Raw genomic sequence first — 115,343 nt, 5'->3', positions numbered from 1 at the left:
ATTCAATTCAAAATAAATGATCTACTTAAAATGTTTAAAAAATAATCTTTATTAGTTTTTAGTTTTACATCTTCACTTATATCACTATCAGAATATGATTTTAAACTTGGATTTTGAGCATAGAAATGTTCAATTTCATCAGCGCTTAATACTCTATTGTTTTCACTGTCTTTTTGTTTTTCTTTATTTAATTCAGAGTCTAATTTATTATTAAAACTTTTTAAATCATTTAAATTATTTTGATTTAAACTATTAAATTCAGATTCTAAATCATTTTTATTACTTAATTGCTTATATTCTTGTAATTTTATTGAAATGTCTTCTTTTAAAGTGTTAATTGAATTATCTAATTCTACTTTTTTAGCTTTTAAAGCTTCTATTTTTTTATTTAATACTTCTAATTTTTCAGAGTCAAAATTACTTTGTTGTACTTCATTAATTAAAGAATCAAAATTTAATTCTGAATCTTCAACATTGACTTTTAAAATTACATCATTTTTTAAACTGTTTAATTCTGTTTTTATAGTTTTAAAACTTTTAATATTTTCGTTTGCTAAATTTAAAATAATGTTTGCTTGCTCTAGTTTAGAATTTAATTCATCAGCCTTTTCATAACTTAAGGCATCTAAGTCTTGATTTAAGCTATTTTTTATTTCATTGATTTCATTTGAAAAATTATAAGTAACTTCACTTACTTTAATTTGATTTTCTAAATTTAAAAAAGTTTGTTTTTTATTTTCTATTTCAGCTTTTTTTAATTTAAATTTATTTTCATAATTTTTTAATAAAGCAATATTCGCATCTAAAGTTTCAATATTAGAAAAATCAAAAGAGTCTAAAGAATTATAAAAAGAATCTAAGTTTTGTTTTTCATTATAATTTTCAAATTTTTTAGAAACAAAAGAATAGAGACTCTTAAAAGTTTCTATTTTACTTTCATTTGTTTCATTTTTATTATTAGTTTCATTAGGCAGGTTATTTGCTTCTCTATTTGTGTTATTTACATTGCCTTGATTTTGCGAACTACTATTTTTATTTTCATTTTCTAAATTATTTGTGTTGTCTTCTTTAGGCTTTGAAATTTCATTATCTTCTTTTGTTTCAACAGTTTTTATTATTGGAACATCAACTATTTTATTTACACATGAAACTGCAGATAAAGAAAGAGGAATTGCAGCTAATAAACTTAAAATCTTAAATTTCTTTTTAAACATAACTTAAATGATACTTGTTTTATAAATTTTAAATTTAAAAAAACTAAAGTTTAATAACTTTAGCTTTTAAAAAATTATTTTTAAAGATTTGTTCGTAAATTTCATCATAGTATTTAACTGGAACAAATTCAATTTTGTTTTTAACTTCATCAGGCACATCAATTAAATTTTTAGCATTATCATAAGGAATAAACACTTTTTTAATTCCAAATTGAGAAGCTGCTAAAGATTTTTCTTTTAAACCACCAATTGGCAATACTTTACCTCTTAAAGTTATTTCACCAGTCATTCCAATGTTTGCAGGAACTTCTTTTTTAGATAGAGCACTAATTATAGCTGTTGTAAAAGTAACACCAGCACTTGGTCCATCTTTTGGTATAGCACCAGCTGGAACGTGAATATGAATTGATTTATTTTCAAAATCAAAATCAATATCAAATTTTTTAGCATTTGATCTTACATAAGCCAATGCAATTTGAGCTGATTCTTTCATAACATCTTTTAATTGACCTGTAAGTTTCAAACCTTCTTTGCCTTCAAAAGTAGTTACTTCAATTGCTAAAGTTGAACCACCATAACTTGTATAAGCAAGTCCATTTACAACACCAATTTGAGATTTATGTTCGTTTTCATCATCTTCAAATTTAACTGGTCCTAAAAAGTCAGTTACAATTTCTTTAGTTACTTCAAAATCATTTTCTATTTCTTTATCAAGGATTTTAACAACTATTTTTCTTGCTATACTATCTAAAATTCTTTTTAGTTCACGAACTCCAGCTTCTCTTGTATAGCTTTTAATTATATATTCTAAAATGTCATCTGAAATTTTCATTTGACTTTCTTGTAAAGCATTTTGCATTAATACTTTAGGCATTAAATGAGTTTTAGCAATGCTTAATTTTTCTTGTAATGTATATGTTGAAAGTTCAAGTAATTCAACTCTATCAATTAAAGCAGGTGGAATTGATTCATAATAGTTAGCTGTTGCTATAAATAAAACTTTTGATAAATCATATTCTAATTCTAAATAGTGATCTTGGAAGTTAGTGTTTTGTTCAGGATCTAAAACTTCAAGCATAGCACTGGTTGGGTCACCTTTATAATCAGCGGACATTTTATCAATTTCATCTAATAAAATAACAGGGTTAGAAACACCAGCTTTTTTAATAGCATTTATTATTTTACCTGGCATTGCTCCAACGTATGTTTTTCTATGTCCTCTTATTTCTGATTCATCTTTAACACCACCTAATGAAATCTTAACGAACTTACGTCCTAAAGCTTCAGCAATAGATTTTGCTAAAGATGTTTTACCAGTTCCTGGAGGTCCTATTAAAGTCAAAATAGGAATATTATTTGTTGGTTCATTTGTTGATAAACCAGCTTTTGTAATAAATAATTTAGTATCAATAAATTGATCTTTAGTTCCATTAATAGGTAAGTAATCATCATTTTTATTTGAGGCTTTTATATGAGTTAAAACTGAAATAAATTCTAAAATTCTTTGTTTTACTTTAGTTAAACCAGAGTGATGTTTGTCTAAAACTTCACGCACGTGATTAATATCAATTAATTCACGGTCAACTTTTCTTCAAGGTAGTTTTACTATTAAATCAATATAATTTCTTGAAACATTGGCATCTGGACTAGAAGGCATCATTGATGATAATTTTGCTCTTTCAGTTTTTAATGTTTCTAAAACATAATCAGGATATTGTTGTTGAAGATCTGTACTTTCTTCAATTTCATCAATTTTATTATCACCATCTTTTAATAGTTTTTGAATTTGACGCATTTTTTCTCTTAAAACAAAGTTTTTTTGTTCTGCGCCCATTTCATTTTGCATATTTTCATTGATTTGGTTTTCAACTTCTTTAAATGCTATTTTGACATTTATTTTTTTAATAATATTTAAAACTCTTTCTTCTGAGTTACTGAATTCTACAATGTTTCTTAATTCATCAATTGTAAAGTCTTGTTTAATAATTTCACAAATATGTCAACTTATTTTAGAAATTGTTAAGGCATCAAATTTCTCATTTAAATTGTTTTCTAAATATTTAGCAATTTCAACATATTTATCATTTTTGAAGTTTTTTAATTCAGAACCATTTGATTTTTCTAAATATGAAGAACTTTTTTCTACTAAGTAATTAAATACTTTTTCGTATTCTTCACTGCCAAGATTTTCATATTCTTCGCCTTTAACAGCTACACTTAAATAGTCGCCAAAGTCTTTACTGTTTGCCATTTCAATTTCTTTGATATCACAACGGTCATCTGTATCAAAAGTTATTTTGTAAATTCCATTGTCTTCTTCAAAAGAAACAATTCTAGCTAAAACACCTTTACTTAAAAGTTGTTTTTTATCACTTATTAATTCATCATTTTCAGCTTGTTTACTAATAAATCCAATGATAATCATTGAACCAAATTTTTTAATTGACTCATTAACAGCAGCCACACTTGTTACTTTACCTACTTTTGTTGTATTTGTTGAACTAAATGGTAAAACTATTTGTTTTTTTATTGGTAGTATCGGTAAGTTCATTTTTTTCCTTTCACTATTTTTATAATTTTAGCACTTTTATTTTTTGAGTGCTAAAAAAAGATTATTTTCCTACATCAACTAAAGCTGGTTTAATAACTCTATCGTGTAATTTATATCCTATATTTTTTATTTCAATAATTTTATTTTTAAATTCTTCATTTTCTATTAAATTGTGAATTTGTTGTTCATTTGCGTCAAAAACGTCGCCAATTTTCGGAATAATCTTTCTTAAGCCTGCATCTTCTAAAACATTATCAATTTGTTTAGCTAGCATATCAAAACCACGAGCATAATTTCTTACAATATCATTATCAATTTTATTTGCAGCGTTTATTGCTAATTCAAAATTATTTAAAGGAATTAAAAGTTCTTCTAAAAACTTTTGTAAAGCATATTGTTTTGCTTTGCTTAATTCATTTGCATAATGCTCATCTCTTTTTTGATTGTTTTCATTAACAATATTTTGAGCTTTCTTTTGCATTTCTAATATTTGTTTTTTAAACTCTTCTTGATTTTGAATATTTTCTTTTTTTAGTCTATTTATTTCTTCAACTAATTTGTCTAGTGTTTCTGTGCTTTCTGAAATTGTTTGTGCAAATTCTAAATTCTTTTCAATTAATTTTAAAACATGTGAAGAAGGTTTTTTATGTTTTATAACTTTAATTGAAAGTTTTTGATTTTCTTTATGAAACTCAATAAATTCTTCATCTTTTTTATAAACAATTTTACCTTTTTCTAAAGCCTCTTCAACTAATTCATTAACTAAGTCATATCCTAAATTACCTGACAATTCATAAGATTTTTTAGGTTCTTTTTTATCTAATTTATTAGTTTCTTTAATTTCTAATTCTAAATAATCAAACTTATTAAATTTATTCATTTCCTTCTCCTTCGTTTTCATTTTTAATTACTTTCTCTAACATATCTAAAACTTCTAAAGATTCACTTATATTAATGTTTTTGGGTCCTACAATTGATAATTCTTTAATGTTTTTTAGATTATTAAAACCTATTTTTTTAGAAATAATGTTTAAATTTGGTCTTGAAAAATCTAATTTAATATTATTATCTTCATCAATATTATTTTCAAGAGTTTCTCAAACTGAGTGATTATCTATTAAATCTAATATTTTAACAAGGTCAGTTCTTTCAATATTTTCAGATAAAATAATTGAATTTTTATTAAATGCTTTATTTTCAATTTTTTCTTCAAATGTAAAAATATTTTTAATAAATTGTTGAATAATTATTTCATAATTTTTAACTTGTTCAGCTAAAATTGGAGCTAAAGCTTCAACTTTTTCAGATAGTGAAATTAATGGAGTATCAACTAATCTTTCTTTAAAAAGTCTTATTGCTATTCTTAAATCATTTAAAGCTAATTCTTTTTCAAATTTAAAGATTTTATTTTGAACATTACCTGAACTAGTTACTAAAACAACAACAGCTGAAAAATCATTTAAAGTGGTTAATTGAATGCTTTTTAAAGTTTCTGAATTATTGTTTGAACTAGCAACAATAGCAAAGCCCGCCATCTCGCTAACTATTCCAGCAGCTTCATCTAATGTTGTTTGAACATTTAATCTTCTTTTTGCTAATAAATCCTCTAATTTATTTTCAAAAAATTTTTTAGGGTTATATACTAATTTTTTAGTATAAAACTCAAGTCCTAATGTTGAAGGAATTCTTCCACCTGAAGTATGTTGTTTTTCTAAAAAACCTTTTTTTTCTAATTGAGCCATTATATTTCTTATCGTTGCCGAAGAACAAGTTAAATTATATTTGCTGACTAATTTTTTAGATCCAACTGGTTCGCCTGTTTCTATATACATATCAACTATGTATTTAAAATACTCTAAAACTTTTGAATTTAGTTTTTTTTCACTCTTTTCTTGCACAGTCACTCCTTTAATTATTATATTATATCATTTTTTAGCACTAAATTAGCACTTTTTATATTAGATTGCTAAAAAAGAGATAAATAAAAAAGCCAAACGGCTTGTACAGTTTCCTGATATGGCGCGCCCGGCAGGAGTCGAACCCGCAACCTCTTGGGCCGTAACCAAACACTCTGTCCAATTGAGCTACGGGCGCATAAATGGAGCCACCAACCGGATTCGAACCGGTAATCAAGGTGTTGCAGACCTATGCCTTGGCCGTTTGGCTATGGTGGCAACACGTGGCATAATTGCATAATTAATTATAATACAAATTTATAAAAAATAATAAAAAATGTAAAACTAAACTTTTTTAGCTTCACATTTGATATAGTTTCGTTTTATTGTATTTTTAAATAAATTTTCAGCTTTGGCTAAACCTGAATTATTTTTTGAATTAAAAATGATTGCTTCATCTTTCAATGTTAAATCAATTGGAGAACTTATATAAGTCGGTTTTTGATTATATTCTCTTTGCAAAAATATTTCATTTAACATATTGATATACCATTCTGGTTTAACACCAACTCCTAATCTATCAATTATTAAACAGTCAACGTCATTTAACAATGAAATAATATTTTTTAGCTCTGATTGCTCTCTTAAAATTGATTGAATAAAATTATATAAATTAGAAGCATCTAAAAAGGCAACAGTTTTATTGATAATAATTCCATAAATTGCTGAAATAAATTTTAAGATATTTCTTGCATAAATAAAATTATCATCAATTAAATAAAGACCTTTAGGCACTAAAAATTCTTTTGAGCTAACAATTTGTTTAATATGATTTTGAACACCAGCTGGAAATAAAGGATATGCTTTTTTTGCTTCAGATTCAATTTTTGAAGGTTTTATTAAAGATAAATTTTCAAAATACTCCTCGATTTTTTCGTCTAAAGGAGTAATTTTGGTCAATCAGAAGTTATCATATTTTTTTGCTCTTAAAAAAGCTTTATCATTTGAAAAATCAATTTTAAGTTGTCCTAAAGTATTAACATAAAGTTTTCATGATGGCTTTTTATTATTTGTTTTTAAATATTGATAGTATTTATATAAATAATTTATATTACTATTTATTTGTTCTTCATTTAAATTTAATTCTTCAATAATTTTTTTGATATTATAATCTTCTAAAACTTCTATTTTTTGTTTATCAATTTCTTCATTTTTATAAGAATAGTTAAGATTTTCAAATAAATTTTCTAAATCATTTTCTTTTGGCATTTTACATCCTTAATTTTCTCAATCTAATTCGCCAACTAAGTCACTTTCTTCATAATTATAAGTAGGCAATATTTTGTTGTCATCTTTATTATAATCCAAGTTTTTATTTATATTTTTAACTTCTAGAACACCATTTAATTCATTATCAATTAATTCAGCGTTAAATAAGTTTTTATGGGCAAAATCTTTTGCTATTTTTTCAACATATTTTGAAACAATGGTTTTATTTACAGATAAAGAATAGTGTAAAAAACAATTAATTGAAAAATCATCGAATTTCATTAATCTTAATTTATCTATTAAGTTTTGTAATTTAATTGTTATTTTACTTTGTAATTTATATTCTATATATTTTTCTGAAGATAAAGTTTGTTTTCAAGTTTTTTCATCACAAATTTCAAAATCCTTTTGTCCTTCAAAATTTTCAACTTCATTTTTTTCAGAAAAAACATCAAAATATCTTTTTGAAACGTTTTTTAGAGGTTTTTTATTAAATGAAAATTCTGCTGTTTGTTTTAATAAATCTCCATATTTATCTGAACCTATATTTTTACATATTAAAGATTCTAAAAAATGAGAATTACTTATTTCATTAGCATTTAAAGGCTTTTGCAAAACAAAATAAACGTTGTTTTGTTCATCTTCATAGGTTTTTAATAAACTTAAGGCTTCTAATTTAAAACGAGCTTCTATAAATTCTTGTTCATTTATAGATAACATTTTTAAAGTATTAGATAATAAATGAGAATAGTTGACATCATAAATGTCATTTAAATCAAAAAGGTGTTGATAAACTAAAACGGCATTTTTGCCGATAATTGAACTATAAAAAATTCTTAAACTTCTTAAATCATTAACTTTTACATGTTCTGTATTTTCGACATAAAACTGTTTCATTTTCACTCCTTAAAATTTCCATCTGTTATTATTCTAAAAATAAAAAGGTAAATTTTAATTTTATTTTTAAATTTTTTAGTTTCTTAATTGAGATTATTAACACTTATGGACAAAAAAAATAATCAAAAAATGCCTTAAATTAAGGCTTTTTATTTTTTAAACGCTTTTTAATAACAAAATTTTTATTAATTTTTCTTGCTTTTTTCTTTATTTTTTCTTGTCTTTTTATTTCGCAATTTTATTTACTATTTTGGGTAAAAATTTAAGTTTTTCAAATAATAAATTTAGTTAATTTTTTAAAGTATAATTAAAATATGAAATTAATAAATTTACACTTAAACTCTACTTTTTCATTTCTGCAAAGCACAATAGAAATTGAAAAACTTATCGATATTTTAAAAAAAGAAAATAGAGAATATTTTTCTATTACTGAAAGAGGAAATTTTTATAGTTTACCTTTAGTTTTAAAAAAAATTGAAAATAGCAATTTAAAAGCTATTTTCGGTTTAGATTTAGATGTATTAATTAATAATCAAATTTATCGTTTTTTAGTTTATGCTAAAAATAAAGAGGCTTTTTTAGAACTTAAAAAGTTATCTAGTTTTTATTTAAAAAATAATGAACAAATTGAACTTAATAAATTAAATGAATTTAAAGATTTAATTTTTATAGAACATCCTATTTTTGGATATTATAAAAACACAAAAGTACTTTTAAATAATTTACAAAATCATTATGTTTCTTTTCAAAGTATTGATTTAGATAATGAATTTATTAACAAAAATTATTCAAAAACTTTAATAATAAATCACAATGCTATTATTGATTTTGATGATAATGAAATTATTTTAACTTTAAATAAAATGAGAGATCAAAAAACTGAAGCAATATTTGAAAGTTTTTATGACAATATTAATTTTGAAAATAATGAACAAAAAGAATTAATTGAAAAAACTAATGATTTTGCTAAATCACTTTATTTTTCAATTGATAAAAATCATTATATTTTACCTAAATATCCAAATGAAAAAAATCTACCTTCTGATATATATTTAAAAGAACTATTAACTTCTCAAGTTCAAAGAATGTTTAATACAAAAACGTGAAATGATGAATATAAAAATAGATTATTATATGAATTTGATATTATTAAAAAATTAAAATTTGAAGACTATTTTTTAATAATATATGATTGAGTAAAATACGCTAAAGAAAATAATATATCCATAGGTCCTGGTAGAGGTTCTGCTGCTGGTTCGCTAATTTGTTATTTATTAAATATAACTGAAGTGGATCCTTTAAAATTTAATTTAATATTTGAAAGATTTTTAAATCCTTTAAGAATCACAATGCCTGACATTGATATTGACGTACAAGATGATAAAAGAGAAGAAATAATTCAATATTTAGTTAATAAATATGGATATGAAAATGTTTCTAATATAGTAACATTTTCATCTTTAGGAAAAAAATCAGCAATTAGAGATATTTTAAGAGTAAATGAAGTTAGTCCAACACAAATAAATAATATTTCTAAATTAATTTCAGATAAATATGAAAGTTTAGAAGAAGAGTTTGAAAAAAATTCTAAATTTGCTTTAGAGCTTGCAAAAATTGATAATAATGATGAACAAAAAGTTAAAAGAATCTTAAACCATGCTTCGAGAATTTCAGGTTTTTATAGACAAACAGGAACACACGCTGCTGGTGTTGTTATTTCTAATCAATCATTAATTAATTTAATACCTATACAACAAGTAGATTCAATTCAACAAAGTCAAATTTCAATGGAATATCTTGAAGGTTTTGGACTTATTAAAATGGACGTTTTAGGTTTAAAAACATTAACAACAATTAAAGAAATATTATCATCAATTAAAAAATTTAAAAACATTGATATTGATTTATCTAAAATAGATTTAGAAGATAAAAAGGCTTTCGAAATCTTATCAAAAGGAAATACTGCTGGAATATTTCAAGTTGAAAGTCCAATAATGATAAATGCTCTTAAAAAAATAGGAGTTAATAAATTTGAAGATATTGTTGCTATTATTTCAATAAATAGACCAGGCCCTGCTATAAACATTCCAATTTATGCTAAGAGAAAACAAGGCCTTGAGGTAACTCCAAAGGTTGACAAAGAATACGATAAAATCGTTTCATCAACTTATGGCATTATTATTTATCAAGAACAAATAATGGAAATAGTTCAAAAAGTTGCTAACATGTCTTTTTCTGAAGCTGATTCATTAAGAAGAATTATTTCAAAGAAAAAACATGAAGAAATGAAACAACAAAAAGAAATTTTTATTTCTAAAGCAATAAATAATAATTATAAAAAAGAAGTAGCTGAAAATATTTTTAATAATATTGAAAGATTTGCTGAATATGGATTTAATAAATCTCACGCTGTTTCTTATTCATTATTAACATATTATATGGCTTATTTAAAAGCTCATTATCCTTTAGAATTCTATGCAGCTTGCATTTCTTCAGCACATGGTGCTCAAGAGACAATTATTAAATATGCAAACGAAGCTAAGAGAATGAATTTATTAGTTAAATCACCTAATATTAATTATTCAGAAATCAATGCAACAATTATTAATAATGCAATTATTTTACCTTTAATAATGATTAAAGGAATTGGACCTGAAATAGTTAAAAATATTGTTTTAAATAGAATTGAATTTAAAGGATATAAAAACTTTGCTGACTTTTTATTAAAAACTTCTTTAATAAAAGCTTTTGGTACTTCAGCAATTGAAACACTAATAAAAGCAAATGCTTTAAGAGATTTTAAACTTTCACAAAATACAATGCTAAATGAGATAAATAAAGATAATAGTGATTTAATGCTATTTGTTAAATTTAATAAAGATAATATAAATAATATAGAAACCCAAACATATATTAATAACTATCAGCCTTATAAGATAATTAATGATATACAAGAAGAACTTCAAAAAAATGAATTAAATCTTTTAGGTACTAACTTTGATTTTTCAATTTCTAATATTGAACCTTTAAATACAATTACTTTCGACGAAATGCATATAGGTAATCAATATATTACTTTAGCTTATTTAAATAATTTAAAAACGGGTGTTGCTAAAAATGGAAGACCTTATTTAAAATTAGAACTTCAAAATTCTAATAATAAAATAACTGGTTATATTTTTAATAGTGCTGATGAAAGTTTAAAAAATTATGTTAAAAAAGTTTTAGAATTAGTAGTTAATAAAAAAGATGAAAATACTGTTTATATTAAATCATGAAAGGTTAAATAATGCAAAAATTATTAATAGTAGATGGCACATTTTTAGCTTATCGTTCTTATTATGCAATGGTTTATAATAAAGCTGCTCCAGTTTTACAAACTGAGCAAGGAATTGAAACAAATGCTATAGTAAGTTTTTTTAACACATTGCTTTCATTAATAAAAAACTACGATATAACACATTTATATATTGCTTTTGATTCACATATAAAAACTTTTAGACATGAAATGTATTCAGATTATAAAGCAGGACGCCAAAAAGCACCTAATTCTTTTTATACACAGCTTGATTTAATTCAAGATTTATTAAATCATTTAAATATTAAAAATAATTATTTTAATGGCTTTGAAGCAGATGACATTATTGCTAAAGTTGTAAAGAAATTTGATAATAAAGATATATTAATTTTTTCAGGTGACCAGGATCTAAATCAATTAATTAGTTATAATGTTTCAATAATTAAAAAAGTTAAAAGCGAGTTTATTATTTTAAATAATGATAATTTTTTAAATTACTATGATTTTAAACCATCACAAGTTATTGATTATAAAGCAATGGTTGGAGACAATAGTGATAATTTTAAAGGTATAGCTGGAATAGGTCCTAAGACTGCTTCTAGTTTGTTAAAAGAATATGGAACTTTAGAAAATATTTATGAAAATATAAATAATATAAAAAGTACATGAGCAAATAAATTGTTAGAGCAAAAAGAAAATGCTTATAGAGATAAATATATTGCAACATTAAATACAGATTTTCAATTAATTATTCCCGAAATTGATAATTTAAGTTTAGCAAACGTTCAATTAAATAAAGAAGGATATGAGCTTTGTGATAAATTAGAATTAAAGACTTTGAAAAGAAAATTAAGTTATTTTGGAACAAATTAAAATCAAGCTGTTGATAGCTTGATTTTTTATTAATTATTAAGCTGCACGGCCACCATCAGAAGTTGTGGTAGGTGCTACCGCTTTCTTAGCTTCTGATAAAGCTATTACAATCTGCATTACTAATGGGTGAGTTTTTTCATATGTTGCTTGTTCTTTGTTTGCTATAGCATCTTTAACTTCTTGTAGTTTTGTTTTTAATGCTTGAACTTTTTCATTATCTTTATGTGTTTCACCGTTAGTTTTTAAGAAAGCTTCAGAATTTGTTACTTCAGTCTCTAATTTTTTAAAATCTGCTGCTAATAAACGTTTATCATTTTCTACCATTTCATCATTTTTAGCTTTGGCTGCATCATACGCTTTTTTAAGTTTATCTTTTTCGCTTCTGTATTCGGCAATATTAACATTTTCTCTTCTTGCTAAAAATGTTTCTGCTGAAGCAAGTGCAGATTTAAGTGCTGTTCCTTCTGCTCCTAATCTTTTATTTGATTCTAATTCTTTACCTTTAGTTTGTAAGTCTTTAATTTCAGTTAGTAATTGTTCTTTTTCTTGAGCTTCTGGATCGTCTTGTCTAATTAAAGGCGCGTCTTGTACTGCAGGAGGAGTTACAGGGGGAGTTGTAGCAGGGACTGTACCTGCTGGTGTATCACCTTGCATTCCTTCTTTAGGTTGTGTTCCTGTATTTTCTGGGTTTGCTTTATTTGAAGTTCCAGCATCTTCTGCAGGTTTTGTTTCCGCTGGTTTTACTTCTGGTTTAGTAGTTTCTGGTTGAGAAGGTTTCTCTTCTACTTTTGTTTTAACTTCTTTTTTAACACAAGAAGCTGCAACTGCAGCCATTGAAGCTACTGGTAAAACAAAAGTTAAAGCTAATAACATTAGTTTAAAATTCTTTTTCATAATTATTCCTTTTATACATTATTTATGTAAAAATTATACATAAAATTATTTATTTTCTTTATTCATAATTTTTTCTATAGTTCTAGCTACACCAGCTTTTTTGTAATTAAAGCCAATATATGCAGCTTGTTTTTTAACGTTTCTTTGTGAATTTTTCATTGCAACAAATGCTCCAATGTAAGGAACGGTTGTAGTGTCATTTCCTGAATCACCTAAGTGAACAGCGTATTGTGAATCTATGTTCATTAAATCACAAACAAATTTTTCAGCTTTTCCTTTTGTAGCATCTATGTCATTAATTTCTATAGAATAACCTTTTGAAACTACGTGTAAAGACACTTGATTAAATTTGCTTGCTAAGTCGTCACGTAATTTTAAAATTCCTTTTTTAGTTTTCCCAAAAGTTAATATTTTAGTTGAATTTTCAATTTTAGGAACTTCTTCATATGTTTTTTGTTCTAATTTTTTAAGTCAAGCTCTAACTAATTTAAGTTTAAAATGAGGACAATAAATAGTTTTACCACTATTAAAAATAAAGAATAAATTTTCTTTTTTAAGAATATCAATAATTTCCATTACTGTATCTTTTTTAATTTCATGTTTAGCTAAAATATTGTTATTTTTATCTACTATTAAACCGCCATTTTGACAAATTACATATTGAGAATGAATTCTATTTGCTAAATCTAAAACAAATTCAGAATTTCCACGACCTGTTGATAAAATTACCGGAATTCCAGAATCGTTTAATTTTTTCATAGCTTCTACATTTTCGTCGCTTATTAATTTAGGAGATTTTTTATCATCTAAAAATGTTCCATCTAAATCTAAGAAAAATATTTTTGGTTGAAATTTTAACATATATAACCTTCCTTTATAAATTAATATTATAACTAAAAAATTAAACAAAAAAAGCACAAAAGTGCTTTTAATTATTGTTTCATTTGTTCTGCAACTTCAGCTGCAAAGTCAACTGTTTTTTTCTCGATACCTTCACCAACTTCGTATCTAACAGCGTCTAATAATTCTAAACCTGAATCTTTTAGATATTGTGCAACTGTTTTAGATTCTTCCATTATAAATGGTTGGTACATTAAAATTCCTTTTTCATTAAATTCTTTTCTTAACATACCAGCTTTCATTGATTCTTGAATTTTTTCTGGTTTGTTTTGTAATTTAGGATCGTTTGCAACTCTGTCGTGAATTTCTTTTAATTCTTCAGGATTTAAGCAGGTTTCAAATAAATGAGCTGGGTTTAAAGCAGCAATATGCATTGCAACATTTCTTAGATGTTCAGCGTTTGTTCCTTTAGCACTTAAAATAACTGCTACACGGTTGTTTGCATGTGTATAACCAGCAATAACTTCACCTTCATTTGCTTCTAATCTTTCGGCTCTTCTTAAAGAAATTTTTTCACCGATTTTTGCTGTTAACATATTGCAGTTTTCTTCAATTGACATACCATCAATTTTAACGTCTGCTAAGTCTTCAACTTTTTCAAATTTTGTAGCTAATAAAACATCAGCAATTTTGTTTGATAATTCAACGAACATTTGGTTTTTAGCAACAAAGTCTGTTTCTGAGTTTAATTCAAATAAAACTGCTACATTGTCTTTGATAGCTGATCTAACGATACCATCAGCAGCAATTCTTCCTGCTTTTTTAGCAGCTTTAACGATACCTTTTTCTTGTAATCATTCGATTGCTTTTTCAATATCGTTGTTTGTTTCTTCTAAAGCGTTTTTACAGTCTAAGAAACCTGAGTTTGTTCTTTCTCTTAACTCTTTAACTTTTTGTAAATCTACAGCCATTTTTTTCTCCTTAATTTAGTTATTATTATTCAGCTTTTTCTTCTTTGTTTTCTTTTTCTTCAGTAGCAACTACTGCTCTTTCTGGTTTAGGATCTTCAGGTAAAACAATTTCTTCGTTTGATTTGTAAGCATATAATTGAGCTTCATTTCTAGCAGCTGCAATAGCATCAGCTAAAATTGTTGTAACTAAAGTAATTGATTTTACTGAGTCATCATTTGCAGGAATTACGAAATCTACTAAATCAGGGTTTGTGTTTGTATCTTGAATTGAAATAATTTTCAAGTTTTTCTTTTTAGCTTCTTTAATAGCAATTTCATCATCTAATGGAGATGCACAAATCATAACTTGAGGCATTGGAACTTTACCAGCTAATTTTCTAATACCGCCTAAGTTCTTTTGTAATTTAGCTATTTTTTTGTCCATTAAAAGACCTTCTTTTTTGGTGTAACCTTCGTATCCACCTTTTTGTAGACCTTCTAATCTTTCTAATTCTTTAACACTTCTAAAAATTGTTTGTGAGTTTGTTAAAGTACCACCTAGTCAACGTTCTGAAACGTAAACTGAGTTTGTTCTTTGTGCAGCTTGTTCAATAGCTTTTTTAGCTTGTTTTTTTGTTCCTACTCAAATAAATGATGTTTGTTTTTGAGCCATTTTGAATAATAGTTTGTATGCATATTCTAAATGTTTTTGTGTTTTAGCAATATCAATGATGTGAATTCCCATTCTTTTTCCTCAAATGTATTGTTTCATTTTTGGATTTCATTGACTAATTTTGTGACCAAAGTATGTTCCTGCTTCTAATAATTTTTCACGAGAAACGATTGCTTGTTCAGCTTGTGCAACTGGTGCAGCTGCTTGTTTTTGTTCTTGTAATTTATCTGACATTTTCTTTCCTTAAATTTTTGTTTTACTTCCTATTATTTCTAACAACAGCCATCGCATTACGACACGCGCCATTGAATCCGTAATAGTGTTTGATTAATTAATTCGTTTTTTAAATTTCAGTACTTTATAAAGTACTTTCTTATTTTACCACAAAATAAAAAATAAAATTTAAATACTTATATAATAGTGATATGGAAAAATTCAACACATACACTGCATTAATAAAAAACATTAAAAAAACCTATACTTTATTAGCAAATACATCTGCATATATTTTTGAAAAATTTGATAATTTAAATTGAGCGGGTTTTTATAAAAATGAAAATGATTATTTATATTTAGATGCATTTCAAGGCAAAATAGCTTGTACAGAAATTCCTTTTTCTAAAGGTGTTTGTGGTTTAGCTGCAAGAAAAAAAGAAGTTGTAGTTATAGATGACGTGCATACTTTTGAAGATCATATAGCATGTGATAGTGCTTCACAAAGTGAAATGGTTATCCCATTAATTGTTAACAACAAACTTTTTGGACTTTTAGATCTTGATGCACCTATAAAAGTTAGATTTGATAAACAAACACAACAAGAATTAATTGAAATTGCAAATGAATTAAGTAAAAAAATTGAAGAATTAGAAAATAAAAAAGAAGTCTAAAAACTTTTCTTAAAACAAATTTAAGTAAGTTTAATAGCTTCTTTTATTTTTTTATCAATTAAATTTTGTTTCCTTCGTTATCTTTCATATTTCCAGTAACTGCTAAAATAAAATCAATTACTGCTCATATACCAAAACCACCCGCTGTAAAGAATTTTGCTAAGGCTAAGCCTATTCTTCCGGCATATAATCTATCTACTCCAGCTACACCAAAGAATATGCTAAGAATAATTAAAACTGTTCTATTCTTTTTTGAATTTGAAAGTTGTTTAGGTTCTTCATTACCATAACCATATCTGTCTTGAACTTGTTGATTTGGATTTGGTTGTTGATATTGAGGTTGTGGTGATTGAACATATGGCTGAGGTTGATAAGTAGGATAAGGCACAAACATAGGAACAGGTTGAGGTTGGTAAACAGGCACTGTTTGAGTGTTTGAATTATTTTGACTTTGCATATTGTCAAAAGTAATTTGGTTAGCTTGTCTTTCTGATAATTTATCTTTAACATCTTCAATGTATTTCATGTATCTACTCATTGTTAAACTAGATAATGCTAAACCATATGATGTTTTTTTAGTTGCTACTATTCCAAGAATAAAATTAAGTAATGAAATAGGTGGAATAAAACTAAGAATTAACATTAATTTTGCTGATTTAAAAATTGAAATATGTTCTAAAAAACTAAAACCATTACTTTCAGCCATTTCATTCATTGATTCTAATGCAGTTATCATTGCACCCAGTCTTACAATAAAAACTATCCTTACTATTAATATACTAATACCGCATATAAATGAAGCTATTAAATCAATAAAAAATACTCAACCAATTATTTTTCAATTTAACTCATTTTCCATTTTATATAAAATATATTCAGAATATTTACCATTTTCTACTGGTCCTTCTTTACTAAGTAAGACATTGTAATTATACAAGCTAGCATCAATAAAAAAGCTGTTCAAATAAGACCAGTAAGATTTTTATGCGCATTTTTTATGCCTCTTAAAGCTGTACCAGATTTTCTAAATTCTTTATCTGAAAAATTGTAATAATTTTGCTGATTGTAGATTGTATTCATTTTATTTTCCCTTCTTTTTTAATTTTACAAAAAATTAATAAAAGTTCCTTAATTTAAGAACGATTTTTGATTATAAAAAAGAAAATGACTTTGCATTTTCTTTAAATTAATTAACATCAACTACACTATATCTTAGTAATTTTCCCTCATACTCTTCTTCAAAAAGAATTTTATCAACTCTATTATTTGGTCTTGAAGCAAAAGCTTCTGAGGTTTCTACATATTTTGCAATGTTAAATCCATTCACTGCTTTATCTAAACTGACTAATTTTGGATATGATTGAATATAACCTAATATATTAATTTGTGGGTCATTTTTTAAATTATCTTCATCATAATCAACGCTAATTTTTATAATAAATCCTTCTTCTGTTAGTAAATAAACTCTATCTTCAATTCAGTCTTCTTCATGATTATATTTTTGAATTACAAATTGAGATATTTTATTTTTTTTAGGTTTATAAAATGAACCTAATTTTAATGAATTTCCTAAAAGTTCAGAAGTTGAATTATCAGTAGTTGATTCAAATTTATCAAATTCAGGATAATATGCAAATGTGAATTTGTCTAAATTAAATAAGTATCATAATCAATTTTTTGATAATAGTTCATTTATTATTTTTTCACCATTTTCAAGTAGATATGGTTTTTTACCACCGAAGCCTAAAAAACCATCATCGCTATCAAAACCAAGTGCTGATGTTGGATTACTTGCATATAAAAATGCACTTTTTAGTTTGCTTATATAATCTTTTTCATTTATGTTTTTTTGATCTTCAATATATTTATCTATTTTTTGTTTATTATTATTAAACGCTATTTTTAAAAGAGATTTTATATAATCATAACTTAAAAATTGATCTCATTTTTTTTGATTTTCATTGTTTATTAAAATGTTTTTTAGTTCTTGATTGTTTTGACAAGATATAGCAACAAGAGGAAAAAAAGCTAAAGAAGGCAAAACAAATTTCATTAATTTTTTAAGCATTTTTCTCCTCTCATAAATAAACCATTTCACTAGGTGGGCCATATTTTTGTTTTTCAACCATGTCTTTTTCAAAAGAAACAAATCCTTCAGCAAAACCATGAACTAAAGCTGAGTGAGCGATATCAGAAACTAAGTTAATTGATATGTTTTGAGCTTCGCCTGAGTTAAATGATCAACTATAAGGCTCAAACTCAATATAAGGATTTTCTTCTATAATGTCACTAATAATTATTCTAAAAATGTTCTTTTGTTTTTTTAGATAAAAAATGGTTGTATTAGGTAGTTCAGCTGATTCATCTCCTTCTTTTAATTCATTAAAATAAGGATTTGAAAAAACTATTTTTTTAGGTTTTTCTAAAGTTTTTAAAGTTTCTTTATATTCTTGACTATGTCCTCCTTCTTTTGAATTTGGAAATAAAAGTCAATCATAAAACTCACCAGTGAATTTATCAATATTTTTTAAAAAGAAATATCAATTTTTATTATAAAAAGTCTTTAATTTTTCTAAAAAAGCACGTTTTTTTTCTAAAGTATCTTGAGCTAAATATTCAGATGATAGTTTTTTAAATTCAGCTTTTGTTTTTGTTTTATATTCTTCACTATTTTGTAAATTGTAAAATTCAGTTCTTTTAGCTTCTGTTTTATATAATTGGTTAACTAATGAATCTAACATTTTTTCAGTTTTTTCAGCTTCAGGAACTGGCGAGTTGAATATAATATCTCTATTTTTTGGAACTATTTCTTTTAATTTATCATTTTGTTGATAGTTTTGACAAGCTACTAAACCAAAAGGCAATAGAGTTGTAATAGAAACTAGAGATAATAAAATTTTTTTATTTTTCATTTACTCACCTCCAGGTAAAACGATAAATATGCTTATTTTCTTTAAACATATCTAAAACTGCTCGTGCGATATCATCATTATAAGCTTCAAAATTAAATAAATCTGATTCTTGTTTGTCTGTATAGAATTTGTAAAATTTATTTACATCAACAGTGTCAGGATGAGCATCTGATGTTCTTTCATATTCAACATCATCTTCAATTAACTTAATTCTTTTTTCAAGCATTTTTTGCTCTAATTCTTTTAAGATTTCTTTACTATTTTCTCTTGATGTTGAATCACTTAAATAAATTACATCAGGTAATAATTTAAAAACTTTTTGATTATTTAGTTCATATGTATAAGCTCTTAAAACTGTTTTATCATTTAAAAATAAATAAGCAATTCTTTTATTTTTATAAAGCTCAAACTTTTTAACTTTGTCATAAGTTAACCAAGGTAAATAATAAACTTCATCAATTGCATTGCCTTTATTAATATATTGAAGGTCTTTAAATTCTTGTTGCGCTTTTAAAATATATTCTTTAGCTTTATCTAAATCTTTATTTTGATCTCCATAAGGATTTAAAGCAAAACTGAATTTATCAATATTTTTTAAATATCAATATCAATTTGATTGTAAAGTATCTATTATTATTTTTTTAGATTCTTTAACTAATCTTAAAAAATCTCCTGCTTTATCTTCTGCTGATAAAATATAAGGAACAAAAAAAGTTAAAGCATATTTTATTTCATTGAATTTAGCATCTAAAATATTGTTTTGATTATTAATAAATTCATTTTGTTTTATTGGATCTGAACTAATATAATCATTGATTAATTCTTTAATAGCACTTGTATTAAAGTCTTTATTTGTATTTAAATTTGTTAAATTGCTATTGTTTTCATTAATTGATTTTTTAGTTTCTAAATTATTTTGACAACTTAAAGCAATTAAAGGAAAAGCCAAGGCTAAAGGTAAACTAATCTTTAATAATTTTTTCATAAAAAATATCTTCTAAATGTTTTAATTTAGGACCAGAATAAATTAATTTGCCTTGGTGAATTAAAGTTAAGCTATCTGTATAACGATCTATTTCTGAAAGTATATGAGAACTAATAATAATTGTTGTTCCATTTGCTTTTAATTCATTTAGAATTGAAAATAATTCATAACGAGCTGTAGGATCTAAATTAGCAGCTGGTTCATCTAAAATAATTAATTTAGGATCATGAATTAAAGCTTGAATTAATAAAACTTTCTTTTTTTGACCTGAAGAAAAATTGAATGGTTTTTGATTAGCTAAATCTCCAATATTAAATTTCTTAAGTAATGAATTAATTTTTTCTTTAGCTTCTTTTTTTGAAATATTAGTTAATAAAGCAAGTGAGTAAAGATATTCAAATGTACTTAATTCTTTAGGAAATAAAGTGCTTTCAGGAACATAACCTAATATTGCTTTAGCTTCAGGTTTTAAAGTACTTATATTGTTTATAAAAATTTCTCCTTTGAAATTTGTATAAGCACCAATTATTGTTTTTATTGTTGTAGTTTTACCAGCACCATTTTCACCAATAAAAGCATGAAAATCACCTTTTTTAACTGAAAAAGATAAATCACTAACACCACGTTTTGAACTTGAATAAATTTTTGTTAAGTTTTTAACTTCTAAAATATTTTCATTCATTATTTATAGTCCCTTCTGGTGTATAAGAAATAGTTTGCTAAGGCTAAGGCAACAATTATTGTTGCTCAAATTGCTATATAGGCATATTTATTAATTATTTTTTTATCTCTTTTTATTGTGTAAATTTCATCTACATTTTCAAATAAAAAGTTATTTTTACTTGGAGTTAGTTCATATCTAATAACAACTTTATTATTGTTAACTTGTTGTTTTGTTTCATAAGAATCAAAACCACCAATAAAGTATTTATTATTATCTACAGTAATTGATATTTGTTTTGGAGCAAAAGTATTTTTATCAGTGTCTACTTTAATTAATGATTTAAATAATTGGCTATTATTATCATTAAAATATAAATAATATAAAAGTGCCACTGCAAAATAAATTTTTCTTTCAGTTTCTGATTGAAGTAATTCATTTTTTATTGCAAAATCATCAAAAATAGCAATGTTATGTTCTTTTATTTTATATAGTTGTGAATCTGGATTAGCTAATTCAGCTGAAATTGAATCTAAAAGAAGTTTTGAAAGTTCTGAATATGAAGTTATTTTTTCATTAGTAATTTGTTGATTTATTTTTTTATAAAATTCTTTTGAAAAATCATTAAATGGTTTATATCTTAAAGCATCATAAACATTTTTTCAATTTAATTTACCAACTAAATTTCTTGGACTTGCATAAACAAAATTGTCTTCAGGAAAGGTTACATCAAAATTGTCAGCATTTTCTCTTGCATAAATTACTGAATTAGCACCTTCATTTGCTAATGTAGAGTAATTTTTTAAAAGTCCTGGAACAAAGTATTTTTGACTTATTTGGTTATCTAATCCTATTACTGGTAATTTTAAAACTGAAGAATTTGTATCTAATTTATAGTTGTAAATTGTGTTTTCTAATTTATTGTGATATATAAAGTTATTTAAATTTTGATCTTTACTTTCAGAAGTGCTATTAAATATTTTATCATTTGATAAATTAAAGATATCAACCATTTGATATGGTAATGTTAATCATGAATAAATTTGTCATTCTTTTGCTGATGGAGCTGCTATTTTGATAACTTCATTTAAATATTTTTTCTGATCATCTGCAAAAGAATTATTATTTAATCCATTTGCTATTAAATTTAGTTCGTCTTTATTATTATTTAAATAAAAACCTTCAACATCTAATTCATTCCCTGAATTATGATATTGATATTTGGTATTTAAATAATAAGCTGCATTATTAATAGTTGAAGTTGAAGAAGCTGATATAAAACCCCCTCCTAAAACTAATGGTGCAAAAACTAATAATGGTAAAGTTATTGCAACTTTTTGATTTATTTTATAAGCAATTAAAGATGTTATTAAACCAAAAAGTAAATAAGCACATAGATTTACAACAAAGCTTAAAACAATCAAAATGCCTAAATTAAATGTAATTTTTAAAGTTGCAAAAACAATTAAATTACTTATTAAGGCAACTAATGAATAAATTAAACCAAAGTTTAAAAATGAAATCATTTTACCTAAAATAATTGTTTTTCTAGATAACGGTTTTGAAAAAATTAATAATTCAATCCCTTCCTGTTCAAAATCTCTAAAAACATTAAGTGATTTTAATGAAGCATATAAAACAGTTAATATTAAACCTAAAAATGTATAGCCATAAATAACAATATTGTTATTTGAACTATTTAATTTTATTGTAGCAATTACAATTGCTAAAATAATACTGATTGCAAACAAAATAGTTGGAATGATATAAGAACTTTTTTTCTTACCAACGGTTTTGAAAATAAAACTGTTATATGCGTTTATTTTTTTTGTCATTTTATCTCCTTCTTTTTTAAATATCAACTTATAAAATAATAACACAATTATTATTTTTTTACATTATTAATATAATTTTTTTTATATTAAAATTGTAAAAATGTCGTTTAAGAAAATAAAAAAAGTGAGCTTTTAAACTCACTTCTATTATTAGTTGTTTGATTCTTCGCCGTTATCTGATTTAGCTTCTGGTTCAGCAGCAGCGTTTTGATTTTTCATCATTTCCATTACTTGAGCCATTTTTTCTTCAAATGCTTTAATTTTTTTCTCAAGTTCTTCAATGTTTTTTTGTTCTATTAAATCTTTAAATACTTTTATTTCTTTTTCTAATTCAGCTTTTTGTTCTTCTGGAACGTTTTTAGCTTCGTCTGTTGTCATTGATTTTTCTAAGTCATTTACTAATTGTTCAGCTTTAACAATAACTTCGATTTCATGACGTTTTTTCTTATCATTTTCTCTATTTTCTTCAGCTTCTTTAACCATTTTTTCTACTTCTTCTTTTGATAATGATGAAGTGTTTTCAATAGTTATAGTTTGTTCTTTATTTGTTTTCTTATCTTTTGCAGTTACTTTTGTAATACCATTTACGTCAATTGAGAAAGTAACTTCAATTTGAGGAACACCACGAGGTGCAGGTTCAATTCCTTCTAAATTAAATTGACCTAAAATTTTATTATCTCTTGCAAATTCTCTTTCACCTTGTGTAACAACGATTGTAACAGCACTTTGATTATCTGAAGCAGTTGAGAATACTTGGCTTTTTGTTGCTGGAATAGTAGTGTTTCTTGGAATTAAAGGAGCAACAATATCTCCTTCAACTACAATACCTAATGTTAATGGAGTAACGTCAATTAATAAAACATCTTCAATATCACCAGCTAAAATAGCACCTTGAATTGCAGCACCAACTGAAACAACTTCATCTGGGTTAATTGATTTATTTAATTTTTTACCTGTTACATCAGTTACTAATTTTTGAACAGCAGGAATTCTTGTTGAACCACCAACCATTAGAATTTCATCAATATCATTTCAAGATAATTTTGCATCTGATAGAGCTGTTAATAAAGGTTTTTTAGTTCTTTCTAATAAATCTGAAGTCATAGCTTCAAAATCTGATCTCTTTAATTCTAATTCAACGTTAACTGGTCCATTAGCATTCATTGCTAAAAATGGTAATGAAATATTAGCTACCATTGATTCAGATAATGCAATTTTAGCTCTTTCTGATTCTTCTTTTAATCTAGCCATTGCCATTTTGTCAGTTTTTGGATCAAAGTCATATTTTTCTTTAATTTCTTTAGCTAATCAATCAACGATTTTGTGATCTCAATCATCTCCACCTAAATGGTTATCTCCGGCAGTTGCTAAAACTTCAAATGCTCCATTTTCCATTTCTAGAATAGAAACGTCAAATGTACCACCACCTAAGTCAAATACTAAGATTTTATGATTTTTTTCTTTATCTTTATCAACACCAAATGCTAACGCAGCTGCTGTTGGTTCGTTTATAATTCTTAAAACATCTAAGCCTGCAATAATACCTGCATTTTTAGTTGCTTCACGTTGTGCGTTGTCAAAATATGCTGGAACAGTAATAACAGCTTTTTTAACTGGTTGTCCTATTTTCTTTTCAGCATAATCTTTCATATATGAAAGAATCATTGCACTAATTTCTTCTGGTTTATAATCTTTATTATTTAATTTAACAGTTTGGCTTGTTCCCATTAATCTTTTAATAGAAGCGATAGAATCTGGATTAGTTTCTAATTGTCTTTTTGCAGCTTCACCGATAACAGTTTCTCCATTTTTAAAAGCAACGACAGAAGGTGTTGTTCTTTTTCCATTTGGATTTTCTAAAACTTTTGGAACACCATTTTCAATTATTGAAACTACTGAGTTTGTAGTTCCTAAGTCAATTCCTAAAATAATTTCTTTTGCCATATTAATATCTCCTTAACAAAACATAATTCTAATAAGTCTCATTAACTTATGATATTATTATAACACATTTTTTAGCACTCTAATAAAAATAGTGCTAATTTTTTATTTTTATATTTTGTAAATAAAAAACAAAGCTTGTTAGCTTTGTGGTTGAGTTTCTTTTTGTTTAGGAAAATTAAAAAATGATTTAAATTTACCTATATCTTCTTTATCTATTATTAAATATAAACCGCCTAAATCATTAATAATAAATTGTTGTGTTTTATTATTATCAAAATTATTTATTGTTATATTTGCTTGTGGTGTTGTTATATAATGATTTTCTTTTCTTATAAATTCATGGTTTTTATATTCTCAGTTTACTAAATAAGAAACTATAAATGAATTTTGCCCATTTCTTATAACAGAAGGGTCAGCTGAAATATAAGCTAAAGCATGAGTTCTAAAAAATTCTTCATTAAATAAATTTGATAATTTAATTTCAGGTAAACTATCTGCTGTTTCTTCTTCTGTTAAGTCAGGTTCATCTACAATTTCGTGATTTTCATATAATATTACATCTTGAGAAACTGCAGAAGCAACAAGGTTTTTATCAATTCTTTTGGCATCAGTATTATTAGTTTGTTTATAAAAATCGCCTAAGTTTTTTACATTTTCTTCTTCTAGATTTCTAGCTCTTGGATAATCTTTGGTTATAGATTTTTGCTCTGATATTTTTAAATTAAAATTAAAAGTATTGTCTTCTTTTTTTGTTAGAACATTTTGATCAACAAATAAAATGTTAAATTTATTAACTATTGTATAAAGATCTCTAGAACTGTCACCTTCAGTTAATTTAATAATTCCAACTTCGCTTTCATTTAAAAGATCAGTAGTTTTTTTAATAAATGAATCAATAAAAGCATTAACTTTAGTGTCTATTTTATTAGAAGTATTAACTTCTGAGATATTACTAAATAAATCAATTATTGAATTAGGTTCAAAGTTAGGATCTAAAAAACTATATTGTCTAATTACAGATAAAGATTTAAATGTTTCTTCTTTTCTTTGTAAAAGTAAATTAACAAAATTAGTTTCAAATTGTTTTTTAACACTTTCATATTTAGCAGTGTCTGCTTTTAATTTTTCAGTTTCAGATAATTGTTTTGAGAATTGTTCTTTTTCTACTTGATTTAATAAATCTGATTCTTCTACAGCTTTTTTAGTATTTGAATATCAAGTTTGTTGAGTTTGATTTTTTTTGCAAGCAACTAAAATAGTTGGCAAAATAGTTGATAATGATAAAACACTTAATAATAATCTTGTCTTTTTCATGTTTTTTATTATACCAAATTTGTACCTTTTTGAGTCCCTTAAAGTAAAGAAAAAATCACTTATTGAGTGATTTTTTCAATATTTTCCATTCTAAATCTTTTAATAAATTCTGATGTTCTGCATAAAGAAACTAGAGCAACTAGCAATCCGACAAAAGGAATTCATCCTCAATATACTCCTTGTTCAACACAAGAATCAATTTTGTTTAATCTTGTTTTAATTCAATATCATAAATTAACACCAATTTCTTTTAAAAATAAAACACGATATTTTTTATTGAAAATTGCATAAACTATTCCAGATAGAATTAATGAAAGGGCAATGTAAACAACAATAACCAAAATAAAACCTAATGCCTCAATTATTTTTTTATGTTTTTTATATTCTTGAGCAGTAAAAACTAAAAAAATCACTGCTAACATTATGAAAATTATTTCTAAAACGAGTTTAGCAATAAACATTGCTTTAGATTTTAATAAAATTTTCATTCTATTTTAATAAATCCTTTACTGTTTCTAGACTTAAATTTTTAACCAAATATGAACCAACTACAGCTAAAGTAACACCAGCATTAAATGCATCTTTAATTGTTAAGTTGTTTACACCACCATCAACTTGAATTATGATGTCTTTATCTTTTACGATTTCTTTTAATTTAGCAATTTTTTCTAATGCTTCAGGCATAAATTTTTGGCCGCCAAAACCTGGTTCAACACTCATAACTAAAACTAAAGATAAATCATCGATATATGGTTTAATAACATCAACAGGTGTTTTAGGTTTTAAAGAAATACCTAATTTTTTATTATCTTTTTTAACTAATCTAATTAATTTTTCAAGATCACCTTCTTTTAAGGCTTCATAGTGAAAAGTTAAAATATCACAAACATCTTTAAATTGATCATAGTATCCAAAAACATCTTCAACCATAAAATGTCCATCCATAATATGTTGAGGACAATTTTCTCTAATAACTTTTAAATGTTCGTATTGTAATGCAACATTAGGAACGAATTTACCATCCATAATATCATAGTGAACATTTTCAATTCCATAATCCATTAATGTGTTTACATATTCAACGACATTTTCTCTTGGTACATCTAAAATTGATGGGCTTATTTTTCTCATAATTTACTCCTAATTTTTTAATTCTATTAATCTTTTTAAAAAACTTATATAGTTCTCATATCTTTCTTTTTTAATCACATCTTTTTTAACTAATTTTTTAACTTCGCAATCTTCTTCATTTTCTAAATAATGTTTACAAGTCCTAAACTTACAATTTACTGAGGCTTCTCTAAAACTTGCAAAAGCTGTTGGTAATTCATCAACAGTTAAATCAAATTCAATAGATGAAAAGCCAGGTGTATCTATTATTTCTCCGCCATTGAATTCAATTAAACTTACTTCTCTAGTTGTATGCTTACCTCTATTTAATGCTTTTGAAATTGCTTGAGTTTGAAAATTTGTTTTAGCTAAATAATTAATTAAAGTGGTTTTACCAACTCCTGTTTGACCAACAAAGAAACTTGTTTTATTTTTAAAACAGTCTTTTAGATTACCAAACCCTGTATTATCTTGATAATTAATTTCGTATACTTCATAACCTTGATCTTTAAAAAAGGCTATTTTAGAATCAGAAGTTAAATCCTTTTTAGTTAAAACTATTATTGGTTTAACATGCTTATTTTCTATTATTATTAAAAATTTATCAACCAAAAGTGAACTAAATTCAGGCTCAACTAAAGACATAACAACAATAGCTTGATCAACATTAGCTATTTTAGGTCTTATAAAAAAGTTTTTTCTTCCTAAAATATGATGAATTAATTCACCTTTTTCAAATTCAACATGATCACCAACTATTGGTTTAATATCTAAAAGTCTCAGTTTACCACCACCTCTAACACGGTAGATTTGATGATCTTTAAAACTCTTAACATCATAAAAACCAGCAACTGATTTTACAATTTTCCCTTCTTCCATTAATGAATCACTCCTTTAAACCACAATACTATTACTAAAATTATAATAACTATTGCAAAAGCTAATACTGAAATTATTGAAATACTTTTAACTTTTGAACTTAAGAATTTTTTTATTTTTTTACTGCTTGATTTTTCATTTAAATTTAAAAGAGGTTCAGCAGCTCTTTTTTCTGATAAACAAGTTGTTAAATCTTCTAATAAAGCTTTACAGTTTTCATAACGCTGTTCAGGTTTTTTTGCTGTACATCTTATAATAATATTTTCTAAAGGTTGAGGAATTGTTACATTAACATTTTTTAATCTAGGAATTCCTAAATTTATGTGATTACTCATTATTATTTTTGGGTCTTTAGCATTGAAGGGAACTGAACCTTCAAGCATTTCATAAAGTAAAATACCTAATGCATATATATCAGATTGAATTGAAGCATCAGCTTCTTTTTGTAAAATTTCAGGGGCTATGTATTGAACAGAACCGACTGTTTTATTATCTTCAGTCATTCTCAAACTTTCTTCATTTATTGAAATACCAAAGTCAATCAGTTTAACATCTTCAGTGTTTTTATCAATTAAAATATTGCTTGGCTTTATATCTCTATGAACAATGTTTTGATTATGTATCTCAATTAATCCCATACAAATCTGACTTAAATAATTAACAGCTGTTTCAGTTTCTATTTTTCCAGATTGTGCAATTTTATCTTTTAAACTTTGACCATTTATCATTTCCATTGCATAATATGATTCATCATTATTTATATAAACACCTGTTATTTTTACAACATTTTTGTGTTTAATATTTTTTAAAATTTGACATTCATTTTTAAATCTTGTTAAAACTGTTTTTAATTTTGACTCATCTCTACAATACAATGTTTTAATTGCAAAAACTTGACCTGTTTTTTTATATTTAGCCGAATAAACTCTTCCAAAGCCACCTGATCCTATTGCCTTAAAATCATAAAAATTCTTTATTAAGTTTGGATAAGAAGCTAATTCTTTATATTTTTTTATATCTTTATTTTCTTCCATATTAAAGCTCCACTAATAAAACCGTTATGTTGTCTTTACTAAAATTCTTTTTAGCTGTTTTTATTAATAATTTAACTTTTTCTTGAATAGATTTTTTAGGATTCTGAATTATAACTTCCATTTGTGGTTTTGAAACATAGTCATGGCAACCATCAGATGTTAATAATAAATATTTAACATTGTAACCAGATTTTAGATCATATCCAGCAACAGTCATAAATTTATTAGGACCTAAGCAACTAACTAATTTTTCTGAATTAATATTTTTAGATGCTTTTGAATAAGGGATTCCCATGTCTAATAGTTCACTTAAATAATTTTGATCTCTAGTTATTTGATGCATATATCCATTGTATGCATAAGTTCTAGAATCACCAACATTAAAAATATAAATGTGTTTTGAAATATTAAAAATAAGGGCAGCTGTTAAAGTCGTACCCATATCTTTAAAACCAGGCTCATCTTCTACAAATGAGTCCATTTGTTTTTTTATATAACTTATAGCATTATTAAATCATTTAGTAATACTTGCTTTATTACTGTCTTGCATATTTTCAGGAAAATTATTGGTGAAATAATCACGCAATGATTCAATGGCAATTTCAGCGCATTTTTCACCACCAAAATGTCCACCCATACCGTCACATAATATTGCAAGAGTTCAATCACCCTTGCTAAATAATGCGGCTTTATCTTGATTTTGTTTTCTAAAATCTCCAGTTTCTGATTCTATGCAATAGTTCATTAATTAAGCCTTTCTTCCAGCTGATACTTGTTTTTCAGCATTAATAACTTCAGCAAATTCTTTTGAAACAATTTCTTTTATTTCATTAGCTGCTCTTTGAACATCATCATTAATTACAACATATTGAAAAATTTCTGCATCACTAATTTCTTCATTAGCTTTTAATAATCTTTTACTAATTAGATCTTCATCTTCAGTCATACGACCTTCAATTCTTTTTTCTAATTCAACAAATGAAGGAGGCATTAAGAAAATTGAACAAATTTCATCTTCGCGTCCTAATTTACGGTAGTAATTTAAAATTTGTCTTGCTCCATGATTTTCAATTTCTAAAAATGGAATTTTTCCTTGTTCACAAATTCTATCGATTTCTGAATATAAAGTTCCATAATAATTATTAAAGTGTTGTGAATATTCGATTAAACGATTGTCTGCTAAACAGGCTTCAAATGTGTTTTTGGTTACAAAATAATAGTGTACTCCATCAATTTCACCTGAACGTGGTTTTCTTGTTGTCATTGAAACTGATAATTTTAATTTTAAACTTTTATCTTTAAATAAAGGTTCTTCAACTGTACCTTTACCAACTCCACTTGGTCCTGTAAAAATAATTAATCTCTTGGCCATATGCTATTCCTTTCATTTTTTATTTTTATTAATATATTAATTAGGTAAGAAATTTATTTTGTTATGTAGTAAATGTAAATTTTACCATATTTTTTACTCTTTTGAATTATGTAATTATTAGTATTATATACTAAATTATCTCAATCGGTTTCAATAATTGCAAAACCACCTTCATTTAAAAGGTTTTTTGAAGATATAATGTCTAAACAAGCCAATAAAAGTTCTTTATCTTTAAAAGGAGGATCTAAATAAATATAATCAAATTTTTCATCAGTTAAAGAATTTAGATATCTTAACGCATCAGTATTTTTAACTAATAAATTTTCTTCTTTTAAAGAATTTTTATTTTCTAAAATCACTTGATAAGCTTCATAATTTTTTTCAATACAAATTCCTTTTTTAGCCCCTCTTGATAAAGCTTCTAAACAAAAAGCTCCTGAACCAGAAAATAAATCTAAAAAGATTTTATTTTCTATATTAAACTGAATTGATGAAAAAATAGCCTCCCTTGCTCTATCAATTGTGGGTCTAGTAATTTCCCTTCTTGGTTGTTTTAATAGTCTAGAACGATATTTTCCTGCAATGATTCTTAACATAGTATTATAATTTTATATTATTTTCTTTAATTTACTATAATTGTTGGAGGTGATATTATGCAAAATTTAAAACCAATTAAGACACCAAGAACAAGATTGCCAATATGAGCAACCATTTTAATTGTTTTTGTTTCTTTGATTGCTTTATTATCTGTTGGTTTTATTTCTTGATATCTAGTTCACAATTCATTATTATTAGGAAGCTTTTTTAAACCAAAAGTTGTCTTTATTAATAATGATGATAAACAAGCTGAAACATTTAATCCAAAGCTTTTATCTGAAACTAATTCAATTCAAGAAAACCCAGATTTTAAATATGGTAATTTAACAATTACTGAATATCCTTATACTACTAATTCAAATGGCCAACCAGTCTATTTTTTAGGAAAAGAAGGTAGAGCCATGTTAAATAATGAATTTCTAAAAAGAGCTAACTATGGCCCTGAAATAAATGCATTAAATCATGTATATATTAATAAAGTTTTTGATGCAACTAAAAATTTAGAAATTAACGGAGTTTATTTTCCTCAAAAATTTGATTTAAATTTAAATATTCAAGCAATGCTAAAAGAAGCAACATCAGATCCTCAAAGTTGACCGTTAGCAAGAAGAGTTGAAATGATATTGCCAACTTTAGTTCATGAATATACACACCACATTGATAATGTTTATGACAGATCAATAAAAAATGATGATCCTTTAGCTGACAATTCTTTAATATATAAATTGGCTCCAGATCCTCAAAGTCCTGCAAGATTGAATAATGCAAACAATGCAAAATTTTTAAAAGCTTTTAGAGAGGCATTAGATTATGATGCTCCTAAAGATTATAATAATTTAACTCATCCAGAATTTTTTGAAGGTTTAAAAAGAAAACCAGTTTTCAAATACTACACAGCTTATGATTTATTTAAGCTTGCTAATTTACCATTAACAGAAGAAGATGAAAAAAGATATGATTTATTAGATAAAGAAGATTTTTATTTCAATAATAATGCTACTTCTCCAGTTTCTTTAAGTGAACCTGTTAAATTAGCTCAATTAAGATATTTATATTCTTTTGAAGAATTAGTTCCTAGAGAACTTTTAAAAATGAGTTTTACTACTAAAAATCCATTCCCTCCCGGACCTAATTACTTTGCTGAAAGATTATATTTTAATACTGGAAATGGAAATTTATTTTTAACAGCTTTTGGAGATGATGTTTTAAGAATGCTTTCATTTAATGAACCTAGATTTGGTGAAAGTAGATTTAGAATCTTTTCAACAAACTGAGTATTTCCTCAAGAATTAAATGAATATATAACAGCAGACGAAGAACAACCATATGCAAATATTGGTTATCAAAGATTAGCTAAATTATTCCAAGCTTATATTGACTTAATGGGATATGGACAAGTTATTAGTTATTTAGGAGCTAATAATTGAAAATGAGCTTATGGACCTAATGAAAGTATTTTAACTGATTATCAAAACTTAAATTTTGGTGGTTATTTAAAAATCAAAAAAACTGATTTAGATAAAGAAAATAGATTAAATCATAGATTCTCATTTTTAATAGCAAATCCAAATAATTCAAATCAATATCAACAATTAAATTTACATCAAAGTAATTACAATTTTATAGCTAAAAAATTCTGAAATGCCACTGACAGTCCTAGAAATGTATTTACTGAAAGATCAATTTATCCAAGAAATCCTGAATCTGAATATGATTACATAGCTTATTTCAGTGATTCAATAGATGTTGCAAATATAAACAGTTTTGCTAAAAACAACCGTTTACATTTAAAATTATGAATTGATAGAAATAATAACAATAGAATAGAACAATCAGAAGTTGAGGATGTTTTAAACAATAAAGTGGCTAAACAATATAGCGAAATTGAAAAGAAAAATGCTCGTCCTATAACTTCATATCGTAAAACTTTTTCAATTTACCCAAGCGATGTTAAAGGACTTGATTATTCTTATAGAATTCAAATAGCAGAAGATAAAAGCCAACCGGCTGATAATCCTAATCGTTATTATTTTAGCTGAACAAGATATTAAAAAAATGCGACGATTCTTTTTTGGAATCATCGTATTTTTATTTTTTAAAATTTTCAATCAATAATTAACAAACTGGAGACCAGTGGTTTAATAAATATCCTAAAAATTAAAGTTTAGAAAAAAGGATACACAAGTTCAGGAAAAGGAGTTAAACTAAACTTTTATTAAACCAATTTAATTATATATTTTTAAAAAATAAAATAGATAAAAAGCTACAAAATTTTTTTGCAATTTTCTTATTAAAATGCAAAAAAATCTTTTTTTATTGCTAAAAGTTTTGTTTTTATTTTTTTAATAATTTTTTTATAATTTTAATTTAGTTTTTATGCCTAATTATGTATAATAATTTTTGATTGGAACTAAAGAAAGGGTATAAAAACATGAAAAAAATATTTAAGTTAAAAGACAAAATGAAAAATCTAAAATCTCCTAAAAATAATAAAATTCAAATTGCTTTTATAGGACCTGGATGCTGTGGAAAATCTACAATTATAGAAGATTTAATGCCTTTATTAAATAAATATAATTTTAGAATTTTTGATGAAAAAATTGTTCTAGATCAAAATTTTCAAGAGTATATGGAAAAAATGAGCAATTTAAGTGCTTATGAAATGCAAAAAGCAATTTTCGATTTTAGAAAAAGTCAAATAACAGAAATGCAACATTATCAAAACTCATTAGTAGATAGACACTTAATTGATGACTTTTTATACCCAAAAGCTTTATATGAGGCAGGAGTTCTTAGTGAAGAAAAATGAGCTCTTTGACAAAAATTAATGAACCAAAATACTGAGAATTTTTAAAAAATACAAGAAAAGCAGATTTAGTTATTTTAGTTTGAAGTGATTTTGAAAATATACAACATTGAAAGAAAAAAGCAGCTGCTGAAGGAAACAAAAGAAGAGAAGCCGAAGCAAATGAAGCTAATGATTTATTTTTTAAAACTGTTAATGACTACTATATGCAAAAAGATTCAATTTTATACACCGCTTTAGATGCTTTTGCTAAAATTATATTATTGTTAATAATGAACCCGGAAAAATTGATGAATGCAAAAAACAAATAAGAGAAGCTTTAAAAAATTTATTCAATTTAGTTTAATAAAAACTGGCCAAGCCAGTTTTTTTAATCTAAAGAAATTCCCAATTCAATTAAATAATCACGAATTTCAATAGCTTGCTCAAATTTCTTTTCTTTAGCAAGCATTTTCATTTTTGAAATCATAGAATCTATAAATTTTTTATTATGAACCATTTTTGAGCGTTCTTTTTCTATTGTCAACTCATCAAATAAAATACTGCCTTGAATAGGTGGTGCAATTGGTTTAATAATTGTTTTAGGTATTATATTATGTTTTTTATTATAAGCTTGCTGAATTTCTCTTTTTTTAGCATTGTCTTCAATTGCTTCTTTCATACTTTCTGTTATTTCATCAGCATAAAAAACTACTTTTCCATGATCATTTCTAGCGGCTCTACCAACTATTTGAATTAAACTTCTAGCATCTCTCATTAGCGCACGCATGTCTGCATTTAATAATAATATTAAACTAACCTCAGGTAAATCGATTCCTTCTCTTAATAAATTTATTCCAATAACAACATCGAATTTGCCCATTCTAAGACCTTTAAGAATTTCATTTCTTTCAAAAATCTTAAATCTATCATGAATATAAGCACATTTAATTTTTTGTTCTTGTAAATATAAAGCAAGTTCTTCAGCGTTCTTTTTAGTAGTAGTTAGAATTAAGGTTCTTTCTTTATTTTCAATTTGTTTTTTAATTGAATCATAAATATCTTGGATTTGATTATCCTTGCTTCTAATTTCAATAATAGGATCTAAAAGTCCAGTAGGCCTAATAAATTGAGTTACTATTTCACCTTGGGTTTTTTCTAGTTCATAATTTCCAGGTGTTGCAGACATATAAATTCTTGGAAATTTAAACTTTTCATATTCAAAAAATTTTAAAGGTCTATTATCAAGTGCTGAAGGTAATCTAAAACCAAAATTAACTAAAGTTTTTTTTCTTGCTCTATCTCCATTATACATACCATTAAGTTGAGGTATCATCATATGACTTTCATCAACAAAAATTATGGCGTCATCTGGTAAATAGTCAAATAAAGTATAAGGTCTTTCACCTGCTTCACGTCCATCAACATAACGTGCGTAATTTTCCATTCCATTAACATAACCGAACTCTTTAATTGAATCTATATCATTTAAAGTTCTATCTTTAATTCTTTGAGCCTCTAATAATTTATTTTCTTTTTTAAAATATTCAATTCTTTCATCTAATTCTATTTGAATAGCTTCACAAATTGAAACCATATTGTTTCTATTAACAGTATATGTAGTGGCTGGAAAAATAGTTAATGATTTTTTTATTTCAACTGTATTTTTAGATAGTGGTTCAATTAAAGATATTTTTTCAATTTCTTTATCAAACATTTCGATCCGAATATTATATTCTAAATTATAACCAGGACATATTTCAATAACGTCGCCTTTAGAATTAAATTGACCTCTACTTAAATCTGTATTATTTCTTTCATAACCCATTTGAACTAATTTAATTAAAAGTTCTTTTCTATCATAAATCATTCCAAGTTCAATAGGTAAAAAGTTTTTTCTATACTCTGTAGTATTAAATTCACCATAAATTGCCGCAACAGAGGCAACAACAATTGTATCTTTTCTTATTGAAAGTGCATTAATGGCTGACATTCTCATTGCTTCTAATTCTTTATTATTTTTACTTGTTTTTTCAATATATAAATCAGCTTTTGGAATGTAAGCTTCTGGTTTATAATAATCAAAATATGAAACAAAATATTCAACTCTATTTTCAGGAAAAAATTCTTTTAACTCGCTATAAATTTGACTTGCTAAAGTTTTATTATGAGATATAACTAAAGCTGGTCTATTTAATTGTTTTATAACGTTAGCAATTGTAAAAGTTTTACCCGATCCTGTTACACCTAATAAAACTTGATGTTTTTTATTTTCATTTATTCCATTGACTAATGACTCAATAGCTTCAGGTTGATCACCTGCTGGTTGAAAATTTGATACTAGTTTAAATATTTCCATAACATTATTTTAGCATTTATTATTCTTTAAACCAAAAGTTATAGAATTTTAAAGATAAATTTTATGGTATAATTTGTACTATGAAAAAAAACAGAACACTTTTTTTATTAACTTCTATATCAACAATTGCACCTATTGCAATGAGTGCAATGGTAGTTTCATGTGGTAAAGGAGAAAAAGCAAACTCTTTTTCTTTTAAATATTTAACAGGAAAAGATGCAACAAAATTTTACAAATCAAATACACAAACTTTAGATTTATCATCAGAAAAATTTACTTCAATACCTGACGCAGCTTTTTCAAACATTTCTTTAGATTTCTTTAACCCTTATAAAAGAGCAGCTGTAAAAGACAAAAAACAAAGAGATGCAATTCCTGTAGCAGCTGATGGATTATTTGAACCCGAAACATACATTTTAAATATTAGAAGAATAGTTTTACCTCCAACTGTAAAAACTATTGGACGTGGTGCTTTTTATGGTTTAAGAAGATTGAGTGAAATAGTATTTGCAAATGATTCTAAACTTGAAAATATTGGAGATCTTGCTTTTTCAAACACTGGAGTTACAAATTTAGTTTTACCTACAACAATTAAAAATATTGGAGCGGGTGCTTTTGAAAAATCAAATTTAACCTCAATTAACTTAAATCAATTAACCTCAGTTACAACACTTAAAAAAGCTGTATTTGCAAACACTAATTTAACAACTTTAGATTTAAGTAATATTTTACGTATTGAAGAAAATGCTTTAACTAATACAAAAATTACAGCATTAACATTTAATGATAAATTATCTACAGTTTCTCCTTTATTCAATGGTGAAAACACAACAGATGAAACAAAAACAAAAATTGCTTTAACATTGCCTGAAGGTGCTTTAAAAGAATCACTTAAAAAAGCATTATCAGAAAACAATAAACTACTTTACACTATACTATAAATAATAATTAACTCACTTAGACAAAATTTAAGTGAGTTTTTAAATAAAAAAAACTAAGTATTAAACTTAGTTAATTGTTTGCTTTTGAATTAATATAAATTTTATTTTTCTTCTTCACCTGTAATATATTCTGTAAAGTTTGATAAGTCTTCCATTTTAAAAATGTGAAAACTTACAAGTGATTCTTTAAATCAAGCAAAGTTTTTAAGTTCTTCTATAGCTTTATAAGTTTGTAATAAAGCATTTAATGAACGTGAAAAATAAAAACTGTTTGATAATCAATGAAATCCAAAATGTCTTAAAACATTTCTAATGTCTTCATAAGCTTCTTTGTGACTTTCTTTTTTATATGAAGCTATTAGCTTTTCTTTGTTTAAATAAAAAACTAGACCGTACATCTTTCTCCTTTTATGTTGTTTATTATTATTTTGAATAAAGGAAATAAAAAATTTCTTATTTATTGTATTATATACTAAAACTTATTTTTAGGCTTTAATATCTACTAATAATGAAAAAAATAACACTTTATTATCAAACATTTAAATAAAAATTCTTTGCCTATTATTTAGACAAAGAATTTTATTAATTATTAATTTTTAGCATTTCCGTGTTCATCAACTAATTCTTTAGCTTCTGATAAGTTTACAGCAAAGAAGGTTGTAACACCACGTTTTTGCATTGTAGCACCATATAATTTATCAACTCTTTCCATTGTTCCTTGACGGTGAGTTATAACTAAGAATTGAGTATCAGCTTTTAATACTTGTAAAAATTCTGCAAATCTAATAACGTTTGCTTCATCAAGTGCAGCTTCTACTTCGTCTAAGATACACAATGGTAATGGTTTTGCTTTTAAAATTGAGAATAATAATGAAATAGCAATAAGAGCTTTTTCACCACCTGAAAATAGTTTTAAGTTTCTAACTGATTTTCCAGGAGGTTGAGCAACTACGTCAATACCTGATTCTAAAATATTATCTGGCTCAGTAAATCTGATTTCAGCCATACCTCCACCAAACATTTTACTAAATACATGTTTGAATTCAGCATTAACTAAACTTACAGTGTTTGTAATTCTTTCAATAATAATTTGATCTAAATTCTCAATTGCTTCTTCAATTGTTTTTTTAGCTTCAATTATTTCGTTTTGTTTACTTTCGATTTGTTCATATCTTTTTTGAACTTCTTCGAAATCATTAATAGAATTTAAATCAACGTGACCCAATTCTTTAATATCTTCTTTTAAACTATTAACTAATTTTCTAGCAACTTCAAAAACAATTTCAGGATTATAAACTTTTTGAGCTGACTCAATTAACATATTATATTGTTCAGAAAGTCTTTGTTTTGTTAAGTTTATAACACTTTCAGCTTTTGCTATATTTTTCAAAATAATTCCGTTTTCACTTAAATAATTATTTTGTTGAGATGTTAAATCCATTAGCTTTCTTGTTTCGTCTTGATTTTCATTTCTAGCTTGCATTAATGAGTCTGCTATTGAATTTTTTTCTACTGTTAAATTACTATTTTCTAATTCTAATTCTTGAATTTCAACAGCAGCATTTTTAACTGTTTGAGTTTCAAATTCTGCATCAGTTATTTCTTCTAATTTGTTTTTTAAATCTAAAAATTTATCTTTAACAATATCAAGTTTTCCTTGTGTTTTACTGCTTTCAACTTGTAATGAACCTGAACTACTAATAATAAAATCTCTTTTTGAATTTAAATCTCTTAACTCTAAACTAAGTTCATTAACTTCTTTTTCTAAATTAGGAATTGTATCTTCTATACTTTTAATTTGAGTATCTAATTTTAGAACTGAAGGTCTTTCTGTTGCTTGACCACCAGACATAACACCACCAACTCTAACAAGGTCTCCGTCTAGTGATACAATTAAATATCTTTTTTCAAGTAATTGAGAAAGTCTACTTGCGCTTTCAATAGTATCAGTTACTAAAATATTTCCTAATAAAAATTTATTAAGAACTGAAAACTCAGCTTCCATTTTTACAAGATCACTTGCCACACCTAAAAAGCCTTTTTGTGTTTGTGCTACAACTTTGTGTTGTTCATTAATGTATCTTGGTGTAATAGAACTTAATGGAATAAAAGTAGCTCTACCAGCATGGTTATCTTTTAGAAAATTAATAGCTTTAACTGCCGTTTCTGGTTTATCAACTACAATATGTTGTAACGCTGAATTTAAAACAGTTTCAATTGCTCTTGCATATTTATCTTCTACATTAATTAAATTAGAAACAATTGATTTAAACCCTGGAAATAAATGAGTGTTTTCAACAATGTGTTTAGTTCCGTTTGCTAAATCAGTTTTATTATTCTTCATATTTTGAAGAGTTTCTAAAGTTGCTTTAGCTTTTTGAAGTTTTGAGTATTTTTCGTTTTTTAAAGATTCTTTTTTCTAATTAAATCAGTTATTCCTTGGCCTTCTGCTTTCTTTTCTTCAATGGCTTTTTTATTGTTGTTTAAATATTCTTCATATTTAACAATAACTGAGTTAAGTGAATTAAGTTCTTGTTTAATAGCTTCTTCTTTTTCTTTAGGAGTAGCATTTAATTCACCATTAATTAGCATTTCGCGACGAGCTGTATCTGAAGCAATTCTAACTTGTAGCTTTTGAATTTTTTCTTTATTTTCATTTAATTTAGTAACTATTTCATCATACTGTGCGGTTAAAACCTGAATATTTTTACCGCTTTGGTCCATGATTACTTTACATTCTCTAATTTTTTCATCTAATTCAGCTACTGATTCTTCAAACTCTTTGCTTTTTTCTTTAAGTTGTTCATATTCTACTGAAGAATCTAAATAATCATGAACTAATAAAGAAATTTCAACTTCTTTAAGTTGCTCAAATTTTTCTAAATAAATTCTAGCTTTATTTGCTTTTCTTTCTAAAGGTGCTAATTGTTTTTCTAATTCTTCAACTAAAACATTTATTTTATCTAAAGCTTCTTGAGTTTTATCTAATTTTCTTTGAGCTTCTTCTTTTCTTGTACGGTGCATTGAAGTACCAGCTGCATCGTCTAAGATTTTTCTTCTTTTATTAACATCGTCTTCAGCAATATCAGAGATTTTACCTTGACTTATAATTGCTAAGCTGGATTTTGAAATACCACTTTCTAAAGCAATTTCTTTAATATCTCTTTGACGAGCTAATTCACCATTTATGTAGTACTCATTTGAACCTTTACCTCTGTATAAAACACGAGATATGGTAAATACATCATAAGGTAGAGAACAACTTCTATCATGGTTATCAAATGTTAATGTAACTTCTGCTCTGTCCATTTCTTTTTCTGTTTTTGAACCAGCAAAGATAACATCTTCCATTCTTGAACCACGTAATTCATTAGAGCTGTTTTCACCTAAAACCCATCTAATAGCGTCATTTATATTTGATTTACCAGAACCATTAGGTCCGATAATTGCTACAACCCCACCATCAAATTTTAAATTAACTCTGTCAGCGAATGATTTAAAACCATGCGCTTCAACTTGGATTAATTTCATTATCATCCTTTCTTAAAATACATAATTTTATGTATATTTAACATAATAATTTTAAACAAAAAACTATTAGTTAATTATTTTTTTATTTTTAAATAAATTTATTATTAATTTTTTATTTATTTAAAACAAGATTAATGAAATAAAATGCCATTTTTTAATGTCTAAAAAACAACATTTTTTTTACTATAATTAAGATAAATAAAATAAAGAAGTAAAGGAAAAAATATGTCATTTGAAGACGGAATGTGGATTTTAGTAATAATTTTAATAGACATACCCGTTTTAGGAACTATTTATGATAAAATCGTTGAACATGTAAAAAAATCAAATAAGGCATCTTCAGAATTTATACAAAATCACCCAGAATTGTATAAACGAGAATTAACATATGATGAAGCCAAAGAAAAAATAAAATTTAGAACAAAAGTTGGATGAATTTTATATTTCTTTTCACCTTTTATTGCTTGTCTATTTTTTATTGCAACATTTAGATTAGCACATAAATTTAAAATCAAAATTATTTCACCTATTATTGCAGTTGTTTTATTTTACATAGTTGTAATTGCTGTAGGTATTTTTTTAATATGATTATTAAAAATAAGAAAATAATAAATAATAAAAATTTATCTATTTGTAATATAATAAAAATAGCCACAAAATAAACTAACATGTTTATTAGTGTGCTTTTTTTATTCACTTTTAGACGTGTTATTTAACAAACATAAATAAAAGGAAAAAATGAAATTAAGTAAAAAGAATAATAAAATAAATAAATTTAAAAAGTTTTTAATTAAATATAAAGATAATCTTAAATTTAGTACAATAAAAGATTTTAAAATATCAATGAAGAAAAAATGATATATTAAAGTCAAAAAATGAGATATTAAAAATATAAAAGACTTAAAAATGGCTTTTATAGATAGTTTTGATGGAGACATTTCACACTTAGACGTATCAAAGGTAAAAGACATGTCTTTTGCTTTTAGAGACTCTTGTTTTAATCAAGATATATCTAAATGAAACACATCTAATGTAACTAATATGAAAGGAACATTTCAAATTTCTGAATTTAATCAAGATATTTCAGAATGGGATGTTTCTAAAGTTAAAGACATGAGTTATATGTTTTGATTAAGCCTTTTTAATCAAGATATATCTAAATGAAACACATCTAATGTAACTAATATGTATGGTATGTTTTTCAAAAGTAAATTTAATCAAGATATATCAAAATGAGATGTTTCTAAGGTAAAAAATATTTCATTAATTTTTAGTTATTCTAAATTTAATCAAAATATATCAAACTGAAATGTCTCTAATGTAAAAAATATGTATGCAACATTTTATTTAAGTGACTTTAATCAAGATATATCAAAATGGGATGTTTCTAATGTAGAAAGTTTTGAAGGTGCTTTTGCAAGTTCACTTTTTAATAAAAACATAAGTTTATGAAATGTTTCAAAAGGCGACAATTTCAACTGAATGTTTTTTAATTCCATATTTAATCAAGATATATCAAAATGGGATGTTTCTAATGCTAAAAAAATGTATGCCATGTTTTGCTTTTCAAAATTTGATGGTGACATTTCAAAATGAAACATATCAAATTGTTTAGATTTAAGATATATGTTTATGAACACATCAAAACTTAATAAAAGTGTTTTAGAATGAAATTTCAATAAAAAAGCTAAGATAGATTATATGTTCGCAAATATTGAAATAAATACTAAAGAAGACATAAAATTATATAATTTAATTTTTCAAAAACTTACTAATGTTTTTGGAAAAAGAAAAGCTAATTTAGCTTTTAAAAAATATAAAAGCAAATGAAAAATCCCTCCTTATAATCATTGTTGAATTAACCAAATATGTTGAGAATTAAGAGAAGATTATAAAGAATTAGAAGAATAGATTTAAAAATTACAATATATTTTTAGAAATTATATTCAAAACCTCAATAATATTAGCTGCTTAAAATAACTTTTTTTATTTTTATCATCTCAATTAACCTTAACTGGTTTCTTTTCAAAAAATTCTATTAATGTTTTTTAAATCACAAACTCCCTTTATGAGTTTATTTTAAAAGCTTTTAATTTATATTAAAATTACACTATTTTTTATCTACTAAAAATATTAAAAATTCAGTAGTCGCCATTTTGTCCACTACTGAATTTTTAATTAAGAATAATGCAATAAATTAGTTATTTATTTTTATTTAATACATAGTCATACGATTGTTTAATCGCATTTATAACTTCTCCAATGTCTTTTTCGCCACTTAATTTAAAACGAGTTTTACTATATCCATCACGGTTCCTCTTTTAATAATTTTTTTATTTCAATTTAAAACTTTTTAAATTATTTATATATATGAAGACATAAATAAATAAAAAAATGTAAAACAAACATTATCCACAAAAAAAATTTTATTTTTTATAGAAAAAATCCAACCTTATTTAATAATAATTTCCAAGATTTGGGGCATTTCATTTCCAAGATTTGGGATTTATGCTTTATAAATATAATGATTTTTTAGTCTTAAAATGTTTTTTGTAATAGTATAAAACAATTTAATATTTTTTATCTAATTAAATAATTAAAAATTCAGTAGTCGCCGTTTTGTCCACTACTGAATTAAAATTTTTGAATTTTATGTATGCTAATTATCAAAAACAAATTTTATTTTTGAGCTATTTTAGTAGTTCATTCACTAAGTACAAGTTCTTTTTCGTTTTCTAAAAGATGAGTATCTTCAAAAACTTTGTCGTATTTTTTTAAACTTTTTACATTTCATTTATTTAAAATTTTTTTGAAGTACTTGGCACCGTTAAACATCTCTGTCATATCAGTTACTTTCGAAACATCTCAACTTGATATATTTTGATCAAAAAACTTTGCACTTGAAAACATTTGACGCATATTTTCAACATTTGAAGTGTCTCAATTATCAAGGCTTTCATCAAAATATCACGCATCGCAAAACATACCTGACATATCTTTTACATTTGATACATTTCAACTATTAATATCCTGATCAAATACTAATGCCGCATTAAACATTCTACTTGTATTAATTACGCTTGAAACATCTCAATTGTTTAAAGGTTGATTAAACCATATTGCATTGTCAAACATTCCTGACATATCAGTTACTTTTGATACATTTTAATTATTAATATTTTGATTAAAATATTCAGCATATCTAAACATTTCTCGCATATTTTCAACGTTTGAAGTGTCTCATTTGTTTAATGGTTTATTAAAGTTACATGCACCAGAAAACATTCCTGACATATCAGTTACTTTTGATACATTTCAATTGTTTAATGGTTGATCAAATGATATTGCTCCATAAAACATGTAAGACATATCAGTTACATTTGAAACATCTCAGTTGTTAATTTCTTGGCTAAAGATTCAAGCATCATAAAACATTCTTGACATGTTAGTTACATTTTGTACTTTTCAATTAGATATATCTTCATTAAACTCTTTTGATATTTCAAACATCCCTTCCATATTTGTAGCATTAGATACATCTCAATTTGCCAATCCTAAATAACTAAATTCCTCATTGTTTAAAATCTTATTTACTGTTTTAAATAAATAACTAAAATCTTTTACTTCACTTACTTCAAAAATAGAAAAATTTAGTTTTATTTTTTCTTCATTAATATTGTTTTGTTCTTTAACAAAAGACACAACCTCGATAATTTCTTCTTTAGATTTAACTTTCAATTTAATTGTTTGTTGACTTTCATTTTTTAAATAATTTAAAAGTTCTTCTTTGCTAAATTCTTTTAAATACTTTACATTATTTTCTTTGCTTATATTTTCCATATAATTATTATAAATAAAAACTCTCACACAAACACTTAATTTACAACTTTGTGTTAATGTGAGAGTTTTTAAATTTATTTTTTAGTTTCAATATCGATACTCATTTTTTTAAGAGCATCTAAAGCAGCATTTTTCTGAGCTATTTTCTTTGAAGTTCCTGAACCTGAACCATAAACAGTTTCGCCAACGCAAACCTGACTAAAAAATTCTTTTTCATTTATTTTTTTATCTTTATAAACTATTAAATTTCCAATATTAGAGCTTTGCATAACTTCTTGAAAAACAGATTTAGGGTCTTTTAAAGTTATAGCAAAATCAACACTATTTATTAATTTATTAAATATAGAATTTAAATATTCATAAGTAAAATCTAGACCAAAACTCATATATGTGGCTCCAATAAAGGCTTCAAATAAATCAGCAAATATTTTATTGCTCATTCCATTTACAAAGCTACCTTTACCAACTATATAAAGACTTGATAAATTAAGTTCTTGTGTTATTTTAAATAAAGCATCAGTATCTACTATTTTAGAACGCAATCTTGTTGCTTGTCCAACTTCCATTTTTCTAAATTTTTTAAAAATAATATCAGAAGCAACATATTGTAAAATTGCATCACCTAAAAATTCAAGATATTCATTATTTTTAAGATTTTTAATTTCATTGGTTATTGATTTGTGAACAAAAGCTTCAAGGAAAAAATCTTCTTGTTCTTGATTTAAAGGTTTTTTTAATTTTAATATTTTGCTTACTTTTTTTACTATAACTTGTTTTTTAGCTGCTATATCTGTATTCATAATTATTCTTCTTTGTTTAATTTATTAATTAAATCGTGATCTAAAGCTATTTTTATTTGATTTAAAGCACTATAGAATGCAAGTGCATCACTGCTTCCATGAGCTTTAACAACTACTTTATTTAAGCCAATAATATAAGCTCCACCAACGTAGCGATAATCATATCTCTTTTTAAAAGCTTTTAAATCTTTTTTAAGTATTAAGGCTGCTATTTTAGTTTTAAAATTTCTTAAAAGCATTTTTTTAAGTCTTTTAGCTACACCTAAAAAAGAACTTTCCATTGTTTTTAAAAATATGTTTCCGGCATACCCGTCAGCTAATAAAATATCCACTTCTCCATTTAATGGGTTTTTGGGTTCAACAAAGCCTAAATAATCAAAATCTTGATTGTTTGCTTTTAAAATTTCATTAGCTTCTTTATGTTCTTCTTTACCTTTGTAGTCTTCAGTTCCAATATTTAATATTGCAACCTTAGGTCTTTTTTTATTAAATAGTATTTCAAAATATTCTTTTGCTACACTTGCTCACTCAACTAAATAATTAGCTTTAATATCAATGTTTGCTCCAGCATCTAGTAATAAAAAATTATTTTCTTGAGAACTAGGCATAATAGGCATAAAAGCAGGTCTTGAAATACCAGGTAATCTTTTAACTTTTAAAGTTGATAAGGTTATAAAAGAACCGCTATCACCACTGCTTAAAATAGCATCAGCTTTTTCATTTAAGATTTCAAAAGCTGTAAGCATTGAACTTTCTTCTTTTAAGGCATCTCTAACACTTAAAACTTTATGTGCTATTTTATCTGAATTAATTATTTCAATTTGATTTTCAAATCCTTTTAATTCTTTTTTTATTAATTCTTGATTTCCTACTAAATATAAATAGTAGTCTTTGTTTTCTTTTAAAAATTCTTTTGCTGCTTTAATGGCTTCAAGTTCACCATTATCAACATTTAATAAATCGAAAACAATTGTTTTCATATATACTCCTAGATTAATTATTCAACTGAAATTAAATATGGATAAATTGTTTGCCCACCGTAATGAACTTCAACTTCAATATTAAAGTTAACTTCTATATAACTTTGAAGTTCATTTGCATCAGTTTCACTAGCATCTTGTCCATAAATAATAGTTACAATTTGTGAATCTTCAGAAACTAAATTATCTAATAATTTTTTAGCAGCTTCATTATAAGTTGAAGCTGTGTCTTTTAATTCATTTCCAACTAAAACCATGTAATCACCTTTTTTAACTTTTACATTGTTTAGTTTAGTGTCTTTTACTGAAGGTGCAATTTCACCATATGAAATGTTTTTTAAAGCATCATTCATTAAAGTTTGATTTTCTTTTGCACTATTTTCAGCATTAAAGTTTAAAGCTACTGATAAACATTGTGCTTGTGATTTAGTTGGAATAATAATTACTTTTTTATCTCTTACAATTGTTGCTGCTTGTTGAGCTGATAAAGTAATGTTTGAGTTGTTTGGCAAAATAAATACATTTTTAGCTCTAACACTATTTATAGCAGTGACAATATCCTGAATTGAAGGATTATTAGTTTGCCCTCCTTCAACAACATAAGAAACACCATAATCTTTAATTAATTCAATAATACCTTGACCTGCATTACATGAAATAAGTGCACATTCTACTTTATTTTCGGTTGCCGCAGGTTGTGAAGAGTCAGCAGTAGTTGATGAATTCTTTTTAGTGTTTTCTTTTGAATCATTTGCTTGTAAAGTCATGTTGTCAATTTTAACTTTTAAAAACTGACCTAAACTGTTTACAGAATTTAATGCATCACCAGGTTTTTGTGTATGAATATGAATTTTTAAAATTGATTCATCTTTAACAACAACCATTGACCCACCAATTTTTTCTAGTTTTTTAACTAAATAATCTTTGTCAAATTTCTTTGGATTTTTAAGTTCTAAAATAAACTCTGTACAATATCCAAACTCACCTTCAAAAACTTCAGTGTCTGAAATAAATGTATTTACATCAGCTTCATTTTCTAATAATTCAATTGGTTTATCATTAAAATAAGCATTCATTCCTTCAATGATGGCATATAAACCTTCACCACCAGAATCGGTAACACCTACTTCTCTTAAAACTTTTAATAATTTAGGTGTGTTATCACAACTTTTTCTTGCTATTTCTTTAGCTTCTTTAAATACTTCATTAATTGTTGCATCAACAACTATGTTTTCTTTTAGTCCTTCAGCAACTTCTCTAATAACAGTTAAAACAGTTCCTTCAATTGGTTTTAAAACCGCACCATAAGCTGATTTTGCAGCTTCACCAAAAGCCTTAACAACATCAAATGCATTAGCATCACTTTTTGAAGCAAATCCATTAGAAAAACCTTTAAAAATTTGAGACAAAATAACACCAGAGTTTCCCCGTGCAGATAGTAGCATATTGTATGCTATATTTTTTGAAAGAACATCTAAGTTATTTTCTTTTTCTTCTTTTAGACTTATAGCAGCTGAAATAGTAGCCGCCATGTTTGTTCCAGTATCACCATCGGGAACTGGAAAAACATTTAGAGCATTAATTGCTGATTTTTTATTCAGAATATTATTAATTCCGGATTGCAATGCTGCTCTTCAAATATCTCCTGTTAATTTTTTCATTATTTAATTCCTTTGATGTAAATTGTTAAACTTCCTAATGAAAGTGATTTTTGTGCTAAATAATAAGTTACTATTTGATGTATTTCTTCAACTATATTTTTTGCGCTTATGTTGTTCATGATAACTAAACCGATTGTTATATCAATTAAATCTTCATGTTTTGGATTTGTTTTAACTATTAAACCTGTGTTTTCAAAATCTACATTATTTTCAGCTTCTAAAGGGGTTATTTCAACTATCCCAGCTATTGATGAAATTGCATTATCAATTATTTCTTTTATTTCTACTAAGTTCATAATTATCTCTTTATATAACTTCTTTTAATTGGAAATTTGTTTGTTAATTTTGCAACTTCTTTTTTGATTTCTAATAATAAATATTCGTTTTCAGGATTTTTTAAAGCTGTATCTATTAAATTAGCAATAATGATAAATTCATCTTCTTGAAAACCCCTTGAAGTCATAGCTGCAGTCCCTAATCTTATTCCACTAGAAACCATTGGACTTTCAGTGTCATTAGGAATACTATTTTTATTAACTGTAATATTAATTTTTGATAATATTTCAGCAGCTTTTTTACCTGTTAAATTATAAGAACTTTTAACATCTAACATAAATAAATGGTTTTTTGTTAGACCTGAAACTACCTTTGCTCCTTTTTTAATAAAAGTTTCACAAAATACTTTACAGTTTTTAATTAATTGTTCTTGATATTCTTTAAACTCAGGTCTTAATGCTTCTCCAAAACTTACTGCTTTTGCAGCTATTTGATGAAACAATGGGCCACCTTGATTTCCTGGGAAAACTGCTTTATCAATTTTTTTAGCAATTTCTTCATTGTTAGTCATTATAATGGCCCCACGAGTTCCCCTTAGAGTTTTATGTGTTGTAGTCATTATAACGTCTGCATAATTAACTGGACTAGGATGTAGCCCTGCAATAATAGGTCCTGAAATATGTGAAATATCAGCAAATAAATAAGCTCCACATTCATCTGCTATTTTTCTAAATTTATCAAATTCAACAATCTGTGAATAAGCAGAATAACCACAAATAATCATTTTAGGTTTTACTTCATTAGCAATTTTTAAAATTTCATCATAATCTAAAAGACCTTCATCATTAACTTTGTAAGTATAAGCTTCATAATAAATACCACTAAATGAAATTTTATATCCGTGAGTTAAATGACCACCTGAATCTAAAGCTAGACCAAGAACTTTTTCTCCTGGTTTTAATAAAGCCATATAAATAGCGGCATTAGCAACTGAACCTGAATATGGTTGAACGTTTACATAATTAACATTAAATAGTTTTTTTGCTCTTTCTTGTGCAATAGTTTCAATTTGATCAACAAATTCACAACCACCATAATATCTTTTCCCGGGATAACCTTCACCATATTTATTAGTTAAACATGAACCAGCTGCTTTTAAAACATCTTCTGAAACATAATTTTCAGATGCAATTAATTCAATGTGATCTTCTTGACGTTTATTTTCAAGGGCTATTAATTCAGCAATTTCTTTATCTTCTAAACTAATTTTGTGATACATATTACACCTCTCTTTTAGTTAATAAAATAATAAAACTAAACTCCTTACAAGTTTAGTGCTAATCTAATAATGATTTGTTCTTTTTTTCTTCTTCTAAATCTAGTTTTCTTTGTTTTTCTAATTTTCTTCTGTTTACAGTTTTATGCAACATTAAAATTGGAATTGAAACTAATGCAAGTCCTACTGCTGGTAAGACTCTTCAGAATCACGCATCAACATTACCACTAACAATAAATGAATTCATTGCTAAGGCGACAGGTATTAAAAAACTAATTGATCTAGTTTCTAAAACTTTAAATTTTCAAACTAATAAGGCAATAATAGCAAATTGAAAAGCAAACATTCCTAATGCAATTGGTAATTGAACAGCTCAACGGTTGAAATTTTTAGTTTGACTAAAAACTCAACCATCATTTCCTGCTAATACCATTACTAAAAAAGAAGGAATAACAACTAAAAATAAACCTGTTAAAGCAATTTTTCAAGAACTGCTTAATTCAAGTTTTTGTTTTTTAGTTGTATCTTTTTCAACATAACTATTAACATTCAATTTTTTATTTTTTCATTTTGCGTTGTTAGACATTTCTTTTCCTTTCTATTTGAAAATCTTTTTTATTTTATCAAAAATATTGAATTTTTATTTATAAATAAACTCAATAAAGAATAGAAATTACACTTTTTTGTGTAAATGTTATAATTTTAATTAGATTTTGACAAAATAAAGGAGGTATTATGATTAACAATTTTTTTCTAACCTTTGCTTTAGTTTTGTTTAGTGCTTTTCTTTTTGGTAAATTATTTAAATTAATAAAACTTCCTCAATTAATTGGTTATCTTTTAGCTGGTTTAATTTTTGGACCTACATTGTTTAACTTTACTAACCCTTTATTACTTCAAATAGGGAGTCATTTAAGAAGAGTTGCACTTTTTATAATTTTAATGAGATCAGGAACATCTTTAAAACTAAATGAGTTAAAAAAGATTGGTTTAACTTCTTTACTTTTATCATTTATTCCAGCTACTTTTGAAATAACTGCTTTTGTTATTTTAGGTCCTTTACTTTTAAATCTAAGTTATTTAGATTCTGCTATTTTAGGTTGCATAATTGCAGCAGTATCTCCAGCAATTATAGTTCCAAGAATGATTAAACTAAAAGAAGCGGGTTATTCAAAAGATTCAAAACTTCCTTCAACAATAATGGCAGGTAGTTCTTTAGATGATATATTTGTTTTGTCTGTGTTTTCTGTTCTTTTAAATATCAAGAAAAATGAAACTAATTTAGTAAAAAAATCATTTGATTATTTTGAAATATTTAATATACCTAATTCAATAATTTTAGCTATAGCTCTTGGAATAGTACTAGGTTTTTTAGTTGTTGAATTTTATAAAGCAACTAAATTAAAAAAAGAATTTAGACTTATTATTTTAATAATTCTAGCTTTTGCGTTATATGGAATTGAAGAGGCATTAAGCTCAATAAAAATGAATTTTGCTTCATTATTATCTTTATTTATTTTATCTATTTATGTTGCTAATTATGATAGTGAAAATTTAAGATTTTATTCAAAAAATTTAGAACGTTCTTGAATATTTTTTGAAGCTGTTTTGTTTTCTTTAATTGGTTTAATTACACATATCAAATTTGATTTAAAAAGTACAATTTTAAATTTAAAATCTTTAGGTTTAATAATTTTAGCTATGTTAATAAGATCTATTGGAACAATATTGTGTTTTATTAAATCAAAAACAACGCTAAAAGAAAAAATATTTGCAATTTTTGCATATTTACCTAAGGCTACCGTTCAAGCTTCTTTAGCTTCTATTCCTTTGCAAAGTGGAATTCCATCAGGCGAAATAATGTTAGTTGTTGGAGTAATATCAATTATTTTTTCAGCTCCAACATTTGCATTAATTTTAGATCTAAGTTATCCAAAATTACTTAAAAAAATGTAGCATATTAAAACTCTTGTGTTGAAAGCAAGAGTTTTTTAAATTTAATAAAAAGTGGATTTTATAACTCAAAAATTTTTTGTTTTTAATAATAAAAACGAATTTTGTTAAAAAATGTTGAAAAAATTTCTATTTTGTTAATAAAAAGTGTATTTTTTTATTTTTTGAAATACGATTTGCAAAAAAAAAAAAAGACAGCTAAAATGATAATTATAAACTAGGATAAAAATTTATAGACACATTCCATTTAAAAGAAAGGAATGTGTTTTTTTATGTCAAGAAAACAGTTTACAGCAGAACAAAAACTAAAATATATAAAAATTTTAATTGAAAAAGATTTAGAAATGGCGATGATTACTTTTGTTGAAGATTTCTGAGAAGAAAGATATAAAGAAAATTATTTAAAATACAAGAATAAAAGAAACCCATTTAAATATGCCAAAATGCTAATTACAGATTGATACAACTTGTATAATTTAGATATGGAATTACTCAAATCTAAAACGGGAATTGCTCCAAAAAAAGGTAAATCAGGTCGAAAAAGAAAAATAAGCATAAATGACTTAAATGAATATGAAAGACAATTTTATCAAGATGTCTTAGAAGAAATATTAGAAGAGCATGGGATAACAAATTCAGATATAATTGAGAAAGTTAAGAAAAGAAAAGACGAAAAAAAATATTAAAAACTGCAGAATGAAAATTCTAGTGGAAATCTTTAATATAAACAAAACTTCTATTTACTCTAACTATCTTAAAAAACAAAAAAAAGATTCTAAAGAAAAATATATTAAACAAGAAATTATTGATTGGATTTTAGCAGAAGCTGAAAAATCAGGATTAGTTATAGGTAGGGACAAACTCTATTATAAATATATAAGATCAACAAAAAAATATGTTTCTTCATATGTTTTTAGAATAAATTATGAAAAAAGTCAATATAAATCTTTGTCATATGTGCGTTCAAACAAATCAAGACCACCGAAAGAAGCTAAATACGATAAAATATGAACTGATGACTTTTTAAAAGGAGATTTTTCATCATCTTTTTTCGCTCAAACAATTCATGCGGATATTAAATATGTAAGAGTCAAAGAACAATGAAACTACTTACATGTTTTAACTGAAACATTTTCAAATTCAATTTTAAACTGAACATTGTCAAAAGAAAGAACCGCTGATTCAACTATTAAATTATTAGATGAAACCATTAAGAAATTTAAAATAAAACCTCAAATTTTTCATAGCGACCATGGTATAGAGTATGCAAATAATAAATTTAGCGACTTTTTAAAAACCAACAACATTAAACAATCTATGTCACCAAAAGGGAATTCATTAGCTAATAGACCTTCGGAATATTTGTTTTCAATTTTTCAAAGAGAATTATTCGATTTTTACGATACCAGTAAAATGAATTTATTAAATGTGTATAATATAGTTAACAAATTTGTGGTTTGATATAACTTAGATAGGCCACAATTGAATATGGAATATAAAACGCCATATGCTGTTAATCAACATATAGCGTTTTGTGTCTAAATTTTTTATCCTAATATATGTTTCATTTAAAACAGATATTTTATTTTATGTGTTTTTAACTTTTGCAGGCTTATTTGGTGTTTCAATTCTAACAATGTTATTATTTGCTTTACTCAAAAAACGCAAAAGCATTAATTGAATTTCAAATTTTTTATATAGTAATTACATTGCCTCAGGTTTATTTTTTATAGTTGGAATATCAGCATTAGCAGCTAATGGAATAAACCATGATTTAAATGAAAAGAATTTAAAAAATGTATTTGAAAATCAACTTAATGAACTAAAAGGACTAGAATTAAACTAGTCCTTTTATTTTTAATTAGAATTTTAAAATAAATTTGTTTGATCTGTTTCATCAAGATTATCAAGAATTGTTAATCTTCTAAGCTCTTTTAAAATTTTTGAGTTAACTTTTGTTCTTTCTGATAAATCTTCAATTGAACGAAAACCTTCTTGATTTCTTGCTTCAACAATTGTATCGGCAACAGCTTGACCAAGACCATCAACAACATTAAATGGAGCTATAAGAGCTTTATTTTCATAATCTATTATTCAACTATTAGCTAATGATTTTTCTAAATCAACTAGTTTGATTTTAAAACCTCTTGCATATAATTCTTCTGTAATTTCTAAAGTAGGAATCAAACCTTCTTCTTTAGTACTTAATTTATCATTTTTAGAATTTAATCTATTTCTTAATTCAATTAGTTTCTGAGTAACAGCTGCCTTACCTTTTGACATAACTTCTATATCAATTGAATCGGGTCTATTTGTGTAATATGAAGCATAAAAAGGAAGTGGATGATAAAGCTTATATCAAGCAATTCTTCAAGCCATAATTACATAAGCTGTAGCATGAGCTTTAGGAAACATGTACTTAATTTTTTTAAGAGAAGAGATATATCAAAGTGGAACATTTTTTTCTAAAAGCATATTTTCTTCTTGTTCACTTAAACCTTTACCTTTTCTTACTTTTTCCATTATTTTAAATGCTTCTAAATCATCGATATTGTAGTTTATTAACTCTCTCATTATGTCATCTCTACAGCAAACACAATCTTTTAATTCAAAGCCTTGTTTAACTAATTCTTCAGCATTATTTGCTCAAACATCAGTACCATGGCTTAATCCCGACATTAAAATAAGATCATTAAATGATTTAGGTTTAGCAACCTTCAACATTCTTCTTACAAAGTTTGTTCCAAATTCTGGAAGTCCATAAGCACCTGTAGTTTCATTACTAATATCTTCTGGTTTAATTTTTAAAGATTCAGTACTATAGAAAAGTTTCATTACATCTTCATCAAATTTAGGAATTTCTTTAACATTTGTATTTGTTAAATCTTCTAACATTCTAATAACTGTAGGATCATCATGCCCTAGTAAATCAAGTTTTAAAACGTTATCATGAATAGATTCAAAATCAAAATGCGTTGTTTTTCAAGTACTTTCAACATCATTTGCAGGGAAGTTTACAGGTGTAAAATCTTCAACATCAAATGTTTTAGGTATTATTATAATTCCACCAGGGTGTTGTCCCGTTGTTCTTTTAACACCAGCTGTTTTAGTTGCTAAAAATTCTAAAAACTCTTTACTTCAAGGCTCTTCTTTATTTAGTTGTTTTTCTTCTTCATATTTTTTACAAAAACCGAAAGCTGTTTTTTGAGCAACTGTTGAAATAGTTCCAGCTCTAAAAGTATGATTTTCACCAAATAATTCTTTTACATAATTATGAATTGTTGGTTGATATTGACCACTAAAATTTAAATCAATATCAGGAACTTTATCAGCATTAAAACCTAAAAATGTTTCAAAAGGAATGCTATGACCATCTTTTGATAATTTACTATTACATTTTGGACAATTTTTTTCAGGTAAATCTCAACCTGAAAAATATTTAGCGTTTTGATTTCATTCAAAATATTTACAATTTTCACATAAATAATGAGGGTCTAGTGGATTAACTTCAGAAATACCTGATAGATTAGCAACTATAGATGAACCAACAGAACCACGGCTACCTACTAAATAACCATCATCATTACTTCTTTTTACTAATTTATGACTTATTCAATAAATTGCTGAATATCCATATTTAATAATAGGAATTAATTCTTTTTCTATTCTTGAAACAATTAAAGGATCAGGATTGTCGCCATATTTTTTATGTAGTGTTTCATAAACTAATTCTCTAAGTTTAGTTGGAGAGTCATCAAATTCGGGAACATAAAGTTGATTTTTAATAACCTCAATATCTCCATCTATTTGGCTTGCAATATATTTTGGATTTTCTATTACAAGTTCTTTTATTAAATATATATCTTCTAAAAATTTAAATTCTCGAAGCATTTCTTGAGTATTAAGGTATTTAAAAGCTATTTCTTTATTTGATCTTTTCAATCAATGTCTTCCACCACCTAATGTTGGTTCATTAACATATATTTCATGAATCAATTGTTGAAAATCAAAAGTATATCTAGCATCTGAAACAGCTACACACAATTTATTTTTTCTTTTAGCTTTTTTAATTAAATCTTTATAAGCAAATTCTAAATCTTCGTAAGTTAAACTATCTCCTTCAAGAAGATATTCAAAACTTGAAATTGGTGGAAATTCAATATAGTCATAAAATTCTAATTCTTTTTCAATATTTTCATTAGACCCAAAAAAGACTTCATCTCATAATCTTGATTGATGTGTAGAAGAACCATAAAATAAATCAGAATCTTTTACTAACTCATCAAAATGTAATTTAGCACCTTGATTATAATCTTCTGTTAATCCTTTAGAAACTAACTTGAATAATTTTTTAAGTCCAGATTGATTTTTAGCTAAAACTCTTATTTCAAGTCCATGACGTTTTCCTAAAACACTTTCAGATTTCAAATCTCTTAACTCTTTAGCTGTGTGAATATTTTTTTCTAAAGCTAGTCTTGAAATCATTTTGATTCAAACATTTGCTAAAACGTTAGCATCATAATCGGCTCTGTGGGCTACCTCAGCTTCATAAACAACATTATGTCTTTTTGCAACTGAGCCAAGGTTATGTCTCATTTGATCACCATCTAAAATTTGAGATACTATCATGCTATCAAGACCAAAAATATTTTTAGTATCTAATCCTTGTTCTTCAAATTTTTGTTTACAAAAGTTAATATCAAATCCAGCATTGTGAGCAACTGATATTCTATTATTTAAAATATCATAGATTTTTTTAATACCTTCTTTAATTTCAAATCCATCTTTTAGAGTTTCATCATTAATTTTAGTTAATTCAATAGTTTTACTTTTTAGTGGTTTTGAAGCTTTAATAAAAAATTGAATTTTTTCTAATACTAAATTGTCTTTTAAAACTGTGGCACCAAATTCAATTATTTCACCAAATCTTGGACTCAATGCTGTTGTTTCAATATCAAATACAACATATTCTTGTGAACTTAAATCAAAATCTTTAAAGTTATAAAAAGCTCTATTATCTGAATCAACTGTGTTTATAGTTAGACCATAAATTGGTTTTATACCTTTATTTTTTTTCATTAAATTATAAAAGCCGGGAAAACTTTGAACATCATCTAAATCAGTAATAGCCATTGCTTCATGACCATAAAATTTTGCAGCTTCTAAATACTCTGCAGGACTTGAAATACCATCTTGAGTACTCATATTTGATCTTAAAGCTAACTCAATTCTTTTTTCAGGTTCTGTATCTTCATTTAATTTTTGATAGCCTTCTGTTTTAACATATCAATCTTTACCTGAAGCCATTATTACTCATTTATTATTAGTAAATTGATCTTCAACCAATCTACCGGTAACATAAATAGCATCACCAACTTTTAAATCAGCAACTTCTTCATCTTCATTATAAAATTTTTTAACAGTTCTAGCTTCTTTATAATCTGATATTTGAAGTGTTAGAATTTTTTTATTATTTCTAACTGATCTTAAATCTAAGCTAAAAATTTCCCCTTTTACATTAATTGCCATATTAGCATAATTTGCATTAGCTTCATCTAGAGGAATACTTACAAATTTATTTGTTGAAGATGATCTTTTATAATTATTGTTTTTATTGTTTGATTCTTCTAATTTTTCTTCTTTTAAAAATCTTTCATGAACTACTTGGGCTTTGTTAAGTAACTCATTTATATTTTGATTTTTTAAATCGGCAGAAGCTTCAACTCTCTTAAAAATTACTCTATAAAAACCATAGCCTATTATGTCTAAGGCTTTTTTAAATTCTTCTTGTTTTTGTTTAAAAAAATCAAAAACTTCATCAATTACTAAATTAACAATTAGTTCATCTTCAGTTAATTCAATATTGTTTGGATTAATGTGTTGAGCATATCTTTTAAAAACAGTCATGTTGGTATTAGCAACATAATTAAAGTAATCACAAATTGTTTTTTTATCTCTTAAAATAGTATCAATAGTTAAAACAAGTTGAGCATTTGGAACTTTTTCTTTTAAAGCATTAATAAATTTTTTATAAACTTGTATATCAATATGAGTATCAAAATTTAAATTAAAAAATAAATTGTTTTGATCATCTACTTCAACAGAAGTTAATCTCACTCCTTGAAAGTCTGAATAATTATATTTAATATTTATTTCTTCACAAAGTTTTTTAAAAGATTCATCTTCTACTCTCATATATCCTCATTAGTTAATTAATAAAATTATAGTAGCGCCTATTGTAACAAAAGAAACAGAGTCAAAACGATCCATTAGTCCGCCGTGTCCTGGAATTAGATTTGAAAAATCTTTTATTTCTAATGTTCTTTTCATTGCTGAAAAAACAAGATCACCAACAGTTGATAAAATTGGTAGCAAAATTACTGCTGTTATTATTTGTTTGTAATTAAAATAAAAAGTAAATTGAAAATTATTCGTTAGTTTTCCAATATACATTACTATAAAAACAAATAAAGCTCCACATAGGTAACCAATAATAGCACCTTCTCAAGTTTTTTTAGGGCTAATTTTTGGGGCAAATTTTCTTTTAAAAAGTTTATGTCCTAAAAACTTACCACCAAAATATGCAGCTGTATCAGTTACCATTGGAATTATAAAAACACAAAATAGTAAATAAATATTTGCAGCATTTAAAATAAATAAAACTTTTAAAAATATTGGAATTATAAAAGTTGCAAAAGCTGTTATAGACATTGCTGAACTAAAAAACTTTTTGTTTTTTTGACTTTTAAAAAATATAAAAAAGAAAGCTATGTTAACAATTCCTAAAACATAAAATTCAATGCTAGCAAATCTGCTATTTGAACCTAAAAAACCATCTTTATATATTGTTTTTAATAAATTATCGGTGGTTAAAGAAACTTTATCTGTGTCTCAAAAAATATTTGGATTCTGAGCACTTGTTAAATAAAACTGAGTTGGAAATATTCAAATAATGTTTGAAGTGAGTAATAATATTAAATTTGCTCATATAGGTAATCTATTGTGTTTAATAACTTCATAAAGAGCTCAATTACTAAAAACAATAAAAAAACCTAAACCAATAATTCTTCCTGATCTTTGACCAAAAAAAGTCAATAAAAAAAATGGAATTAGTATCGCATATAAAATAATTGCCGAACGGCCTCTTTGGATTATGTTTTTCATAACTTAAATTATATATAAAAAATAAGCGATTTGCTCGCTTATACAGTTAATAAATCTTTTTCTTTTACTTTACCAATTTCAGTCACTTTTTCGATGGCTTTATCAACTTCTTTTGAATACTATCTAAATAATTTTTTTGTAAATCTTCTGACAATTCTTCATCAGCTTTAATTAATTTATTTACATCTTGACGAGCTTGACGGACCCCAACTTTAGCTTGTTCAACTAGTGCTCCAAGTTGTTTTGTCATTTCTACTCTTTTTTCTGTTGTAATTTGAGGATATGTTAATCTTAATTGATGTCCTTCGTTAGCAATAGAAACATTTAATTTTTGATCTAAAATTGTTTTTTCAATAGTTTTAATAACACCCATATCATATGGTTTTACTAATAATTGTAAAGGGCTAGCTACTGAGATTGAAGCAATTTCTTCAAGAGAAATAATTGAATCATAATAATTAATTTTAATTTTATTAATTAAAGCAGGATTAGCACGACCTACAGCAATTTTAGTAATTTGGTTTTCAAAATTGTTTGTTGTTTTTTCCACTTCTTCGTGAAATTTTTGTAAGTAACTGTTCAGTTCCATTATTTAGACTCCTTAATTTCTTTAGTAATTATAGTGTTAGGAATTTGGTTATTAATAGCTCTTATTAAAGCGTCTTGCTCGTTAATATCAAATATAATTATATCAATATCGTTGGCTTTTGCCATTGAAGCTGCTGTAATATCTATAACAGCCAGTTCTCTTTCGATTAATTCATCGTATGTTATCTTATCAAATTTTTTAGCATTTTTATTAAATTTAGGGTCACTGTCATATACACCATCAACATTATTTTTACCCATTAAAATAGCATCAGCTCCAATTTCAGAAGCAAACAATGTTGAAGCAGTATCAGTTGTAAAAAATGGTCTTCCAGTACCACCAGCAAAAATTACAACTTCACCGTTTTTTAAATATTTTTTAGCTTTTTCATTAATATATGTTTCACAAATTTTTGAATCCATTGTTAAGCTTGATAAAACTCTACAATGAACATCATTACTTTCAAAACCAGATTGTAAAGCTAAAGCATTCATTGTGGTTGCTAACATACCAATATTATCTGCTCTAACTCTACCGATACCATTTTTTGCGGCGCTAGTTCCTCTTCAGAAATTACCACCACCAACAACTATTGCAACTTCAATATTTTGAGATGTTATTAATTTTAATTGTTTAGCAAATTTCTCAACTAATTCATAATCTATTGCTAAGTGTTTATCTTTATTAGCTAATCCTTCTCCAGACAGTTTTATTAAGACCCTTTTGTATGCCATGTTACCTCACTTTATGCGCTGGGCACGCTTATTTTGCTTATATAATTATAAACTATTATTTATTAACATTTATAAATTCACCACTGCTTAAGTAGTCATTTGCAAGCGCAAATGCTGTGGCTATTGTATCATCACTGACACCATATATTTTTCTAAATTTATTTATTGCTTCTGTTTTTTTAGCTTTTACTAAATTTATTATTTCTTCATTTTGCTCTAGGTTACCTTGTTTTTGAAATAACGCAAAAACAGTTTTAAAAACTTCAGTGTATTTATTAACTTCTTCTTCTGGCAGTTCACCTAATTTAGTTTTTATTCTATTAACAACAGCCTTACCTGTGGCAGATGTTTTAAATCATGGAATCAACCCTTCAACTGGAACTTGATCAGGATTTTGTTCAATTGCAAATATAAGTTCATTAAATGGTTGAGCTAATGTTAAGGCTGCATCAGTAACTAAATCCAAAACTCTTGAAACTGATTCAGCATTTGGTTCATATTCTTTTGCTTTTTCAGCTTTTAATTCACCTAAAACAGTGTCTAATGATTTTATTTCACCATTTAAAGGTTTAATAGTTATTTCTTTAGCAATATCGTTTTGCGATGCTTCAACTTCATTGTTTGGAGTATTATTATTTTCGTTATTACTTGTTACATTACTTGAATCGCTAGAAACACTAGTGTTTTCTTTATTGTCTTGTTTTGAAGTTTCATCAGTATTTGTGTTTTCTTTTTTATTAATTACCTCATCTTTTTTTGTGTCTTGACATGAAGCAGCAACTAAAGGAGTTGCTAAAAAAGCAGGTGTTAACAAAATTGATAGTAGTTTAAATTTCTTTAACATCTAGTTTCCTTTCATTTTTTCATTTATTTTGTCTAACTTATCTCTTCCTTTTGTTAAAGCATCATGAACACCACTTCTAGTCATTGCTAATTCTTCAGCAATTTCGGTTATTGAAAGGTCTTCAAAAAAATATAATTGTAAAACTTGTTTTTGACCTTTTGATAAAAAGTTTTCATATTTTTCAAATAGATCTAAGTAATGTTCTCTTTTGTCTAAATCATTATTCGCCATCTTCATTTAATCCTTTAGTTAGACCATAAATATATGAATATAAATCAAACTCTGCTAAATCATCAATTTTTTCTCCTAAACCAATGAATTTAACTGCTAGATTAATTTCATCTTTTATTGTAAAAATAATTCCACCTTTTGATGTTCCATCCATTTTAGTTAAAACAATACCTGTTAAAGGTGTAGCTTCAATAAAGGCTTTTGCTTGTAAAATACCATTTTGTCCAGTTGTCGCATCTAATACTAATAAACTTTCATGAGGAGCGCCAGGAATTTTTGATTCTAAAACACGATTTATTTTTGCTAATTCATTCATTAAATTTACTTTATTTTGTAATCTTCCAGCTGTATCAACAATTAAAACATCATATTTTTCTTGTTGAGCTTTATCAATAGCTCTATAAACGACTGCTGCTGGATCGGTTTCATTTTCTTGTGGTTTAACAATATCAGCTCCAACTCTATTAGCTCATATTTCAAGTTGCTCAACAGCGGCTGCTCTAAATGTATCTCCAGCTGCTATTAAAACTTTTTTACCTTCATTAATTAACATTTTAGATATTTTTGAAATTGATGTTGTTTTACCAGAACCATTCACTCCCACAACTAAAATAACATTTATTCTATTGTTTTCAACATTTAAAGTTGTATCTAAAATTGAATTATTAGCATAAATTGTAAATAGTTTGTCAGCAATAATTTCATTTATTAATTTAGGATCTTGTATATTTTCTTTTTTAACTTCATTTTTACATTCATCAATAATTATTGAAACTAGTTTCATTGAAATATCTGACATTATTAAAATTTCTTCAAGATCTTCAAAAAATTCTTCATCTATTTTATTGTGTTTATTTTGAAGTTGTTTAATACTTTCAGTAAAAGAATCACTAGATTTAGCCAAACCAGCAACATAGTTTCCAAGCTTGTTTTGTTTTTCTAATTCTTTTTTAATTTGCTTTTGTTCTTTTAGTGCAATTTTCTCTTGTTTTTTAGCAATTCTTTCTTCTTTAGTTCCAAAAAGTTTTTCTTTTAAATTATTTCAAAAGCCCATAGTTACCTCACAAATATTATTATTAATAATAACATAATAATGTTGAAATAAAAGAATCTTAAGAAAACAAAGAGAAAAAATTAGTATTTTAAATAATAAAAAAACCACTATTTTTAAAATAGTAGGCTTTATAATAAAATGATTTTATTTAAGTTTTAAAGAACAAATAGTTTCAATATGAGGTGTTTGTGGAAACATATCAATCGGTTTAATGTCCCCAATTTCATATCCTTTTTCTTCAAAATCTTTTAGATCTCTTATCATTGTATGTGGGTTACAACTTACATAAATTATTTGTTTGATTTTTAATTTTGAAACAATATCAATAATGCTTTTATTCATTCCCTCTCTTGGGGGATCAAAAATTATTAAATCAATAATATGTTTATTTTCAGAAAGCATCTTTTTAAAACATATTTCACTATCTTCATTAATAAATTCAATATTATTATATGCATTTAAATTTGCATTTATTTCAGTTGCTATAGATGCATTTTTATTTATTTCAACTGATATTAATTTTTTAGCTTTTTTTGCAGCATGAAGACCTATTGTTCCAACACCTGCATAAGCATCTAAAATTGTTAAATCTTTATTTTTTATTCTTTTTAAAACTTGATCATAAAGTTTTTCTGTTTGCTCATCATTAATTTGATAAAAAGCATCATAAGCTACTTTATAAATATTGTTTTTTGTTTTAAAAACTAAATCTTTAGCACCAAATAAAATTCTTGTTTCTTTTTCAGTTATTTGAATAAATGAAACTAAGTTTTTTATTTGTTCTAATTCAAGAATGATATTTTCAGGAAATACATAATCATTAGAGTGTTCAATAATTAATTGTAATTCTTTAGTAAATTTTGAATGTTTTAAAGTCATTTCAAAATTATCTAAGGCTATTGAAGCTTCATGTTTTGCAAATAATTTTTTAATTTTTAAAAATAAATTATCAATTTCTTTGTGAGCTAAATATAAATGTTCTTGCTCAACTAAATTATGACTTTTCTTTTCAAAAAAACCATAAATAAATTTATTTCTTTTTTTAATTACATTTAACTTAATTTTATTTCTATATCAAAATTCTTTTTTAGATTTAATAATATCAAGAACTTTTAAATTAGGTAAGTTTCTTAAAAACAATTTATTAACTATATCTTGTTTAAAAGCAACTTGATTTTCATAATCCATATTACTTAATAAAGCTGCACCACTTGCTAAAAGTTCAGGATATTCTGTTTCTTTTCTTAATTTTGATTTTTTAATTAATTTACAAACTTTTGCATAAACAATTTTTGAAGTTGCTTTTATTATTTGAATATCAGCTTCTTCATTTTCTAATAAATTTTCAACTAAAATTAATTTATCATAATCTCTATTGGTCCCATAACCTTCATAAGTTAATTCAGTTGCTATAAAGTTTTTAATAATATCATTCTTTTTATATTCCATAACTACTTCCCTAAACAAAATTTGCTAAACATATTGTCTAATAGTGCTTCGTTGTCATTTTCTTTATTTAAGATTTCTCTTATGTTTTGTCATACTTTTGTTAAATCTAAAATAACAACTTCAGGTCCAAATCCATTATTTAAACCATTAATTACTTCTTGTAAATTTAAACTTGCCTGTTTTAATAATCCAAGCTTTCTTGTATTATATAAAATCTCAGGATCATCTAAATCTATACTTAAGTATTTTTTTACTAAAGCGTTTTTAAGTTCTCATAAATATTGATTTTTTGCAGAAATACATACCTTATCTTTTGGGTATTCTTTTTCTGAAGACAATAAATCAACTTTATTCATTACTGGAATATATTGTTTATTTTTTGATAATTCTTCTATTATTTTGTCTTCTTGATTAATCTCATTATCTGGTGAAAAAAGATGTACAACAATCTTTGCTTGATTAATGGCTTCTTTAGATTTTTCGATTCCTATTGACTCAACTTCATCTTTAGTTTCTCTAATTCCTGCTGTATCAATTAATCTAAATAATATTCCATTAATAATATATTCACCTTCAACTAAATCTCTAGTTGTTCCTGGTATATTAGTTACAATTGCTTTATCTTTACCTAATAATGCATTTAAAAGAGATGATTTACCAGCATTAGGATTTCCCACTATAGCAACATCAATTCCTCTATATACATCATTTGCATTTTCTGATTTAGTTAAAATAACATCTAATTTTGATTTAAAGTTTGTAACTAATTTTAAAAGTTTATTGTGGTCCATTTGTTCAATGTCGTTATAATCTGAATAATCAATGTTAATTTCAACAATTGAAATAATGTTAGTTAATTCATTTTCTAAACTTTCAATTATACCCTTATCATATTCGTTAAATTGAGTAATAGCAATTTCAGCTTGTTTGTTTGTTTTAGCGTGAATTAAATTATTAATAGCTTCTGCTTTATCTAATGAAATCTTACCGTTTAAAAAAGCTCTTCTTGTAAATTCGCCTCTTTGAGCTAACCTTGCGCCATTAGCTAAAATTAAATTTAAAATTTTATTAGTTACAATTACGCCACCGTGAGCATTAATTTCAACAGTGTCTTCGCCTGTATAATTTTTATTTCCTATAAAAAAGTTAATTAAAACTTCATCAACAACTTTATTTGTTCTGTTGTCGATGATATTTCCATAAGTTATAGTTTTGTCACTACCTATTTTTCCTGTATATATTTTTTTAATTATATTAATTGCATCAGGTCCTGATATTCTAATAATTGAAATTGCTTGATTTATATTGCCTGATGAAATAGCTGCTATTGTATCATTTATTACCATAAGTAAATTATACTAGTTTAATTTTTTTACGTTAAAAATTGAAAAAAGTTATTGAATTTTTAAGTTTTTTTAGTCTTTTAATTAATTTAAAAATAAAATAAAAACCAATAGTTTAAAAAACTAAAGGTTCATATATTACTATTCTGTTTCTAAGCTTTTGTATTTATAACTAGCCGGAGCGTCTTTACCTATTAAATATTTATAAACTACTTTATATTTATCAATTATAGAACTTCTTTTTACTGTTGTACCATGTCCGTACGCCATTAAATCTGGAGTTGATTGCTCAGTTTTTCTTTTATAATTTTCAACAAAATCACCTAATAATTGAAATACTTCCATAGGTTCTTGGCCTTCTATTTTTTCAGCTGTTCTAGCATCTACCAATGCTTGTATTGCATCATTATTTGTATTTAAAACTTTGTAAATTTTATCAAATGAGTAATTGCCTTCTATTGTATATTTTCCACCTTTATTAAATAAAGTTTCTAGGTTTTTTTTCACTTCTTTATCCATTTTGTCATACCCTGTGTACATGGTTTTGAAATGTTTTAAACCATTTGCCTTATCCGATTTAATTAAAGCTAATTCAGCTTTTAACTTTTCAATAGCAGGTTTATCTTCTTTTAAAAGTGTGGCATCTGCTTCTTTAAATTTAATTAATGATTCTATTTTTGCACTATATAAAGTAATACCGTCTTCTAAATTATCATCACCAAATTCTTCTTTAAATTTCTTTTGTAATTCTGCATCTGATAAAGTTGAATTTGTGGAATCAGTACTTTCCGCAGCTGGTGCATCACCTTGAACTCTCGTATTACCTGCTTGATTTTCATTTGAAGCACCTTGTGAGCCTGTTTCTTTGCCTGAAGGTGTATTTGTAGCTTCTGGTTTATTTACGGGCTTAGAAGCCTCTTTTGACTCATTTGAACCAGAAGAACTTCCTTCTTTTGCTTTCTTTTCTATTTTTGTGCTAGGAGTTGCTACAATATCTCCTGCTGATCTTTTATTATCTTTTTCTTCTACAGTTCTACTGTTGTGATCTTCATTTGTAGAATCTATTTTTTTATTTTTAGTTTCTTTACACGCTATAGCAACTAAAGGAGTAGAAGCTAAAACTGTTAAAGAACTTAAAGTTAATAATATTTTGCTTTTTTTCATATATATTTAATCCTTTTATTATTTATAATATTCTATTTAATTATAACTTATATACAAATTGAATTTTTAGAAATTGATCTTGAAAGGGTTTTGTTTTGTTAAGTTTAAATATGTTTAGTTAAATAATAATCATAATATACAGTGTTTATATGTCTATAAGTTAAAAAATGCCTTAAATTAAGAATAAAATTGAAATAATATATTTGTTAGTAACATATTTAAATTGTCATTATTCTTGTCTAAAACTTTGGCTTTTAGTCCAAGAATAAGACTAATTATTATATAAAAAAATTTAAAAATTTTAAAAAACTAAGTTATTAACAAAATGTCTATAACTAATGTTAGTTCTCAAAACAATTTTATTTGTGTATTTTGTTATAATTTATGCAAAAAAAGAGGTGAAAATGAGAGTTGGTTTGATAGCGGAATTTAATCCGTTTCATAATGGGCATATTTATTTAATTAATAAAATTAAAGAATTATATCCTGGCTGTGAAATAATTGTCGCTTTATCATGCGATTATGTTCAAAGAGGTGAATTAGCTTGTGTGTCTTTTGAAAAAAGAAAACAAATAGCTTTAGAATACGGAGTTTCTGAAGTCTATGAACTTGATTTTTTAACCTCAACTCAAGCAGCTCACATTTTTGCTGAAGGTTCAATTAAACTTTTAAATACTAAAAAAATTGATGCACTAGTATTTGGTGTTTCAGATACTGATGATATAAATAAATATATTTATGCAGCAAACGCAATTAAAAATAATCTAGAAACTTATAATCAAAATTTAAAAAAAGTTTTAAAACAAGGTAAGTCATTTATTTCAGCTGCTTATGAATCTCTTGGTTTATTAATTGGCGAAGAAAATATACCTCAAGACATTTTGGGTTTAGAGTATACAAAATATATTGTTTTTAACAATTTAAATATTAAATTAAATTGTGTAAAAAGAACAGCTTCACATGGTTCTTTAGAAGTAAATAATCAATATGCATCAGCTACTAAAATAAGACAAATGATAGAAAATGGTGAAGATGTTTCAATGTATACACCAATGAAAATAGAATATCCTTTTTTAAAAATAGAAGATAAATATCCAGAATTTCAAGAGATTGTAAGAAGTTTAGATAATACAGAATTAGCTAAAATAAAGTTAATGTCTGAAGGTATGGAAAATTTATTTAAAAAACATATTGAAGCTAAAAACTATAATGATTTTGTTGAAGCATGCACTTCTAAAAGGTATTCTCACAGTAGGATTAAAAGAGTTATGTTATATACTCTTTTAAAAATAAAAGCTAGTGATTAATTATTCACTAGCTTTTTACATTAAATAATCTTGTAAATTAACATTTAATTTTTTTAATTCAGCAATAAAAGGTTGATATAAATCATTTATTTGTGTTTTATAAGCAAAATAAGTATCATCTCCCATTTGTAAACCAAAATCTAAATAGTGGGTGTGATAACTATGTTTTTCTATTTCTTGCATAAGTGAAACAAAGTCTTTAATTTTTTTATCATTAGGAAATTTCTTTTGAATTTTTTCTCACACTCTTATATTAAATAAAATTTGAATTAAAAGTTGTTCTGAATCTAGTTCTAAAGGACTTTTAGTAAACACTCCAAGAGTTCTTATTTCTTCGTTTAGTTGTCTAGTTAAATCATTTAACCTAGTTAATGAACTCAACATTTTTTGAAGTTGTCCTAAATCACTAGAAGAAGTAATTAAGTTTTGAGCATCTGAATAAACATTTTTGAATCTTTGCAAATTAGTTTTATCATAATGTTTTTTTCTAAATTATCTAAATTATCTTTAAAAGTAATTAATTGTCTATTTATTAATAGTTTGGTTGAATTAATAGAAGCGATATTTATTATATTGTTTTCAGCACTATTGTTTTGTGTTTTTTTAATTTCTTGTTTACATGAAATAGTTAAAAAAGGAATTGATAATGTGCTAATTGAAGTTAATAATATTTTTTTAAACATAGTGTGCTCCCGATTTATTTAATTATAGCAAACAAATAAAAAAAAGTGCACACGCACTTTTTTATCAAATTTTAACTCTCTTAGATGGGTCTAAATACATTTTATCTTTTTTAGATACTTTGAATGTTTTATAAAAGTCATCTGAGTTTTTAATTTGTACGTTTGTTCTTAATTTAGCAGGGGCATGAACGTCAGTTTCTAAAAGTAGTTTTTCTGTTTCAATACGGTATTTTGTTCTTCAAATTGTTGCAAAGTTTATATAGAATTTTCTTGCGCTAAAGTCTTCTTCAGTTTTAGCAGCTTCTAAAGCACAACTTAAACCACCGGCATCAGCAATGTTTTCTGAAACAGTTAATTTACCATTACATTTTCCAGCATCAACGTGTTCTGAGTCAAATAATTCAATCATTCCTTGAGCGCGTTTTTCAAATTGTTTTTTATCTTCTTCAGTTCATCAGTTAATCATGTTTCCATTTTCATCGAAGTTAGCACCATTATTATCAAAACCGTGAGAAATTTCGTGAGCTATAACTGCACCAATTCCACCGTAATTTTGTGATGATGTTTGTTTTTCTGAATAGAAAGGAGCTTGTAAAATTCCAGCAGGGAAGACAATTTTGTTTTGTGTTGGTGAGAAATAAGCGTTAACTATTGCTGGTGACATTGATCATAATTCTTTGTCAATTTTGGTTGCAAAACGATCTAAATATCATTTGTTTATTATTTTGTTAAATTCTAAATAGTTTTCAAATAAAGCATTTTCTTTGTCATATTCTTTAACAATTAAGTCTGAGTAATATGAATTAATTTTTTCAGGATATCCTATTTGAACACCCATTTTTGAAAGTTTTAAAATTGCTTTCTTACGTGTTTCTTCGCCCAATCAATCATTTTTTTCTAAACGAATTTGGTAAATGTTAATCATTTTTTTAATCATTGATTCAACTTTAACTTTGTTTTGAGGTCCGAAGTAAGTTAATCCATAGTATTTACCAAAAACCATTTTGTAAACACCGTCAGTAGTCATTCTAACAGCTAATTTGTTTTTTGGTTTTGTTTTTTTAACACCTGTAATAGATTTTCAAAATTCTTCTGATGTAACGATTGTTTTGTAATCTAAAACTTTTGCATAAGTTAAAATTGTTGAAATATACAACATTGCTTTATAGTTTTCAAAGTTTTCATCAATTATTAATTCTTCATAAGCTTTCAATAAATCTTTTGAAACTAAAACAACTTCATCAATTTTTTTGTTGTTAATCATTTCCTTAATAATTTTTTCTAAATTAAATTTAGTTACTTCTTTTATTGCTTCAGTAAAAGGAACTGGGTTATAAATATTGGTCATAACTGCATATTCTTCAGCTGATAATAATAATTTTGAAGCACTAACGTCTCATTTTAAAGCTTTAGAAATTAAAGATTTTGCTTCAGCTGCAGATTTTCCAAGTTTTTTTAATAATTTTGAAACCATTGAACTTCAAATGGCAAATAATTTGTCTTTTTTATCTTTATCTGAGTAGTAATTTTTTTCAGGTAAAATACATTTTGGATCACTAATGAAAAGCGCATATGTATCACTGTTTTTAAAATCAGCTTCTGTTGAAAAAATAATAGGAACTTGTAAATCACTGTAAAGTAATTCTAAATAGTTTTTGTTAATATCATCTCAAGATTTAAATGATTCAAGTCAGTTTAAAATTCTTGATAAAGGTTTTAAACCAGCCTCTTTTCTTGTTTCTCAATCTTGAACTAATTTATAGAATTTAACCATTTCAAGCATTTCTTTATTGTTTTCAATATCACTTGTGTCAGTTAATCATTTATTTAATAATTGAGATTTTAATTTTGTTAAAGTTTCATCAATATGTTCAAAACTTCCTATTGCATTTTTATTGTCGGGAATTTTGTGTTTTTCGATTCATTTACCGTTTACAGCAGCAAAGAAATCTTGTTTTAATAATTTTTTGTCCATTATATCTCCTTATTCTTCTATATAGTAAATATTTTTAGGATGTTTATTTAATATTTTACGATAGTTTTTGTAATCAAAGTTTTCAAAAACTATTTTTATACCAAGTGCATTAACTTTTTCAATTAATGTTTGAATAAATAAAATTATATCCGGTTTATTTAGTTGCTTAGATAATTCTTTTGAAATAAAAACAAAATTGATTCAAGGTTTTATTATTGAAATAATTCTGTCATCTATTTTGTTTATTTCTAAACCGAAAAGTAAGTTCTTTTCTTTAACTTTATTTTCTAAAACTTTTTTTTCAATTCTATTAATTGATTTAAAGATATTAAATCTTATATTGTTAATAAAAGATGGTGAGGTTTGTGCTATTTTATTAATAATTTTAAAATCTATGTAATTAAAAATATAGTCATCAATTGTATAAAAAGTTTTTTCTAAAGTATCTTCTGAAATCTTTTTATAAAATAAATTTTGAGCTTTTATATATAAATCCAAAGACGAAATTAAAGATTTATCTTCAATATTAAATTCTTCAAAAATGTCTTTTTTAAATAATAAAGTAATGTTAGTTTTGTTATTGTTTAAGGCTCTTAATTTAACAGATTTAGGTACATATTGAATTCTTGAATCCAATTCTTTTGTAACTTTCAAATATTTTTCTTTAAAGATCTTAAAGTTTTCTGTTTTTAAAATATCTTCAGCATAAATTATTTCTTCAGTGTTGTTTAAAAGCTTAATATAATCACAAAGAATCTCTAGATCTAAAATTTTGTAGTTATTTATATCCTTTTTTTCTAAATTAAAAATTGTGCTGAAAAATTTAAAATAGTTTTTAGAAGCTTTTGCAAAATAACTCAAAATTTTTCTTCTTTTTGCTAAATTAAATTGTTTGTATTTTAAAACAAAAAATAGTTTATTTAAATGAATATAAGCATCAACTCCGTGAATGTTTTTTAAAGCTGCGCCTTCTTTAAATAACTTAATAAAATTATCTATTTGATTAATGTTTTGTGTTTTTAAAATAAAACCAACAACTTCATAGTTTTCATTGATGTTTAACATTTGATCAATGTTTTCACCAAACTTATTAAAAACAATTTTTTCATTTAGTTTATGAGTATTTCAATAAAAGGTTCCTCAAACATCTGATTCATTGAAGTTTGTTATTTCAATTTTAGCATCAGCATAAAATTGGTTTTTGTTTCCTCATTGAAAACTTGTGTCAATGGTTTTTGTTTCTCTTTTGTTAATTAAGTAATGAAATTCTTTTTTGACTTCTTCGCTAAATAGATGTTCAAAATCATCTATTGAAATTCATTCACCTTTATCAAAACCATTAATTTTCAAAAAACTAGGGACATACTGAGTAACATTTTCAATTTCTTCAAACTTAATTCTTTTTTGTTTAGTGTCTACTTTGAAAACAAAAAAACCTGTTGATCTTTGAATAAATGTTAATCTTTTTTTAGTTGCATAAACTATTAATATTGTTAAAGTAACAAAAGTTGCTAAAACAAAAATTAATATAAAAGCAATAAAAATACTATTCATGCTCTTCTCACTTCATTATTGCAGCATGTCTTTTAAATAGTTTTCTGATTTTGTTATCTAAATCAAATTTAACTTCTAAAATATCATCGATAATATCTAAAATTATTCCTCTACCAAATGATTTGTGAGTAATGATATCTCCAATAATAAAATCATTTTTATTTTCAACTTCTTTAGCAATAGAAAAACTATTTGCTATTTTTATAGTTGAACTTTCTTTAATTCCAGCTTCTTTTAAAAATCTACTTTTCTTGTTTGTTGAGTTTCTACCTACTGAAAAAGATAAGAATAATTTTTTCTTGGCTCTAGTCATGGCGACATAGGCAATTCTTCTTTCTTCTTCTAATCCTTCTAGATTTTCTTTTAGTTGAGGATTTGTTAAGGTTGTCATAAAATCGTTTTTAGGGTCATTATAAATTGCTCTTTTTAAAGGAAAAATGTTTTCAGCCAAACCAGCTATAAAAACATAATCAAATTCTAATCCTTTTGCATTATGTACACTCATTAAAGAAACAAAACTCATAGCATCATCTTCAACATCTCTATCAGTGATTAAAGTTATTTCTTGTAAATATTCATCAATTGTACCATTAGGATTTTTTGAACTTCAGTCAGCAATTGCATCTAATAAGCTGTTGAAGTTATCCATTCTTGATTGATATTCTTCTTCTGATTTTTTAATTTCATCAAAATATTTAATTCCATTAATCATAAATTCTTTTAAAACCAAATTTATTGGATTAGTTTGAATAGCTTGTCTTGCTCATCTAATATGATTTATTAAATCTGCTAAGTTTTTTAAAGTTGGTAAAGAAATAAATAAGTTTTGTTGAATTTCATTAAATTGAGTTTCTAAACATTCAAATAAATTAGTGTCTCTACTGTGTGCAAAATCTAATAATTTTTCAACAGTAACTTCACCTATTTTTCTTGAAGGTTTATTAATAATTCTTAATAATGAAATTTCTGAACCATCATGAATAACTCTTAAATAAGCTAAAGCATCTTTAATTTCTTCTCTTTGATAAAACTTGATTGATCCAAATAATTTATAGATAGTATTTTCTTTAATTAAAGCTTCTTCTAAAGCTCTTGAATAACTATTAACACGATATAAAACGGCTATATTTTTTAGTTGCACACGATTTCTTTTTAGTTCAGAAATTTTAGAAGCTATTCATCTTGCTTCCGCTTCATCGTTAAAACCACAGAAAAATTCAATATCTTCACCTTCATCATTTAAAGTAAATAATTTTTTATCTAGTCTTAATTTATTATGAGCTATTAAATTATTTGATGCTTTAAGAATTTTTTTAGTTGAACGGTAGTTTTCTTCGAGTTTAATTGTTACAGCTTCAGGATAATCTTTTTCAAAATTTATGATTATATTAATATCAGCATTTCTTCATGAGTAAATAGTTTGATCAGGATCTCCAACAATTGTAAGATTTTTTGAGGTTGCAAGTTTTTGCATTATTTTATATTGCAAAATACTTGTATCTTGAAACTCGTCAATCAAAATATAACTAAATCTTTTAGCTCATTTATTTGCAATAGCTTCATATTTTGGGTCATAAAATAAACGATAAACAAATATTAATAAATCATCAAAATCAAGTGAACGTGAACGGTGCAAGTGTTTTTGATATTCTGTAAAAATTATTTGTTTTTTCTCAAACACTTCTTTTTCTTCGTTATTATTAAAACTATTTTCTTTTGCTAATTCAGCAGACTCTTCATCACTCAAAGCAAAGTGCTGATTTTTTTGATTTTGAATAAAAGATAAAATTGATGAATAAGTGTATTCTAAAGGTGAAATTTCTAGTTGTGAATAAATTAATTTTAAAATTTCTTTTTGATCTAATTCATCAAGAATTTGAAAATCATTTGAATAACCTAAATGATGTATTTCTCTTCTTAAAATTTTGGCACACATTGCATGAAAGGTAGAAATAGTAGGTAAATAATTAGGGTCTTCTGTTTCTATAATTGAATAAACTCTTTGTTTCATTTCATTAGCAGCTTTATTTGAAAAAGTTAAAGCTAAAATTTGATGGCCTTCAACATTTAGATTTTCCATCAAATATGCTATTTTATAAGTTAAAACTCTTGTTTTTCCAGAACCAGCTCCAGCTATTATTCTTAGTGGACCTTCGTTATAAATCACTGCACTTTTTTGTTGCTCATTTAATAAATTTAAATCAATCATATATAGAACCTTTCAATACCAAAATATATCTATATTATACCACAATTTAAGGCACTAAAAAAGTAATAAAAAGCCAACAAAAAATGTTGGCTTAATTTTCAAAATAAATTTTAGGTAAAACTCTTTTTCTAGGTCTTATATAAAAAATGTTTTCTTCAGGTTCTATTTCTTCAAATTTGTTTATTCAAACAGTAAAAGTTGATGAAAATTTGTCATTTAATCCTATTCTTGAACTTTTTATATTGCTTATTATTATAAATAATTGTAGCATTGAACCTAAAGTTGCAAATGTACTTGGAATTGCTAAAAAGGCTCTTTGAATTTTATCTAAAGTTTTGCCTTGTCTACTTACTGATAAGGCGCCATCTGCAAAAGTTTGTGGAGATATAAAAATAATAAATAAAAAGAAAATTATTATTCACACTAAAGCAAAAAGTCTTTGTCTATCAAATACACCTTTTCACAATTTTTTATTTTCGTCTTTATTTATAATTTTAATTCTACACATTGCCATTGCAAGTGTTTTACCATCTCAAATACTTGGAATTACAAAATATAAAAAAATTAAAACAAAAATTAAAAATAAAAGTCAAGGATAGTAACTATAAATTGAATAAAAAGTTCCTTTTGAATAATTAAAAACTAAAAAAGAAGAAGCTAACATTATTAATAAAAAGATACCTAAATCAACAAAGGTTGCTAAAAAGCGAATTCAAAAATTCGCTTTTTTGTTTACTACTATCATAGTTTTTTCTTAAATAATAAATCTCATTGAGTAAATGAAAGGGCTAAATCTTTAATTTCTAAAACATTAGGTTTTGAAAAATAAGGATTTTTATTTCATTCTTCATTTAGTTCTTCGTTTTGTTTTTTAATTACATCGTCTAATAAAATTGTTAAATTATGTAATGCTCTTTCTTGGGTTTTTGAACGTTTGCAGTATCTGCATGTTCCTAAATAACCAGCAAAATAATAAGCAAAATTTATAAATTTACTAAATTCTAAAACTTCAAAATAATCTTGTTTATTTAATTCTTTAGCCAATTTAAATATTTCATCTCAATTACGTTGTAATGATTTAATGTTTAAAACCATTAAATCATAGTTGTAATCTTCAACTCAAGTTGTGTCTAGAAATGCAAAAGTCTTAGATAATAAAATACTTTTAAATGATAAAGAAGGGCTCATTTGTAAATTAATATCTTTTGATTTTTGATGTTCTAAAGCAAGTTTTAAAACCTCGTTTTTAATAATAAAATTAAAACTAAAAGGAGCAATTTTTGAAACTATTTCTTTATTTTTTTCAATTTCTAAAACTTTGTTTTGAATACCAGAAAATTTTTCAAAATTAAATTTGTTATGAATAAAACCTTTTAAAATTCCAGGAAGTTCAACAAAATCAGGTTTTTCATTTACTGAATTTAAAAAGCTATTTATTCTAGAAACAAATTCACTTTTCAATTTTGAATAAGAATAAAGAACATAACTATATTCAGTTTCAACTAATTCAGAAGCTTGTTTTAAAACTATATCAATATGTTGGTGAGATGTATTAATTACTAATTTAAGATTTTTGCCCAATTTATTTCTTAATTTTTCAATTGTTTCAAAGTCATTATCACTTGGGCGATCAATTAATAAAATAACATCAAAATTATGGTCTTTTTGTTTTAAGATGTTATAAAAAATATCTTCTAATGTGTTTGTTGGATGATAAACAGGAACTATAATTGTTAAATTTTTGTTTTCCATATATACCTACATTTTAATTTGACCAGCAACTCTTGGGAATGGTATAACATCTTTAATGTTGCTTACACCTGTTACATACATTACAAGTCTTTCAAAACCAATTCCAAAACCACTTGATTGTGCATAACCATATTTTCTTAAGTTTAAATATCATTGTAAAGGTTCTAAAGGAATATTTAAATCATTCATTCTTTGAACTAATTTATCATATCTTCCTTCACGTTGGCTACCACCAATTAATTCACCAATTCCAGGAACTAGTAAATCAAAAGCTGCTACAGTTTCATTGTCATCGTTTTGGTGCATGTAAAATGCTTTAATATCTTTAGGATAGTTAATAACTGCAACAGGACCATTAACGATTTTTTCAGCTAAATATTTTTCATGTTCTGAAGCTAAGTCCATACCGAAATAAATATTTTTTTCTTCAAACTCATTTGGAACTTCTGCTAATTTTTTAACTACATCACGATAATCAATAACAGTTAATTTGTTGTCTAGGAATTTTGATAATGAAACTTTTAATTTTCCTTCGCTTAAATTATCTAAGAAAGTAATTTCATCAGGATATTTTTTAATAGTGTTGTTTATCGCTGTTTTTAATAAGTCATCTGCTAATTTAATAATGTCTTTTAATTCATAAAAAGCCACTTCAGGTTCAATCATTCAAAATTCAGCTAAGTGTCTTGAGGTATGAGAATTTTCAGCTCTAAAAGTTGGAGCAAATGTGTAAACTTTTTTAAAGCCAGCAGCATATGACTCAGCGTGTAACTGTCCAGTAACTCCTAAAAATGCTTTTTGTTTAAAGAAATAATCTTTACTTTCGTCATCTACTAAAAGAGTTTCTCCAGCACCTTCTCCGTCGTTTGATGTAATAATTGGAGCTGCTACGTTTAAAAAGTCATGTTCTTGAAAGTATTTGTGAATTTCAAATAATAAACTATTTCTAATTAACATTACTGCTCTAAATAATTGAGTTCTGTGTCTTAAGTGAGGAATTTCTCTTAAAAAGTCTAAAGTTGTTTCTTTTTTTTGTATAGGGAAATCTTCATCAACATTATTTAGTAAAGTTAATTTATTAGCTAATAATTCAAAAGGTTGTTTTGCTTCAGGCGTTAAATGAAGTTCTCCTTCTACAACAACTGAAGAACCTAATGAAATTTGATCAGCATTAGTTTCAGAAATTAAGTTGTCTTTTAAAACAACTTGCATATTTGAAATAGTACTTCCATCATTTACTGTTATAAATCTAATTTTATTATTACCTCTATTTGAAACTACTCAACCTTCAACTTTGATTGTCTGTTTTTGTTCTAATGACTTTAGTGAGTCATACATTTTTTTTATATTCATGGCTTATCTCCTTAAAATTATTTAATTTTAACTTAAATTAAATCAATTTAATTATATATTTTTAAGTCTAAAATATGAAAATAAAAGCGTTTTTTACGCTTTTATTTATTTTAAAACCTAATTTTATTCTAATTAATAAACTTTAAATACAAATCTTACTATATCAATTTATTATATTGTCGAAAATAATGTTTTACAGCAAAGGAAAAATAAAGAGTAAAGTAAAAAATTACATTGAAGACAACATACAATAACCTTAAAGTTAGTTTATTTGTTATTTCTATTAGGTTGCGATAAACGCAGATTTAATTATATATAAATACTTTAAAAATAAAACAAAATATCTTTCTTTGTTGTTTTTTGCAAAGAAAGATACCGTTTTAGTTAAGATTTTGTGGCTTCAAAGTAATATGCGACAATTCTTGTTCTTAAATTGTTATCAATTATAGGATAAGAATATACCTCATAATTTTCATCAGCTTCTGGTTGTTCATATATCGCCATGGCGTTAGTGTCGCCTGCAAAATATCATTTTTTAACAAATTCATATGTTAATTTATCGGTTGGTGTATAAGAAACAAAATCAAAGTTTTCAAGTTCACTAATATTATTTTCAGTAAATAAATTGCTAATTATTTCATCAAATAATATGCCGTCGCCTTCAAGATTATCTCTTAAAACTAATAATCATTCATAGTTTTCTTTTTGAGCTGGTAAATCAACAAACTTGTTAAATTTATCTAAATTTCATTGTGTAAAATTATTTGAGTTTAAGTTATCTATATTAACCCCAGCTTCTTTAAAAGCTTCAATAATTTCTTCTTTACTTTCATCACTTGTTTTTTCTAAAGCCTCTTGTAATGCTTCTTTTTGAGATGAAACAAGTTCTTCATCTTCATTAATTTTTACTTTTAGATCTGAGAAAAATAAGTTTTCCATTTTTTCTATTTTAGCTTCTAAAGTATCAATTTTGTTTGTTAAAACAGTGCCGTGATAAATTGTCTCAGCTAAAGTTTTTGTAAATTCTTCAGCTTCTTTATCACTTAGACTTTTAGAAATTATTCAATTATCCATTAACATGTAATTTGTTTTTGGTCTAATATATTTAACTTTTCCTTCTTCAACTGAAGAGAAGTTATCTTCTGAATAATAAGCATCTAAAGCATCACCATTATAGATAACAGCGGCATCAGAACGACCTTCTTTAGGTTCAATTAAATGGTTTAATAATTCTAAACCATCTGAACTTAAATAGTTATATTTTGTGTTCTTAATATCTCTTCCAGTTGTATTTTTAACAAATTTTATAAATGAATCAATTGCTAAACGATAGTTTTTTTCATTAAAATTTAAAACCCTTGTTCCATTTACTACTTTTGTAAAAATATCTTTTCAATTATCACCGTATGTAAATGCACCAATCATTAAGTTATCTACATAAGCATTAGTTCATCCAAACACCTCATATTTATTATTATGTAAGGTTTTGAAAATTTCTTCTCATGATAATTTTTTGTCTTTATTTTCTAAAGCAGGAACAACATTATCAACATCAACTTTAGGTCTTGTTGCTTTATTTATATTGTAAGCAACACCTTTGTCTTGTGAAAAATAAGGAACTATATAATCATAAAAGTGATCTCAACCATCATTATATGTTGCATATTTTTCTTTTGTTTCTTTTAATCTAAATCTAATTGGTTGATTTTGATCATTTCTTTCAATTTCAAAATCTTTTATTTTACCTTTTTTATCTAAATCATCAATAGTTGATAAAAGCATTGCGTCAAAATCTTCAATATGTCTAACTATATTAGGATTAAAAAATTGTTTTCTATATTCTCAAGAATTTCCTTTTTCTCCATAAATAGTTTCAAAATTAAATTTTTTTATTTTTTTATCAATTATAAGTTGTGCAGCTTGGAAATCAGAACCGACCCCAGCAATAGCTTTTTCTTGAGAAAGTGCTTGAGTAAATTCATTAATTTCTTTAAATTCTTTATAGTTATATTTGTTTTTTAATTTACTAATTATTTGTGGTGCTAAATAAGATTCATAGTTATAAACGCTTGGACGGTATTGGTTGTTAATTTTTACTAAAAAGGCAGCTAAAATTGAACCGATTACTATAATAACAGCAGTTGCAAATAATATTGCTTTTCAGATTCTTTTTCTCAATTTCAATAACCTCCTATTTTCTATTTAAAAATGGTTTTTTAAAGTTAATTTGAAGCGCTTTTTTAACTTTAGATGTTTGTGAAACTTTCACCGCGCCATAAATAGAGTTTCCTAAAACAACAATTAATAATGAAATTGCTCCGATAGCTAATGATCAAGCTTGGAACTGACCTTCATATAATTGTGTTCCTAATGTTTCAGTATTTGAAACAATTCTAGTGATTATAAAATCATCAAATGATAATGCTAAAGTAATAATAAATGTAAAACCTATTGAACCTAGCATATAAACAAAGTAAGTTTTAAATCATGTTTTAAATTTTGAATATCCTAAATCTTGACTTGCTTCAAAAATGTTTTTTGAAAACTTATCACTTTTAGGTAGCATAATCAATATACCATAAGGTAATGACATAACAGTATGTCCAATAATTGCTCTAAAAAAACCTTCGTTTGTTGCTTTTAAAGTTCCAAAGAAAATTAAATTTAAAACAATTGCCAATGTAAGTCCAGTAATAACATCTGGGTTAATCATGGGAACGTTAGAAGTTGATTGAACAAAAGTTCTAGCAACTTTGTTTTTGTGTCTTCACAAAGCAAAAACAGTTAATAAAGAAATAACTATTACTAAAACTGATGTTGAAATTCCCAATAAAAATGAGTTAACAAATGCTAAACTGTGTGATTTTGAAAATAATTCAGTGTAAGCATCAAAAGTAGTTCTGTTTCAAGTTGTTACTGAAAAGATTCCTTTATCAGATGGAGCATTAAAACTAAATATAGTTCCAAAAATTACTGGAATATATAATAGAGCTAATATAATTACAACATATGAGTGTTTTAAAATACTTTTTAGTTTATTCATAAACACCCCCTTGTCTTTTCTTAGCTATTAAATAAGGAATACCATAGATAATTCCATAAATAGCTAATAAAACAGCTAATGTAATAATAACTAATGTAGAAGCGTTTGCTAAGTCAAATGGGTTAGCTGTGTTTGCAAATTGATTAATTAAGTTACCAATTAATTGTTTTTGACTTCCATTAGGTAATAATTTGTCTGAAATAATAATAGAAGTTGCAGCCATCATTAAAACAATTCCAAAACCAGATAAAATTGCTTTTGATGTATAAGGAATAATAACTTTAAAAACAGTTTGCATTCTTGAATAACCAAGGTCTTGGCTTGCTTCTAAAATATTCTTAGGCATGTCTTTTAAAACTTGATATAAAGGCATAATCATAAAAGGCACGTATAAATAAACCATACCAAAAACCATAAATGCGTTATTGTTTAAAGTGTTTTCATCAAAAATAGCTGAGAAAAGACCTCTAACTGCTAAAGCTTTTGATATTGTAAAAATAGCTAATGGGCTTAAAACCAAAGTTAAGCCTAAGATTCTAAAAATATTGTTTTTAGTTCTAGCTACTATATATGCATATGGGAAACCTACTAATAAAGAAAAAATACTTGCTAAAAGTCCAATTCCTAAAGAACGTCCCATTATTGTTCAAGTTGATGCTCTACCTGCAATTTCTCAGTTCTCTAAAGAATTTTGCCCATTTAATGGTTTAAAAGCATAAACTAAAATTAAAATCATTGGAAGAATAATAAATAAAAAGGCAAATATAGCATAAGGAATAATCATTGAGGCTTGTAGTTTTGACATTCCTCCACTTGAAACTAATTTCTTTTTATTATTATTTTTATTGTTCTTTTTAAAGTTTAAACTATAAAGTTTCGTCATCTTCTAAACTTTCTAATTCAGCCTCAAATTTTTCGTCTTTTTTCATTAAGTGAATTGCGTCAACATCTCATGTTAGGTTAACTTTATCCCCAACATTATATTTATTAGATGTTTCAACGTGTAAAACTTTTTCATCAACTAAAACGTCATAATTGTAGTAACTACCGCCGTAAGTTGATTTAATAATTTCACCTGAAAGTTTTGAATTTGTTTTTGTTTTTGTAATAACTAAATCTTCTGGTCTAATCAATGCATCAACATCTTCATTTTCAGAAAATTCTGTGTGAATTGTTTCAAATTCACGGCCCATAAATTTAACTTTATTTTTTGCAATAAATTTAGCATCAAAAAAGTTAGAATCACCAATAAAGTTAGCTACTCATTTATTTATAGGATAGTCATAAAGTTCTCTTGGAGTAGTAAATTGTTCTACTTTACCATCCCTTATAACAGCAATTCTGTCACTAAGTTGTAAAGCTTCGTTTCTATCGTGAGTAACAAAAATAAAAGTAAGTTTTAGTTTTTGTTGAATGTCTCTTAAAAGAATTTGCATTTTTTCACGAATTTTAGCATCAAGAGCACTTAAAGGTTCATCTAGTAAAAGAATTTCTGGTTCAATAACTAATGAACGAGCTAAAGCTACACGTTGCTTCATTCCACCTGATAAAAAGTTAACGTTTTTCTTTTCGTTTCCTTCTAGACCTACAAGCTTCATAATTTCAGCAACTTCTTTATTCATCTCTGCATTAGTTATAGGTTTTGTTAAATATCTTTTTTCAAACTCTTCAGTTTTCATATCTTTGTAATTTTCTCAATATGAATATTCAAAGTCTGCATCATCAATTCATGATTGATATTTATGACGTTTTTTCTCTGGCAAGTTTTTAGTTTCTAATAAACGTTCATACTCTACCATTGTTTTGTCTAAGTTTTGCATCATTAACTTAGCTTTTTCATCTCATTTTTTTTGTTTTTCTTTTAATTTATTTTCTAAAGCAGGAGTAATATCTCCCTTAGGTATTCTTTTTAGTCTTAATCCATATTTAATATTGTTTTCAACATTTAAATGAGGAAATAGTGCATAATCTTGAAATATTGTAGAAATATCTCTTTTGTGTGGGCTAAGATCTTTGATGTCTTTTCCATAAAATTTAACCTCACCACGAGTAACTCATTCAAATCCACCAATAATTCTTAAGATTGTTGTTTTTCCAGAACCCGAAGGCCCTAATAGGGTGATAAATTCACCTTTTTGAATAGAAAGGTTAACGTCATCTAAAACAGTTTTGTCTTCAAACTCTTTAACAACGTCAACTAGCTCAATAATGGGTTCGCTTTTCTTAGCGATTTTTGTTGTTTTTCTTTCCATTTTATTCCTTTCTTGGTTAGTTATTATGACTTAGTTTTTTCATAATAATAATCTACTATTTGGGTCTTTAAAGCTAGATCTAAAGGTTCATAGCTTCTATGTTTGATGTTTTTATTAAAACTTGGATCAAATATTTCTATTGCAACTAGATCCTTATTTTTTTCTTCATCTAAAAAGTACCATTTTTCAATAAACTGATTAACTCCTAAATATGATGGAGTATAGTTTATTGCATCAAAGTTAACGATGTATGGTAAAGCCTCAAGAGCAAATGAATTTTGAAAAATTTCATAGTTATTTTTAAAAAAGTCAGAATCAATTTCATTTACATCTTTTGGTTTATTAAAATCATCATCATTAAATAGCATTGATTTAACATCAATATTTTTTTGATTTTTGATTTCAGTGTACACATTTTTTAAATAAATCTTGGTTAAGTCTTTTTCACTATATGCAGCTGATTTAAATACATATTGGTTTAAATGTTTTAAAAGTTTTTCAAAACCTTTATCATCCGTATCAGCTGAAACGATTCAAGCGTCAATATTCATATAGTTGTTCTTAGGCCTTATAAAATCAATGTGTTGTGTATCACCTAATGATTCAAAGTTATCAGATGCATAATATGAGTCTAATGCATCTCCATTATACATAATTGAAATGTCAGATTTTCCTGGTTGAGGTTCTATTATAGAACTTACTAATTCTTGCCCGTCTGTTACTAACTTATTTGAAAAAGTATTCTTAATAGATTTTCCAACAGCATCTTGAACTAAATCAGTAAAACTATCAATAATTTGTTTATAGTTATCTTTAGTTGTTTTAGCTCATTCACCATTTTGATATCACTCAGGGTGTTTTCCTGATTCTACACCATAAAACTGTCCAATCATTGCATTATCTTGATATCAATTTGTTCAATAAACTCTAGGTTTTTTATATTTTGAAACCAAAGTTTCTAAAATATCTTTTCAATTCTCTTTTGTTTTAACATCATCGAAATTTGCATTTTCTTTTAAATTATTTCTATTAAATGTGTTGTTTTTATCGATGTTATAAACTATTAACTTATCTAAAGTAAAATAAGGAATTAAAAATTCATAAAAATGGTCAATACCAGGTTTATTATCTACTTCAAAACCTAAAACATTATTATTTGAATCTAAATATAAATAAGGTTGTGTTTTTAAGTTGTTAGGATTTTTTTCTTTTATTTTATTAATTATTCAATTATCGAATTCATTTAATTTTTCTTTAACTAGATCTGGGTATAAATTCAAAACTTCGTCTTCATTTCTGAATTCTTTTCCATAAACTAAATTAAAATTTATTTTTCTTAATTTCTTATCTAAAATCAAATTAGCTATTTGATAATCAGAACTAACTCCAGCAACAGCCTTTTTATTATTAATAGCTCTGTTAAATTCTTCTAAATTTGTAAATGTGTGATAAGAATAATCTTTTTTCAGTTCTTGAATTATTCCTTTTTCTAAATAAGATTCATAATTATAAATACTTACTTTAAAAGGGGAAAGGATCTTAACTGAAAGGATTAGAAAAAATAGGCCAAAAGTTATTGCTATTAAAATAGAAATTAAAATAACTTTCATCCTGAATGTTGGGACAAATTTCTTTTTCACTTCTAGTATCCTCATTTTTTAATTTTTGCTTCATTGTCAACTCAATTGTTGTCAACTTTAACTTTAATTTCTAAATATACTTTGTGGGCAAAAGCAGCTTCCATTTTTTTTCTAGATAGCATTGATATTTTTTTAATAACGGAACCTTCTTTACCTACAACGATTCTTTTTTGTGACTCTTTTTTTACATATAAAGATGCAAAAATTTTGTAAGGGATATTTTCATTATTATCTTCTTTGAACTCATCAATTTCGATTGTAATTGAGTGAGGAATTTCTTGGTATAAATTTTCAATCGCAGATTCTCTAATTAATTCCCGTGCCATGAATCTTAACGAAATATCTGTTATATCTTCTTCATCATATAGTGGTTCAGATTCATAAGCATATTTTTTTAATTCATTTAAAAGGTCTTTGTATGTGTTTTTTAAATTTAAACCAATTCCCATAACTGTATCAAAACCAGCTTCTTTTAATTCTTTAGCTTTTTGATTTAATAGTTCTTTATCATCTACTAAGTCAACTTTTGATAAAACAGCCATTTTGTTTTTTACATTTAACTCATTTAATTTATTTACTATAAACTTATCACCACTTCCAAAAAACTGGTTGGCAGGAGTTAAAAACACAACAAAATCCACATCTTGTAAGACGCTGTATGATTTTTGGTTTAGTTTTTCTGATAATAAATATTCAGCTTTATGAATTCCAGGAGTGTCTATAAAAACTATTTGATAGTCTTCATCGTTATAAATTCCTTTAATATCATCTCTTGTTGTTTGTGCTTGATTACTTACTATTGCTAATTTATAATCTAATATTTGATTTAATAATGTACTTTTTCCGACGTTAGGTCTACCGATTAAGCCAACTGTCAAAATCTTTTTCATCTCACCTCATTTTCTTATACTCTTTTAATATTTAAACGGTTCATTATATTGTCAACATGTCCATTCATTTCTTTAGCTTCTTCTTCAGTTAAATGATCATAACCAAATAAATGAGCTATACCATGCGCAAAAATGTAACAATATTCTCTTTTTAAACTATGATTAAATTCTTTAGCTTGTTTTTTTATTTTTCAAGGAGAAATAATAATTTGTCCTAAATAAATTTCTTCTAAAAAATCTAATTCTACTTCCGATTTAAGCGGAAAGCTTAAAATGTCTGTAGTATAGTTTTTATTTCTATGTTTTTTGTTTAGTTTTTTCATTTTCAATTTATTCACAAAAAGAACATCTACAACTAATGATTTTGTAGCGTTAAATTCTTTTCGAGCTTCCTCTAAAATCTCATTAAATTCCTTTAAAAATTTAAAGCAAGCTAAACTGCGGTTTTTGAAAATTAAATTATTCATAGTAAAATCTTAAAGTATTTACAAAAAAATTTTAAAATATTGAAAAATTTTTATCAATTTAGGGTCAAAAAAGGACTGTTTTCATTGATTATTTTATTAGTGTGGCTAATTTCTATAAAAATAGCATCTTTTTGAAAGTCTAAAATTGCTAATTTTAGTTGTTCAAAAATTTCTATTGAAACGTTTTCAAAAGCTTCGTCTAATAAAACTAAATCAAATTTTTTAGTAAATAAAACAAGTAAATTTACAATTTGTTTTTGTCCTGAAGATAAATTATTTCCATTGTCTTCAATTTTTTTATTTAAAGATAAATTACAACTATCTAAAATAGAAACTAAATTATATTTTTCTAAATTATAAACAAACAAATTCATTGTTTCAACATTCTCGGAACATAATATTTTTATTAAAAAATCATTAGGTAAATAATGCATTATGTTGTTTAAATAAACTCGTTTTCTATAAGATAATTTATTAATATTTTTAGATTCAATATTATTTATTTTTATTTTTCCACTTTTAATTTCAAATAGTAAATAAAGAAGTTTTAAAATACTACTTTTTCCAAAGCCATTTTTTGCTTTTAAAATTAAATTGCTTTTTATTTCTAAATTTAAATTATTAAATATTTCTTTATCAGAATAACCAAAAGAAACTTTTTCAAAAACTATAGAATTAATTTTTTCATCTAGTTTTATTAGCCCATCGTTTTCTTTTTTAAATTTAATAAGTATTGAACTTGAATAATAGCTATTTTATTTAAAGAGTAACTTGAAATAAAATCAGCTAGCCTAATAATTGGTTCATTTATAAAAAAACTGATTGCCCCAAATAAAAAGATATTAGATAAATCAAATTTAGTTTTTAAATAAAAAATCAAACTCAAAAAAACTATTAACATTTGTAAAAAAGAAAAACAAAAATTAATTAAAGAAGATTTGTTAACTAATATTGAATTTATTTTATGGTTTGCATTTTTAAATTCTTGATTTGTCTTAATAAACTCTTTTAAATTAGTTCTATTTTTTTGACTGTCAAGTCTTTCAAAAGCGCTTAAAAAAACTAAATTTTCTAAATTAAATAAATTAATTTGTTGGCTTATTAAATAAGCGTTTTTTTTAGAAACTATAAAATTAGCAATAAAAGAAATAACAAAAACTAAAGTCATTTCTAAAAAAATAATTCAAATAATTTTTATATTTAAATAAAATAAAAAAGCTAAAGCGGAAGTTAAACTAATAAAAGAATTAAAAAAATTAAAAGGTAGAGTGCTTTTGTAGTTTGAAACTAAAGAAATCATTGAAAGTTTTTGATAAAAATTGTTTTTAGAAATCTTATTTAGATCACTTTGTTTAGCACTTAAAATATTTGCAAAAATAATATTGTTTAATTTTTGTTGATAATCTAAAGACATTTTATTTTTATAATGTTTTCAAAAATAAAAGAAATACATTTTAAAATTAAAAGTCAAGAAAAGAAAATAAATATTTTGATAAGTTGATCTTGAGCATTATTTTTAAAAAAGGCATTAAAAATAGTCTTAAAATAAAAGCTAATTGAAAAGCCTAAAACGTTTTGTAAGATGATTAAAAAACCTATAAAAATAAATTTTCAAGGACTAATATTAACATTGATTTTTAAACTTTCTTTTGGTCAAGAAATTTTAAAATCTTTTAATTTTTTTATTTTAATAATTACATTTTGATATAGTTCTTTAAACTCGTCAATTTGATATACTTTTTTTCCTTCAATTGAATCATTTATTACTATTTCTTTATTAGTTTTATTTTCAATAATTACATAATGTAAAATTCCATTTTTATTGATAATAGTTGCTAATTCATTTTCAAATTTCAAAGATAAAAAACTTAAAAAATCTCCTTCTAAAATTAGGATATCTAACCCACATTTATAACCTAAATTTTTTAAAGCAAAAAGAGAAAGCCCATTGCTTTGATATTCAGCATTTTCTTTTAAATAATTTATATCGCATTTTCGATTATAGAATTTCAATAAAAACGCCTGCAAAACATAAATCCCACAATCTTTTTCATCGATCTGTTTACCTATTCACATACCTATATTTTTGTATAAATTTTTTTGTTTTTTTTGAATTGGCGAAAAAGTAGAGAAAAACTTGTGAAAAATTTGAGAAAAATAATGAACCTACTGAAACAATAAAAAGCAAAATCAAGTATAATTTCAATTATGAAAATAAAAAGCAAAAAATGACTATTTTTAAACACAGTATTTCTTTTACCAGCAGCCTTGCCATTAATGTCAGTGTCTTGTACAAAAGATAGACCTACAATTTCATTAAGTTCAGAAGCTGAAAAAAGTTTAAGTGAAAACGGTTATCATCTAAAAGGATCAGCAGCTGATTTTAATGCATTTAATTATTCAGTTTCAAATCCAATTGATCCAGAAGATGATTTATATTTACTTCAAAAAGATACATATAAACAAAATGGCAAAACTGAATATTTTAGAAGAAATGGAAAACCTATATTATATAAAGTAGATCCGTTTAATAGCAATTTGTATGCAAGAGATTCTTTTGGTAATTTTATTGAAGATCCAAATGGAAAACCACTTCCAATTTATAAAACAAATGCAAGTGATAAAGTTCATCAATTTAAATTAAAAGATCAATTTAAATTTTTAAAATTAGGAAACACATTAGGAAACTATGACTATAGAGTTTTCAGTTTTACATGAGATGAATTAACAACTAATTTTCCAGGAACTAAGTTAGATGAAAGATATAAAAAATATGCTAATCAAAAAAATGTTTTATTTTTTATTTTATATTATGTAACTAGAACAAATGAATTAGCATTAAACTTTGTAAACGATTATGTTAAACCAACAGTTGCTTCAATGACTCAAAGATATTTTGATAAGTATCATAAAGTTTTAAATATTTCAAGTAACTTATATGACAATATCCAAGAAAAACCTTGACCTTATTATAAAGGTATTATTGGAAAAGATCAATATTGAAAAAACGCAGCCGATCCAGTCGCTGTAGTATTTGAAAAACCATAATTTTAAGGAGATAAAATGAAAATAAGAACAAGATATGCTCCTTCTCCAACAGGTTATTTACACATTGGTGGAGCAAGAACAGCTTTATTTAATTATTTATATGCAAAACATTTTAATGGTGATTTTATTTTCAGACTAGAAGACACTGACGTCGCAAGAAATGTTGAAGGTGGAGAGGCTAGTCAACTTGATAATTTAGCTTGACTTGGAATTATTCCAGATGAAAGTCCTTTAAAACCTAATCCAAAATATGGACCATATAGACAAAGCGAAAAATTAGATGTATATAAAAAATTAGTAAATGAACTAATTGAAAAAGGGCACGCCTATAAAGCATATGATAGCACTGAGGAATTAGAAATGCAACATAAAGAATCTGAAGAAGCAAAAGTAGCTTCATTTAGATATAATCCAGATTGATTAAAAATCTCTGATGAAGAAAAGAAAAAAAGAGATGAAGCAGGTCAATATTCAGTTCGTTTAAGATTACCTAAAAATAAAGTTTATGAATGAGAAGATTCAGTAAGAGGTTTAATCTCAGTTAATAGTGATGATATAGGTGATTTTGTTATTTTAAAAAGTGATGGTTATCCTACTTATAATTTTGCTGTTGTTGTTGATGATCATCAAATGGAAATTACTAATGTTTTAAGAGGTGAAGAACATATTACAAACACTCCAAAACAATTAGCAATTTATGAAGCTTTTGGTTGACAACATCCTTCATTTGGTCACTTAACAATTATTACTAATATGGAAGGTAAAAAACTTTCTAAAAGAGATCAAAGTTTAAAACAATTTATTGAAGATTATAAAAATGAAGGTTATCAAGCAGAAGGAATTTTTAACTTTTTAGCTTTATTAGGATGAACTGCTTCTGATAAATCCGAATTAATGACAAGAGAAGAATTAATTAAAAAATTTGAACCTGAAAGACTTTCAAAATCTCCTTCAAAATTTGATATTGTAAAAATGGAATGATTCTCAAAACAATATTTAAAAAATCTTGATAATCAAACAATAATTGGTCAAATTTCATCACCTAAAGATAAAGAATGAAATGAATTATTTGTTGATACTTATAAACAAGCTTCAGCAACAATTACTGAAATTAAAAACAGTTTAGAAATGTATTTAAATCCATTAACTAGTCCTGAAGTTAGCTTTGAAGTCAATGAAGTTATTAAAACATTTTATTCATTAATTAAAAATGAAAATTTCAGTATTGAAAATATTCAAAAAGCAATTGATGAAACAAAGAATAAATTGAATGTAAAAGGTAAAGATTTATTTATGCCTATAAGACTCGCAACAACTTATAAACAACATGGGCCTGAACTTGCAAAAGCAATTTATTTATTTGGTCATGATTTAGTTATTAAAAGGTTAGAAGCATGTATCTAAAATATTTACTACTATCTTCAAATCAAAATATTGAACCTAGTTTTGAATCAGATTATTTAAAATATACTGAAGAAACTGAAGGTGAATTTATTGTAATTAAATATAAAGATTTAGAAAATAATGAAGCATCTTTAAGAGTTTCTAATAATGAAGCACAAATAATATTTAATGGAAATAAAATGGATTTAGCTTTAAAAAGAAAAGTTTCAAATACATTTTATTTTGGTGAAATTAAAATTACATTTGATTGCTTTTTAACAAGCATTGTTGTTAAAAATAAAATAATAGAACTTAACTATGATTTACTTCAAAATGACACAATTATAGTTTCAAATATAGCAAGATTTGAGTTTTATAAAGAAAAAGGTGGCCAATTAAAATAGTTTTGGCTATCTTTTTTTATTTTTATGTATCATTTTTGTATGATAAATCAAAAGTTTGAATTTCAATATTTATGAATTAATGCAATAATTTTATTTATAGCTTATTTAATAGGTTCAATAAATATTGCAATTATTATTTCAAAAAGTCAAGGACAAGACATAAGAGAGTTAGGCTCTAAAAATGCAGGAGCAACTAACGCTTTAAGAGTTAAAGGCAAAAAATTTGGAATACTTGTTTTTGGCTTTGATATTTTAAAAAGTTATTTATCTATTTTAATAGTTTTTTTAATTAAATTCTTTTTAAAAGATAAATACATTTTTCCATTAATAGCAGGACTTGGTGCAATGATAGGTCATATATTTCCTCTTTACTTTAAATTCAAAGGAGGAAAAGGAGTTGCTTGTTATTTCGGAATGATTTTTGCTTTTGATATAATGATGTTTTTAATTTTTTTAATGTTATTTATAATGATTATATTGATTTTTAAAATGGTTTCATTAGCTGCAACAGTTTCATCATTTATTGTTTCACCTTTAACAATGTTGCCGGGAATATATTTAAGCTCTATTTTCAGTTTTATGCAACAAAACACAATTTATCCAGTTCACAGTATTATATTAATAATAGCAACTGCTTTTATAATAATTAAACATATACCTAACTTTATAAGAATAGTAAATAAAAATGAAAACACTTTAAAGATTTAAAATTCAACTTTGTTTGAATTTTTTATTTATTCACTTTTAGTATAATTTAAAATATGAAAACAGAAAAAATATCTTTAGTATTAGCGGGCACAGGCTCATTTTCAAAATCAATATTTGAAGCACTTTTAAAAGACGATAGATTTATAATAAAATCTTTAATTAGTCAACCAAATAATAAACTTGATAGAAATAAAAAACCAATTGAAACAGAAGTTGCTAAACTAGCAAAAGAAAACAATATTTTACTTTATCAACCAAATAAAATTAAAGAAATATATGAAGAACTTTCAAATTTAGATTTTGATTTTTTTATAACAGCATCATTCGGTCAATTTATTCCTAATAGCATTTTAAAATTACCTAAAGTTATGCCTTTAAATGTTCATGGAAGTTTACTTGAAAAATATAGAGGAGCTGCCCCTATTCAATATGCTTTATTAAATGACGATAAGAAAACAGGAATAACTTTAATTGAAATGATTGATAAAATGGATGCTGGAAATATGTATGGCAAAGCTGAAGTTGAAATTCTTGAAACTGACACAGCTTTAGAACTTTTTGATAAATTAGCAAAAGCTACTATTGAAAATTTAGGTAATTGAATTTCTGAAATAAAAGAAAACAAAGCAACTTATCAAATTCAAGATGAATCAAAAGTAACCTTAGCACCTAAAATTTCAAATGAAGAAGCTGAACTATTTTTAGAAATGAATGCACAAGAAGCTTTAAATAAAATAAGAGCTTTTAATGATCAACCGGGCGCTTATATTATGCTAAATAATAAAAGATTAAAAATATATAGAGCTACTAAAAATAAAGTTGCAGTGCCTTTAAATATTCAATTTAAAGATCAAAAACTTTATTTATTAGAATATCAATTTGAAGGAAAGAAAAAAGTTTCACATGAGTTTTAATTTTGAAACTTTTTTAAAAACTGAAGAAAATAAAGAATATTTTAAAACTATAAAAGAAATATTGAATTTAAAAAATCTTTGTCCTAAAAAAGAAAATATATTTAATGCTTTTAAAAATTTTAATTTTGAAACTTTAAAAGTTATTATAATAGGTCAAGATCCATATCCTAATATTGAAGATGCACATGGCTTAGCTTTTTCTTCACTTAATAAAAAAACACCCGCTTCATTAAAAAATATCTTTAAAGTAATTAAACAAGACTATAAAGATGTAGATTTTAAAACTAATAATTTAGAAAATTGAAAAAATCAAGGTGTTTTGCTGCTCAATATGATTTTAAGCACTGAAATAGGTTTTAGTTTAAAACATAAAAATAAAGGTTGAGAAACTTTTAATATAAATTTATTAAATAAATTAAACACAGAATATTCAAATATTATTTATGTTATTTTAGGTAATCAAGCAAAAAAATTTGTAAGCAAATTAATAAATTTAAATAATCAAATAATTTTAGAAACTTCTCATCCTTCGCCGTTGTCTTGTAATAAAGGCTTTTTAGATTCTAGAATTTTTTATTTAGTAAATGAAGAACTTAAAAAATTAAATAAAGAAATTATAAAATGAGACACCTTTTAAAAAGGTGTTTTTTAATAAACTTTTTAAAAAATTGTTTAAATTAAGCATAAAATTAATAATATGAATTTTAAAAAATTAATTTTATCAAATTTCTTATTAATATCTATTCCCTTAACTGTACTATCATGTGAAAATAAAAGTTCTAATTCAGCATTAACTATTAGTGATTATGAAAAGTTAAAGAAATATAGTATTACTGAAACAAGACATTTAAATTATGATAGATTTTTTAAATTAGCAACTTATTTAGCTAATGATGAAAGTCCTAGCATTTATTTTTCAAGAAATGCTGGTCAATTTTACAACACCTCTTTTTATTTATTGTCTTTAGAATTAAGTAAATTAAAAGAACATGTAAATAAAAAGATTTTATATTTAATGAATGAAGAAGTTTATAATCCTGAAAACAGTATTTCTAGATTTAATTTTGAAAATATATTAAATGAATATGGAGATATTTTAAAAACTGAAGATGGACAATTAGGAATCGTTTCTAATACAAAGTATTTAACTAACAATAAAACAGACATTAGTTATGCAAATTTTGTTGATTCTAAACATGAACTTGAACAATATATTAATTATTTAGCTTTAAATAACAATAAAAAAGCTAATGTAATTATGTGTGACATTTCTTTTGATGACTTAGATGATGCGACAAGAAATAAATTATTTAAGGTTGCTAAAAAAATAATTTTATTGCCAGACGGCAATGCTCAACCCTTTAAATTTATTAACAATGATTATTTAAATTGAGTAAAGACTGAAAAAGATGTCTTAAGTGAAGAACAAATTCAAAAACAATTTATTGAATTTGTTAATAGTGATAAAGAAACTTTAGATATGAATTATCATAATTTATATAGACTTAAAAACTATATTGAAATATATAACATTGATGGTAGATATATTGATTTTTTCAATAATGAAATTGAAAATTTAAATAAATCTGAATATAAAATAGATGTTTATGATTTTCCAATTAATGTTAATAAAAGCTATTTAGATAAAGGCTATAATTTCGATTTTAATAAAGTTATAAGTTTGTATGATGATATAAATAAATTATCAAATAAAAGTTTGCTTGAGCTTTTAGATAAACCTCAAGAATATGATAAAAACAAAAAGAATTTAATTTATTTAGGTTCTAGTTTATTTACAAAATATACTTCTTTAGCTGATCAAGGAAAATATAGAGTTGAATATAATCTTGAAGCAAGTAAAGAAATAGAAGAATATTTTGATAAATTAATGGAGTTATACCCACCTCAAGAATACAATTACTTGTTTAAATTACATCCAGTTTATAAAGGCGAAGAAGCAAAAATTTATTTATCTAAATTAACTAAAAACAAAGTCCCAAATCCTATATTAATTGATTCATCTGTTTCTTGAGAAAATATATTAATGAAAGAATATGAAAAGTTAAAAACCAACGAATCAATATTATTTGATAAAAATGATTTTAAAAATAATAATTCTAAAACAGTTTTAACAGGACTTCAAGCAACTTCAACGACTCTTTTATCAACATACACATTTTTAGTAAGTGAATTCAATATAGATTTAAAAAAATCTTATGCTTTTTTAAATCCTAAAAACTTTCCAATTTCAAATAAATTTAATTTAGTATTTAGAGATAAAAATTTAGGTAATGATTTAAAAATGTATAATGAAAATAAGAAACTAATGATAAATGTCTTAGCATATTATATGCTTTCTAACGTTTTTCCATCACTTGATGAATTTATATCAACAAACGAATTTTTAAAAAGAGAAAACTAAAACCAAGGCCTTATTTATTTAAAGGCCATGGTTTTGTTTTTCTAAATTGTTTTCTTTTTTATATAAAAAAATTGTCTTTTATTATTAATAACATGTTTGAAAATAAAACTTTAACTAAGCTTTAATAAATAATACAAAAAACCTTTATAATTAAATTACTATTAGATAATATATTTATTAATAGTTTATTAATATATTAAGAAAGGAATTATATGTTTTCAAATTACGAACAAAAACGTAATGATGAAATGTTAATGAGAGCGGCATATGAAGGAAGTCAATTCTGTTCATGTGTTGCTCAAAAAGACTATCACATTACTGAAAATTTAGATAAAAATACAGCTTACATTTTTATTCCTAAAGATGTTGAAAATTACTATGACTTTTTAAAAGTAGTAGATAAAGTTTTATTATCAAAACGTAGAAACATTCAAATAGATATTGCTTCATTTGTTAAAGAAGGTGTTGTAAGTATTGAAGAAGTTTTTAGAGCTTTTGTTATGCGTTCAGCATTCCATAATGCAAAGCTTTACTCAGCAAAAGAAAGCGATAAAAAACCTAAAAAGGATAATAAAGAACCTGAAGTTTCTTTATATTATGAAGGTAAAGAATATTTAACATTTGTAAAAGAACTTTTAATAATCGCAGATGCTATAAACAGCGCTCGTGATTTACAAATTACACCTCCTAACATTGCAACAAGCGAATACATTGCTAAATTTGTTAAAAAAGATTTAGGAGATGTTGATAATTTAACAGTTAATGTTTTAACAAAAACACAAATCGAAGAGTTAAACATGAACTTATTATTAGCAGTTAATTCAGGAAGTTCATATCAACCTCGTGTAGTTGTGGTTAATTATAAAGGAAATCCTTCTTCAAAAGAAAAATATGTTTTTGTAGGTAAAGGAATTACTTTTGATACAGGTGGTTATAATACAAAAGGTTACCACATGGATGGCATGAAATTTGACATGTCAGGTTCTGTAATTTGTGCATATGCAGTAAAAGCAATAGCTCAACTTAAATTAAAAGCAAACGTTTCAGCAGTTATGATGTTAACAGATAATGCAATTGATAACAAACCAACAATGCCTGAATCAGTTGTTACTTCAATGAGTGGTAAAACAGTTGAAATTACAGATACAGATGCTGAAGGACGTTTAGTATTAGCTGACGGGCTATTTTATGGTGCTAAAAATCTAAAAGCTTCTTTATTAGTAGATGTTGCTACTTTAACTGGTTCAATGATTTCAGCATTAGGAAAAACATTCTCAGGAATTTATTCAACAAGCGATTCAAGATGAGATGAATTCTCAAGCGCAGCTTCAGTAGCACATGAAAAAGTTTGAAGAATGCCAATGCATGAAGACTATCACAAACCTAATTTATCAACAAAAGTAGCAGATTTAAATAACTACTCAACTTCAGAAAAATCTGATTCTAATACAGCGGCAATGTTCTTAAAAGAATTTAGTAATGGTGTTGATTTAATTCACTGTGATGTTGCTGGTACAGCTGATAATAATGGTATGGGGTTAGGTGTTTTAGTTTCAACTTTAGTAGAACTTGCGAAAGGTCAAAAATAAAATTATGGAATTAATTAAAAATTTAGACACTAAAAGAAATGATTCATTTTTATTAAAAGGAATCTTTAAAGACGATAATTTACCAGAAAAATTAGTTGAAAAAAACTTAGCAATCACAGAATACCATTCTAAAAAATTAGCTTATGTATATTTAGGTGAAAGAACAAAAGTTGATTATGACACTATTTATGATTTAGCTGTTAATTTAGGTTATGAAGCTGCTAGAGATTATCAAATTGACTTGGCATCATTTGTATTAGTTGAAAAACTATCAATTTCAGAAGTTATTGATGCTTTTACAAAAGGAATTAATTTCGCTGCTGCTAAACTATATAATAAAAAAACATACACTAAAAAAGAAAACAAAAGCAAATTAAGCTTATTATTAGAAAAACCTTCTCATGAAGCTGAAGAAGCATTCAAAAAAGCAAGTGTTATTATTGATGCTCAAAACTGAGCTAGAACACTTGGAATTATGGCTCCTAATGATTTAAATTCAGAACAATTAGCTGAAAAAACTGTTGAAGAATTAAAAGAATTTAAAAATTTAAAAGTTACTGTTTTAAACAAAAAGCAAATTGAAAAATTAGGAATGGGTTTACTATTATCAGTTAACCGTGGTTCTACTTTTGAACCTAGAGTTGTTATTATTGAATATACAGGAAATAAATATTCAAAAGAAAAAACTGTTATGGTAGGTAAAGGTATTACATTTGACTCAGGTGGTTATAATATTAAAACAGGTCGTCACATGGGTGGAATGAAATATGACATGGGTGGAGCAGCTACAGTAGCTGCTGCTATGAAAGCTATAGCTCAATTAAGACCTAACACAAACGTTTCTGCAATTATGTGTATAACAGATAATAGAGTTAATGGAGATGCTTCATTACCTGACAGTGTTTGAACAGCATTAAATGGTATAACAGTCGAAGTTAACAATACAGATGCTGAAGGTCGTTTAGTAATGGCTGATGGTCTATGCTATGCTACAAAATATTTAAATGCTACAAGATTAATTGACGTTGCAACATTAACAGGAGCAATGGTTGTAGCTTTAGGAGACACATATACAGGTGTTTGAGCAACTACCGAAAAAGCATGAAATGATATTAGTTTAGCTGCTAAAAAACAACATGAATTAATCTGAAGAATGCCTTTTGACAAAGACTTTTTAGTTTACATGAAAGGCTCAAAAGTTGCTGATTTAAAAAATACTGACTTTACAAGAAATGCTGGTTCATGTTCAGCTGCTATGTTTTTAAAAGAATTTACAAACAACACTGAATATTTACATTTAGACATTGCAGGAACTTGTGATGTTGACGAAAAACCAATGTTTGCAATGGTTAGAACATTAATTGAATTAGGTTTAAAATAATTTTTAACTTGTAAAAATTCCCAAAAATAATGGGAATTTTTTTAATGTCTAAAAAAATTATGTAAAATAAAATTATTAATTTTTTGTTTGGAGGTTAGATGGTTACTTTTTTTATGATATAAATCGAAAAATAAAATTAAAGCAACATAGAATAACAGTATTTGAAGTTGCTTTAGCGGGAATATTATTAGCAATTTATTCAATTGCTTCTTTACTTGAAAAATATGTTTTTGTAGGTGCTTTTAATATTGGAATAGTTTATGCAATATTTATCATTTTTGGTTTAGCCTTAGGGCCTTTTAAAGGAGCCCTATTAGGTATATTATGTGATACAATTAGTCAAATAATTTATGGAATTAGTACATGAATGATTGAGTATGCCATTGTTCCAGTTGTAATTGCTTTTATTAGTGGTTTTTTATGTAGACTATTTTTATTAAAAGAAAAAAGAAGCTGATTATTTGGTTTTATTTTCTTAGCTTTTATTTCAGCTATTTTTATTACCATTTTAAGTATTTATTACAATCAAATTCCAATTAATGAATTAGCTATAAAAAGAAAAAGAGTTTTATCTGTTGACTTTGTTTTAAGTATCGGAACAATAGGACTTTTATTAATTTGAATAGCATCAATAACAATGTTTTCATTGTATTTAAAAACTAAAAAGTTTCATACAAAAGCAAATATGGCTTTATTATTTAGTATTTTATTAACAGTATTTTTCACTCTTATTATTACAAGATGATTATGAGGTCCTTTTGCTTACATAAATTACCATAATCGTTTTAGATCAGGAACTTGAGATTATAAAACATATTACCCTATTTTTATGATTCCTATTATATTTAAAAGTCTATTAGAAATACCATTTTACACAATGATAATTTTTGCAATTTATCCAGTAATTTTAATGATAAGAAACAAAATAAACTTCTATACAAATAAAATTCAAACATATTAATTTTTGAATCTTTCAACATATAATAAAACAAAAAAGTAAAATTTTTTGTTTTTTTCTTACTTTTTATTGATTTTTTTGTGAAAATTCAGTCTTTTTTCAATTTTTTCATTTATTTTTCTTAAGTTTTTATTATTTACTACCATATAATTTATAATTTAATTGTTCAGTTATAAGTCATAGGTGAACAAATTTTATTTAATTTTAACTTAACTAACATTACAGGAGTGATAATGAAAAAATCAACAAAATTATTTTTAAGCATTGGCGCTGGATTAACAGCTATGGCTGGTATTCCTCTTGTTGCCGCTAGTTGTGGAGGTGGCAAAAGAGCTGTTTCAGCTACAGGATATACACACCCTAAATCACCAAAAACAACAGTTGTTAATATCAACACAGATGATAAATTTAAATTAACACCAGAACAAGCTAAAAGCGTTAAAAAAATAGCTGTTATTACAGATGCTGGAGATTACAACGATAAATCATTTAACCAATCAGCTTGAGAAGCTATTTTGACATTTGCTAATAAACAAAACCCTGATATTCCTCGTGATAAATATGACATTTATGAAGTTAAAGAAGGAAAATTTACAGATGCATATAATTTAGCATTAAACAGTGGTGCACAAGTATTTGTATTACCAGGTTTCTTACATGCAGACAATATCAAAACATGATACCAAGCAAACAAAGCTAAAATTCAAGAAAAGAAAATCACACTTATTGGTTTAGACTTTGATAACGGTCCATTCGGTGCAAATATTCCTGATACTGATGGAACAGGTATTTTCTTAAATATGAAAATAAAAGAAGCTGCTTTTATAGCAGGTTATGCTGCAGCTAAATTCTTATCAGAAAAACCAGAGGCTAAAAGAACATTTACAACCTTTGGTGGTGGTGCATTCCCTGGTGTTACTGACTTTAATGAAGGTTTCATGAAAGGTGTTTTATACTTTAACTCTCAACCTGGAAATGAAGATAAAAAAGTTAGAACATCTGAACCAGAAGTTAATTTAACTTCAGGATTCACTGTTGGTCAACAAATGAACGGTGTTATTGAAGGACGTTTAGCAACTAACCCAAGTTTAATTTTACCCGTTGCTGGTCCTGCGACAGACGTTACTGTTAACTCACCAAACTTAGGTGACGCCTTAGTTGTTGGTGTTGATACTGATCAAGCTTTATCAGTTTCAAAAAATAGTGATAGATTCTTTACATCAATTCAAAAGAACATTGGTCAAGCATTTTATGATGCAGTAGCACGTGTAGCAACCGGAATTGGTATGAATGACGAAATTTTAGGTGGATTTAAATACGGTTCAAAAACTGTAAACTTAGTAAACGGTGTTGACAAAAACTGAGTAGCAGTTTCTCCATCACACTTATTAGGTGAAGACAAAGTTAAAGCAGATAAATATCTTGCAGAAGGTAAAGCAGAATTCGAAAAATTAGAAAAGAACGAAACTTTATACAGATGATTAAGTTCCGGTAGAGTAACAATGGGGGCTGATGCAGCTGAAGTAAACCCAGTTGGTCAAAGACTAAATCAACTTGCGACCGAAATTAACAAAAGAAGTTAATTAAAACAGCAAATATTTAATTATATTTATGAATGCAGTAGAATTCGTAAATGTAACTAAGACATTTCCCGGAATAGTGGCAAATAATAAAGTTTCTTTTAAAGTTAAAAAAGGAACAATACATGCACTAATCGGCGAAAATGGTGCTGGAAAAAGTACCTTGATGTCCGTTTTATTTGGATTATATGAACCTACAAGCGGTGAAATCTATATAAACGGCAACAAGGTATTTTTTACCGGACCAAATGATGCTAATGCCCTAGGTATTGGTATGGTTCACCAGCATTTTAAATTAGTTGATGTTTACACAAACTTAGATAACATCATTTTGGGAGAAGAATGAACCAAAAATGGTGGATTTTTAGATAGAACGATCGCAATTAGAAAAATAAAAACTTTACAAAATATTTACAACCTTCATTTTGATTTATTCCAAAAATCAGGTGAAGCTACAGTTTCAACGCAACAAAAAGTTGAAATTATGAAAATGTTATACCGTGGTAACGATATTTTAGTTTTTGATGAGCCTACAGCAGTTTTAACTGATGAAGAAATTCAAGGTTTATTAAAATCATTTGAAATTTTCAAAAAAAATGGGAAAACAATATTATTTATTTCTCACAAATTAAAAGAAATAGAACAAGTTGCTGACAATGCTACAGTTTTAAGACTTGGTAAAGTTGCAGGTAACTTTGAAGTTAAGAACACACCAATGTCTGAAATTGTTAAGGCAATGGTTGGTGATGAAATTGTTGAAATTAAAAATACAGAACCAGCTAAAAGAGATGATGTTGTATTTTCTTTAAAAAATATAACAACAACAAAATTAACTAAAAACTTAAAAAATATTTCTTTTGATGTTCACGCAGGAGAAATATTTGCTGTTGCTGGAGTTGCCGGTAATGGTCAGGAAGAATTAGAATACATTTGTGGTGGATTAGAATTCCCTCACAAAGGGACAGTCGAACTAAGAGTTTATAATCCTGATACTAAATCTTTTGAATTAAAAGATATAACAAAAAACACAGCATATTCAAGAAGTAAAGATCATATGGCTTATATACCAGCCGATAGACATCATCATGGTTTAATATTAGACTTTACTTTAGAAAAAAACTCAATAATTAGAAGATTGTGAGATAAAGCCTTTGAAAAAGGTGGATTTATTAAAAGCAAAGAAATTAATAAATTTACAAATGAAATTATTCAAAAATATGACGTTAGATCTTCACAAGGTGCTAAGAGTTTAACTAGATCATTATCTGGTGGTAACCAACAAAAATTTATAGTTGGACGTGAAATGGAATTTGAACATGATTTCATTATCATTGTTCAACCAACCAGAGGTATGGATATAGGTGCTATAACCAATATTCATAGTGAAATAATTGCAGAAAAACAAAGGGGGAAAGCAATTCTATTAATTTCTTATGAATTAGATGAAGTTTTAGCTTTAGCCGATACAATTGCAGTTATTAATGAAGGAAAAATAATTTCTATTCAAGATGCTAAAAAAATTACTAGAGATGAAATTGGTAAGTATATGTCTTCATCAAATAATGAAGAAGAAAACAATAGATGATGAATTGCTAAGACAATAGATGATGCAAATGACAATTATCGTACTTTCTTAACTAAAAATATTCACGTTTATTAGATGAAGCTAATTTAAAAATAGCATCATTGAAATCAAATCTTTTTATAGCTAAAAAAGGTAAAAACGTTGAAAAAAACCTACTTTCAGAAATTTATGAAAATATTGCTTTAGCTAAAAAAGAAAAACAAGATTTATTGATTAAAAAGAATGAAGAATTCAATATTTTAAAGGATAAATCATTATTTGAATCGCTATATAATGAACAAATGAAAGGAGACAAATAATGCAAGAAACAAAACAACCAAGTAAATTCATGTCTTTAATGTCTTCTTTTAGTAAAAAGATGTCACAACTTGTAAGACTAGAATCAAATAGAAGCCTAGCAAGAAAAGTTGCTTCTTCATTATGAGCTTTATTATTTGGGGTTTTAATTTCTTTAATATATATGGTATTTAAAGGTCAATTAAACCCATTCGTTGATTCAATTAGTATTTCAGACATTTTTAAAAAAATAGGTGAAAGTTTTAATGCCTCAAATGCTGATAACTTTAAATTCTACTTTATAATCTTTGGTTTTGCAGGTTTAGCATCAGCAATAGGTTTTAAAGCAGGTCTCTTTAATATCGGTATTAGTGGACAAATGATGATGGCCGGTCTTTCTTCAATGGCTATCTTTATCTCATTAAACTTTGATTCAACAAAAACAATACCTGCTGGTTGATTAGCATTTACATTATTATTATCAATAGTATTGTCATTTATTATTGCATCAATAGCAGGAGCTTTAAAAGCTTATTTAAATGTTCACGAAGTTATTTCAACAATTATGCTTAACTGAATAGTTGTTGGATTAGCATCATTATTCTTTAAAAAACAAGCAGTTGGAGCTATTTTCATTTCAAAAGGTAAAACAGAAACATTTTTTGCTGATGATGAAAATGGAACAAAAGCATTAGGGATTATTGATGACAAAGTTAAATTAGGATTTGTTATCGGTGGAATCGTTGCATTAATTTTATTAGTAACAATTATTACAATAATCTTTAACTTTACAACTTTAGGATACAAAATAAAAATGCAAGGTATTTCAAAAACAAACGGTAAATACATGGGAGTTAATGATAGATTAACAACTGTTGTAGTTATGGGTGTTTCAGGAGCCTTAGCAGGGGTAGCAGGATTTTATTGATATGTTTTAAAAGAAACGGCGCCAGTATTTCGTTCAGTCGACACGCCGCTTGCTTTAGGTTTTGAATCTATAGCAATTTCTTTATTAGCATTAAACGCTCCTGTAGGTATTCTATTTACCTCATTATTCTATACAATAATTTATAGTTCAAAACTATACTTAACAAGAGGACCATTATATCTTTCAGAAGATGACGTTAGTGTTGCAACAGCATTAATTCTTTATCTAGCAGCTATCTCTCAATTATTTATGACATTTAAACCTTATAAATTTACAAAGAGAGCATTTGCTACAATGGTTCACTCTGAATTCATTCCTACAATGAAACTTCATATGTTGGAAAGCAAAAAAGCAAGATCAATTGCGTCATATAGTATGGCTGTTCATAATATAAAAATGAAAATTGATCAAAATAATGAAACTCAATTATTAAATTCATTAATGGCTAAAAATCAAAAACATGCAATGAATTTACACAAAATCGAAGTTCTTAAAAAATTCTGATTAGAAAAATTAGAATTAGCTAAAGAAGTTCAAAAACAAAGACAAGTTTTAGTAGATTACAAAAAAGCTATTAAATTAGAAAATAAATCAGCTGAAACAAAAGATTTACAAAAAATTGAAATGCAAAAACAACAAGTTGCAGTTTACAAGACTCAAATTAAGGATGCAAAAACAGTTTACAAAAACTTAAAACTTGATAAAGAAACAACATTTAAATTTGATTATGTAGATAATTTTGATTATTCAATTTTCAAAAATAAACCTGAATCACATAATTCATTAATCAAAAAAATGAAATTAGAACAAAAAAACATGTCAAATGAATATTTAGAAAAAGCTATGAACTTTAAAAATTCAGATGCAGAAACATTAAAATATTTTGAAGACATAAGTGATAAAAAACAACAAATCTCAAGCAAAATGCATGAGTTAGGTTACTTTGAAAAAATTGATATTGTTCAACAAAAAAGAGCTGATTTAAAAACAGTTTCACAAAAATACATGACAATGTATAAAGAATTTGCTGACACTATGTTAAATAACTTAAAGAGAGGAGAAAATAATGCTTGCTAGTTTATCAATTAATATACATCAAAATTTATTATTCTTCTTCTGTGTTTTAAGTTTAGGTGCTATATCAGGTATGTTCAGTGAAAAAGTTGGTATTGTTAACATCGGTATCAACGGGATGATGTCAATGGGTTGTGTTATTTATTTAGTAGTAGCGCAAGTTCTAACATCATCATTAGGAACAGAAGGAGCATCTCATTCCTTCTGACAACTTCTTGCTTTACCTATTGCCGGAATAGGTGGTATGTTATTTGCATCACTTCACGGTTTTGCAACAATTAAATTAAAGAGTGATCATACTATTTCTGGTTTTGCTATTAACTTATTAGCATTTGGTTTAGCAATCATTTTATTAGATATTTTTGGTAATGGAAACAAAAAACCAGCTATGAATATTCAAGAATTGGCTTATATAGTTGATTTCTCAGCTGGTAGATTTGAAGTATTCTCACTAAAAATATTTGTAACTCTTTTAATCATTGTATTATCAGCCATAATGTTATACATGACTAAATGAGGTTTAAGATTTAGAAGTGTTGGTGAAAACCCACAAGCTTCTGACGTTGCTGGTATTAATGTTAATTCATATAAATGACAAGGTGTATTAATTTCAGGATTTATAGCTGGAATTGCTGGTGGTTTCTTTGCTCAAGCAAGACCTTCATCATTTAATGGTGATGTTCTAGGATATGGATATTTAGCTCTATCAATCATGATTATGGGTCAATGAAATATTTACATCATTTCAGCAATTACATTCTTATTCTCAGGATTATATGCATTCGCTTTCTCAGCTCCATCATTTATTCCTGGTTTAAGCCAATACCAAGCACTATTTACATTGATTCCTTATGTTTCGGCTTTAGCAGTTATTGCTTTAACGGCACGCAAATCTCACGCCCCTGCTGCATCGGGAATAACCTATGACAAATCAAAACGTTAAGTTTTATTAAAAAAGAGTCGCTTCGGCGACTTTTTTGTTTCAATTTTTTTAAAAATAAAAAAAAGAAGATCACCTAAAGTGATCTTTGAGTTTGCAACTACAGTATTCTTTCGAATACACTATAATTATACAACTAATTGAAATAAAAATAACTGCAAAACAGTTATTTTATTCTCCTTCTTGTTTAGAATCTTCAGGAGTATTTAAATTATCTAAATTTATTTCAGCGGTTATTTCTTTTAATTCTTCGCTATTTAATTCACGATCAAAGTTATCGCCACTTTCTTCATCTACTATTTTAGCTACAGCAACTATTTTTGAGTTTCTTCCTTTTAAGTTAATTAATTTAACTCCCTTAGAATTTCTTCCTACAATAGCTACATCTTTTAATGAAAATCTAATAGCAATTCCATCGCTAGCCATAATAATTAAATCTTCTGAACCATGTACATTCGCTGCAAAAATTAATTTACCAGCTTTATCACTATTTAATGCTAAAACTCCAGATGCATTTCTTGCTGTTTTTCTAAAGTTTTCCATTAATGTAAGTTTACCAAATCCTTCTTCGCCTAAACTAAATATATATTTACCTTCTCTTGAAGAAGAAGCTGAAACAACTTCATCCTTATCTGATAATTTAATTCCATTAACACCAGCTGCTAATCTTCCCATTGCTCTAACGCTTTGAATATCAAATCTTACTAATCTTGAATTTGATGCAGCTATTGTTAATTCTTCTGCTTCATTTACTATTAATGCTTCTTTTAACTCATCTTCATCTCTTAAACTTAAAGCTATTTTTCCAGCTTTATTAATTAATTTATAAGCACTGATAGCAGTTTTTTTAATAACCCCATGTTTTGAAATGGTTACTAAATATTCATCATCTTTATAATCATTAATTGATAAGATTTTAATTACTTTGTCATCTTTATCAATTGAAGGTATAACGTTTATAATAGGTATTCCTTTTGATTGTTTTGTACCAATAGGTACTTCATGTCCTCTAATACGATAAACCTTCGCTGAGCTTGTTAAAAATAGTAAATCTGTATGTGTATTTGCTACTAAAATATCTTTAATATCATCGTCTTGATATGTCTTAGCAGTTGTTACACCTACACCACCTCTTTTTTGTTCACGATATTCTTCTATATCTAAACGTTTAATGTAATTATTATGTGTTAAAGTAATAACAACATCTTTTTGTGGGATTAAATCTTCATTATCAATACTACTTGCTTCATTTCAATTAATTTCACTACGACGTTTGTCATTAAATGCTTCTTTAACTTCTTGTTGTTCTTTAATGATTAATTCAATTAATAAATCATAGTTTCCTAAAATTCTACGGTATTCTTCAATTCTTTCATGAACTTGAACTAATTCTTCATTCATTTTTTTAATTGCTAAACCAGTTAGCCGTCCTAATCTCATTTCTACAATAGCCTTTGTTTGAATTTCAGTTAGTGAAAACTCTTTAGCTAAAGTTTGTTGAGCTTCTGAATCTGTTTTTGATTGTTTAATTATTTGAATAACTCTGTCGATATTTTCAACACAAATTTTTAAACCTTCTAAAATATGTGCTCTTGCTAAATCTTTTTCTAAATCAAATTGTAATCTTCTAGTTGTTACATCTATTTGGTGTTTTAAATAAACTTCTAAACATTGTTTTAAATTTAATAATTTAGGTTCATTATTAACTAAAGCAATCATATTAAATGAAAAGTTAGTTTGTAATCTTGTTAATTTAAATAATTGATTCAAAATAACTTCAGGAACATATGTCTTTTTAATATCAATTACAATTCTTATACCTTCTCTATTAGATTCATCTCTAAAATCTGCAATTCCATCAATTTTTTTATCTTTTAATAATTCAGCAATTTTTTCCATTATTTCAGTTTTCTTAACTTCATAAGGAATTTCAGTAATTATAATTTTGCTTTTGCCATTGCTTAATTCTTGAATATGAGCTCTAGATCTTATTGTTACTGAACCACGACCAGTTTCATAAGCACTTATTAAACCTGCATAATTGAATACTATTCCACCTGTTGGAAAATCTGGCGCTAAAACATATTGCATTAATTCTTGAATTGTAATATCAGGATTTTTTGCTAAAGCACAAACTGCATCAATTACTTCACCTAAATTATGAGGTGGTATATTAGTTGCCATACCAACTGCAATACCACTTGTTCCAGAAACTAATAAATTAGGAAATTTAGCAGGTAATACTACTGGTTCTTTTTCAGAACCGTCATAGTTGTCTATAAAGTTAACAGTATTCTTTTTAATACTATCAACCATAGCCCCAGCAATTTTACTCATTCTTGCTTCAGTATAACGCATAGCAGCAGGTTCATCACCATCTATTGAACCAAAGTTACCATGACCGTCAATTAAAGGATAACGTAAAGAAAAGTCTTGAGCCATTCTTACCATAGCTTCATAAACTGATGAGTCACCATGTGGGTGATATTTCCCTAAAACATCCCCAACAATTCTAGCTGATTTTTTATGAGCCACTGTATGAAACATTCCAAGTTCAGACATACCATATAATATTCTTCTATGAACTGGTTTTAATCCATCTCTTGCGTCTGGTAAAGCTCTAGCCACAATAACACTCATTGCATATTCAATGAATGAAGTTTTCATAACTCTAGCTAAATCAGCAGGTTGTAACCCATTTGTTTCAACTTCTAAAATTTGAGATTTAACTGTATATCCTTCTTTATCTTGAGGAATTACTTCTTCATCATCATCTTCAACGACAATTTTTTCTTCATCATCAAACACTTTTTTTATTGTGTCATCAAAATCATAGTATTTGTCATCATCATCTTGAAGTTCTTCGTCTTTTCTTTTTTTATCATCTTCAGGATCGAATTTAATCATTACACCTCCGTTTAATATATTAAATATTAATATATTATTAATTATACCAAAATATCATTATTTAAATAAATCAAAAAAATTAAGCTTTAAATTTTAAAGTTTTTTAATTAAAAAAAATAAACACAATTTTTATGTTTGTAATACAAAAAAAGTGTTTATTTTTGGACTTTAAAATATTAAAATAAGTTTATTTTTTTAAAAAATTAAAAGCAATAAAATTTATATTTTTATTCATTTCTTTAAATTTCTTTTCATAATCAGTGAAATGGTTTTCAATATCATAATCGCAGTTGTGTAAATCAGTAGTGTTATATATAATATTTGCTTTATATTCTTGTAGTTCTTCTAAAGCAAATTCGTATAATAAGTCATTATCGCTTTTAAAATAAATAATTCCATCTTCAGCTAAAATGCTTTCATATTTTTTTAAAAAATCTCTATATACTAATCTTCTTTTAAAATGTCTTTTTTTAGGTCATGGGTCAGAAAATGTTAGTCAAATTGTATTAATTTTATTGCTAAAATATTCCTCAATTTTTATAGCATCACCTATTAAAATTTTTGCGTTTGTAATTTTTGCTTCTTTAAAGCGTTTTAAAGCACTTAAAGCAGGTGTTGAATATTTTTCTAAACCAATATATGTAATTTCAGGATGATTTTTTGCTAACTCACAAAGCATTTTTCCTTTACCCATTCCTATTTCTAAAACAGTTTTATTATTTAATTCATAAGGAAAAGAATTGATTGAGTATTCTGAATTTAAAATAATGTCTAAAGCATCTTTATTGTGTCTTAATCTCATAATAATAATCTTAACAATTTTTTAGATTATTATTGCTAATTAAATAAAATAGTAATTTATTAAATAATAATATGCTATTATTTAATTAGTAAAAAAATAATTTTTAACATTTTTTTATTTATATTAAGATATTTTATTTATAAAAACTGCTAGAAAAATTGGAGATTTATCGTGTGTGAAGAAGACAAAATAACTTGTTTTCAGGATCTTTTTGATGAACCTGATTACAATAATAAAATAAAGAAAACCCATAGAAAATTATATGAAATGGGTCAAATGACTTCAATACAAGCTTTTAAATACGATGGTACTTTATATAGACAATATGAAGGAGCAAAAATTGTTGCTAATTTAGAAGACTTTGTTGTTGTATTACTATATAAAACAAAAGTATCAGAAGATGAGATCAAATGAGTTGTATCTGAACCTACACTATTTTTATTTGCTAAGAATAGATTTTATAATGCTTCAATAACTTTAAATAAAAGCAAAGGTAACTATATATATGTAAATTTAGCTAGTCCATTTTTTATTGAAAACGAAGTAATTAAATATATTGACTTTGATTTAGATATTAAAAGTTATGGTTCTGATAAAGAATTCAATGTTATTGATTGATATGATTTTAAAACAAATATTAAAAAAATGAAATACTCTTTAAAATTGGTTTATAAGTTATATGATGAACTTGATTATTTATATGACCAACATAATACAAAAAATGGGATTTTTTCATCTAAGTTAATTAAAGGACTTGAAAAGATGTTAAAAGAAGCCGGTGATTTATAAACAGCTTAGGCTGTTTTTTTGTTTAAAAAAGACAAAGCATAAAGCTTTGCCTATTTTTAATTTTATTATCTTGATGAAGTGTTAGATCTTGTTGCGTCTTCACTTGCTGCTGCAGCAGGTTTTGCTGCACCTTAGTTGTTTGAAGAACCGCTTTGTGAGGTTGGATTACTTGCTGTTCCTGTTTCTCCAGCTGGTGCTGAACTTGAGCCTGATTCGGCTTGTTTTCCAGCAGAAGAAGGTGTAGTTGCTGCAGATTCTGGTGAAGGTTACTTTTCTTCAGAAGAAGAAGTAGTTGCAGTAGGTTCATTTAATTCTAATTTCATTGTTAATGATCCTTCTGAAATTAATGGAGCATTTCCTCTTCCCTTGAATTGAGCTAATTTAGCTGTAATTGTAATTTATGGTTTTGCATTTTCAGTTTTTGCTGTAAAAGTATAATCTAATTTTGCTGAAATATTTGTTTCTTTATAAATAGGTTCTTTTGCATTTGCTAATTGATAGTTATCTAAATTGATGCCTGATAATGATGCAAAATCGTTAACATTAACTTGTTTGTCTTTTTTTGCTTTTCAAACAGGATTATCTTGGCTTTTAATGAAAACAAGTTTTTTGTCATTTCTTTCGTATCATATACCGTATGAACCATCTTTTAAACCATTAAATAATTCGGTATTCATTTCTGCTGTTAAGGTTACAACAGGTTTGCTTGCTGTAACTGCTTCGTTTAATAATTGTTGTTCTGATTTTTCAACTGTAGGAGCAGCGCCATTACCTTCTTCAGGTTTACCTTCGTTACCTGCTGGAGGGGTTACAACTGTGTTTGTTTTTGTTTCTTTTTCTTTTGTACAACTTGCAGCTATCACAGGAGTTGCTAAAATAGGAGCAACTGCACTGATTGATAATAAAATTTTAAAAGATTTTTTCATTCTCTATACCTTTCAATTTTTAATTTCTATTCATTAATTATTATAAACTATTTTAAAATAAAGTTGTTTTTTAAAAAAAATTAAAAAACGAAGAGTTTTATTCTTCATTTTTCTTATCATCATTTTGTGTTGTATTTTCAGTAACTGAGTCAAATAAATCGTTAAATGATTGTTCTGAAAATTCTTCTTTTAATTGTTCTTTTGTTTCATTTAAAGATTTAGGTAAAGCCATATTTTTTTCAATGTATTCTATCTCTTCAGCGACAATAGTTTCATTAATAATTAAGGCTTCTTTAATTAATTTTAATAGTTCAATATTTTCTTTAATTATTTTAACTGCATCTTTTTCGGCTTGTAAAATTATTTTTCTAATTTCATCATCAATTTCTTGACCAACTTTATTAGAAAATGATGCATTTTTCATATAGTCTCTACCTAAAAAAGGAGTAGATGAGTCTTCTTCATATTTAATAGGTCCTAAATCAGATAAACCTCATTCGGTTACCATTTTTCTAGCTATGTTTGTTGCTTTTGCAATATCATCGCTAGCTCCGGTTGAAACATTTCCATCGCCATAAATAATTGATTCAGCAGCTCTACCACCCATAAATGAAGTAATAATTGCTAAAAGTTCTGATTTTGAATGGTTGTATTTTTCTTCTTCAGGCATCATTAGGTTATAACCACCAGCTTGCCCACGAGGAATAATAGTTATTTTTTGAACTTTGTTTCCACCTTTTATTTTAAGACAAACAACAGCATGTCCAGCTTCATGAATAGCAACTCTTTCATTTTCTTTTTGTGAAATAGTTCTTGATTTTTTAGCAGGACCTGCAATAACTCTATCAATAGCTTCATCAATTTGAGCCATTGTAATAAATTTAGTTCTTTCACGAACGCTTAATAATGAAGCTTCATTAATTACGTTTTCTAATTGAGCACCTGAAAAACCAGGAGTTCTTCTAGATACTTTTGCAAAATTAATTGATGGATCAATTCTTTTTCCTCTAGCATGTAATTTTAAAATAGCTTCACGTTCTTTTACATCAGGTAATCCAACAGTTATAGTTCTATCAAATCTACCAGGTCTTAAAAGTGCAGGGTCTAAAACGTCAGTTCTGTTTGTAGCCGCCATTATTAAAATACCACTATTTTCTTTCATACCATCCATTTCAACTAGTAATTGGTTAAGTGTTTGTTCTCTTTCATCATTTCCTCCGCCAATACCAGCACCCCGAGCTCTACCAACAGCATCTAATTCATCAATAAAGATAATAGCAGGTGCACTTTCACGAGCTTCAGCAAACATATCACGAACTCTTTTTGCTCCTAAACCAACAAACATCTCAACAAAGTTAGATGCTGAAATGAAAAAGAATGGAACATTAGCTTCACCCGCTGTTGCTTTAGCTAATAAAGTTTTACCAGTTCCTGGAGGACCCCCTAATAAAATACCTTTAGGAATTCTCGCTCCAGCTGTTTCATATTTTTTAGGATTTTTTAAATAGTCAACTAATTCAGATACTTCTTCTTTAGCTTCTTCATTTCCTGCTATATCTGTGAATTTTTTAGTACTATGAATTTTTTGAGCTAATGATTTTTGATTTCCCATTGGGTTTCCAGCCATTAAACTTCCACCACTCATGATTCATCTTAAAAATGTTAGCATTATTATTGCACTAATACCATAACCCATAATTTGTAAAGCAGGCATAAATATTGAAGCAAAAATGCTTGGTTCTGGTAATTTAGCAAATGTAAATGTACCGTTTCCTGTTGGTGATGCAACTGCTTTAATTAAAGCATCTGTTAATGTTGCATTAGGATCTACTATTTTTGCTCAATTTAGCATATCTTTATCAAAACTTCTTTCAGCAAATCCACTTAAAATTACTGTAAATGAATAAGAATTACCAAAATAGTTAGGATTATTTACTATTTCTCCAATTACACCACTTGGAGCATTCAATGTGACTTGAATTGTTTTTGCAAACCTATCATCACTAAATGCAGATAAATAAACATCGTCATTTGTATTTGCGGTTGCACGTTCAATAACTTTTTGTAATACAGGAATAGTTTGATAATTAATTAATGAACGTCTAACGTAAGTATATATCGCTATAATTCCAGCCACTAATAAAACCACACCAATTCATATTAGTATCATATGAATTCATGTCAGTTTTCTTTTCTTTGACTTTTCTTCCATTATTTTCCTTTCTTAGTTTAAGCAAATTATATTGAATATTTTATCATATTTTTTTGTTTATATAAAAAGATATCATCAGCTAGCTTGTATTTTGAGGTTCTATTTTTAGATTCTAAAAACAAAATTATGTTTTCTAATTTATTTTTAGATAGTTTAATATTTTTAAAATTATTATGTATTAAATAAAAAACTAATTCTTTTTTAAGTACCTGTTTTTTTAAAAAATCACAGTCAAAATCTTGGTTTTTTCAATTATCATAAAGTTCTTTAATTTCTTTTGTTTGTTTTAGTTTTTCAACATTTTTTGTGTTATATTCATCAAACAATAATTGCTTTTTATCTACTGATATTTTTTTAAGTTCAAGTCTTATTTTATTTCTTGTATATTCAGGTAAATCGTTTGTATAATCAATTGCAAATTCATAATTATTTTCTAACATATAATTTTTGATTTCATCTTTTCAAAAATAATCTAATAAAGGTCTATAAATTAATAAATTGTCAATTTGATTTTCTTTTTTAATTCCTCAATATTCAGGCATTCTTTTTGAATTTTCTTGCATTATTGCAGTTTCTAAAAAATCGTCTTTATGATGTGCTAAAAATAAAATGTTAGTATTGTATTTTTTAGCCATTTGTTTATAAAAATCATATCTTTCTTCTCTAGCAATAGCTTGAAAATTACCAGATTGTTTTTCTGAATGTTTAATTTCTAAAACTTCAAAATGTTTATTAATTTTTTTTGCAAATTCATAAACTAAGCTTTGATCATAATCACTTGTTTTTCTTTTATGATAGTTTACGTGAACTAAAATAAGATTATAGTCTTTTAAAATATAAGATAAAAACATGGAATCAGGGCCTCCACTATTTCCAATTAAAATAGGAGTTTTTTTATCTATATTTAAATTTTTTAATAATTCTAAAATTCGATTAGTCATAAATTTTACCAGTGTATTTATTCATTACAAAACGAATGTCGTTACTAATAAAAGAAATTAAAGCTTCAGCTGAGTATTCAAAAACTTGATTCATTATTGATGCTTCTTGTGCATCAAATTTGCCCAACACATGGCTTGTAGCATCTTGTCCTCTGCCTATGCCAACTTTAAGTCTTTTAATTTCATTTGTGCCTAATTTATTAATGATATCCTTCATTCCTTTTTGTCCACCTGATGAACCTTTTTGTTTTATTACAACTTTGCCTAATAATAAATCCATATCATCATAAACAATAATGATGTCATTTATTGCAATATCATAATAATCAACTAAAGCTCTAACAAAATCTCCACTTAAGTTCATATAAGTTAAAGGTTTTGCTAAAATAAAATCTTTTTCTTTATAAAAAATACCATTAAATTTCTTTTCTGTTAATGGAGCTTTCAATTTTTCAGAGATTCTATCAATAATTTCAAAACCAACATTGTGTCTTGTTTTTTGATATTCAGCTCCTGGATTTCCTAAACCTACAATTAATTTCATAACCTCGTCCTTTTATTTTCTATATATTTATAATTTAATTACTTTTTTAGCCAGTTTTTTAAATTTGTGAAAAATTAGAGAAAATCTTAAGAAAAATTTAAGAAAACTGAGCTATTTTAATAAATTAGCAAACGCTTTAACGTTTGCTCAATCATATTAATTATTTAGTTTATTTTTAATTCATTGAATGTTAGTTAAACGATTTGAATCAACATCGCTAGCTAAGCCCATTTCTAGAGCTTCTTTTTCACCTATAACTATACATAATTTTTTTGCTCTTGTAATTGCTGTATAAATTAATTTTTTGGTTAAAAGTTTTTGAGCTTCAGTAAACAAAATTACTAAAACTATTTTGGCTTCTGAACCTTGATATTTATGAACACTTGTACAGTAAGCTGGTTCAATTGCATTTACAAAATCAGATCTATTAAAAGTAACAGTTTTTTTATCATTTTCAAAATCTATAGCAACGTGTGAAATGTGTTTTGGATCTTTTTTTGAATCAAAAGTAATATGAGATATATAACCTATTTCTCCATTAAAAACACGGCCTCTTGAATCATTTACTGTATTAATTACTTTATCATCTAGCGCTAAAGTTCTTGTATTAATTTTTTCAATTACAGCATTTTCTTTTTCACGATAAAAGTTTAATAGCTCTTGATTTATATTATCAATTCCTGCATCATATTTATAAACGGGGCTTAATATAGCAATGTCATGTTTACTATAACCTTCATCTAATAAAAGCTTAAGTTGTTTTAATACTTGATCTTTTAAATCGTTTCCATGACTTTGAATAAATCTTGATTGTTTTCCTTTAAATAAAGGCATTTTACCTTCATTAACCATTAAAGAATCAGCTATTATGTCATAGTTTTCAGCCTGTCTATAAACATGCTCTAGTTTAATAATTTTTAATAAATTACCTTCAATAAAATCTCTTATTAAATAACCAGGTCCTATAGCTGGAAGTTGGTCTTTATCACCTACTAAAATTATTTTTTTAAGATTAGGTGATTTTAAACCTATTAAAAGTGAATAAAATAAATCCAAGCTAACCATTGAAAACTCATCAATGATTAAGCAATCAATACTCTTTTTATTTCTTTCATTAACATTAAATGATTGATTATCTGGATCAAATTCTAAAAAGCTATGAATTGTTGATGCAATAATTTTATCTTCATAATTATTTAAATTTATTGTAGCTCTTCCAGTAGGAGTAACTATTGCTAAATTTTCCACGCCATATTGATTTTTTAAGTCTTCAATTATTTTATTAGTAATTAAAGTTTTTCCTGTTCCAGGATAACCAGTTATTAAAACTAAATTTTCATTTATGGCAGCTTCAATTGCTTCTTTTTGTTTTTTATCAAAATGAATATGATGTGAAAAAGAAACAGTTTGTTTAGGAACTTTATAAGTTGAAATTTCTTGTAATCTTTTAACTATGTATTCTTCCATGTCAAGAATTTTTTTAGTACTGTAATAAATACCATCTTCATAATTAAAAGCTTGTAAATATTCAGATTCTAAAAGTAATTTAATAGCTTGATTAAATTGCTTTATTTCTCTAGGTCATTCTAAATCTTTATTTGCATTTATTAAAAGTTCTTCATAAACTTTATCAGATCTAATTCTTGTATGTCCTGTATTATAAAAATAATCATATAGAGCTTTATAAATATGAGTTGCAGGTTTGAATGGATGTTCATTTTTATATTCTGAATAATTTAATGAAAGCTTATCCATATCCTCTAGTCTCACATCTTCATCTTCTAAATAAAATAAATAAAAGTTGTCTTTATATTTTTCAATAAATTCATCAAAAGAATCAAAGTGTTTTTTTCTTATTTTCTTTTTAATTAATTCATATAAAGAAGTTGATAAATTAAGTTTTAAAAAAGTCATTTGATCTTTTATAAGTTGAGGATTATTTTTTAAGAAGTTAATTGCTTCATTTCAATTTTCTTCTGAAAGTTTATATTTTGTATAGTCAATATTTTCTTCAACCATTCTTTTTAAAGCATTAGTACCTAAATCTTT

At 25.6% G+C, this 115,343-nt stretch carries 102 protein-coding genes, 2 tRNA genes and 1 pseudogene (2 of these 105 running past the window's edge); 31 read left to right on the top strand and 74 right to left on the bottom strand.

Annotated features, from left to right (window positions below):
* The 8 genes from EGN60_RS01150 to EGN60_RS01115 all read right to left on the bottom strand — a co-directional run.
* On the bottom strand, window positions 1–1,214 hold the 5' end (the start) of the coding sequence (locus EGN60_RS01150; protein WP_124724272.1) for an MIP family Ig-specific serine endopeptidase. The gene continues 1,303 nt to the left of window position 1, outside the view; 1,214 of the gene's 2,517 nt are visible here — the first part of the coding sequence; its start codon is at window positions 1,212–1,214; the stop codon falls past the left edge of the window.
* 43 nt (window positions 1,215–1,257) lie between these two features.
* Window positions 1,258–3,765, bottom strand: a complete 2,508-nt coding sequence (lon, locus tag EGN60_RS01145; protein ID WP_124724271.1) for an endopeptidase La — start codon at window positions 3,763–3,765, stop codon at window positions 1,258–1,260.
* 61 nt (window positions 3,766–3,826) lie between these two features.
* Window positions 3,827–4,645, bottom strand: coding sequence for a nucleotide exchange factor GrpE (grpE, locus tag EGN60_RS01140; protein ID WP_157977608.1), 819 nt, complete (start codon window positions 4,643–4,645; stop codon window positions 3,827–3,829).
* Complete coding sequence (gene hrcA, locus EGN60_RS01135) at window positions 4,638–5,663, bottom strand: heat-inducible transcriptional repressor HrcA (protein ID WP_124724269.1); 1,026 nt, start codon at window positions 5,661–5,663, stop codon at window positions 4,638–4,640. Before hrcA ends, grpE begins: the two co-directional genes overlap by 8 nt.
* Before the next feature lie 119 nt (window positions 5,664–5,782).
* Window positions 5,783–5,859, bottom strand: a tRNA-Arg gene (locus EGN60_RS01130).
* 5 nt (window positions 5,860–5,864) lie between these two features.
* Window positions 5,865–5,939, bottom strand: a tRNA-Cys gene (locus tag EGN60_RS01125).
* Window positions 5,940–6,005: 66 nt separating this feature from the next.
* Entirely contained in the window at window positions 6,006–6,929 is a 924-nt protein-coding gene (locus EGN60_RS01120; protein ID WP_124724268.1) for a hypothetical protein, read from the bottom strand.
* A gap of 9 nt (window positions 6,930–6,938) precedes the next feature.
* A complete protein-coding gene (locus tag EGN60_RS01115; protein ID WP_124724267.1) occupies window positions 6,939–7,826 on the bottom strand; it encodes a DnaD domain protein in 888 nt (295 codons plus the stop codon).
* Between the two features lie 314 nt (window positions 7,827–8,140).
* On the opposite strand from EGN60_RS01115, the gene dnaE reads away from it, so the two are divergent.
* Together dnaE and EGN60_RS01105 are read left to right on the top strand one after the other, a co-directional pair.
* The gene (dnaE, locus tag EGN60_RS01110) at window positions 8,141–11,116 is read left to right on the top strand and encodes a DNA polymerase III subunit alpha (protein WP_124724266.1); all 2,976 of its coding nucleotides are present in this window, start codon (window positions 8,141–8,143) and stop codon (window positions 11,114–11,116) included.
* Window positions 11,116–11,997, top strand: coding sequence for a 5'-3' exonuclease (locus tag EGN60_RS01105; protein WP_124724265.1), 882 nt, complete (start codon window positions 11,116–11,118; stop codon window positions 11,995–11,997). Before dnaE ends, EGN60_RS01105 begins: the two co-directional genes overlap by 1 nt.
* A gap of 36 nt (window positions 11,998–12,033) precedes the next feature.
* Here the strand turns inward: EGN60_RS01105 and EGN60_RS01100 are convergent, their stop codons facing one another.
* The 4 genes from EGN60_RS01100 to rpsB form a co-directional block, all read right to left on the bottom strand.
* Window positions 12,034–12,891 carry a hypothetical protein gene (locus EGN60_RS01100; protein ID WP_124724264.1) on the bottom strand — a complete coding sequence of 286 codons (858 nt, stop codon included), beginning with the start codon at window positions 12,889–12,891 and terminating at the stop codon, window positions 12,034–12,036.
* Window positions 12,892–12,936: 45 nt separating this feature from the next.
* Window positions 12,937–13,752 (bottom strand): HAD family hydrolase, encoded by an 816-nt coding sequence (locus EGN60_RS01095; RefSeq protein WP_124724263.1) that lies wholly within the window; start codon window positions 13,750–13,752, stop codon window positions 12,937–12,939.
* Window positions 13,753–13,823: 71 nt separating this feature from the next.
* The gene (tsf, locus tag EGN60_RS01090) at window positions 13,824–14,702 is read right to left on the bottom strand and encodes a translation elongation factor Ts (protein WP_124724262.1); all 879 of its coding nucleotides are present in this window, start codon (window positions 14,700–14,702) and stop codon (window positions 13,824–13,826) included.
* A gap of 25 nt (window positions 14,703–14,727) precedes the next feature.
* The gene (rpsB, locus tag EGN60_RS01085; protein ID WP_124724261.1) at window positions 14,728–15,588 is read right to left on the bottom strand and encodes a 30S ribosomal protein S2; all 861 of its coding nucleotides are present in this window, start codon (window positions 15,586–15,588) and stop codon (window positions 14,728–14,730) included.
* A gap of 191 nt (window positions 15,589–15,779) precedes the next feature.
* Here rpsB and EGN60_RS01080 point away from each other — a divergent pair, with 191 nt between their 5' ends.
* Entirely contained in the window at window positions 15,780–16,241 is a 462-nt protein-coding gene (locus EGN60_RS01080) for a GAF domain-containing protein (RefSeq protein ID WP_124724260.1), read from the top strand.
* Window positions 16,242–16,299: 58 nt separating this feature from the next.
* Here the strand turns inward: EGN60_RS01080 and EGN60_RS03520 are convergent, their stop codons facing one another.
* From EGN60_RS03520 to rsmD, 15 genes are all read right to left on the bottom strand, one after another.
* Window positions 16,300–17,205 (bottom strand): TM2 domain-containing protein, encoded by a 906-nt coding sequence (locus EGN60_RS03520; RefSeq protein ID WP_245979692.1) that lies wholly within the window; start codon window positions 17,203–17,205, stop codon window positions 16,300–16,302.
* Between the two features lie 222 nt (window positions 17,206–17,427).
* Complete coding sequence (locus EGN60_RS01070) at window positions 17,428–18,309, bottom strand: aromatic motif membrane protein (RefSeq protein ID WP_170149951.1); 882 nt, start codon at window positions 18,307–18,309, stop codon at window positions 17,428–17,430.
* Window positions 18,302–19,153, bottom strand: a complete 852-nt coding sequence (locus EGN60_RS01065) for an aromatic motif membrane protein (protein WP_124724258.1) — start codon at window positions 19,151–19,153, stop codon at window positions 18,302–18,304. Before EGN60_RS01065 ends, EGN60_RS01070 begins: the two co-directional genes overlap by 8 nt.
* Window positions 19,143–20,138: an aromatic motif membrane protein gene (locus tag EGN60_RS01060; protein ID WP_124724257.1), complete on the bottom strand. Its 996-nt coding sequence runs from the start codon at window positions 20,136–20,138 to the stop codon at window positions 19,143–19,145. The genes EGN60_RS01065 and EGN60_RS01060 overlap by 11 nt, the downstream gene beginning before the upstream one ends.
* Window positions 20,116–20,820, bottom strand: a complete 705-nt coding sequence (locus tag EGN60_RS01055) for an ABC transporter ATP-binding protein (RefSeq protein ID WP_124724256.1) — start codon at window positions 20,818–20,820, stop codon at window positions 20,116–20,118. Before EGN60_RS01055 ends, EGN60_RS01060 begins: the two co-directional genes overlap by 23 nt.
* Window positions 20,820–22,634 (bottom strand): ABC transporter permease, encoded by a 1,815-nt coding sequence (locus tag EGN60_RS01050; RefSeq protein ID WP_124724255.1) that lies wholly within the window; start codon window positions 22,632–22,634, stop codon window positions 20,820–20,822. Before EGN60_RS01050 ends, EGN60_RS01055 begins: the two co-directional genes overlap by 1 nt.
* A gap of 150 nt (window positions 22,635–22,784) precedes the next feature.
* Complete coding sequence (gene dnaK, locus EGN60_RS01045) at window positions 22,785–24,578, bottom strand: molecular chaperone DnaK (RefSeq protein WP_124724254.1); 1,794 nt, start codon at window positions 24,576–24,578, stop codon at window positions 22,785–22,787.
* A 138-nt stretch (window positions 24,579–24,716) separates the two neighbouring features.
* Entirely contained in the window at window positions 24,717–25,892 is a 1,176-nt protein-coding gene (locus EGN60_RS01040) for a hypothetical protein (protein ID WP_124724253.1), read from the bottom strand.
* Between the two features lie 59 nt (window positions 25,893–25,951).
* Window positions 25,952–26,380 carry a hypothetical protein gene (locus EGN60_RS01035; RefSeq protein WP_124724252.1) on the bottom strand — a complete coding sequence of 143 codons (429 nt, stop codon included), beginning with the start codon at window positions 26,378–26,380 and terminating at the stop codon, window positions 25,952–25,954.
* 1 nt (window position 26,381) lies between these two features.
* On the bottom strand, window positions 26,382–27,023 hold the full coding sequence (locus EGN60_RS01030; RefSeq protein WP_124724251.1) for a ribulose-phosphate 3-epimerase: 642 nt from the start codon (window positions 27,021–27,023) through the stop codon (window positions 26,382–26,384).
* A 9-nt stretch (window positions 27,024–27,032) separates the two neighbouring features.
* A complete protein-coding gene (gene rsgA, locus EGN60_RS01025) occupies window positions 27,033–27,881 on the bottom strand; it encodes a ribosome small subunit-dependent GTPase A (RefSeq protein WP_124724250.1) in 849 nt (282 codons plus the stop codon).
* Entirely contained in the window at window positions 27,881–28,915 is a 1,035-nt protein-coding gene (locus tag EGN60_RS01020) for a serine/threonine-protein kinase (protein WP_124724249.1), read from the bottom strand. The genes rsgA and EGN60_RS01020 overlap by 1 nt, the downstream gene beginning before the upstream one ends.
* 1 nt (window position 28,916) lies before the next feature.
* Window positions 28,917–29,660 carry a PP2C family protein-serine/threonine phosphatase gene (locus EGN60_RS01015; protein ID WP_245979690.1) on the bottom strand — a complete coding sequence of 248 codons (744 nt, stop codon included), beginning with the start codon at window positions 29,658–29,660 and terminating at the stop codon, window positions 28,917–28,919.
* Between the two features lie 3 nt (window positions 29,661–29,663).
* Window positions 29,664–30,287: a guanylate kinase gene (gene gmk / locus EGN60_RS01010; protein ID WP_124724247.1), complete on the bottom strand. Its 624-nt coding sequence runs from the start codon at window positions 30,285–30,287 to the stop codon at window positions 29,664–29,666.
* Between the two features lie 53 nt (window positions 30,288–30,340).
* Window positions 30,341–30,883 (bottom strand): 16S rRNA (guanine(966)-N(2))-methyltransferase RsmD, encoded by a 543-nt coding sequence (gene rsmD / locus EGN60_RS01005; RefSeq protein WP_124724246.1) that lies wholly within the window; start codon window positions 30,881–30,883, stop codon window positions 30,341–30,343.
* A gap of 57 nt (window positions 30,884–30,940) precedes the next feature.
* Here rsmD and EGN60_RS01000 point away from each other — a divergent pair, with 57 nt between their 5' ends.
* From EGN60_RS01000 to EGN60_RS00990, 3 genes are all read left to right on the top strand, one after another.
* A complete protein-coding gene (locus EGN60_RS01000; RefSeq protein ID WP_124724245.1) occupies window positions 30,941–32,935 on the top strand; it encodes an MYPU_1760 family metalloprotease in 1,995 nt (664 codons plus the stop codon).
* Window positions 32,936–33,315: 380 nt separating this feature from the next.
* A complete protein-coding gene (locus tag EGN60_RS00995) occupies window positions 33,316–33,738 on the top strand; it encodes a deoxynucleoside kinase (RefSeq protein ID WP_124724244.1) in 423 nt (140 codons plus the stop codon).
* Entirely contained in the window at window positions 33,699–34,001 is a 303-nt protein-coding gene (locus tag EGN60_RS00990; RefSeq protein ID WP_124724243.1) for a hypothetical protein, read from the top strand. Before EGN60_RS00995 ends, EGN60_RS00990 begins: the two co-directional genes overlap by 40 nt.
* Before the next feature lie 59 nt (window positions 34,002–34,060).
* Here the strand turns inward: EGN60_RS00990 and uvrB are convergent, their stop codons facing one another.
* A complete protein-coding gene (gene uvrB, locus EGN60_RS00985) occupies window positions 34,061–36,028 on the bottom strand; it encodes an excinuclease ABC subunit UvrB (protein WP_124724242.1) in 1,968 nt (655 codons plus the stop codon).
* Between the two features lie 80 nt (window positions 36,029–36,108).
* Between uvrB and EGN60_RS00980 the strand changes: the two genes are divergently transcribed.
* Entirely contained in the window at window positions 36,109–36,969 is an 861-nt protein-coding gene (locus EGN60_RS00980; protein ID WP_124724241.1) for a leucine-rich repeat domain-containing protein, read from the top strand.
* Window positions 36,970–37,070: 101 nt separating this feature from the next.
* Here the strand turns inward: EGN60_RS00980 and EGN60_RS00975 are convergent, their stop codons facing one another.
* The 3 genes from EGN60_RS00975 to EGN60_RS03510 all read right to left on the bottom strand — a co-directional run bounded on the left by EGN60_RS00975 (window position 37,071) and on the right by EGN60_RS03510 (window position 40,500).
* Window positions 37,071–37,367, bottom strand: coding sequence for a virulence protein (locus tag EGN60_RS00975; protein ID WP_124724240.1), 297 nt, complete (start codon window positions 37,365–37,367; stop codon window positions 37,071–37,073).
* A 191-nt stretch (window positions 37,368–37,558) separates the two neighbouring features.
* Window positions 37,559–39,313 (bottom strand): coiled-coil domain-containing protein, encoded by a 1,755-nt coding sequence (locus tag EGN60_RS03515; protein ID WP_245979687.1) that lies wholly within the window; start codon window positions 39,311–39,313, stop codon window positions 37,559–37,561.
* A 59-nt stretch (window positions 39,314–39,372) separates the two neighbouring features.
* The gene (locus tag EGN60_RS03510) at window positions 39,373–40,500 is read right to left on the bottom strand and encodes an AAA family ATPase (protein ID WP_245979685.1); all 1,128 of its coding nucleotides are present in this window, start codon (window positions 40,498–40,500) and stop codon (window positions 39,373–39,375) included.
* A gap of 225 nt (window positions 40,501–40,725) precedes the next feature.
* Here EGN60_RS03510 and EGN60_RS00965 point away from each other — a divergent pair, with 225 nt between their 5' ends.
* Entirely contained in the window at window positions 40,726–41,109 is a 384-nt protein-coding gene (locus EGN60_RS00965) for a hypothetical protein (RefSeq protein WP_124724239.1), read from the top strand.
* A 129-nt stretch (window positions 41,110–41,238) separates the two neighbouring features.
* Entirely contained in the window at window positions 41,239–42,411 is a 1,173-nt protein-coding gene (locus EGN60_RS00960; protein WP_124724238.1) for a BspA family leucine-rich repeat surface protein, read from the top strand.
* Between the two features lie 768 nt (window positions 42,412–43,179).
* Here EGN60_RS00960 and EGN60_RS00955 read toward each other — a convergent pair.
* From EGN60_RS00955 to EGN60_RS00920, 8 genes and pseudogenes are all read right to left on the bottom strand, one after another.
* Window positions 43,180–43,653 (bottom strand): annotated as a pseudogene (locus tag EGN60_RS00955) (BspA family leucine-rich repeat surface protein); the annotation flags it as partial.
* A 12-nt stretch (window positions 43,654–43,665) separates the two neighbouring features.
* Window positions 43,666–44,340 carry a BspA family leucine-rich repeat surface protein gene (locus EGN60_RS00950; RefSeq protein WP_124724236.1) on the bottom strand — a complete coding sequence of 225 codons (675 nt, stop codon included), beginning with the start codon at window positions 44,338–44,340 and terminating at the stop codon, window positions 43,666–43,668.
* A 74-nt stretch (window positions 44,341–44,414) separates the two neighbouring features.
* Window positions 44,415–45,140, bottom strand: a complete 726-nt coding sequence (gene rnc, locus EGN60_RS00945) for a ribonuclease III (protein ID WP_124724235.1) — start codon at window positions 45,138–45,140, stop codon at window positions 44,415–44,417.
* Between the two features lie 2 nt (window positions 45,141–45,142).
* Complete coding sequence (gene plsX, locus EGN60_RS00940) at window positions 45,143–46,120, bottom strand: phosphate acyltransferase PlsX (RefSeq protein WP_124724234.1); 978 nt, start codon at window positions 46,118–46,120, stop codon at window positions 45,143–45,145.
* Between the two features lie 17 nt (window positions 46,121–46,137).
* Window positions 46,138–47,781, bottom strand: a complete 1,644-nt coding sequence (locus EGN60_RS00935; protein ID WP_124724233.1) for a DAK2 domain-containing protein — start codon at window positions 47,779–47,781, stop codon at window positions 46,138–46,140.
* The gene (locus EGN60_RS00930; RefSeq protein WP_124724232.1) at window positions 47,781–48,077 is read right to left on the bottom strand and encodes a hypothetical protein; all 297 of its coding nucleotides are present in this window, start codon (window positions 48,075–48,077) and stop codon (window positions 47,781–47,783) included. The genes EGN60_RS00935 and EGN60_RS00930 overlap by 1 nt, the downstream gene beginning before the upstream one ends.
* 2 nt (window positions 48,078–48,079) lie before the next feature.
* On the bottom strand, window positions 48,080–49,336 hold the full coding sequence (glyA, locus tag EGN60_RS00925) for a serine hydroxymethyltransferase (RefSeq protein WP_124724231.1): 1,257 nt from the start codon (window positions 49,334–49,336) through the stop codon (window positions 48,080–48,082).
* Between the two features lie 58 nt (window positions 49,337–49,394).
* Window positions 49,395–49,919 (bottom strand): hypothetical protein, encoded by a 525-nt coding sequence (locus EGN60_RS00920; RefSeq protein WP_124724230.1) that lies wholly within the window; start codon window positions 49,917–49,919, stop codon window positions 49,395–49,397.
* 149 nt (window positions 49,920–50,068) lie between these two features.
* Here EGN60_RS00920 and EGN60_RS00915 point away from each other — a divergent pair, with 149 nt between their 5' ends.
* The 4 genes from EGN60_RS00915 (at window position 50,069) to EGN60_RS00900 (ending at window position 53,132) form a co-directional block, all read left to right on the top strand.
* The gene (locus tag EGN60_RS00915; RefSeq protein WP_124724229.1) at window positions 50,069–51,289 is read left to right on the top strand and encodes a cation:proton antiporter domain-containing protein; all 1,221 of its coding nucleotides are present in this window, start codon (window positions 50,069–50,071) and stop codon (window positions 51,287–51,289) included.
* 269 nt (window positions 51,290–51,558) lie between these two features.
* Window positions 51,559–51,972 (top strand): hypothetical protein, encoded by a 414-nt coding sequence (locus EGN60_RS00910; RefSeq protein ID WP_124724228.1) that lies wholly within the window; start codon window positions 51,559–51,561, stop codon window positions 51,970–51,972.
* Between the two features lie 10 nt (window positions 51,973–51,982).
* A complete protein-coding gene (locus tag EGN60_RS00905) occupies window positions 51,983–52,828 on the top strand; it encodes a DDE-type integrase/transposase/recombinase (RefSeq protein WP_124724227.1) in 846 nt (281 codons plus the stop codon).
* Window positions 52,821–53,132 (top strand): hypothetical protein, encoded by a 312-nt coding sequence (locus EGN60_RS00900; RefSeq protein WP_124724226.1) that lies wholly within the window; start codon window positions 52,821–52,823, stop codon window positions 53,130–53,132. The genes EGN60_RS00905 and EGN60_RS00900 overlap by 8 nt, the downstream gene beginning before the upstream one ends.
* A gap of 23 nt (window positions 53,133–53,155) precedes the next feature.
* On the opposite strand, the gene EGN60_RS00895 is transcribed toward EGN60_RS00900, so the two are convergent.
* The 10 genes from EGN60_RS00895 to EGN60_RS00850 all read right to left on the bottom strand — a co-directional run bounded on the left by EGN60_RS00895 (window position 53,156) and on the right by EGN60_RS00850 (window position 65,858).
* Window positions 53,156–57,481 (bottom strand): PolC-type DNA polymerase III, encoded by a 4,326-nt coding sequence (locus tag EGN60_RS00895; protein WP_124724225.1) that lies wholly within the window; start codon window positions 57,479–57,481, stop codon window positions 53,156–53,158.
* A gap of 9 nt (window positions 57,482–57,490) precedes the next feature.
* On the bottom strand, window positions 57,491–58,450 hold the full coding sequence (locus EGN60_RS00890; protein ID WP_124724224.1) for a phosphatidate cytidylyltransferase: 960 nt from the start codon (window positions 58,448–58,450) through the stop codon (window positions 57,491–57,493).
* A 64-nt stretch (window positions 58,451–58,514) separates the two neighbouring features.
* On the bottom strand, window positions 58,515–59,039 hold the full coding sequence (locus EGN60_RS00885; protein WP_334198908.1) for a ribosome-recycling factor: 525 nt from the start codon (window positions 59,037–59,039) through the stop codon (window positions 58,515–58,517).
* On the bottom strand, window positions 59,039–59,773 hold the full coding sequence (gene pyrH / locus EGN60_RS00880) for a UMP kinase (protein WP_124724223.1): 735 nt from the start codon (window positions 59,771–59,773) through the stop codon (window positions 59,039–59,041). The genes EGN60_RS00885 and pyrH overlap by 1 nt, the downstream gene beginning before the upstream one ends.
* A gap of 55 nt (window positions 59,774–59,828) precedes the next feature.
* Complete coding sequence (locus tag EGN60_RS00875; RefSeq protein WP_124724222.1) at window positions 59,829–60,617, bottom strand: variable surface lipoprotein; 789 nt, start codon at window positions 60,615–60,617, stop codon at window positions 59,829–59,831.
* Complete coding sequence (locus EGN60_RS00870) at window positions 60,618–60,848, bottom strand: sigma factor-like helix-turn-helix DNA-binding protein (protein ID WP_124724221.1); 231 nt, start codon at window positions 60,846–60,848, stop codon at window positions 60,618–60,620.
* On the bottom strand, window positions 60,838–61,902 hold the full coding sequence (gene ftsY, locus EGN60_RS00865) for a signal recognition particle-docking protein FtsY (protein WP_124724220.1): 1,065 nt from the start codon (window positions 61,900–61,902) through the stop codon (window positions 60,838–60,840). Before ftsY ends, EGN60_RS00870 begins: the two co-directional genes overlap by 11 nt.
* 144 nt (window positions 61,903–62,046) lie before the next feature.
* The gene (rlmD, locus tag EGN60_RS00860) at window positions 62,047–63,351 is read right to left on the bottom strand and encodes a 23S rRNA (uracil(1939)-C(5))-methyltransferase RlmD (RefSeq protein ID WP_124724219.1); all 1,305 of its coding nucleotides are present in this window, start codon (window positions 63,349–63,351) and stop codon (window positions 62,047–62,049) included.
* A gap of 2 nt (window positions 63,352–63,353) precedes the next feature.
* A complete protein-coding gene (gene mnmE / locus EGN60_RS00855) occupies window positions 63,354–64,697 on the bottom strand; it encodes a tRNA uridine-5-carboxymethylaminomethyl(34) synthesis GTPase MnmE (RefSeq protein ID WP_211324458.1) in 1,344 nt (447 codons plus the stop codon).
* 138 nt (window positions 64,698–64,835) lie between these two features.
* Window positions 64,836–65,858, bottom strand: a complete 1,023-nt coding sequence (locus tag EGN60_RS00850) for a variable surface lipoprotein (protein WP_124724217.1) — start codon at window positions 65,856–65,858, stop codon at window positions 64,836–64,838.
* A gap of 404 nt (window positions 65,859–66,262) precedes the next feature.
* Between EGN60_RS00850 and EGN60_RS00845 the strand changes: the two genes are divergently transcribed.
* Entirely contained in the window at window positions 66,263–67,165 is a 903-nt protein-coding gene (locus EGN60_RS00845; RefSeq protein ID WP_124724652.1) for a nucleotidyltransferase, read from the top strand.
* A 15-nt stretch (window positions 67,166–67,180) separates the two neighbouring features.
* Here EGN60_RS00845 and EGN60_RS00840 read toward each other — a convergent pair whose 3' ends face one another.
* From EGN60_RS00840 to EGN60_RS00755, 18 genes are all read right to left on the bottom strand, one after another.
* The gene (locus EGN60_RS00840) at window positions 67,181–67,627 is read right to left on the bottom strand and encodes a hypothetical protein (protein ID WP_124724216.1); all 447 of its coding nucleotides are present in this window, start codon (window positions 67,625–67,627) and stop codon (window positions 67,181–67,183) included.
* The gene (locus tag EGN60_RS00835) at window positions 67,585–67,848 is read right to left on the bottom strand and encodes a variable surface lipoprotein (protein ID WP_124724215.1); all 264 of its coding nucleotides are present in this window, start codon (window positions 67,846–67,848) and stop codon (window positions 67,585–67,587) included. Before EGN60_RS00835 ends, EGN60_RS00840 begins: the two co-directional genes overlap by 43 nt.
* Before the next feature lie 61 nt (window positions 67,849–67,909).
* The gene (locus EGN60_RS00830) at window positions 67,910–69,823 is read right to left on the bottom strand and encodes a M13 family metallopeptidase (protein WP_124724214.1); all 1,914 of its coding nucleotides are present in this window, start codon (window positions 69,821–69,823) and stop codon (window positions 67,910–67,912) included.
* A gap of 9 nt (window positions 69,824–69,832) precedes the next feature.
* The gene (locus EGN60_RS00825; protein WP_124724213.1) at window positions 69,833–71,377 is read right to left on the bottom strand and encodes an MHO_4530 family protein; all 1,545 of its coding nucleotides are present in this window, start codon (window positions 71,375–71,377) and stop codon (window positions 69,833–69,835) included.
* The gene (locus tag EGN60_RS00820; protein WP_124724212.1) at window positions 71,370–73,586 is read right to left on the bottom strand and encodes an ATP-dependent helicase; all 2,217 of its coding nucleotides are present in this window, start codon (window positions 73,584–73,586) and stop codon (window positions 71,370–71,372) included. The genes EGN60_RS00825 and EGN60_RS00820 overlap by 8 nt, the downstream gene beginning before the upstream one ends.
* A 91-nt stretch (window positions 73,587–73,677) precedes the next feature.
* Complete coding sequence (locus tag EGN60_RS00815; RefSeq protein WP_124724211.1) at window positions 73,678–74,331, bottom strand: RDD family protein; 654 nt, start codon at window positions 74,329–74,331, stop codon at window positions 73,678–73,680.
* Window positions 74,325–75,338, bottom strand: a complete 1,014-nt coding sequence (locus tag EGN60_RS00810) for a glycosyltransferase family A protein (protein ID WP_124724210.1) — start codon at window positions 75,336–75,338, stop codon at window positions 74,325–74,327. The genes EGN60_RS00815 and EGN60_RS00810 overlap by 7 nt, the downstream gene beginning before the upstream one ends.
* A gap of 6 nt (window positions 75,339–75,344) precedes the next feature.
* Entirely contained in the window at window positions 75,345–76,691 is a 1,347-nt protein-coding gene (gene asnS / locus EGN60_RS00805) for an asparagine--tRNA ligase (protein ID WP_124724209.1), read from the bottom strand.
* A gap of 384 nt (window positions 76,692–77,075) precedes the next feature.
* Window positions 77,076–78,875: a hypothetical protein gene (locus EGN60_RS00800; RefSeq protein ID WP_245979684.1), complete on the bottom strand. Its 1,800-nt coding sequence runs from the start codon at window positions 78,873–78,875 to the stop codon at window positions 77,076–77,078.
* 7 nt (window positions 78,876–78,882) lie between these two features.
* A complete protein-coding gene (locus tag EGN60_RS00795; protein ID WP_124724208.1) occupies window positions 78,883–79,734 on the bottom strand; it encodes an ABC transporter permease in 852 nt (283 codons plus the stop codon).
* A complete protein-coding gene (locus tag EGN60_RS00790) occupies window positions 79,727–80,617 on the bottom strand; it encodes an ABC transporter permease (RefSeq protein ID WP_124724207.1) in 891 nt (296 codons plus the stop codon). Before EGN60_RS00790 ends, EGN60_RS00795 begins: the two co-directional genes overlap by 8 nt.
* Window positions 80,601–81,986: an ABC transporter ATP-binding protein gene (locus tag EGN60_RS00785; RefSeq protein ID WP_124724206.1), complete on the bottom strand. Its 1,386-nt coding sequence runs from the start codon at window positions 81,984–81,986 to the stop codon at window positions 80,601–80,603. Before EGN60_RS00785 ends, EGN60_RS00790 begins: the two co-directional genes overlap by 17 nt.
* 23 nt (window positions 81,987–82,009) lie before the next feature.
* Window positions 82,010–83,626, bottom strand: coding sequence for a hypothetical protein (locus tag EGN60_RS00780; RefSeq protein ID WP_245979681.1), 1,617 nt, complete (start codon window positions 83,624–83,626; stop codon window positions 82,010–82,012).
* A gap of 2 nt (window positions 83,627–83,628) precedes the next feature.
* Entirely contained in the window at window positions 83,629–84,516 is an 888-nt protein-coding gene (gene era, locus EGN60_RS00775) for a GTPase Era (protein ID WP_124724204.1), read from the bottom strand.
* 14 nt (window positions 84,517–84,530) lie between these two features.
* Window positions 84,531–84,983, bottom strand: a complete 453-nt coding sequence (gene ybeY, locus EGN60_RS00770) for an rRNA maturation RNase YbeY (protein ID WP_124724203.1) — start codon at window positions 84,981–84,983, stop codon at window positions 84,531–84,533.
* A gap of 50 nt (window positions 84,984–85,033) precedes the next feature.
* Window positions 85,034–85,588: an ATP-binding cassette domain-containing protein gene (locus EGN60_RS00765; RefSeq protein ID WP_281272062.1), complete on the bottom strand. Its 555-nt coding sequence runs from the start codon at window positions 85,586–85,588 to the stop codon at window positions 85,034–85,036.
* A gap of 92 nt (window positions 85,589–85,680) precedes the next feature.
* Window positions 85,681–86,397, bottom strand: coding sequence for a 6TM ABC transporter family protein (locus EGN60_RS00760; RefSeq protein WP_124724201.1), 717 nt, complete (start codon window positions 86,395–86,397; stop codon window positions 85,681–85,683).
* On the bottom strand, window positions 86,388–87,059 hold the full coding sequence (locus tag EGN60_RS00755; protein WP_124724200.1) for a cysteine peptidase family C39 domain-containing protein: 672 nt from the start codon (window positions 87,057–87,059) through the stop codon (window positions 86,388–86,390). The genes EGN60_RS00760 and EGN60_RS00755 overlap by 10 nt, the downstream gene beginning before the upstream one ends.
* Window positions 87,060–87,191: 132 nt before the next feature.
* Here EGN60_RS00755 and EGN60_RS00750 point away from each other — a divergent pair, with 132 nt between their 5' ends.
* The 15 genes from EGN60_RS00750 to EGN60_RS00680 all read left to right on the top strand — a co-directional run bounded on the left by EGN60_RS00750 (window position 87,192) and on the right by EGN60_RS00680 (window position 104,176).
* Window positions 87,192–88,031: a hypothetical protein gene (locus EGN60_RS00750; RefSeq protein WP_124724199.1), complete on the top strand. Its 840-nt coding sequence runs from the start codon at window positions 87,192–87,194 to the stop codon at window positions 88,029–88,031.
* Between the two features lie 15 nt (window positions 88,032–88,046).
* A complete protein-coding gene (gltX, locus tag EGN60_RS00745; protein WP_124724198.1) occupies window positions 88,047–89,435 on the top strand; it encodes a glutamate--tRNA ligase in 1,389 nt (462 codons plus the stop codon).
* On the top strand, window positions 89,426–89,818 hold the full coding sequence (locus tag EGN60_RS00740; protein ID WP_124724197.1) for a hypothetical protein: 393 nt from the start codon (window positions 89,426–89,428) through the stop codon (window positions 89,816–89,818). Before gltX ends, EGN60_RS00740 begins: the two co-directional genes overlap by 10 nt.
* 39 nt (window positions 89,819–89,857) lie before the next feature.
* The gene (gene plsY, locus EGN60_RS00735; RefSeq protein WP_124724196.1) at window positions 89,858–90,526 is read left to right on the top strand and encodes a glycerol-3-phosphate 1-O-acyltransferase PlsY; all 669 of its coding nucleotides are present in this window, start codon (window positions 89,858–89,860) and stop codon (window positions 90,524–90,526) included.
* 53 nt (window positions 90,527–90,579) lie between these two features.
* A complete protein-coding gene (locus EGN60_RS00730) occupies window positions 90,580–91,440 on the top strand; it encodes a methionyl-tRNA formyltransferase (protein WP_124724195.1) in 861 nt (286 codons plus the stop codon).
* Window positions 91,430–92,077 carry a uracil-DNA glycosylase gene (locus tag EGN60_RS00725; RefSeq protein WP_124724194.1) on the top strand — a complete coding sequence of 216 codons (648 nt, stop codon included), beginning with the start codon at window positions 91,430–91,432 and terminating at the stop codon, window positions 92,075–92,077. The genes EGN60_RS00730 and EGN60_RS00725 overlap by 11 nt, the downstream gene beginning before the upstream one ends.
* A 60-nt stretch (window positions 92,078–92,137) precedes the next feature.
* Window positions 92,138–93,862 carry a hypothetical protein gene (locus EGN60_RS00720; protein ID WP_124724193.1) on the top strand — a complete coding sequence of 575 codons (1,725 nt, stop codon included), beginning with the start codon at window positions 92,138–92,140 and terminating at the stop codon, window positions 93,860–93,862.
* Between the two features lie 212 nt (window positions 93,863–94,074).
* Entirely contained in the window at window positions 94,075–95,451 is a 1,377-nt protein-coding gene (locus EGN60_RS00715; protein ID WP_124724192.1) for a M17 family metallopeptidase, read from the top strand.
* 4 nt (window positions 95,452–95,455) lie between these two features.
* Window positions 95,456–96,832 carry a M17 family metallopeptidase gene (locus EGN60_RS00710; RefSeq protein WP_124724191.1) on the top strand — a complete coding sequence of 459 codons (1,377 nt, stop codon included), beginning with the start codon at window positions 95,456–95,458 and terminating at the stop codon, window positions 96,830–96,832.
* 367 nt (window positions 96,833–97,199) lie between these two features.
* Window positions 97,200–97,793: an ECF transporter S component gene (locus tag EGN60_RS00705; protein WP_245979675.1), complete on the top strand. Its 594-nt coding sequence runs from the start codon at window positions 97,200–97,202 to the stop codon at window positions 97,791–97,793.
* A gap of 230 nt (window positions 97,794–98,023) precedes the next feature.
* Window positions 98,024–99,373, top strand: a complete 1,350-nt coding sequence (locus EGN60_RS00700) for a BMP family ABC transporter substrate-binding protein (RefSeq protein WP_124724189.1) — start codon at window positions 98,024–98,026, stop codon at window positions 99,371–99,373.
* Between the two features lie 28 nt (window positions 99,374–99,401).
* The gene (locus EGN60_RS00695; protein WP_124724188.1) at window positions 99,402–101,030 is read left to right on the top strand and encodes an ABC transporter ATP-binding protein; all 1,629 of its coding nucleotides are present in this window, start codon (window positions 99,402–99,404) and stop codon (window positions 101,028–101,030) included.
* Window positions 101,031–101,056: 26 nt separating this feature from the next.
* Window positions 101,057–101,254 (top strand): hypothetical protein, encoded by a 198-nt coding sequence (locus EGN60_RS00690; protein ID WP_124724187.1) that lies wholly within the window; start codon window positions 101,057–101,059, stop codon window positions 101,252–101,254.
* Window positions 101,254–103,236, top strand: coding sequence for an ABC transporter permease (locus tag EGN60_RS00685; protein ID WP_124724186.1), 1,983 nt, complete (start codon window positions 101,254–101,256; stop codon window positions 103,234–103,236). The genes EGN60_RS00690 and EGN60_RS00685 overlap by 1 nt, the downstream gene beginning before the upstream one ends.
* The gene (locus EGN60_RS00680) at window positions 103,226–104,176 is read left to right on the top strand and encodes an ABC transporter permease (RefSeq protein WP_124724185.1); all 951 of its coding nucleotides are present in this window, start codon (window positions 103,226–103,228) and stop codon (window positions 104,174–104,176) included. Before EGN60_RS00685 ends, EGN60_RS00680 begins: the two co-directional genes overlap by 11 nt.
* 168 nt (window positions 104,177–104,344) lie before the next feature.
* On the opposite strand, the gene gyrA is transcribed toward EGN60_RS00680, so the two are convergent.
* Both gyrA and trmB read right to left on the bottom strand, forming a co-directional pair.
* A complete protein-coding gene (gene gyrA / locus EGN60_RS00675; protein ID WP_211324457.1) occupies window positions 104,345–107,080 on the bottom strand; it encodes a DNA gyrase subunit A in 2,736 nt (911 codons plus the stop codon).
* 187 nt (window positions 107,081–107,267) lie between these two features.
* On the bottom strand, window positions 107,268–107,882 hold the full coding sequence (gene trmB, locus EGN60_RS00670; RefSeq protein ID WP_124724184.1) for a tRNA (guanosine(46)-N7)-methyltransferase TrmB: 615 nt from the start codon (window positions 107,880–107,882) through the stop codon (window positions 107,268–107,270).
* A 171-nt stretch (window positions 107,883–108,053) separates the two neighbouring features.
* On the opposite strand from trmB, the gene EGN60_RS00665 reads away from it, so the two are divergent.
* Together EGN60_RS00665 and EGN60_RS00660 are read left to right on the top strand one after the other, a co-directional pair.
* Window positions 108,054–108,671, top strand: a complete 618-nt coding sequence (locus EGN60_RS00665; RefSeq protein ID WP_245979673.1) for a DUF402 domain-containing protein — start codon at window positions 108,054–108,056, stop codon at window positions 108,669–108,671.
* Between the two features lie 135 nt (window positions 108,672–108,806).
* Window positions 108,807–109,109 (top strand): hypothetical protein, encoded by a 303-nt coding sequence (locus tag EGN60_RS00660; protein ID WP_124724183.1) that lies wholly within the window; start codon window positions 108,807–108,809, stop codon window positions 109,107–109,109.
* Here EGN60_RS00660 and EGN60_RS00655 read toward each other — a convergent pair.
* The 5 genes from EGN60_RS00655 to EGN60_RS00635 all read right to left on the bottom strand — a co-directional run.
* A complete protein-coding gene (locus EGN60_RS00655; protein ID WP_124724182.1) occupies window positions 109,070–109,597 on the bottom strand; it encodes a variable surface lipoprotein in 528 nt (175 codons plus the stop codon). The genes EGN60_RS00660 and EGN60_RS00655 overlap by 40 nt on opposite strands.
* A 97-nt stretch (window positions 109,598–109,694) precedes the next feature.
* Window positions 109,695–111,809 (bottom strand): ATP-dependent zinc metalloprotease FtsH, encoded by a 2,115-nt coding sequence (ftsH, locus tag EGN60_RS00650; RefSeq protein ID WP_124724181.1) that lies wholly within the window; start codon window positions 111,807–111,809, stop codon window positions 109,695–109,697.
* 26 nt (window positions 111,810–111,835) lie between these two features.
* A complete protein-coding gene (tilS, locus tag EGN60_RS00645; RefSeq protein WP_124724180.1) occupies window positions 111,836–112,750 on the bottom strand; it encodes a tRNA lysidine(34) synthetase TilS in 915 nt (304 codons plus the stop codon).
* On the bottom strand, window positions 112,743–113,294 hold the full coding sequence (gene pth, locus EGN60_RS00640) for an aminoacyl-tRNA hydrolase (protein ID WP_124724179.1): 552 nt from the start codon (window positions 113,292–113,294) through the stop codon (window positions 112,743–112,745). The genes tilS and pth overlap by 8 nt, the downstream gene beginning before the upstream one ends.
* Window positions 113,295–113,450: 156 nt before the next feature.
* Window positions 113,451–115,343, bottom strand: partial view of an ATP-dependent DNA helicase gene (locus tag EGN60_RS00635; RefSeq protein WP_245979671.1) — the 3' portion only. Its footprint extends 390 nt past the window's final position; only the last 1,893 of its 2,283 coding nucleotides appear in the window; its start codon lies beyond the right edge, outside the window — the gene reads right to left on this strand; it ends in the stop codon at window positions 113,451–113,453.

The sequence above is a fragment of the Mycoplasma struthionis genome (assembly GCF_003855455.1).
In the GTDB taxonomy this organism is placed as follows: Bacteria; Bacillota_I; Bacilli_A; order Mycoplasmatales; family Metamycoplasmataceae; genus Metamycoplasma; species Metamycoplasma struthionis.
This window is presented reverse-complemented; position numbering and strand designations above follow the sequence as displayed.